The sequence below is a fragment of the Veillonella sp. T34266-5 genome, from assembly GCF_002959815.1.
Lineage (GTDB): Bacteria > Bacillota > Negativicutes > Veillonellales > Veillonellaceae > Veillonella > Veillonella atypica.
Genome location: NZ_PPCZ01000016.1, coordinates 1 through 115,343 on the forward strand (window position 1 = coordinate 1; position 115,343 = coordinate 115,343).

Genomic DNA, 115,343 nt, shown 5'->3' on the forward strand with positions numbered 1-115,343 from the left:
TAAGTCTAATAATGATGTTACAGTAAATGAACTGTTAATAGCGTATACGTATTGCATGTTGTTATCACCTCAACTATAGTATCGGTGATACAATCAAAGTTGTACATTCTTATATCATCATTTTTGTACATTCTTAGAGTATCATTTACAGTCAGATAAAAAAAGATAATGATTATAGTTTAGAAATTGGTTTGTTACACTATAGATTGGGAAATTATCCTATTTCTTTAAAACTTTTGCGTAAGTGCCAGAGTGATATTGCTACTTATTATATAGCAATGATGTATCTTAATGGGCTAGGTATATCTAAGAATATTAAGAAATCCCGTGATTTATTTTTCAAAATTAGGCATTACAGGGATTCAAATGACTGGTATTTAGAATTAAATAAAATTATTAAAAAGGAAGAAAAGCGTAAGGATTCATATAATTCAAGTAAGAGTTATAATAGGAAAATTGATGTTGAAGACTATCATGATTCTTGGTGTTTTATATCCACTGCTACTTGTATCGCACTGAAAAAAACTTCTAATTGTGATGAATTAAATTTATTAAGAAGGTTTAGAGATACATATTTAAAATGTTTTGATAAGGATGGATTAAAACTAATAAATGAATATTATAGAATTGCTCCAACTATTGTAAATCATATAGATGAGGAGGAATTATCAAATCAAATCTATATCAATTTATATCAACATTATATATCTAAATGCTGTTTTTATATAAAAAATTATCGCTTTAATGATGCAAAAGCATTATATATTGAAATGGTGGCTAGTCTTTGTGAAATTTACAATATTACAATTTCTCCTGATATAAAGAAAATTTATAATTATAATAACTAAATGTATATACTTTAGGAGATATTAAATGCCAAAATTCTACCCAACAATAATAAATAGTTTCCACGGTAGTGAAGGAGAGCGTCTCGTATATGAGGCGCTCTCTAAATTAAATAACGAATATGTAATTTTTCATTCTTATAGATGGTTAGGGGAATTAAATCAACGTAGGAGTGAAGGTGAGGCAGATTTTGTTATTTTACATCCTAAAAAAGGTATTTTATCTATAGAGGTAAAAGCTGGTGGGATTTCCTATCGTGATGGAAACTGGATTCAAACGAATCGAAATACAAAGGAAGAAAAAATTATAGACCCTTTAGGACAAGCTGCAGAGAGTCAATTTAGGATTCAGAATTATTTACGTAAACATTATAATGGTCAAATGCCTGTTATTGGTCGTGCCGTATGGTTTCCATCTGTGGCAATTCATAATAAGGTTTCATTACCACTAGAAGTAAATAGAGATATTGTGTTTGATGTAGATTGCTTACTTAATCCACAGGAATCTATGGATAAAGCTTTTAGCTATTGGAAATCTAATTTAGGATTTAGAGATTCTGAATTATCAATTAATGATTTTCAGAACATGATTAAGACGTTGATGCCTACATTTAATATTGTTGAATCAGTTGCAAGTACAGCTCTTGAATCAACGAAAAGTTATATTCAAATGACGAAACAACAAGCATCTATATTGCATTTTTTACGTGAGCAGCCAACGGCTGTTATTCATGGCCCTGCAGGTACAGGTAAAACGATGTTGGCTATTGAAAAGGCTAAAATGCTGGCTGCTGAAGGTAAGAAAGTCTTATATTTATGTTTTAATGAGTTCTTATTATCTTATGTGAAAGAGCATTATTCTTGTGAGAATATAGTATTCCATAATGTGAGATCATTAGCTGAAGAGTTGATGCCTAATACTGATTATGCTATTTCTGAAATTATCCCCCAGTTTATAGAGTACTTTCAAAATGAATATGATGATTTAGAATGGTCTTATGAAAATGTAGTTATTGATGAAGGTCAAGATATTGATGAACGTATATTGGAACATATTTCTATATTAGTAGACATGTTAGGCGGTCATTATTATGTGTTCTACGATAAAAATCAGTATATAATGATGCATAAATCGACGCATTGGTTAGATACTTATGGGGATTGTCGCCTTGTATTGTATAAAAATTGTCGCAATACTGCAGAAATAGCAAAGACTGTAGGTACAACATTAAGTGATATAAAGAAAGATGCTTATATAAATGAACTGTCAGGGATAAAACCATTTGGCTCATTTTACAAGAATGAAAATGAATTACGTAACATTGTTACAAAGTTTGTTACAAAAATGATTCAAGATAAGGTTAAACCTGAAGACATTGTTATTCTTACTACAAGTAGTGTTCCTAACAGTATGTTAAAAAATATTTCTGCTATTAATGGAGTATCTATTTCTACTGAGCCAAAGAAAAATAATATATTGTTCACATCAGTTCGTAAATTTAAAGGATTAGAAGCCAAAGCAGTTTTACTAATTGATATTTTAGTCAATCGCCTCACTAATGAATTACATAAACGTTTGGTTTATGTTGGTTCATCGCGGGCAAATACATATTTACAATTAGCATTCTATGATAATGTACCTAATGAAGATTATAAGTCTATTCTAAATCATTTAGGTGTAAATGAAATCAATGGACCTAGTAAAGAAGCTTTATTAGAAACTTTTGGTCTCAATTTATTAAAATAATATTTTGATGCGTTATTTTTTTCGCATACACTTTTGTACAATATACATGTAATCAGTTAGTTATTCTAATGTTGTTTTATAGTATAGAGGTGTATGGTATGAAAACAGATGTTATCAAAGAAGCTCTTGAAAGTGTAAAAAAAGAAGATCCTAAATTATACGAGGATGTAGTAGAGTATATTTCTTCCAATAAAAATAAAACTGGTGTTCATCCTGAAGGGGTGTATCAAGAACATAGATGGCCTAATATTATAGGACCTATGCCTGGACCATTTCCACATCCACGGAATCCATTTGAACAAAACCCATTTGGTGTATTCTGGCCATTGGCTGGTTTATATCTATTCTATAAATTAGTTAGAAAGGTATGGCGATTATTACGAGGCAAGAATCAAAATATTTCTTTAGATGATATTATTACGTATATGAATAATCACAAATAATGTGTTGTAAGGAAGAGTAGCTATGGCTTCAAGAAAGTTAAAATTAGGTGATATTGTTTTTTGTGAACGGCATAGTGGATTATTAGGCCGTAATTTATATCAGCATTATGGAGTATATGCCGGTTATCATAAGATTATCCACTATATAAAAGGGGATTCTCCACTAGATGGACGAATTGCCGAAACTAGTATTGAAGAGTTTTGTGACGGAGATACCTTATATATTGCTGAGGACGATACATTACTATCTATTTTCCAAGACTCTGATGTAACTGCTAGCTTTTATGGGCCGCGTAAAACTGTACAACGTGCAAAATCTATGATTGGAAAAGGCGATTATAATTTGTTTGATCATAACTGTGAGCACTTTGCTATTTGGTGTAAAACAGGTCAATTAGAATCTACACAACTTAGTATAGAAGGTATGGCAGCAAGAGTGTTTAAACCTTCGTGGGGACCAATGAAATGGTTGGTTGATGAAATTTGGCGTGTTGAGGCAGAGTATTAGTAGTAACTATAAGGGACTAGCAATGCAGTAAAACATGTGTTGCTAGTTCTAACTTTCAAAAAAGCAAAATATTTTAAAAATAATTGTTGACACACACGGATGCGTGTATTATAATTACATCATCAGGTGAAAGAAATCACCAACATGTAGAACAGAAAGACTTAGATTCTAACAGCAATCCTATCACATACATAACTTGATTAAGATGAGTATAGAATCTAGTATAATTTCATAGTTATCGTTCATAAACGATTCATAAGGTTAGACACTAGCAGCAATCATTTGATTAAATAACCAGAAAAAGTAGTTATGGAGACCATTTGGTCTAGAATATCGTGTCTAGTAAACCTTAGCCTCAGTGAGGTTAGTAATTGTCTTGAACTTTGTATTTTAACCGCTCATGGTTGTCTTGTTTATTTTGCTTTCAAAATTTACGTTGTGATAATCCGCAGCGGTTTTTTATATGCCAAGGAGATATGAACTATGAATACATTTATGGACGCTTTAACAAATAATGAAAAGTCTTATACTGCTAATGGTGGTACTGCGTATCGTACGAGTGGCAGTTCCCTTGTAGATCTAAATTTCTCTGTGCCTGCATTGCGTCAAGTTGCGGTTGATTTTTATGGTAAAAGTAAACATGACCGCTATTTCTATGGTGCACATCGCACTATGGATGCTGTGGAAGCATTGCGCTTATTTATTACATCCTACGATGAAGATCCTCTATATACCATGAAATGGCTTATGTATGTCCGTCATATTAAGCTAGGCCTTGGCGAGCGCGATGTATTTCGCATGATGCTCACTAAAATTGGTGATTTGCATCCAGAGATGGCATTGCAGTTTATCATCGGTACTGAGTTGTGGAACTATGGTCGTTGGGATGATGTGCTACGCATTTTCTTTGATACGACGAGTGGTATTTTACATGATGGACTAGGTGAAGTCATCGCCAATCAGTTTAGACGTGATGTAATGGGGTGTGGACTAGGCGACTCTATTAGCTTGTTAGCAAAATGGATGCCGTCCAATAATACATCCTCTAAGCAGAAGCGTTCTGAGGCGGCTATTTTACAATCCTTGTTACATCTAAATGCACGAGAGTATCGTAAAATGTTGTCTAAATTGCGTGAACATTTAGCGGTGGTAGATCGAAAGGCATCGCTGAACCAATGGAATGATATTAATTATAATCATGTGCCATCTAAGGCGAATCTAAAATATCGTAATGCCTTTTTAAAACATGATGAAGAACGCCGCCAGGCGTATCTTACATCATTAGAAAAGGGCGATGATTCTGTTAAGATTAATGCCAATTCTATGTTCTTATATGATATTGTACAAGCCTATATAGACAATAATAGTTGCTGGAGGAATATTTTAAGACCGTATGATGAAACATTAGAGCAATTATGGCATGCCCAAGAATCACCTAAGGATTATGACGATATCTTAGTTATACGCGACGGGTCTGGATCTATGGGGCAACAACTATCTGGTAATAGTTCCGTTACCGCACTTAATGTAGCAGATTCGATTGCATTGTATTGTGCTCAGCATAATAAGAATGAATCTTTTAAAAATCGATTCATCACCTTTAGCAATCGCCCTCAGATGGTAGATATTTCGATGTGTGAAACTTTGCGAGATAAGCTTAGACGATTGCATCGCTTTGACGATTACAGCAATACGGATATAGAGGCAACTTTTGACTTAATTCTAGATACAGCTGTAAAAAATCATCTGCGTCAAGAGGAATTACCTTCAGCGTGTCTCGTTATTTCTGATATGCAGTTTGACCAGGCTACAAAGCATGAGGATAACACAACTGTTATTGAATCATGTCGTAAGAAATTTGAGGCCCTTGGGTATACTATGCCACGGCTCATTTTCTGGAATGTATCGGTCTATGCGCATAATACAATTCCTGTACAAATGCATCCAAGCGGTGTCATTCTCGTATCTGGATTCTCTAAATCCATCTTAGATATGGTGGTATCTAGAGAAGTCAATCCTGAAACGGCACTCAAAGCCGAATTAGATGCTAAATGTAGTATTGTAGATACAGTATTACAAGGCTATGTAAAGGTAGCGTAACATTTATATAATCTCATTAAAATAGGTTCCTGTTAGTCGCAAAATGACTAGTAGGAACCTTCTTTTGGTGTAATTAATTTGTGCTATAATGAGTTGTAGGTTTTATAATAAAACAATCATTTATATATACGAGGAATTAAGTATGGCAATTAGCAAAGAAATACAAAAATCTAGCGAAATGAAGTTTGATGGTAAATTAATTAAGGTTACCTATGATATAGCTGATGTAAATGGAAATGATGCATGGCGTGAGGTGGTGCACCATCCAGGGGCAACTGCTATCGTTGTCGTTTCAGAAGATAACAAAATTGTAATGGAACGTCAATTCCGTTATGCTTTACAACAACCTTTGCTTGAAATTCCGGCAGGTAAACTAGACCCTAACGAAGAACCTATTAATTGTGCTAAACGTGAATTGGCAGAGGAAACTGGTTACCGCGCTAAAGAATGGATTTCATTAGGCACAATTGCGACAAGTCCTGGATTTTGTAATGAAGTACTACATCTATACTTAGCAAAAGATCTCACCATGGGTGAAACTCATTGGGATCCAGATGAATACGTAGAGCTTGAGTACTTTACATTACCTGAACTGCTAGAGGCTATTAAGAATGAACAAATTAAGGATAGTAAATCCTTAGCAGCTCTAATGTTAGCTATGCCTTATCTTAAATAGACTTCCTTTGGGAGGAGTTATTATGTATAAAAGAATCATTATATTAGTTATGGATTCTGTTGGCATTGGTCATGCCCCAGATGCGGCAAAATTTAATGATGAAGGGGCTAATACATTAGGACATATCGAAGCAACTGCAGGTTTGATTCATTGTCCCACATTGCGTTCTCTAGGGTTGGCAAATATTGCGGATATTAAGACCGATGAAACACCTGTTATGGGTGCTTATGGGAAAATGGAGGAAGTCAGTACAGGGAAGGATACAACTAGTGGTCATTGGGAAATGATGGGACATCCTGTTACGGTTCCGTTCCCTACATTTTACGATGGATTCCCTAAGGAATTGATGGATACTTTCACTAAAGAAACCGGTTATGGGTATCTTGGTAATGAGGTGGCATCTGGTACGGAAATTATAGAGCGTCTTGGCGTAGAGCACATAAAAACGGGGAAACCTATTGTGTATACCTCTGCCGATTCTGTGTTCCAAATTGCGGCTCACGAGGATGTGATTCCTTTAGAGGATTTGTATCGTATGTGCGAAATTACGCGTAACAAAGTATGCGTTGGTGATTATTATGTAGGTCGTATCATAGCTCGTCCGTTTATAGGTAAACCAGGTCATTTTGTACGTACCTCGAATCGTCATGACTATAGCCGTATGCCTGAACACCGTATGGTGCAACAGGAATTACAAGCAGCTCAAATTCCTACGGTGGCCGTCGGCAAAATTGGTGATATTTATGCTCATGTTGGATGGGATGAAAGCTATCCAACGAAATCGAATGCTCACGGCATGAATGTAGTGCCATATTTATTAGGTTCTTCTTTTGAACGAGGCCTTATGATGGTAAACCTTGTAGAGTTTGACAGTCTATATGGTCATCGCCGCAATGTAGAAGGTTACAAACGTGCCATTGAAGATTTCGATTACCAATTGAGTGGATTATTACCCTTATTGAAAGAAGATGATTTGCTTATCATCACAGCTGACCATGGTAATGATCCTACATGGCATGGCACAGACCATACGCGTGAACATGTTCCATTACTTGCCTATAGTCCAAGTATGAAAGGGGCTATCGATTTAGGTTTGCGCCATAGTTTTGCTGATATAGGACAAACCGTATTGGCGAACTTTGTACTTTCACCATATGCAGTAGGCACATCATTTTTAAAAGATATTATGAAATAGTCGTATTGTGTAATATAATCCTTGCGTCACAATATCTTGTATGATATAATCATTCAGGTATAAGAAACGATTTTTAAGGAGGTGACTCAATTGCCAAACATTAAATCCAGTATTAGAAGCGTAAAAACGGATGCTGAACGTCGTGCGAAAAACGCCGCTGTGAAATCTCAAATCCGTACAGCAGCTCGTAAAACCGTTGAAGCTGTTCAAGCAGGCGCAGTAGAAGAAGCAAAACAAGCACTTGTTCAAGCTACTAGCGTAATTGATAAAGCAGCCTCCAAAGGTGTACTTCATAAAAACACTGCAGCTCGCAAAAAATCCAACCTTGCAGCTAAAGTAAACGCTTTATAATTTTATAGAGCCAAAGCCCATCGATGATGGGCTTTTTTTATACCCAAAGGATGCCAAAAGGCGTCCTTTTTCTTTTGTACTCGGCAGTAATAAAATTGATTTTTAGTGCTAAATGCTGTAATCATAAAATATATGCATAACATTTTGAATACCTTATGGGAGTGGACTGAGGGTAGCTCCAATACCGACTTTGGCCCTGCGAAGGCCGTAGGCCGTAGTCAGACCCGGCCGGTGGAGGTTTTGGGGCTGCCCTCAGTCCTATTCTGCAAAACTTAGAAAGATGAATGCATATATTTTTGATAGAAGCAAAGGTAGCAAAAATCAATTTTATTACGCCCCAATATGCTATAATGAAACATATGATTAAGCGAGGTGTACTTATGAAAAAATTAATGATTATAGATGGCAGCAGCCTGTTATTCCGTGCCTTTTTTGCGCTTCCTCCGTTGAAGTCTGCTCTTGGCACGCCAACCAATGCAGTATATGGTTTTTTGACAATGCTCATTAAATTATATGAAGAGATTAAACCTGATTATATTGCGGTCGCATTTGATAAAGGTCGTCAAACGTTCCGTACGGAAATGTATAGTGAATACAAGGGTAATCGCCCTGATGCACCAGAGGATTTACGTCCTCAGTTTAGCTTGATTCAAGATGTGTTAAAGGCTCTTGGCATTTGTGTTATTAAAGAGGAAGGTTATGAGGGGGACGATATTCTTGGTTCCTTGTCTAAAAAATTTGGATCTTCTGATTTAGCAGTGCAAATTATTACTGGTGACCGCGATAATTTACAGCTTGTTACCGATTACAGTCATGTATTCTTAACGAAAAAAGGTATCTCGGATATGCTTGAGGTTACCTTGGATAATATGTCTGAATTATATGGCTATGGCCCAGATAAAGTTATCGAAATGAAGGCGCTTATGGGCGATTCTTCCGATAATATTCCAGGCGTTCCAGGGGTTGGTGAAAAAACAGCTCTTAAATTGATTAATGAATATGGTGATTTAGAGTCAGTATATGAGAATATTGATAATATTTCTGGCAAGAAATTAAAAGAGCGTCTTGTTGAAAATAAAGAGTTAGCCTTCTTATCTCGTCAATTGGCTACTATCAAGACTGACATGGATTTGTCTTATACGCTCGATCAATTTGTACAGAATTTCCATCTTGGCGAAGTGAAACCGATGTTTGAAACATTAGGTTTTACAAAATTGACACCTCGTTTGGCTAGTGTGATGGGCGTAGAAGGTGGCGACACAGAGGATTTTGGTGGCCTATTTAGTATGGCCGAAGAGATTAAAATCGAAGACCTGTTAGATGCATCTGCTCTTACTGAGGACTTTTACAAAAATAAAACCATTGGTGTTCATATTATTACGGATGGCAAAGCGCCGTTCCGTACGATTACATCTGCTTTCATTAACAATAGTGAAAGCATCATCAAGTTAGATGGTTCTCATAATGATGTATTACTAAACGCGTTAAATGGTGCGAAAACGGTTGTGACAACACAAAGCAAAGAATTAATGGAAGTTCTTTGTCACGATGAACCGGCTCAAATCAGTTTGTATGAAAATGGCGTGGCTCGTATTCACGATGTATCCTTGATGGCTTATCTATTGGACCCAACGCGTACCAATTATGGATATCTCTATTTAACAGAGCGTTTTAGTGTGCCATCTATTGCCACAGGTAGTGTAGATGTAGAATGCGTCTCTATGGTGAAAGCATTGCTTGCTATGGACGATGCTGCTGTTAAGGCATTGCAAGACGAATCCTTATGGGAGTTATACAACAATATTGAATTGCCATTGATTCATACATTATTAGTTATGGAGAAAAATGGTATTTATATTGACCCTGTAAAATTAGAAGAAACAACTGTTAAATTCAAGGCGGAACTCGAAGCTGTTCAGCAAGAAATTTATGAATTGGCAGGGGAAACGTTTAATATTAATTCTCCAAAACAATTGGGCATTATCTTGTTTGAAAAGATGAATTTACCTGTCATTAAAAAGACGAAAACAGGTTACTCTACAGATGCAGAAGTATTGGATATGCTTCGTCATGAAAGTCCTATTGTAGAGAAGATTTTAGCTTATCGTTCTGTAGCTAAATTAGTTTCTACCTATTGTGAAGGCTTATCGGTCCTTATTAATCCTGAAACACATCGCATTCATACCACATTTAACCAAATGGTAACAGCTACTGGACGCTTGAGCTCTTCAGATCCGAACTTACAAAATATTCCTGTTCGTACAGAAAAGGGTCGTGAAATTAGAGCGTTATTCTATCCTGGCGAAGGCTTTGATACATTGGTGAGTGCCGATTATTCACAAATCGAGCTCCGTATCTTGGCGCATTTGTCTGGTGATGAAGCATTAATTAAGGCTTTCAACGATGGTAAAGATATCCATAGATTTACTGCTGCTGAAGTGCTTGGTAAGTCTCAAGATGAAGTAACCAGCGAAGAACGTTCTCACGCAAAGGCTGTCAACTTTGGCATTATCTATGGTATTTCAGATTTTGGTTTGTCTCGTGATTTAGGCATTACACGTCAAGAAGCAAAAAACTATATTGAGCTTTATTTTAGCCGCTATCCAAAGGTTAAAGAATATATGGATAACATGGTAAAAGAAGCCCATGAAACCGGTAAGGTGCGTACGATGTTTGGTCGCATGCGCGAGTTACCAGATATTAATAGCCGTAATTTCAACCGTCGTTCCTTTGCAGAGCGTACAGCAATGAATACACCGATACAAGGTACTGCTGCTGATATTATTAAGCTCGCTATGAACAAGGTAGAATCTATTTTAGAGGAGAAGGCGTTTAAATCTCGCTTATTATTACAGGTGCATGATGAACTTGTATTAGAAGTGGTAACTGAAGAATTGGATGCTATTCAAACGTTGCTTAAGGAAACTATGGAATCCATTGTAGAATTACAAGTTCCACTTATCGTCGATGTACATAATGCGGAAAACTGGGCACTTGTAAAATAAATTTTACATATAACGTTAGAGTAGAAGGATAGATGCAGGAGGCACATATGTTAAAAATAGGTTTAACAGGTGGAATTGCATCTGGCAAGAGTACAGTACTAGATTTTTTTAAAAAGAAGAATGTACCTTATATTGATGCCGATGTAGTAGCACGTGAAGTGGTTGATCTTGGTACGCCTGGACTCGCTGCTATTCGTGAATTATTTGGTGATACAGTGATTCTCGATGGTGGTAGATTAAATCGTGAAGCACTTGGTAGTATCGTCTTTCACAATGAAGAAAAACGCCTACAGTTAAATAGCTGCTTACATGGTTTCATTCGTCAGCGTATTGATGAACTGAGTGCTATGTATGAAGAGGAAGAAGCTCCAGCCGTCATTTATGATATTCCTCTTCTCATTGAAGGTAAGTGGTATGAGCGACTCGATACGGTTTGGCTTGTCTATGTATCGCCAGAGGTGCAGGTTTGCCGGTTAATGGAGCGCAATGGATACTCAAAAAAGGACGCATTAGCGCGTATTCAAAGTCAAATGTTATTAGATGATAAACGCTCCTTTGCAGATGTCATCATTAATAATGATGGTACACCTGATGAATTATATATTCAGTTAGAAAAATTGTGGCATGAGAAACTACTACCGTTGTATAATAAATAATTATCAATATATATAAGATTGAATCGATTCAAAATATATACGGTTAGGATTAAGGGGAGGATGTATGAAACGAAATACAGCAACAGCATTGGCTGTTGTCGTGTTGGGCTGGTTTTATTTTAACCATATGCAAGATCCTGTAGCACGCTATACGGCATACCCCTTTGATTATAGAGATGTAGTTGTATCGGCTGCGGAAAAAGAAGAGGTGTCACCATCGTTGGTGGCTAGTGTTATTTTAGCTGAAAGTAAATACAAGAATACGGCGGAATCCGAGACGGGGGCGCTTGGACTGATGCAGCTCATGCCGGATACGGCCCGTTGGGTAGCACAACAAATGGGACATGGTAACTACACAGATCGTCAGCTAAAAGAGCCAGAAACAAATATTCAGCTGGGGACGTGGTATTTAGGGTATTTATTAAAAGAATTTAACGGTGATGAAGTGCAAGCGTTAGCTGCTTATAATGCAGGTCGTGGACATGTAGAATCATGGATTAAGGAAAAAAATTGGAATGGCATGGTTGATACGATTCCATTTCCAGAAACGCGTATGTATGTTAAAACCGTTTTAACCTATCAAGAAAGGTATGAGTCATTATATGGAGAACATCATTGAAACCTGTAAGTCTTTAGACTATTCTTGGTTGCCACCGGAGATTGGTAATTTTAAACTCAAGGTGACAGGGCCCGATGAAATTGTGAAAGCGCAAGAAACATTAGCTGCAGGTGAAGCTGTGTTGACTTTACCTTTATTTCACTATGAAAATGATTTAGGTTGGAAGTGGTGTGCTCTCTACGATAAAGAGGTAGAGGATTATACAGTGCACGTAGTGATGCCTTTGTTCACATTTGTAGATATATCTTTTGTGCGCCAAGAGTTCGAACCGTATTGGCAGGGCCTACAAGAACGTTGTGTTCAGGGGCTTTCAAAATTACTAATCAACAGTGCAGAAAATTTTACCTATACCTATATGCGCAAGGGGCTACAAAATTGGGATTATGAAGCTGTTATGCCTGCTGAGTTAGAAGGATTTGTACGAGATATAACACCTAAAAATGCGGTGCGCATGATTAATGGTTCCTATATCATAGGTGAATATCGAAAGATGGATGAATGTACAGGATTACTGTTGTACTATAATGAATATCGGGATGAATTCTTTGCAGAATTACGGTATCAAAATTATCCAGAAATTGATCATCATCTTGATGCTAAGTCATTAGATGATTTGGAACATGTACTATCTGAACATTTAAAAAATATACTGTGTGAATTAAATTCACGCGGTTAAATTGTACATTTTAGCGGAATTATGCTATACTATACATGACTTTTATATAAACTTTTTTAAGAGTGGGCTATTTTTTGCTCACTCTTTCGTTTATGATTGGGTGAAATTAGTCATATAATTGCATCAAATTGTATGATGAAAACAGCGTATATGATCGATATGTAGTATGTTATAAGGAGGCGATGGCTATGAAAAGAGAGGCCGTAGAGGAATTTGTATCCTCTGTAGTTGAAGGCGTTATAGCTGGCACGAATCTGGAATTAGTCGATGTCGACTATGTTCGAGAACGGGATTGGTATTTGCGCGTGTACCTTGATAAACCAGGTGGTGTCGATTTGGATGACTGTCAAATGGTCAGTGAAAAATTGAGCGCAGCTCTCGATGAGAAAGACCCTATTGCAGAAAATTATTTGCTTGAGGTGTCTTCTCCTGGTCTTGATCGAGTTCTAAAAAAGGATAAAGATTTCATTCGCTATAATGGCCGTGATGTAGATATCCAATTGTTTAAACCTATTAATGGCAGTAAACAATATACGGGTGTACTACAAGGCTTTACAGATACAACGATAGAATTTTCAATCAATGGTGAAAGCTTAACATTTGAACGTTCTGCCATTGCACAAATTCGATTACATCTTGATTTTTAATATATGGAGGCATACGAGTGAGTCAAGAATTAATTCAAGCAGTTATGGTGCTGACAAAACAAAAAGGTTTTGCACCTGAGGTTATTTTTGAATCCCTAGAAGCTGCATTATTACAAGCATATCGTAAGGAACCACATTCTAATCCAGATGCGTATGTGGAATTGAATCGTGAAACTGGTGCTTATAAGGTAATGGCGAAGAAACAAGTTGTAGAAACTGTAGAATTCCCAGAAACCGAAATCAGCCTATTAGATGCTCGTAAAATCGATAAACGCTATGAAATTGGCGATATTGTTGAAGCAGATGTAACACCTGCTAACTTTGGTCGCAGTGCAGCTCATACAGCTAAACAAATGTTAATTCAACGTTTGAAAGAGGCTGAACGCAGTGTTGTATACGAAGAATATTATAGCCGTGAAGGTGATATCATTACGGGTGTTATTACACGCGTTGAAGGTAAAAACGTATATATCAATCTTGGTAAAACAGAAGCTATTTTACCTCCAACTGAGCAAATTGCTACAGAAACATATCATGAAGGGGACCGCATTAAATGCTATATCGTAGAGGTTAAGAAAACTACGAAAGGCCCTCAAATTATGATTTCCCGTACTCATCCAGGCCTATTAAAACGCTTGTTTGAATTAGAAGTGCCAGAAATCTATGAAGGTGTGGTAGAGCTTAAATCTGTAGCTCGTGAACCTGGTATGCGTTCTAAAATCGCCGTATATAGCCGCGATGAATCCATCGATCCAGTTGGTGCTTGCGTAGGTCCGAAAGGTCAACGCGTTCAACACATTGTAGATGAATTGCACGATGAAAAAATCGACATTGTAAAATGGGATGAAGATCCTGCCATTTATATTGCGAACTCTTTAAGTCCTGCAAAGGTAATCTCTGTAGATGTTAGCGAAGAAGAAAAATCTTCTTATGTTGTAGTACCTGATTACCAATTATCCTTGGCTATCGGTAAAGCTGGTCAAAATGCTCGCTTAGCAGCTAAATTGACAAACTGGAAAATCGACATTAAGAGTGAAACACAAGCTGCAGAAAATCCTTTTACAGGTTTTACAAGTACTGAAGCAGCGGAAAGTGAAGACTAATGAAAACCAAATCTCAACCTATGCGCACCTGTGTAGGCTGTGGTGAACCAAAGAGTAAGCGCGAGTTAATGCGTGTTGCTCTAAGCCCAGAAGGGACAATCAGTATCGACAGAACTGGTAAAGCCCCTGGTCGTGGTGCTTATATCTGTGCATCCATGGACTGTTTTGAGTCTGCGTATAAGGGTAAAAAACTAGAACGCTCTTTGAAGCATGCTGTATCAAAAGAGGTATATGAAGCATTGAAGCACGATTTGGAAGGTCATGAATAATTTCAGCATATGAATGAAGATAAAGTTTTAAATCTCTTAGGCTTGGCACAACGGGCCGGAAAATTGAGTTCCGGAGATTTCATCGTAGAGAAAGCGATGAAGAAGAAAACCCCTAAGCTTGTTCTATTAGCAGGTGATTGTGCGGCCAATAATGAAAAGAAATACATACAATTAGCAGAATTACATCATATCCCATTGCGTAAAGTCGGCAGTAAAGAAACATTAGGTACGGCTATAGGCAAAGAAGTACGTGTAGTGGTAGCCGTAGAGGATGATGGATTTGCAAAAGCATTACTAAAAGAGATTGATCAGTAAGAAGGGGGTATGTAGATGTCCAAAAAGCGCGTACATGAAATCGCTAAGGAATTTGGCGTTGAAAGTAAACAGGTTATTTCTATTTTGCAACAACATAATTTTAATGTTACAAAAGCTGTTAATACAGTAGATGATGCAGGTTATACTGTGGTAAAAAACCAATTAGGTGGTAAATCTAATGGGGTCGATACAAAGGCAGCAGCTGCTCCTGCTAATCCAAGCAAACATGAAAAAGCTGCAACACCTAATAAAGCTGTAAAAACAGATAAACCAGCAAAAGAACAGAGACATAAAAAAGAGGCTAAACGTGATGATAAGAAACATGACGATAAGAAATCTAATGTTCGTCATGTACAAATTAATGAGCCTACTAAAAAACAAAATAATGGCCAAAAACAAGATGGTCGTAACCATCAAAAACAAGATCGTCCAAATGGTAATCAACAAGGCCAAAAGAATGATGGTCAACAAGGTCAAAAAAATGACAACCGTAACAATGGTAATGCAGATAACCGCAACCGCAATGGCCGTGTAGATAATCGCAACAATAATGGCGGTAACCAACAAAATGGCAATGATCGCCGCAATAAGAAAAATAAAAAAGGTAACAATCGCCCACAATCCTTATTGTCCACTTCCATGCAAAAGAAGAAAAATAAGGTAAAACATCGTAACGAGCAATACTTGCAACATAAAGCGGAAGAAGAACGTAAAGCACAAGAAGCAATCGCTACGGAAATCGAATTAAGCGGTCCTTTAACAGTAAAAGAATTGGCTGAAAAAATGGGCCGAGAAGTATCTGAAATCATCAAAAAATTGATGTTGTTAGGTGTTATGGCAAGTATTAACCAAGAGGTAGATGTTGATACAGCTACCATCGTAGCAGAAGATTTTGGTGTAACCGTAACAGAAGTAGAACCGGAAGAAGATCCTACAGATATTATTGAAATCGAAGATGCACCAGAAACATTGAAACCTCGTCCTCCTGTTGTAACAATCATGGGTCACGTTGACCATGGTAAAACATCCTTGTTGGACGTAATTCGTCAAACAAATGTAACAGCTGGCGAAGCGGGCGGTATTACGCAACATATCGGTGCGTACCAAGTTCGTTATAATGACAATAAGATTACATTCCTTGATACACCAGGCCATGAAGCTTTTACAGCGATGCGTCTACGCGGTGCAAAATCTACAGATATCGCAGTTCTTGTAGTAGCTGCCGATGACGGTGTAATGCCACAAACTATCGAAGCTATTAACCATGCTAAATCTGCAGATGTGCCTATTATTGTAGCTATCAATAAAATGGATAAACCAGGCGCTAACCCAGACCATGTAAAACAACAATTGTCCGAACATGGCCTTTTACCAGAAGAATGGGGCGGAGATGTAATCATGGTTCCTGTATCTGCTAAGAAAAAACAAGGTATTGACGACTTGCTCGAAAATATCTTGCTCGTAGCAGAGGTTATGGAATTGAAAGCTAATCCTAACCGTAAAGCGTACGGCGTAGTTATCGAGGCTCAACTTGATAAAGGTCGTGGTGCTGTATGTACAGTATTAGTACAAAAAGGTTCTCTTCGCGTAGGTGATACCGTTCTTGCTGGTACTGCATATGGTAAAGTTCGTGCCATGACAAATGAACGTGGAGAAAAGGTTAAGATTGCTCGTCCATCTATGCCAGTCGAAATCTTGGGCTTCTCCGAAGTTCCACAAGCTGGTGAAATCATTCATGGTATGGATGATAATGAAGCACGTACAATCGCTGAAAAACGTATTGCTAAACAACGTGTACAAGAATTACAAGCTACTCACAAGGTTACATTGGATGATATCTTCAACCAAATTCAACAAGGTGAGTTAAAAGATCTTAATATCATCATCAAAGCGGACGTTCAAGGTTCCGTAGAAGCATTGCGTCAATCCTTGGAAGGTATTAAAAACCCTGAAGTTCGTATCGTTATCGTTCATGCTGCCGTAGGTGCTATTAATGAATCTGATATCATGTTGGCATCTGCATCTAATGCAATCGTAATGGGCTTTAATGTACGTCCAGATGCAAATGTTCGCCGTGCTGCGGAACAAGAAAAGGTAGATTTACGTACATATCGTGTCATCTATGATGCTATTAATGACGTTGAGTCTGCTATGCGCGGTATGTTGGCACCTCAATTTAAAGAGGTTGTCGTTGGTCGTGCAGAGGTGCGTCAAGTTATCTCCACACCTAAGGCCATTGTTGCTGGTTCCTATGTAACGGAAGGTCGTATTACGAACGATTCCGAAGTACGTTTGATCCGTGATGGTATTGTCGTATTTGAAGGTAAGGTTGATTCCTTACGTCGTTTCAAAGACGAAGTGAAAGAAGTTAAAACATCCTTCGAATGCGGTATTTCCTTGGAAGGTTACCGCGACATCAAGGAAGGCGACGTAATCGAAGCGTACTTGATGGAAGAAGTTGCACCTCAAATTTAGGAGGTTACTATGAGTGATGTTCGTGTAAGAAAATTACAAGAATTCATCAAACAAGAAGTAAGTCAAATGTTGATGCGTGGGTTGAAAGACCCTCGCATCGGCTTTACTACAGTTACCGATGTCCACGTGACAGGTGATTTGCGTGAAGCTACGATTTATGTTTCCTTGTTTGGTTCTGATAAAGAGAAAGAAGATACTCTTATCGCTTTAAAACATGCATCTGGCCATGTGCGTACCGAGCTTGGCAAGGTATTAAAATTGCGCCATATTCCAACGATTACCTTTGATAAGGATACATCTTTGGATTACAGCATGCATATTGAATCCCTTTTGAATGAAATCAAAAAGGATGAAGAAACAAATTAACACAAAGGATACAGAACATGAGTAAGATCACAATTAATCAATTACACATGGCTCTGTGTGAAGCTAATTCTATAATGCTCACTGTCCACGTACGACCAGATGGCGATGCTATTGGTTCTATGGTTGCCTTTTATGAGGCTCTCGTAGCACAAGGCAAAACTGTGTATATGGTCGTGGATGATGTAATACCTGAAAAATATTCCTTTTTATCGTATATCGATCAAATTAAGGATGTTGCCTATTTTGAAATACATCCTGTACAGGTTGATATGCTAATGGTATTAGATGCTAGCACGTATGAACGGATTGGCCGCGTAGGTGCACTCTTTAGTGCACCTATTTTTAATATAGATCATCATATTTCTAATTCAGAATTTGCAGATCATCTATATTTAAAACCTGATTTTGCGGCTACAGGTGAAATTATTACGGACTTGTGCGAACAATGGAATTGGCCTATTACAGAGTCTATGGGCAATGCTCTTTATATGGCGATTGCCACCGACTGTGGATTCTTTAAATTTAGTAATACTACAGCTAATACACTTAAAATGGCTAGCCGTTGTGTCGCTGCTGGGGCTCGCCCTAATGTTATTTCCGAAACGATTGAGGCCGTAAGTGCAGCACGTCTTGAATTAACGAAACAGGTAATGCAAACTATTGCTTTTTATAAGGATAATCGCGTTGCTACTATCGAGCTATCTCCAGAGGTTATGTCTATATTAGGCGACGATACAGATGGATTCGTCGACATTATTCGTAATGTAGATACTGTTGATGTGGCCATTTTATTGAAAGGTGAAAGCCCAAATCGCACGCGTATCAGCCTTCGATCTAAGGGGACAGATGTGAATGCTATTGCTAATCATTTTGGCGGTGGTGGTCATATACGTGCTGCTGGTTGTACCATAGAAGGTTCTATCGATGAGGCTAAGTCTCGTCTATTGGAGGTTATCAAATAATGGATGGAGTGTTGCCATTTTTAAAACCTCCTGGTATTACCAGTCATGATGCTGTAGGTATATGTCGTCGCATTTTAAAAGAAAAACGAATAGGTCATAGTGGTACATTGGACCCTATGGCCTATGGTGTATTGCCTATATTTTTGGGTAAGGCTACACGTCTCATTGAATACACAGATGGATTTAATAAGACCTATGTAGCAGAATGTAAATTTGGTACCTTTACTGACACTGAAGATAGTACGGGACAGCCGGTATTACCTGACGATGATATGAATCTCACTAGTGGCGTTACATTACTGGCGGATCACTCTGCAATTAATGAACGATTGATACCGCCAACGTGGGATGAATTATCATCAGTGCTATCTAGATTTATTGGCACACAAGAGCAACGCCCATCCAAGTACTCGGCTATAAAAATTAATGGTATACGGGCTTATGAATATGCACGTAAGGGGATACCTGTAGAGTTACCAATGCGAACCATTACGATTTCTAATATTGAATTGGTAGCTTATGGTTTTCCTTATTTTACAATTCGTGTCACCTGTTCTGGTGGTACCTATATTCGTTCGTTGTTACGTGATATATGTATTCAATTAGGCATTCCTGGGACCATGACTTCCTTGGCAAGAACTTGTGTGGGGCCTTTTGATATTCAATCTGCCTATATAGCGGAGGAATTAACGATTCACGGTGAAAAATTGTTGTTGCCTACGGATATTGCGGTATCTCATCTTTCAAAAGTGGACGTAGATAGTGTACAATTAAAGATGATGGTACAAGGTAAGGAATTACCAATTGTAGAGGCCTTTTCTCACACGATTCCATCTAACAAGTATAGAGCTTATGGACCTCATGGGTTTGTAGGCATTCTAAAACGAACGAAACATTCACTTAAAGTGGATAAAAATATTTTTATTGAAGGATAAGTATGAAACATTTACACTCGTTTGATGAATTACGTCAAATTAATCGTAAAATCGTATACGCATTAGGCACATTTGATGGTGTACACCGTGGTCATCAACGGGTCATTGGTAATGCAATTGCAGAGGCTAAGGCGCATGATGCCGTTACGATTCTCGTCACATTTAGTGCGCATCCTATGACTATATTGCGACCTGGAGATGTTCCTAAACGGGTATTATCTGCCGATATTATGGATGAAATCTTAGAATCTCTAAAGGTAGATTATATCTTACGATTGCCTATGAATTTGGACATATTCAATATGTCACCTGATGAATTTTTAGACGCTCTTTGTGGTGATATAGATGTTGTAGGTATCGCAATTGGTACTAACTTTACATTTGGTGCCAAAGGGGCTGGCAATCCTCAGTTAATGCGGGAGCGTTTGTCTGCAAAAGGGATTCATATCATTGTTGAACCCTTGCTATCTACAGAAGAAGGTCCTATCTGTAGCACGAATATACGTAAGGCTATAGAAGAAGGGCATATGAAACAAGCTACAGCTTGGCTCGGACGTCCATACCAGTTTAGAGGTATCGTCATAAAAGGTGATCAACGAGGCCGTACATTAGGATTTCCAACAATTAACTTTTTATTGCCCAATGAGATGGCAATCCCACCTGATGGTGTATATGCTAATCGGGTTTGTATAGATGGCATTTGGTATGATGGTGTTGGAAATATAGGGGATAATCCAACTTTTAAAAATCAATATCATCGATGTGAAGTACATGTATTTGATTTTGACCAAGACGTATATGGTAAGGAAGTAACTGTTCAATTTATATCATATATACGCGGTGAGGTTAAATTTAATAATTTGCAAGAATTGATCGACCAAATGAAGGTCGATGAGGAAACAGCAATTCGGATTTTACGTAATAACCCATAAGGGGGAGCTATGGATATTAAAGACGCACGCAAACAAATAGATACTATTGATGCACAGTTAGTAAACTTATTTGAACAACGTTTATCTATCATTAAATCAATTGGTAAATATAAGGATGAACATCATTTACCACTGATTGATGAAGAACGGGATCATGAGATCATTTCTAGTCTTAAAACTGAATGTGACGATTTACGTATGTTGACATATATTGAATCCTATATGAAGGATGTTATTTCGATTAGCAATGAGTTCTTAAAAGAACACATGCATAAGCATATTTTCCTAATTGGTATGCCTGGTGCCGGTAAAACTACGGTTGGCAAAATGTTAGCTAAAGAATTAGGACGAGACTTCTATGATTTAGATCAAACGATTCAAGATAAAGTGGGGAAAACCGTACAAAATATCTTTATCTATGATGGAAAAGATGCATTTAGTAAGTATGAATACGAAACAATTAAAGAATTGATTCATAATAAACCATCTGTTATTGCTACGGGTGGTGGCACAGTGACATCTGAAAAAATTGTAAATCTCATGAGAAATAATGGTTTAGTTGTCTTTGTTAATCGCGACGTTAACCATATTCTCGATGATTTGGATTTAGAAATTCGTCCACTTGTGAAAGAAAGTATTGAATATATTTTCAATGTTTACGAGGAACGTTATCCTTTATATGAAAGTGTAGCTCATATTAAGATTGGCAATGAAGGTAGCATTACTGACGCTGTTCAAGAAATTATCGAAGCATTACCTAATACGGAGAAATAATGGAAGTATTACGAGGATTTGTATACCGAATTATATATCAGAACACACAGAACACGTATTGTGTATTTCTTGTGAAAGATTATAATGAGGAATACATTACTTGTACTGGTCGCTTTGAAGCCCCAAAAGAAGGGGAAGATATTGAGATTAAAGGCCGTTATGTAGAACATCAAAAATATGGCATTCAGTTTGATGCATCTAGTATAGAAAAATTAAAACCCGATAATATGGGTGCTGCTAGAATGTATTTGATGAACTTAGGCATAAAGGGATTAGGCGAAAAATCTGTAGAGAAAATCTGTGATTATTTCGGTCTCCGGTTATTAGATGTACTGCGTGAAGAACGGCCAGAAGAAATTAAAGATGTGCCCGGCTTACGCAAAGGCGTTAAAGAGGAATTATATAATACATTACTCGGTGAAGGTATATTATCCGATTTAAACCATTTCTTTGAGTCTCATCAAATTTCTTCTAAATGGTCTCGCACTGTGTACACATATTATGGTGCATCCTCTATAGATGTCATACAAGACAATCCTTATAATTTATTGCGTATCGCCCCAGATATGTTATTCAATACGGCTGATACATTAGCTATGAATTTAGGGCTTGATGCTGATGACGAGCGACGATTAGAGGCTGGTGTAAACTGGATTTTAGGGAATTTAGATAACCAAGGTCATACGTGTTTACCTGTCGATGAATTGATAGGGCGTACCTACGATTTATTGCAAGTAGATGCAGATTTAATAGCTAACTATATTGACTCATTAATTTCTCAAGCTATCATGTATAGTACCTATTATGATGATATACTCTATGTATATCCACCTGAAATGTATGTATCTGAAGTAGAAGGTGTACACTATACGCGTGATTTCTTAATTGAAGCTGATCCTATATCTCTAGATATTCCAGATTTTATTGAGCGATTTGAAGCAGATAATCATATTACCTTTGGTCCTGAACAGAAGGAAGCTATAGAATTATCATTTTTTGAAAAATTTTCACTTATTACCGGTGGACCTGGCACTGGTAAAACTACGATTATTAAAGCCTTAGTTAAAGGTTTTCAATTAGGTGGATTAGGACGTATTATTCTTTGTGCCCCAACGGGACGTGCAGCAAAGCGTTTAACAGAGGCCACTGAGTTTGAAGCCACAACTATACATCGCTTGCTCATGCCTGTAGCTGGCAGTGATTCTTATGATTTCACTAAAAATGAAGATGATCCTCTTGATATAGATGTTATTATCATCGATGAAGCATCCATGCTCAATGTGCGATTGTTTTATTCTCTAATGTCAGCGATTCCTCGTGAGGCCCATGTTATTATCGTAGGCGATGTGGATCAGCTGCCTCCTATAGGTGCTGGATTCGTATTGAAAGATTTACTTGATAGTGATATGGTTCCGTATACGCGATTACAACATATTTATCGTCAAAGTTCTGGTAATAGTATCGTCGATAGTGCGTATGCTATTAACCGTGGTGAAATGCCAAATCTTGATACGACTAGTGATGAATTCTCTTTCATTTCCGTTAACTCTCTTGGTGATATGATGAAAGCCATCGTTGATGTGTATAAACGGGAAAAAGAATTTGTCGATGATGAACTTGATATTCAAATCATTTCTCCTATGCGTAGAGGTAAGGCTGGCAGTACAAGTATATCTCAATATGTGCAGCAATCCGTAAATCCTCCAGATAGTTATAAAGGAGAAGTGCGTGTTAATGGAATTACATTCCGCGTTGGTGATAAGGTAATTCAAGTTCTTAACAATTATGAATTAGAAGTTTTTAATGGTGAAATCGGCGTTATTTATGCCATTACCAAATCTGATATCTGCATTCGCTTTATTCATAAAGAGGTTCGCCTATCTATTGATGAAGCGCATATGATTATGCCTGCTTATGCTATAACAGTTCATAAAAGTCAAGGCAGTGAATATGGTGTTGTTATTATACCATTTGTTCCTATGTATGGTGGTATGTTACAACGGAACTTACTCTATACTGCCGTGACAAGAGCCAAGCGAAAGGTTATCATGATCGGTACAAAGAGTTCTGTAGAGCGTGCTGTTAAAACGGTTAATGGTGAAGAACGATATACATTATTTAAAGATCGTTTACAAGGAAGATGTGATGGATAATGAATCTATTTGATTTTTTATTTCCTCCTGTTTGTCCTCATTGTGGTACCCATGTACAACAACAAGGGGATTGGTGTGATGCTTGTATTGAAGAAGTTCTACATGTAAGACAAGTGCCATCTAAATTACTGTCTTCGCTAGATTCTGCTTGGATTCTAGCTGACTATCGAGGTGGTATTAAATCCATGATATATGACGTTAAATTTAACGAAAAAAAGGAGCAGTCCAAAGGGGCTGCTCCTTTTTTAGCATCGTACAACTTGAGGATGCACGATTATAGACCTCATTATGTGATTCCTATACCATCAAGTGCAGAAAAAAAGAAAGTTAGAGGATATAATCAGGTAGATCTATTTTTTTATAATTGGGTGTTTTCATTTTCAAATTCTAATCGTATTGATGGTAGAAGCAGCGATGACAGTGTAAATGGAGTTATGGAATATAATACTGAAAAAGAGGTCTGTTATAAATGGTTTGATTGTTTATATAAAATGGATACCCATAAAGAAATGTGGAGCTTATCTGGTAGTGAACGTCATAGCATAATCGATAAGGCATTTATGTGGAAGGAAACTTGCGATTCCTCATTGTTATATGATAAGCGAATTTTATTAGTTGATGATATATTTACGACAGGAGCTACCTTAGAGTCAGCGGCTCGAATACTAAGAGCATATCAACCTCAATATATTGAAGCATTGACATTAGCTAGTGGTAGTTTTTAAAAATAAAAGGCTGTAATAGATTTTTGTTCTATTACAGCCTTAATTATGTTGTTTAACCTAGTACATCGATAAATGCTTTTACAACATCTGGATCAAAGAGGGAACCAGATGCGCTAAACAATTCTTCTTTTGCTTTAGCTTTTGTTTTTGCCCAAAATTCAGTGGATGGATTCACAGTGGAATCATAGTAATCCGCAACAGCAATGATACGTGCCCCTAGCGGAATGTTGGCGCCACGTAAATGTTTTGGATATCCGGAGCCGTCCCATTTTTCATGATGGTAACGAATATATGATAGGATTTGTTGACAACATGGATAGTTTTCAATCATATTAGCACCACTAGCAGCATGTTGTTTATATTTTGACATTTCTTGCTTGTTCAAGTATGGTGCTTTTTGAATCATCGCATTAGGAATCATCAAAAGACCTACATCATGTAATAGTGCAGCATGACGGATTTGTTCAATTTCATTTAATGGCAATCCCATTTTTGCAGCAATACTAACTGCATAATTGGAGACTTGTACAGAGTGTGTATACAAGTGATAGCTTTTCATTTGTATCATTTGTAATAGTTGAGCACTAATGGCCTCTAAACTATCTTTCTCCAGTTCATACAGCCCGGACGGCTGCATCAATGATAACATAAACATAATAAACCCCTCTACTATACAAATATGTAAAGTCCCAACCCCAAGGACTTTACATCGTACAACTTATAGTCCGTTCTTCTTTAACAGTATTCGTATTATACAACAATTTTTATGCTTTGTGTATCGGTATAATGTTTGGTTTTTGAATAGGTATTCATATTTAGCATAATAGAAAGTGTTGACAAAAAAGGAATGCATTAAGAATGGGATGTAAAAATCGTGTTTTAAGAATTATAATAGAAAAATGAAGAATTATTTTATATTCCTATTCCTATTTTCTATACATTGAAATTAAGACTTGCATTTTTTATTCTCATAGCAGTGATATTGATAAATACATATGTTTGTATTATCTGCAAATAATAAAGATATAGACATAGATATAATTTATAATCTATAATATTAAAATACGGGTCTGTGGTTGTAAGTCGAGGCCAGTCGCAGGCAAAACGATCCACATAAGCAGTCCAAAGGGCTGTGAGCATGGTGCGGCTTAGATGTAAGTCCTGCCGGGAAACCGAGAGGAGTAGTAGTGGGGGGCCATGGGCTTATGAGCGAACCTTCCAGCAGGCGAGTGTGGGGGCAAAGACCAGGTCAGCCGTATAACGGGCACATGAGGCTTTTCTCATGTGCTTTTTTTCATTTATACAGATGTATAAATGAAAATTGTAGATATTGCGTTTGTTAAGCTATATTTTGTATACAAGGAGTGCATATTAATACATATTGTGTATAAAAATTAATAGAGAAATCATTAAAATATGGAATTTTAAAAATGTTATATACATTATTATTGACATAATTATTCCATGTATATATACTATATAAATAAACTTAGTTATATATGAGGTTAAGAAGATGTTTAATAAAAAAGTAAAAAAATTAGTTCTCGGTAGTTTGATGGTTGTTATGGCTGCATCTTTAGTTGGTGGTTGTGGATCTTCTTCTACAACAACGTCTAATAATAAGTTAATTGTTGGCACAAATGCTACATTCGTACCTTTTGAATTTAAAGATGATAAAACCCAAGATTATGCAGGTTTCGATATCGATTTGATTCGTGCAATTGGCAAACGTATTAACAAAGATGTAGAACTAAAAAACGTTGCCTTTGATGCGTTGATTCCAGCATTAAATACACATGATATTGATGTGGCAGCTTCCGGTATGACAATCACTAAAGCGCGTAGTGAAAAGGTATTATTCTCATCTCCATACTATGAAAATGCATTAGCTATTGTATATAAAGATTCTAATAGCATTCATTCCTTAGACGATTTGAAGAATAAAAAAATTGCTGCTCAAATGGGGACAACTGGTTCCGATTTAGCTCATAAGATTGAAGGTACTTCTGTAAAAGAATTCGATCATAGTAATGAAGCGTTGTTGGAGTTGCAAAATGGTGGTGTTGATGCTACTGTTATTGATTTACCAGTCGCTCAATATTACAGCACAAAACATCCTGATGAGCATATCCAAATCTTGCCATATCCAAATACAAAAGAGTACTTAGGTTTGGCTTTGAATAAAGATAATAAAGCTTTACAAGAGGAAATTAATAAAGCTATTGCTGATATGAAAGCAGATGGTGAATTTAATACATTATATAAAAAATGGTTTAATGTAGATGCACCTGCAGATATGCCTGTTGTGTTGGATTTTAAATAATTAGGGAGTTGTAAATGGACTGGAATGTCATAACGAGTAATTTACCATTATTATTATATGGGGCTTTAATGACCATAAAAATTACAGCTGTTGCTGTAAGCTGTGGTTTCATTATCGGTTTAATTGTTTCCTTAGCTAGAATGTCGAATTTCGTAATTGTTCGATTGATTGCTAAATGCTATGTAGATGTGATTCGTGGTACACCTATGTTAGTACAAATTTTCATGATTTACTTTGCATTACCTCAAATCATTGGCACTCGAATTGATCCTTATGTAGCAGCTGTTGCTGCTTGTAGTATCAATTCTGGTGCATATGTATCTGAAATATTCCGTGCGGGTATTCAATCTGTAAATAAAGGGCAAATGGAAGCCGGTCGTTCACTAGGTTTGTCTTGGTGGCAAACTATGCGCTTTATTATTATTCCGCAAGCGTTTAAAGCATCAATCCCTCCTTTGGGTAATGAATTTATTGCTATGCTAAAAGATTCTTCTTTAGTTTCTGTTATTGGTTTTGAAGAATTGATGCGTCGTGGTCAATTAATTATCGCTAAAACCTATGCGGCTACTGAAATTTGGGGAACGGTTGCCATTATCTATCTATGTATGACAATACCGATTTCTCGATTGGTTGCTTACCTTGAAAGGAAATATAACGTAAAATGATAGAATTAAAAGATGTGCGAAAATCATTTGGTAAAAATGAAGTATTAAAGGGCATCAATCTACAAATTGATAAAGGTGAAGTTGTTGTAATCATCGGTCCTTCAGGATCTGGTAAAAGTACAGTTTTGCGGACGATGAATTATCTAGAGGAACCTACCAGTGGTCATGTAATTGTGGATGGTATGGATTTATCCGATAAGAATAAATTAAATGCTGTACGCACAGAAGTGGGCATGGTATTCCAAAACTTTAATCTATTCCCACATATGACCGTATTGGATAATTTGACATTGGCTCCCGTAAATGTAAGAAAAACGGATAAGAAAGAAGCACAAGACATTGCTATGAAACTATTGGAACGTGTTGGATTAGCTGATAAAGCTCAAATGTATCCGGACTCACTATCCGGTGGTCAAAAACAACGTGTTGCTATTGCACGTGCATTAGCTATGAAACCGAAGGTAATGTTATTTGATGAACCTACATCGGCACTTGATCCTGAAATGGTACGTGAAGTATTGGATGTAATGAAATCTTTGGCTGATGAAGGTATGACGATGGTTATCGTTACACATGAAATGGGTTTCGCTAAAGAGGTTGCGGATAGAGTTTTATTTGTCGATGGTGGTCAAATCCTAGAAGATGGCACACCAGTACAAGTATTTGATGCACCTTCTAGTGATAGAACAAAATTATTCTTGTCTAAAATTTTATAGATTTTTAGGAACAGCACTCATAATTACTTAGTTTGTAATCATGAGTGCTGTTTTGTTGCACATTATCTTATAATAAATTTTGATAAATTACATATATTTACTTTAGCAATCACTACAATTAAGTGATTTCTCTAAATTTATTAATTCGTATAAATAGATGTTAGAGATAAATATTTGTGATAAACATACAGTTTATGCATCTATATAGCGCAAAAAATATTTATAATACTCATATATTTTAGTTATAATGAAATAAATATGAGTCTTTATCCTATAGAATATATAGAGTAAAACCAATAATTAAAAGGAATTAAGAATAAAAGTTATTTATTTCTTAGAGTTGAATCTGCATAATAATTTAAATGAAATACGAGAGTTGTAATTTGATATTTTATACACGCTATGTTATTATACAGATATAGAGCAAGACAGTAAGACAATATATATTTTATAGGAGGATATTACCCATGTTAGGTAAAGTAAAATGGTTTAGTGCAGAAAAAGGTTATGGATTTATTGAAAGAGAAGATGGTAGCGATGTATTCGTTCATTTCTCTGCTATTCAAGACGAAGGTTTTAAATCCTTATCTGAAGGTCAAAATGTAACATTTGACATTGTTGATGGCAATCGTGGCCCACAAGCAGCAAATGTTGTAAAAGCGTAATCATATACCAAATATTACATAAAAACTAAATTTAAAAAATCCCAACATCTTATTTGTTGGGATTTTTTGCACATTTAATAGTGTGCAATACATATTTCTACAAAAAATATAAAAATTTTTATCAAAAAAGAGGAGTTTTATATGTAGATGTAGAAATACTAATTAAGACACCAGAAATAGAGTAATAAGAACATTCTAACAACTGGTCGTTGATTTTTAGAAAGGGTGTTGACATATGAAAGTAGCAATCAGAGGTAAAAACATTGAAGTGACAGCGGCTCTTCGTGAGTATGTAGAAAAAAGATTGGGTAAGTTGACCCGTTACTTTGATGATGAGTTAGATGCACAAGCAGTATTATCTGTAGTGCGTGATAAAGCAACAATTGAAATTACATGTTTCGTAGATAAAATTGTACTTCGTGGCGTAGAAACAAATGATGATATGTATGCAGCAATCGATTTAGTAGTAGATAAAATCGTTCGCCAAATTCATAAACATAAAACTCGTTTGGCAAAACGTTTTAAACGTCAAGAAGCTTTCCATCCAGATGTAGCACCACTTGATACACCTGTAGAAGAAGAAAAAATTGAAGTAGTAAAACGTAAACATTTTGCTGTTCGTCCTATGGATGTAGAAGAAGCTATCTTGCAAATGAACTTGATTGGACATGATTTCTTCATGTTCTTCAATGCGGAAACAGAAACAATGAATGTAGTATATCGCAGACATGATGGTTTCTATGGTTTGATTGAACCAGAATTAAAATAATATGATCGATTATTCAATTAATTATCTTTCTACATTGATTTAATCGAGTGAAATATAGAATGGATACCAGAAATGGTATCCATTTTATATTTCTAGTTGTATATCTATAGAAAAGCCTTGAATTCTTTGACTATTCAAGGCTTTTTCGTTATAATGAATTAGATATAATAATGTAAGATATCCCGAAGAGGAGTGATTTGTTTGTTCGGCTTTTTACAAAGTCTTATAGGAAATAATAGCGCAAAAGAAGTTAAAAAAATGCGCAAAATTGTAGATCATATTAATGAACTAGAACCTAATTATGTAAAATTAAGTGATGCTAATCTCGTTGCTAAAACTGATGAGTTTAAACGTCGCTTACAAAAGGGAGAAACGTTAGACGATATTTTACCAGAAGCTTTTGCCGTATGTCGTGAAGCATCTAAACGTGTACTTGGTATGCGTCATTTTGATGTGCAAATGCTAGGTGGTATTTGCTTGCATAGAGGTAATATTGCAGAAATGCGTACTGGTGAAGGTAAGACCTTAGTTGCTACCTTAGCTGTATATCTTAATGCTTTATCCGGTAAAGGTGTTCATGTTGTTACTGTCAACGATTACTTGGCTACACGTGATAGTGAGCAAATGGGTCGTTTGTATAATTTTCTAGGCCTTTCTACTGGTTTAATTGTTGCAAATCTCGATTATAATCAACGTAAAGAAGCGTATGCTGCAGATGTAACATATGGTACTAATAATGAATTTGGTTTCGATTATCTTCGTGATAACATGGTGTCCGATGTATCTCAAATGGTACAACGTCCATTGAACTATGCCATCGTCGATGAAGTTGACTCCATTTTGATCGATGAAGCGAGAACTCCGCTCATCATTTCTGGTCCTGGTAGTCGCTCTACTGACAACTATTATAAATTGGCGCAAGTTGTACCACATCTTGTAAAAGATGAAGACTATACAATCGATGAAAAACAAAAGACGATTGCACCGACAGATTCTGGTATTACAAAAGTTGAAAAAATGTTAGGCATCGAAAATTTATATGATGCTGATAATATTGAACTCAACCATTTACTAGGTGCCTCTTTACGCGCTTATGCTATGATGCATCGCGATACAGACTATGTAGTAAAAGATGGTGAAGTTGTTATTGTCGATGAGTTTACAGGTCGTTTGATGTTTGGCCGTCGTTATTCTGATGGTTTGCACCAAGCTATTGAAGCAAAAGAAGGTCTTAAGGTTGAACGTGAAAGCCAAACATTAGCATCTATTACGTTCCAAAACTATTTCCGTATGTATGAAAAATTGTCTGGTATGACTGGTACTGCTAAGACGGAAGAAAAGGAATTCAATGATATTTATGGCTTGGAAGTAATTCCTATTCCTCCAAATCGCCCTTTGATTCGTGTGGATTTACCTGACCTTATCTTTAAATCTAAAGCAGCAAAATATCGTGCTGTTGTACGCAATGCTGTAGAACGTCACCAAACGGGCCAACCTATTTTGATTGGTACTACATCCATCACTCAATCTGAAGAACTTTCAGATATGTTATTGCGCGCTGGTGTACCACATAAGGTATTGAACGCTAAACATCATGAACAAGAAGCGGAAATTGTTGCCAATGCTGGTCAAATGGGTATGGTTACAATCGCTACAAACATGGCTGGTCGTGGTACTGATATTACATTAGGTGAAGGTGTGCCTGAACTTGGTGGTTTAGCTATCTTAGGTACTGAACGTCATGAAAGCCGTCGTATTGATAACCAATTACGCGGTCGTGCCGGCCGTCAAGGTGACCCAGGTTCTTCACAATTCTTCCTATCTTTGGAAGACGACTTGATGCGTATCTTTGGTGCTGATAATATTTCTGGCATCATGGATAAACTAGGAATGGAAGAAGATGAACCAATTGAACATTCCTTAATCACAAAATCTATCGAACGTGCTCAAAAGAAAGTTGAAGATCATAACTACAATATTCGTAAATATATCTTGGAATATGACGATGTTATGAATCAACAACGTGAAGTGTTATATGAGCAACGCCGTCGTATATTACGAAATGAATCTTTAAGAGATACCATTAATGAAATGATTGACAAGCTTGTAACTGAAGCTGTTGATACATATGCTGATGAAAAATTGTATCCTGAAGAATGGGATTACGAAGGTTTACATAAACACTTGAGTCAATACTTCTTGACTTCTGAACTAATGTCTACAGAAGAAATGGAAGAATATACACGTCAAGAATTGGATGAACGCTTACACGAAATCGCACATAGCGAATATCAAGATCGTGTTGATCTTTTAGGTGAAGCGATGTTTAGCCAACTTGAAAAAGCGATTATGCTACGTGTTGTCGATAGTAAATGGATGGAACATTTGGATAATATGGATATGCTTCGTGAAGGTATTGGCCTTCGTGCATATGGCCAAAAAAATCCTTTGGTTGAATATAAATTTGAGGCCTATGATATGTTCCAGCACATGATTGAATCTATTCAAGATGAAACAATCATGGCATTGTACAAAATTCGTGCACAATTGATTCAAGAAATTGAACAACCAGTTGATCACTTAGAAGGTGCACAACCCCATCATGAAGATGTGTTGGAGCCACAAAACATAGATTAACATTTGTGAATGGCACGTTGCTCAATGGGAAAACACCTTCTGGGCAACGGCCATTTTTCATTTTAAAAATACAGTAAATCGTTACTATGTACATGTAGTAATTCTATAAAGGTGGTGAACATAAATTGTTAGAGGATTTAAAACCAATTATCTCTGGTTTAGAAGAGCGAATTTATGGAATGAGGGATTCACTTTAACATAGCTCAGAAAGAAGAACGAATCTTCACACTTGATGTACAGATGAGTGATCCTACATTTTGGGATGATCCTGATAAGGCTCGTGAGATTTCTCAAGAAGCCACACAATTAAAAAACTCTGTAGAGGGGTATAAGCAGTTAGTGTCTGATATCGAAGATGCTAGTGTCATGTTGGATATGGCAATAGAAGAAGAAGATACCTCTATGGAGGGGGAAATCAAACAATTTGTAAATGGCATTCAAGAGGCTGTTGAAAAACAAGAGGTATTGCTTTTGCTCGGCGGAGAATATGATCAGAATAATGCTATTCTTACATTTCATGCTGGTGCAGGTGGTACAGAAGCACAAGATTGGTGTTCTATGCTGATTCGAATGTATTTGCGTTGGGCAGAAAAGACAGGATTTTCCGTGGAACTTATGGATGAACAACCTGGCGATGAAGCGGGAATCAAAAGTGCAACATTTCTTATTAAAGGCGAGAATGCCTTTGGCTATTTAAAATCTGAAAAAGGTGTTCACCGTCTCGTTCGTATATCGCCATTTGATGCTGCAGCACGTCGTCATACCTCATTTGCAGCTGTTGACGTAATGCCAGAAATTGATGATACTGTGGAAATCAATATCGATATGAAAGATGTCCAAGTTGATACATATCGTGCAAGTGGTGCCGGTGGGCAGCATATTAATAAAACGGATTCTGCTGTTCGTATGACTCATAAACCAACAGGCATTGTAGTTCAATGTCAATCTCAGCGTTCTCAAATGCAGAATAGAGAACAAGCTCTTCGTTTATTACGTGCAAAATTATTTGAATTAGAACTTGAAAAGCAGGCTGAATTAAAAGAACAAATTGGTGGGACATACCAAGCTATTGAATGGGGAAGCCAAATTAGATCCTATGTATTCCATCCTTATAACATGGTAAAGGATCATCGCACATCGGTTGAAACTGGTAATGTACAGGCTGTTATGGATGGCAATATCGACCAATTCATAGAAGGCTATTTAAAGAAAGAAGCTAATTTAACAGTATAGGTGTTATAATGAAAAAAATTTTAATATTCATCGTCTTGCTTATCATTGTATGTGTGGTGGGTGCTCAATTTGTAGTTCCAAAATATATGGAATCTATTGTAGAAGATGAGTTAAATCAATCACTTAAACCTTCAAGCCAAACTGTTGTTATTGAATCTACACCAGCCTTTAAACTGGTTTACGGACAAGCAGATCACGCGGCAGGAACATTGGAAAATGTTCAATTAGGAAAGTTGAATTTTTCTAGTCTTCATTATGAGGCAAATAATATTGTTATTAATCCTATTTCTCTCATTGCATCTCATGAGGTTGAGGTCCTAAGTCTTGGTCCATCCTATGCAGAAGGTATTGTGTTAGAGGATGATTTAAAGAAATTCCTTATTCAGAATACAGAAGGTCTGCAGGATGCTAATGTAGTAATTAATAATGACCGTATAGCGTTAACTGGGACTGTTAACATTATGGGGTCTTTGAAAGGAACAGCTAGTTTGGAAGGCGCCTTGCAGTTGAAAGATAATGTTTTATCATTTGCTCCTAGTCGATTTACAGTTAGTGGATTGACTATTGCAGGTATTACATCACAACAATTGCATCCTATTGCTATCTATGATTTTAATAATTTCCCAGTTCCGGTTAAAGCTGAGTCTGTTAACGTTGAAAATGGAGAAATTCATATTAAGATTAAACCTGTACTCAATTAGAAAGGAAATATCGTGCATACTGTTAAGAAAACTAAGCACTCATTAGTTCTTATACTATGTATCATAGTAGGACTTATTTCAGCACTCTATTTAGTAATGGAGCGCAATACAATTGAAAAGGCACAAAATCATATTGAGAATATAGTAGATTATGATGCTGTACTTCGAGCTAATGCCTTTGAAAAACGTAGTCAAAAAGATGCTTTTGATGCACTGAAAGAGGCGGGAATAACGGCATTTGCCATTTATGATAGAACATTAGAAAAGGCAAATGACGCTGGTGAAATTAAATTACTTTCATCACAAGATATGTCCGATGTTCGTATCAATGGTGGTTCTATTAAACCAGGCGCTACTTATGTTGCACTTATTCCTGGTAAAGAAGGCTATTATAAAGAAATTCGCGAAGACCTATATCATCGTATTAGTAAAGAAAAGGTTAAAGAACTTAATACTAGTATAGGACCCGTTTTAGAATTACAAGGTGCTACTTCAGATAGCTATGCGAAGATGAACTTAGGCATCTCTAAGATTCAAGCCATGGAAGTGGCCAATCGCGGATTTAATGTAATTGTTCGACCTACTAATTATCGCAATGTTACATCTGATGATATTAAATATGTATTTAATCGTCTAGATGGGGTACCTCATGTAACAGGCATTATATTTGCTGGTAAAGAGGCATTAGGTGCACCAGATCATATTGATGAAACCTTAGAGGCTATGAATAATCTTCATATTCCATTGGTTGGTATTGAAGCGGTTAATCAGTTGCAATATGAGCCTCAGTTAGGATTCTTAGATATGGCGGCTAAGAAGAATTACAGTGTAGGTCGTGTTTACACAATTTCTAAAGATGAGTTAAAGAAGATTACCCCGGAAGAAGCGGCTCAACGATTCTATATTAGCGATATTGAGCGTAACATTCGTTTTAATTTATTCCCTATGTATGAAGTAGGGCAAAATAATGAAACTGTGTTACAAACAACGATTAACTATGTACATAGTGCAACAGATAAATTGAGTGCCAAGGGCTATGAATTTGGGCCAGCAGATATTTATCCTGCCTATACACCTAATCCTTTATTAGTTGTTCTAACAATGATTGGTAGTATTGCCTTATTTGTGTATGTGGGACAAATGTTTATAGCTATGTCACAACACAAACAATTAGTTCTATTTTTTGCACTATCACTACTATCCATTGTTGGATTTATTGTAACTAGCGGTACATTATTAGTTCAAATTTGGGCTTTATCTGCAGCTATTATGGCACCTGTTGGAGCCTTGGTGATTCTTATGGAAGAATGGCGCAGATCAGATGGTACACGCCCTATAGGTGCATGGAAATCTACGCTACTCGCATTACTCTATCTCGTAATAGCAACATTATTTGCCGCTATTGGTGGCATGTATATTGCGGCATTATTAGGTAATACAAAATTCTTTATGGAATTTGAAATCTTTAGAGGTGTAAAACTTACCTTCGTATTACCAATCATCCTTGTTATGATCGCATATCTACAACGCTTTCCATTATGGAAAGGTCGCATGATCAACTCTGGCACAGAAGCCAAACAATTCATCAAAGAATTTTTAACTACAGATGTAAAAATGTATGTGTTCTTTGTGTTTGCTGCTATAGGTGCTGCGGCTTGGGTATTTGTAGGCCGTAGTGGTCATACGGCAGGTGTGCCTGTTCCAACAGTTGAACTCGTATTGCGTAGATTCCTAGAGAATACACTATATGCTAGACCAAGAGAAAAGGAATTTATGATTGGTCATCCATTGTTGATGCTCGCAACATTTGCATTCTTACGTAAATGGCCTATGGTTATTCATTTTGTATTAACTATAGCTGGCGTTATCGGCGTAGCATCTATGGTTGAAACATTCTGTCATATTAGAACACCTGTTTTCATGTCTATTATGCGTGGGTATGATGGTTTGTTGCTCGGTTGTGCTATAGGTATTGTTCTTATTCTTGCAGTTCGTTTCCTCATTTACATCTCGCAATGGGCTATGCATCGGGAGGACAGTCATGAGTAATATCGTTATTTCCGGTTACTATGGCTTTGGTAATGCTGGTGATGAAGCTATGCTTTGCGCCATTATCGACGCTATTCGTGATGTAGAAGACGATGCACATATTACGGTTATCTCCGGCAATCCTCAAGAGACTAGTAGAAAACACAATATTAAGGCTGTTGGAACATTTGCTGCCTTTGGTATTTTGAATGCCATACGTAATGCTGATTTAGTGATTAGCGGTGGAGGTAGTTTATTACAGGATGCTACAAGTATTCGAAATACCTATTATTATCTAAGTATTATGGGGCTTGCAAAATTACTCGGAAAACCTGTTATGCTGTACTCTCAAGGTATTGGTCCTTTATATCGTAAATCTACAAAACGAGCTGTTAAATTTATGTTGAAATATGTAGATGGAATTACAGTTCGTGATTCCATTTCGAAAGATGAGTTGAATGCTCTAGGGATTTATGATGTTGAGGTTACGGCGGATGCTGTATTAGCTATGCATAAGGCTAATCCTAGTATCGGTGCTAATATTTTAACCAAATATAATTGTGCTCCTATTGAAAGTGGTAGGAAACGCATCGGCATTGCTGTGCGTAGTTGGAAGGATGATACGGCGTATAGACAGAGTTTAGCAGATGTATTGAGCCGGTTAAGTTTGGAGCAAGATGCTGAAATAGTATTCATACCTATGTCTCATCCTGATGATACGAAGGAAGCAAAGATTATAACTTCATTAATGAAGGTGAAACCTATCGTATTAGAAGGACCTTTTACTACAGAAGAGCAACTATCCTTATCTGGCAATGTAGATCTAATGATTGGCATACGCCTACATGCACTTGTATTTAGTTCCTTAATGGGAAAACCAGTTATTGGTATTTCCTATGACCCTAAAATTACAAGTTTTTTACATATGATTGAACAAGAACCAATTGGTACTATGACAGAATTAGATTCTAATGTTCTATATGATCGATGTGTAGAACTTTTACAATCTACAGAATCTTATCAACATTCATTCAATCGCATTCAAACATTGCGTAAGGTATCGAAACGCAATGCAGAATTTGCTATTTCACTTTTAGAAGAGTATTAAATATAAATTGGAGATTATCCAGAAAGTGAGGTCTTTATGGCTACATTGAGTCAAGATCAAAAACAATTAGTACAAGAGAAAGCAAAAGCGATTCGCGTAAGCATCGTACAGTCCGTTACAGCGGCTAAATCTGGACATCCAGGTGGCTCTTTATCCATTGCTGATGTAATGTCTCTGTTATATTTTGTAGAAATGAATGTAGACCCAAGTAATCCTAAAAAGCAAGATCGTGACCGTTTTGTTTTATCAAAAGGCCATGCAGCGCCAGCATTGTATGCAACACTAGCTGAAAAGGGATATTTTCCAAAATCCGAATTAATCAATTTGAGGAAAATTAATCATTTCTTACAAGGTCATCCAGATATGAAACATACAGCTGGTGTAGATATGTCTACAGGTTCTTTAGGCCAAGGGATTTCTGCAGCTTGTGGTATGGCATTAGCCGGTAAAATCGACAAAGCCGATTATCGTGTATATTCCATTCTCGGTGATGGTGAACTTGAAGAAGGTCAAGTATGGGAAGCTGCTATGTTTGCAGGCCACTATAAATTAAATAATTTGACTGCCTTTGTAGATTATAATGGACTACAAATTGATGGTGATATTGAAAAAGTTATGTCCCCATTGCCAATTCCAGATAAATTTAAAGCTTTCAAATGGAATGTTATTGAAGTAAATGGTCACAATGTTGACGAATTACATCAAGCCATTGAAGATGCGAAAGCTTTCACAGATGGCCCTACATGTATCGTAATGCATACTGTAAAAGGTAAAGGTGTTGCAGAAATGGAAGGTCAAGCTGGTTGGCATGGTAAAGCTCCGAGTGAAGAACAAGGTGTGGCATTCGTAAACGAAATCATGGGGGTACAATAATGGGTAAAGCAACACGTGAAGCGTACGGTAATGCGCTAGCAAAAATTGGTAAAGAAAATTCTAATATTATTGTTCTTGATGCTGATTTATCAAAATCTACTAAGACTGATACATTTAAGAAAGAGTGTCCAGAACGTTTCTTTAATGTAGGTATTGCTGAACAAAATCTAATCTCTGTAGGTGCCGGTTTAGCTGCAGCAGGTAAGATTCCATTTGTATCTTCCTTTGCTATGTTTGCAACTGGTCGTGCATTTGAACAAATCCGTAATGCTGTATGCTATCCAAAACTTAATGTGAAAGTATGTGCTACACATGCAGGTATTACTGTGGGTGAAGATGGTGCAACTCATCAAAGTTTAGAAGATATCGCATGTATGCGTGTTTTACCAAATATGACTGTTATTGTGCCAGCAGATGAAAAAGAAACAGAATCTGTCATTCAATGGGCAGCTGATTATAATGGTCCAGTTTATGTACGTCTCGGTCGTGCTGGTGTTGATGATGTAACCGCAGAAGGATATACTTTCACACCTGGTAAATCCAATCAATTAAAAGATGGTTCTGATGTGACAATTATCGCTTGTGGTGCTTTAGTAGGCCCTGCAGTTGAAGCAGCTAAGCAACTAGAAGATGAACAAATTTCTGCTCGCGTTATTAATATGGCATCCATTAAACCTATCGATGCTAATGCTATCATTAAAGCCGCTGAAGAAACAGGTGCTATTGTGACTGCTGAAGAACATAATATTTTAGGCGGTTTAGGTTCTGCAGTATCTGAAGTTGTTGTTACACATAGACCTGTTCCTATGGAATTCGTTGGTGTTCAAGACACATTTGGGGAGAGTGGTACACCAAAAGAATTGATGGCGAAATATGGTTTAACAGCTGAAGATATTGTAAAAGCAACTAAAAAAGTGGTGACACGTAAATAAAAGGGGAACCAATGATAGAATTTAAGAATGTTAGTAAAGTATATGAAAACGGATCTACCGCACTTGATAATGTGTGCCTCACCATTAATGATGGTGAGTTTGTATTGATTTGTGGTCATAGTGGGGCTGGTAAATCTACGTTATTTAAATTATTAACTCATGAAGTTACACCAGATACTGGAGTTGTCATAGTTGATGAATTTGATGTTACAAAAATGAAACGTAGTAAAATACCAAAATTGCGTCGTAAATTAGGCGTAGTATTTCAAGATTTCCGACTATTACCTAACAAAAGCGTAGCTGAAAATATCGCTTTTGCTTTAGAGGTTATCGAGGAGAAGCCTAAGGTAATTAAAGAGAAGGTGGCTCACGTTCTTGAATTAGTTGGTTTATCTGATAAGGCGAATGATTTACCAGAGGACTTATCTGGTGGTGAACAGCAACGTGTAGCAATTGCACGGGCTATCGTCAATCGTCCATCTGTATTAATTGCAGATGAACCAACAGGCAATCTTGATCCTAATACAAGTAAAGGCATTGTAGATTTGTTCAAGCATATCAATAATTTTGGCACTACTGTAATTATGGTTACCCATAATATGGATATTGTTACATATTTAAATAAGCGAGTTATCGAATTAAAAGATGGTCGTGTTCTTAGTGATAATATGAGGGGTGCAGAATTTAATGAAGCCTAGAACAATGAAATATTTCTTTAAGGAAGCCTTAAAGTCCATGAAACGCAATGGCCTTATGACATTAGCGTCTATTTCCACTGTAGCATTATCTTTATTTATGCTTGGTGTATTTCTCTGTGGCGTTATCAATCTTAATAACATGGCATCGAGCTTAGAGAATCAAGTGCAGTTAAGTGTGTATTTGAAAGATGGTCTTACTACAGAGCAAATTATGGCTGTTGGTAAGCAAGTGAAAGCAATTCCAAATCTAAAACGCTTAGAATTTGTTAATAAAGAACAAGCTATGAAAGAATTTAAGGAACGCTTAGGGGATCAACAACAATTGGTGAACGCCTTAGGTGGTGTAAATCCATTGCCAAACTCTTATGTTCTTACCTTTGAAAATCCTGAAGATGTTAAATCTACAGCTAAATTAGTAACTACATTCCAAGGCGTAGAAAGTACACATTATGGTCAAGACATCATTGAGGAATTGTTCCGAATTACACAAATTATCCGTATTGGTGGTATCGTACTCATCGGTTTCTTAGCAGCAGCTACATTGTTTATTATTTCTAACACTATTCGTTTAACTGTATTTGCTCGTCGCAAAGAGATTGCGATTATGAAATATGTAGGTGCTACTAATGGCTTTATTCGTTGGCCATTTGTTATCGAAGGCATGTTGTTAGGCTTTATTGGGTCCATTATTGCCGTATTATGCGTGGGTGAGTTCTATCATTTTATTACCATAGAAGTATCCGATTCACTTGCATTCTTCCCATTAGTTCCTATGTTCCCATTCTTCTATCAATTAGTAGCATGCTTAATTGGCGGTGGGATTATCGTAGGCATTATTGGCAGTACCATTTCATTAAAACAATATATGAAAGTATAGTAGAGGGATTATGAGACAGTATACATTTAAAACTCGTCTCGTAGCAGCCCTTCTTTCGGGAGTGGTATTATGCGGGACACCAGCCTATATTATGGCTGAAGATGAAGATTTAACAAATCAATTAGATTCGATTCAACAACAAGTTAACCAGCAAAATGCTGCAAAAGCAGATGCGGAAACTGTGATTGGAAGCGTTTCTGAACAGTTGCGACAAATTGAAGAACAACTTCGTCAAGCGACTGCTGAGTTAGGTACGATTAAAGAGCAGCGTGTAGCTGTAGAAAATGATATTACACTTAATGAACGTCAATTGGCAGAGGCTCAAAAACGATTAGAAGGTCGAGAATCCATATTTTATAAACGAGTTCGTGATATTTATATCAATGGACGACTTAGTTATCTTGATGTAGTCATTGGGTCTAAAGATTTTAGTGATTTCGCTAATCGATTAGAGGTTTTAAAACGAATTATTGATTCCGATATTACACTGATTAACGAAATTAAAAAAGAACGTGCTGAAATTGAAGCTCATAAACAAAAACTTGAAGCAGATCGTGCTAAGTTGGTTGAATTAGAAAAAGCGGCTCTTGCTAAACAGGCTGAAATTGAACAGAAAAAAGCAGAGCGTAATGTGGTTCTTCAAAAAGCACAAAATGATAGAGCCACTGCTATGCAAGCCATTGAAGAACTTAATGCTTCTTCGGCGCAAGTAAGTGCTATGTTGAAAGAGCGACAAGCTGCACGTGCTGCTGCAGCTGCTGCAGCAGCGGCCGCAGCAGCTCAATCCTCTGGTGGGCAAGGTGCATCAGATAATTGGGTACAAGGTACAGGACAACTTGGCTGGCCAGTTAGTGGTGAAATTACGTCTCCTTATGGCTATCGTGTTCATCCAATTTGGGGTACTACGATTTATCATTCCGGTATTGATATTGGCGTTGATGAAGGAACACCTGTTCATGCTGCTGATGGTGGCGTCGTAGTTTGGTCCGGATGGATGGGCGGCTATGGCTATGCTGTAGTTATCGATCATGGTAATGGTCTTTCTACACTATATGGTCATAACTCTGAACTCGCTGTAGATGAAGGTCAGTCTGTTGCGAAAGGTCAAGTTATTTCCTATGCCGGTAGTACGGGCAATAGTACAGGACCTCATGTTCACTTTGAAGTTCGCGTAAACGGGGATCCAGTTGATCCTATGGGTTATTTATAGAATGAATAATAATTTTAAAAGAATTGGTTTAGCGCTAATTAAATATATATTTGCGTCCATTATTATGTTGTGGCTCGTATTTTGGTATATTTCCGGATCAGCTATGGGGTTGCCTCGATTTGTGGTGACTTATTACATAGCGACTCAGAAATTTATGACGCCTGTAAGTAAAGCCACATTGTTTGATGGTATGTTAAAAGGTTTAGTAGCTTCCCTAGGAGAACCTCATAGTGTCTATTTAGATAAGGATGACTTTGAATCTATGAAGGAGCATACATCTGGCACATATGCAGGTGTGGGCATGGTTCTTGGACATGGTTCAAAGGGGTTAGAAGCAGTATCCGTTATTGATGATATGCCGGCTTATAAAGCTGGCATCAAAAGCGGTGATCACATCGTATCCATTGATGGTGTAGATACTAATTCTATGACGATTGAGGATGCAGCTTCAAAAATACGTGGTGAGGCTGGAAGCAATGTAACGATTGTGGTTGAACGGGATAATCAATTATTAACGTTTAACGTAACAAGAGAAGAGATTGTATTACCTACAGTAAAAAGTAAGATGCTAACCGACCATATTGGATATATTCGAATCAGTCAATTTGCTGAACATACAGCAGGAGATTTTAAAACTCAATATGAGCAGCTTCTCTCTGAAGGGATGACTTCGTTAGTTCTAGACCTACGCGATAATCCTGGTGGATTACTTAATAGTGCTCAAGATATTGCCAGCATTATTATGCCAGAAGGTACATTAGTATCTTTCACTACACGTGATGGAAAGAGAAAAAACTACGTATCCGATGGAAAGAATCCCGCATTGCCTATGGTTGTTCTTATTAATAAAGGCTCTGCTAGTGCATCTGAAATCATTGCCGGCGCTATTCAAGATAGAAAGTTAGGTACTATTGTAGGTACTAATAGTTATGGTAAAGGGACTGTTCAAAGCGTATATCCAAATCTAGAGGATGAAGGTATTAAAGTGACGATTGCTAAATACCATACTCCTAATGATCGTGTTATTGATGGAACTGGTATTCAACCAGATGTAGTTCTAGAATTACCAAAGGGAACTACACCATCTAGTGATATGTCAGATATTCAAATTCAAAAGGCAATAGAACTATTAAAATAGTTTTGCAGAAAAGGATGTAATTATGTTTATAGATCGCGCTCGTGTATTTGTAAAAGCGGGTGATGGCGGAGACGGCATGTCCAGTTTTCGTCGAGAGAAATATGTTCCTAATGGCGGGCCTAGCGGTGGCGATGGTGGTCAAGGGGCAGATGTCGTTTTAAAAGCAGATAAAAATATTAATACTCTTGTAGATTTTCGTTATAAACGTCAATTTAAAGCACCGAAGGGTGGCAATGGTGAAAGTGCTAATAAACATGGTCGTGGCGCAGAGGATTTAATTATTCCTGTTCCATTAGGCACTGTTGTTAAGGACGAAGAATCAGGCAAGGTGTTCTGTGACTTGGTTCACGATGGTGATACCTTTATCATTGCTAAAGGCGGTCGTGGTGGTCGCGGTAATGCGAGATTCCTATCTAGTTCTAATCGTGCCCCTACCTTTGCTGAAAAAGGGGAGCCAGGGGAAGAACGTTGGTTACAACTAGAGTTAAAGGTGTTGGCTGATGTGGGTTTACTTGGTTATCCAAGCGTTGGTAAATCAAGTATTCTACGCAAAGTATCTAAAGCACAACCAGAAGTGGCAGCTTATCACTTTACAACATTAACACCTGTATTGGGGGTTGTTACCATTTCTGGTGACCGTAGCTTTGTCTTAGCTGATATTCCGGGTCTTATCGAAGGTGCCAGCGAAGGTGTAGGCCTTGGACATAACTTCTTACGACACGTAGAACGTACGAATATTCTCATCCACGTTCTTGATGTATCTGGTATAGAAGGACGTGATCCTAAGGTAGATTTTGATGCTATTAATGATGAGTTACGTAAATACTCAGAAAAATTAGCTAATAAGAAACAAATTGTAGCACTCAATAAAATTGATCTTGTCTTTGATGATGAAACAATTCCAAAAACAAAAGCTTATTTTGAGGATAAAGGCTATGAAGTTTTCTTAATTAATGCACTAAGTGGCGAAGGTTTACCTGAGCTTATGGAACGTGCTTATTATTACGTAGAAAATTATGAGCCAGAAGTTGAAGCCACTGATGATACGGTTATGTATGAAGCGAAACCAGATACTGAATTTGTCATTACCCGTGGCGATGATGCAGCCTTTTATATTACAGGTAAGCGTATCGAACGACTTGTGGCGATGACCAATCTTGACGATGATCAATCATTACGTCGATTCCAACGTATTTGGCGTTTTATGGAATTGGATAATAAATTACGTGAAAAAGGGTGCCAAGAAGGCGATGAAGTTGTTATTGGTGACCAACGATTCACATTCAGAGACTAGGAGTTATAATGACAGGAAAACAAAAACGGTATTTACGCTCATTAGCTGCCACTATGCCAGCTGTTGTGCAAATTGGTAAAAATGGCCTTGAGGATAGCGTCATTGATAGTACTAGAGCAGCATTGATGGCTCGTGAGTTAATTAAGGTTAAATTGCTTAATAATAGTCCAGAAGATAAAGCGATTTTCCAAGAATTGGCTGATATGCTTGGGGCTGAATTAGTACAAGTTATTGGATTCAATGGTGTTCTTTATAAAGCTAAAAAAGAACCAAAAATTATATTACCGAAATAATAGTTATAACCTTTTTCCCTTATAGGAGATGATTGTATGAGAGATGCCATTAAGAATGCTAAACGCATTGTTGTAAAAGTGGGGAGCAGTACATTATGTTACCCAAATGGTCATTTAAATTTAGAACGGATAGAACATTTAGTCCGTCAATTATCAGATCTTGCCAACCAAGGGAAAGAGGTTATTCTTGTTTCCTCGGGTGCTACCGGTGCAGGACTTGCACCACTAGGATTTAAAGAAAAACCAAGAGATCTTGTGTTACGTCAAGCATCAGCTGCAGTAGGACAAGGTGTACTCATTCATATGTATGAACGCATGTTTAGAGAATATGGAAGAACCGTAGCTCAAATATTGTTGACTAAGGAGGATAGTACTTCTCGTCATAGTTATTTGAACCTACGTAATACACTACATGCTTTATTACAACTTCATGTCATCCCTATCATTAACGAAAATGATGTTGTAGCTATTGAAGAATATAAAATAGGCGATAATGATACCTTATCGGCCACTGTAGCTGGTATTGTAGAGGCTGATGTACTTATTATTTTATCTGATATTGATGGTTTATATACGGCCAACCCAGCTACAGATTCTACAGCTACTTTAATCCATGAAGTTTCTATGATTACAGATGAAACTTATGAAATTGCTGGCGGTGCTGGTTCAAGTATGGGAACCGGTGGAATGTATACTAAAATTAAGGCTGCCCATATGGCGACTAATTCAGGTATACATATGATTATTGCCAGTGGTGAATCAGATAACTCACTCCGTAAAGTATGTAAAGGTGAGAATATAGGTACATTATTTGTCGCTAATGATCAAGGTGTTTCACAAAAGCATCATTGGGTAGCTTATGGTAAGCGCTTAAGTGGCAGCATTACTATAGATGAAGGGTGTACAAGAGCTGTATTACATCACGGCGCTAGTATTTTACCAGCCGGTATTATAGAAGTGGATGGAGCTTTTGAACCTGGTGATACGGTATCAATTATTGCTCAGGGAAAAGAAATTGCCAGAGGATTAGTGAATTATAGTTCTACAGATTTGCTCAAAATTAAAGGTCATAATACGCAAGATATAGCTCGTGTATTAGAAATTGATACAACATATGATGAGGTTGTTCATAGAAATAACTTAGTAATTATTCATTGATGAGGTGCAGTATGAATTCATATGAAAGTATATTTAAAGAAATGGGTGAATCTGCACGAGCAGCATCTATTGTTTTACAGCAATTACCAGAGGTACGCATCAATGAGATATTATGTGATATGGCCGATGCGTTAGTTCAACATAGTGAACAAATTTTAATAGCTAATAACATGGACATGGATTCTGCTCGTGGCGTGGTACCTGATACGATGTTAGATAGATTACTACTATCTAAAGATCGCATTCATCAAATGGCAGAAGGTGTTCGTCAAGTTAGTCTATTACCATCTCCGGTAGGAAGCGTACTAGAAAATATCGATAGGCCCAATGGACTTCATATTGAGAAGCGTGCTGTACCATTTGGTGTTATAGGTATTATTTTTGAGGCGCGTCCTAATGTAACCGTTGATGCCGGAGCGTTATGTTTTAAAACTGCTAATGCCACCATTCTGCGCGGTGGTAAGGAAGCGTTCCGTACAAATCGCATCATCGTATCCATTATGCAAGACGTATTAGAGGCCCATGATTTACCAAGAGAAGCTATCCAGTTGGTAGAAGTTTTGGATCGTGAAGCTGTCAGTGTATTGCTACAACAACGTCGTTATATAGATGTAGTCATCCCACGAGGCGGTGCAGGATTAATTCAACGCGTTGTACGCGATAGTATGATACCAGTTATAGAAACAGGAAGTGGTATCTGTCACACCTATGTTGATGCTGAAGCTAACATTGATATGGCTGTTGATATAGCTGTTAATGCTAAGGTGCAGCGTCCATCTGTATGTAATTCCATGGAAACTTTATTAGTCCATAGTTCTATTGCAAAAGAGTTCTTATTGGCCTTAGAAACAAAGTTAGTACATCACCATGTAACGATTCATGGCACACCAGAGGTCTTACAAATCGTTAATGGTGTTGCTGTGGAGGATAATTCTTTTGGAACAGAATATAATGATTTTGATTTAAATGTAGCTATTGTATCATCTGTGGATGAGGCTATTTCACATATTAATCGGTATACAACTCATCATTCTGAAGCAATTGTTACCGATAATAATACGACTGCTCAGCATTTTATGAATTTAATCGATTGTTCGACCGTGTACCATAATGCTTCAACCCGATTTACAGATGGTTTTGAATTTGGATTTGGTGCTGAAATTGGCATTAGTACACAAAAACTTCATGCTCGTGGACCAATGGGCTTACAAGCATTAACATCCTATAAATATTTTGTATTTGGTACAGGACAAATTCGTTCGTGATGCGTTTATATTATTTGATACGAGCCTATTATCGTTATATTCAAACGCCTAAGGGGCACTATGAGTGGGTATCGTATGTAAAAGCATTGGCATTATTTATCTTGATTTGCATTATAGTCATAAAGGGTGTGACTTATATATGGTAGAGAAAAGACGGATTGGTATTATTGGTGGAACTTTTAACCCCATCCACTTAGGACATCTAATGATTGCAGAGGTAGCAAGAGAAAGCTTTCATTTAGAAAAGGTCATATTTGTTCCCGCTAGAATACCTCCTCATAAACATAATGATGTTATTGATGCTAAGCATCGGTATGCCATGACAGCTGCAGCGGTAGCAGATAACCCGTACTTTGAAATATCCGATGTGGAAATGCGTCGTGAAGGGCCTTCATATACAATTGATACCATTCATCATTTCAAAAAAATATACGGAGATTCTGTTTCCTTTTACTTTATAGCTGGCACAGATACAATACGAGATTTACCTAATTGGAAATTTATTGATGAATTATTAGAGCATTGTCATTTTATTGGTGCTATGAGGCCTGATGGCTCTCAAGTTGTTGATACAACATTAGAGTTATTAGGTTCCAAAGCTAAGGATAGAATCCATTTAATGAATGTACCAGAAATGAAATTATCTGCTACTTATTTACGAGACCGACTGCGTCATGGTTTGACGGTCAGATATATGTTACCTAAATGTGTAGTTCAATATATTGAAAAATATGATATTTATCGGAAGGAATAATTAAAGGTGGATATACAACAAATTGAAACCGACTTATCTAATAAATTAAGTAAAAAGCGTTTTATACACACTTTAGGTGTTGTAGAGTCCGCTGTTTATTTAGCAAAAAAATATGGGGCTAATGTAGAAGATGCTCGGTTAGCGGCATTATTACATGATTGTGCTAAAGAATTACCTCTATTAGAAATGCAAGATGTAGTTGCAGATTTGTCTTGTGATGTCGATATGTTGCATAGCGGTGCGTTATTACATGGTTTAGCAGGCATGGTATTAGCGAATACTCAATATGGTATTACTAACCGGGATGTATTGGAGGCTATACGTGTTCATACAACTGGTAAAGTGGGAATGTCAAAGTTGGATAAAGTTATATTTTTAGCCGATTATATTGAGCCTAATCGCAATTTTCCTGGCGTAAATGATATTCGTGCTGCTGCAGAACAGTCCCTTGATACTGGGGTGTTATGTGGATTTGATACGACAATTCGACATTTAATTGATAGTGGTGATACTATTTATCCTCTTACAATAATTAGCCGTAATGATCTTATACAGCACATGAAAAAAGGAGGTGCCTACAATGGATGAGCTTGAAAAGGCGCGAGCCCGTCGTCGTAGAAGACGTCGAGAACGTCAAATGAAAAAAAATAAGCTACAGTGGGGCCGTTTAATCATTGCATTCGTGTTAGCACTCACTGTTATTTGTGGTATAGGCTGGGGCATGTATAGTGGAATTAGCTATGTATATCATCGGGTAACGCAAACCGATACGGCAAGTGAAATAGAAGAATCCAGTGAACCTAAACATACTGATACACTTAATGTAGAACAGAAGGCATTGGATAAGCCTGTGTATGTATTAATTGTAGGGCGAGATAAAAATAATCCGAGTCAAGCTGATTCATTATTCCTCATGTCTATCAATATGAATACCAACACGATGGATATTATTGGTATTCCTAGCAATAGTAAGATTGAAAGCAGAGATCAAAAATCTGCTTCTATGTTAAATCAAATGTATGCAGAAGGGAATATTGAATTAACAAAAGCAGTTGTAGAGGATATATTCCATATCAGTATACCTTACTATGTTGTCGTAGATGAGACAGCTTTCAAAAAAACAAGTGATGTTTTGGGTAGTCAGCAGTTTTATGTAGAAAAGAATATGGAACATGTTGATGCTGAAACAGGTAGCAAAGATATAGATTTACGAAGAGGCTATCAAAATTTAGATAGTGACAATGCATTAGCATATTTACGCTATACAGATGAAAATAACGATAATTTTGGACGCGTACAACGACAAGAACGATTCTTGAAATTATGGGTTGATCGTGAACAAGATACATGGTTTATTACTAAAGCTTGGCATATTTGGCGTTTATGGAGCCATTATGAAAGTAATATATCCACTTGGGATGCCATTAAATTAATGCGTTCCATTGGACAAATGGAAAAGGACCATATTCATTTTTATATATTGCCTGGTGAAAAAGAAAAAATTAATGATGTTGTGTATTGGCATGTTAATCCAACCGAAGCTCAACGTTTAGTGGGAATAACGATGGGAACATTGGCCCCTGAAGATTTAAGTCAATTTGTTTCTACACCTGAAACGAAAAAGGCGCCTGTTGCTGTAGAATCAGAACAAAGTACACGTGTAAAACCATCAGAACCAGGTTCGGAACCAGAAAAGAAAGAATAATAGGAGATACAATGAAACAAAAAGAAGAAATTAAACAACATGTATTAGCACTTGCACAAGCAGCTTATGATAAAAAAGGTCATGATATTGAAATCCTTGATTTAGAAGGTGTTTCCATGTTAGGTGATTATTTTATGATTGTAAGCGCCAATAATATTAAACAATCTCAAAGTATTGCAGATGAAATTGAAGATAAAGCAGCAGAACAAGGCATGACAGTTCTTCACCGTGAAGGATATCGCGAAGGTGAATGGGTATTGTTGGACTTTGGTGATATCATTTGCCATGTATTTGGTAACGATGAAATTCGTGAATTTTATGGACTTGAAGCCTTATGGAACGATGCTGGACGTGTTCCTTTTGAAGGAGAATAATCTATGGCTAGCGAATTACTGGAAAATACCATTGCTACACTGCGCGTTCTACGCACTAGTGATCATGGCGCTTTCCTTGATGGTCAAACGGGAAATACAAATGATGACATTTTGCTCCATAAGGATCAACAAACTTCGCCGGTTGCTATCGGTGATGAGGTAGAGGTATTTTTATATCGAGACCCTAAGGGCCGTTTGACTGCCTCCATGCGATTGCCTGCTATGAAGGTCGGTCAAATTGGTTATGTTGAGGTTATTAATGTTACCAATTTTGGTTGTTTCGTTGAGGTTGGTACAGAGCGGGGGATTTTTATGCCTCATGCTGAAATGCGTGGTAGACCTCAAGTAGGGGAAAAGGTATGGGTGAAACTGTATACCGATAAATCTGGTCGTATGGCAGTTTCCATGGACGTTGATGATGAAATGCGCCGTGCTTCTAAAGCGGCTACCGATGCTGTTGTAGGTCAACAAGTAAGTGGTGCCATTTATAATTTGACTAGTGATGGAGCCTTCTTTATTACCCCTGAACGATGGATTGCTTTTTTACATCGATCAGAAATGACAAGAAAGTTAAATGTTGGGGAAATGGTAGAGGCCCGTGTTACGTTTAAACGCGAAGATGGTCGTATTAATGTGTCAATGCGTCCTATCAAAGAAAAAGCATTAATTTCTGATGGTCATATTATTATGGAATATCTTTTACAACGAGGCGGTAAAATGCCTTATAGTGATGAGTCATCAGCCATGTTGATTAAGGATAAGTTTAATATCAGTAAGGCTGCTTTTAAACGAGCTCTAGGTCATTTAATGAAATCCCGCCTTGTAGTACAAGAAGATGGATGGACATTGTTGACAGAATCCGGTAAACAATGGACTCCCAATTCACAAGAGGACTAAATCATGAAGATTATTGTAGTAGGTGCTGGTAAGGTTGGGTATTCCTTGTGTGAAAGACTGGTGCAAGATGATCATGACGTATATCTTATTGACCGTTCGCAGGAGCGTATCCATAATCTTGAAAATACATTGGATGTTAGTTTAGTGTGCGGTAATGGTAGCGACATTCAGTTGTTGAATGAAATTGACTTATCTGATGTGGGGATGTTTATCTCAGTTACCGATTCAGATGAAGTCAATATGTTATCTTGTGCGGTAGCTAAAATAGCAGGTGTTCCATCTACTGTAGCACGTGTAAGGGATACAAATATCGTTGATCATATGGACGATCATATGAAAGAACGATTAGGTGTTGATTTATTTATTAATCCAGAAATGGTTACGGCGCAAGAATTACTTCATATTATTGAAACGCCTTCTGCCCTTGATGTAGAAGAATTTGGTCAAGGCGCTGTACGTTTAATGGAATTTAAAATTAATAATACATTTCCGCTCGTAAATAAACCTTTAAAAGAGTTAACTTTTCCAGAAGGTGTGTTATTGGTTGGCATTTTACGATTAGGTGAAATGATTATACCTCATGGTGAAAGTATATTATTACCAAATGACAGTGTTTTCTTTTTAGGTTTAAAAGATGGTATTAATGAAGTAGAACAAGCATGGTTTTCGAATCATGCAACCTTCCATAAACGGGCCGTTATTGTTGGGGCTGGTTTATTAGGTCGCAACTTGGCTATCTTATTGGAAAAAGCCGGGTTTACTGTTAAGGTTATTGAGAAGGATATTGAGCGTTGTGAAGCCTTGGCAGCACAAGTGGATAAAGCCATTGTCATTAATGGAGATGGTACTGATTTTGATTTACTAGAAGCCGAAGAAGTAGCTGATAATGATGTTATTATCGTTTTAACTGATGATGATAAATTAAACCTGTTAGTTGCCTTGGTAGGTAAACATATGGGCATACCTAAAACCGTTGTTCGTGTGGGACGACCTGAATATATTATGCTCATGGAACAAGTCGGTATAGATATTGTATTTTCACCACGATTGATGACGGCAGGGCAAATACTACGATTTGTTCGCAGTGGTGAAGGTGTTGTCTCTATATCTACTTTTGAAGGTGGTAAGGCTGAATCCATAGAGATTATTATTACCGAACAATCTCCAGTAGCCGGTAAACAACTTAAAGATATCCGCCTCCCTGGTAAAGCCCTAGTTGGTGTCATACTTCGCGATGATGAAGCGATTGTTCCGCGTGGTAATACAGAGCTGTTAGTAGGTGATCATATTGTACTATTTTCATTGCCTGAATCTGTTACTAAATTATTAAATTATTTAACGTAGGGGTTATATGCGTATACAGATTGTTATGTCCTTGGTAGGGAAATTGCTCTATATTTTTGGAGCTTTTCTTGTTATACCATTTATATATAGTATTCTATTTGAAACTGCATATTGGTCCTTTGGTGTTACCGCTATATTATCCATATTGCTCGGTGCTCTACTAGTACTTGGTGGGCATAGTAGTAAAACCTTTAGCTTGAGAGATGGCTTTTTAGTAGTCAGTTCCACATGGATATTCACAGTGTTATTGGGGGCTATTCCTTTTATCATATCTGGTGTATTAGTTAATCCGATGGACGCTCTATTTGAATCTATGTCAGGTATTACGGCAACAGGTGCTACAGTTATTGCTGATGTAGATAGCATACCAAAGACATTCATCCTTTGGCGTGGATTGATGCACTGGATTGGCGGTATGGGAATCATTGTGTTGATTCTATCGTTCTTACGAAATCTCGGTGCTGATGCTGCTCATTTTTTTAATGCTGAAGCATCTGTACCAAAACCAGGTGTAGTGTTACCACGGATACAATCTATAGCATCAAAATTATGGACATTGTACGTAATATTTACCATCATCTGTTTTATCATGCTCTGCTTAGGTGGTATAGATCCTTTTGATGCGTTGAATTATGCATTTTCTATTATTGCGACTGGTGGATTGACGCCGACTACTGCAGGTACTTTTTTATATAGTCAAAATACATATATATGTGTTGTATTTATCTTGTTTATGGTCATTGCAGGCGGTAATTTTGCCGTATATTATAATGTAGTTCAAAAAGGATTCTCAGCGTTATTCTCTGATTTTGAAACGCGTATGTATTGGCTGGTATTAGCTATTGGTATTCTTATTACCTTTATATCCTTATATTTTCAATCTAATTCTATGGATATAGGACAAGCTTTTCAAGATTCAGCCTTTACCTTAGTATCAATACAAACGGGTAGTGGTTTTGCCGTATCTGATTACGATTTATGGCCTGCTGCGGCTCAAATGATGTTATTTATATCCAGCTTTTTTGGTGGCTGTAGTGGATCTACAACTGGTGGCGTTAAGATTATCCGTCTTATTATACTAATTAAAAGTAGTATCATATATTTGAGAAAAGCTATACACCCTGATATGGTTCAAGTGGTACGAATCAATGGAAAACCATTGCCAGAAAAGTGGGTGCGTATGACGCAACAATTTATATTTCTATATTTAATGATTTATGTTATATCCGTATTTCTTATGACATGTTTTGGTCTGTCTACAGGTGATGCACTACAAATAGTAACTGCATTCCAAAGTAATGTAGGTTTAGCATTTGGCAGTTATGGCCCAACTGATTCCTTTGCATTATTACCTTTAGGTGCAAAAGGTGTGGCTATTGTGGATATGCTATTAGGTCGTTTGGAGTTATTTACGATTCTAGTTATGCTTCATCCACAGTTCTGGGAAGGATATTTTATAAAAAAAGATACTACAAAACGATATAGAATTTTGTAGAAGCTTATATGTATACTGGATGTATTATGGGGGAAGGGATTGTATAATGGAAATAATAAAACGTCCATTAGGATTATATAAGGCAAACTGCTATGTATTAAAAGAAGACAATCAATCTCTCATAATTGATCCAGGATTTCATAGTAAGCATATAATTGAGATGGTAGGGGACTCTACACCGCTTGCCGTTTTATTAACTCATGGTCATTGTGATCATGTTTCGTCACTCGATGAAATTTGTGAGTACTACAATATTCCTGCGTATTTACATGAGGGGGATCATGAATTATTACAATTGATTCGCCGGCGCCCAAGTGTATATAAGAAAAAGATGTTTACTCAATGTATTCCCTTGCAAGAAGGCATACTAAATATCGGACCATTTCATATACGGGTGTATCATACACCAGGGCATAGCGCAGGTTCCGTATGTTTTGAAATAGAAGGCCATCTATTTACAGGTGATACTATTTTTAAACAAAATGTTGGAAATAGCGATAATTATAATGGCGATGCTGAAGATTTACATAAAAGCTTATGTAAAATACTGGAGCTAGATGATGCATTATTAGTAGAACCTGGACATAGGGAGAGCACTATTTTGGGAGATGAAAAAAACTTCATCAAGAATTTACACATATAGTGTTGACAAAAACTCTGATAACCGATATACTAAGCAAGTACTTTGGATACGGCCCCGTGGTGTAGCGGTTAACATGTCGCCCTGTCACGGCGAAGATCGTCAGTTCAAATCTGATCGGGGTCGCCATTCATGCCTCGGTAGCTCAGTCGGTAGAGCAACGGACTGAAAATCCGTGTGTCGACAGTTCGATTCTGTCCTGAGGCACCATGTACATGCGGGAATAGCTCAGCGGTAGAGCACCGCCTTGCCAAGGCGGGGGTCGCGAGTTCGAATCTCGTTTCCCGCTCCACTAACTTTATATGGCGGCATAGCCAAGCGGTAAGGCAGAGGTCTGCAAAACCTTTATTCCCCAGTTCGATTCTGGGTGCCGCCTCCACAAAATCGTTACCCATGCCGGGGTGGCGGAACAGGCAGACGCAACGGACTTAAAATCCGTCGGTTAGAAATAACCGTACCGGTTCGATTCCGGTCCTCGGCACCATTAAGACTAACTTCGGTTAGTCTTTTTTTGTATATAATTTTAATTGTATTTACGAGTAGGTATATAACGTGAGTAAACCGAATCTATTAATTAGTGAATGCCTTTGCGGTGTTTGTTGTCGCTATGATGGTGACCATAATCGAATAGATTGCTTAGAAGAGCTTAAGAACGTCTATAACCTTGTTCCGGTATGTCCGGAGGTACTAGGAGGGCTGTTAACGCCCAGATGTCCAGCAGAACGCGTAGGTAATCGAGTACAAACAAAGAATGGTACCGATGTGACGGAACAATTTAAACGCGGTGCAACATTAGCCTTAGCAATTGCTATAGAGAAGAATTGCCGGTGTGCTTTATTAAAAGCCAAAAGCCCTAGCTGTGGATATGGTGAACTATATGATGGTACATTTACGAGAACCCTCGTAAAAGGGGTTGGTGTCACGTCAGAGCTCTTATTACAACACGATATACAGATTTATACAGAAAAGAATGTAGTAGCCCTTATAACGCAAAATAGCGACGATTGATATAAATTCAATCGTCGCTATTGTTGTAATAGGATATCTTATTGTCCTGCATTTACAGGGTCATTAGTCAATGGTTGTTCGCCTAATAGCGTTGTGAGATTATGTAGATTAAATCGATAAGCGCTATTACTAAAGTCTCTCGTTTTATCGTAACGACTATTTGGTGCATGCATGAGACCAACTAATGTATCGTACAATAAATCATTGGTGAAATATTGATGTTCATGACTATCTAAAGCTGATACTGTTTGAGGGTATGCAGCTCGATATTGAGGTGATAAGTACATCCAGAATGGAATGTGTGTCATCACAAAATCAAATGTATCTGGGTTGTGAGATTTATCTACGCTTTCACCATGGTCAGAAAAATATACCATAGCTTGAAGATTTAGATTATCTTTACCATATGTATAAATTTGTTGTAACAACCAATCTGTGTAGAGTTGACTATTTGCATAGGCCTCAATACCTTCTGGATTAGGGCCTTTTTTCCATTTACTGAATTCATGAGGATATCTATCATTGTAATAAATGTGGCTACCCATAATATGAATTACGATAAAATTGTTTTTACTTGGATCAACCGTTTTTAATAGTGGCAATAATGCTTCATCGTATAAATCAGAAAAACCATAGGATTCATGAGCCCATTTCGTAGTATCCGCCGTTTTAGCCATCAAGGAAATAGCTGTATCATATTCGCCAAATACGCCTTGGTTACTAAACCAAGATGTTGTATAGCCTGCTTTTTTGGCTACATCTAAAATGTTAGCAGAATCTAGGAATGGACGGTCATCGTATTGGTTGCGCTCCGAAAGGGCGCGTTCTAAGGTTGGCACCGTTTGTACATAAGAAGAGTATGCATGATTAAAGAAGATAAAATCTTTATTGTGATCTCGCATATCCTCTTGCCAAGGTGTGTCATCGTATTGGAATTTTGGATTATAGACCTTCATGTAATCACGGGAACTGGATTCGCCGATAACGAGAATGATAGTTCCAGGTGTTTTAGTAGGTGTTGTATCCTTTGAGTCCAAATTGAATGAATCAAAAACAAGGTGGTGATTATCGTTGTACTGTTGCATTTCTTTAACATAATTACCTGCAGCTGTCCAATTGGCTACGATGCATGTTTGAGGAAATAAGAAGAATGGTACATAAACGATAAATGCTACCATGGACGCGATGAGTACGCCTAATCGTAAAGGACGAGTTGTGTTAAAATCGACAACTCGTTTCATTCCTAGGTTGCACCAATATAGGAAGAGTGTCCATAATATTAAGCCTATGACGATGGCGATAAGACCGGGTATACCAGCAGCATTCTTTAAGAATCCGAAGGCTTCTTCTGGATTTGTCATATATACTGCTAATAGACTTGCTGGTGTTAAGCAGTGCCAAGTGGTCATATAATAACCGATTTGTAATAATGGGATGAGACTAAGGACCGATGAGAATAATGCCAGTATAGCAGATGTTAATTTCTGCAGCCGTCCCGTTTGTGTTACCAAATATTGAATGCCGGATAGTCCCATAAATAAGAGTAAACCAAATAAAAAATCGTTGGCAAACTCATAGAAGTAAAGGGGCTTAACATAGGACCAGTGAAATAATAGCGGGAATGTGAGTCCCCAAAGTAGACCAACCAGACCATAGCCTAGAAATGCACGATGGAACACGGTACAGCTCATAAAGTACTGGAATAAGAACATTCCGACCATGGTCGGTACCGCAAGGATTGTAATATCCTCAACATCTAGACCTAATGTAACTGGTTCATAAATAAAAAATAGTGCAATGTAGAGCACTATGCCTATAATGCCAAAACGCAAAATAGGATTTCGAATCAATGATTTCATTGATGATAACATAATGTATCCTTTCTAAAGGAGCTTACAACAATATATATTTTTCTTCACATTATAAGATAACAAAGAATACTAAAAAATACAATTATATATGCTGTACGTAGAAGAAATCTTTAATTTAGGATATAATTATATAGTTATGAAGTAGTATCGTTAAGGAATGGGGATTCATGGGGGACTATAATTATAAATTGGATGTATTCGAGGGCCCGCTCGATTTACTCTTACATTTAATTGAAAAACATAAGATTGAAATTACGGATATCCCAATTGTTGAAATCACTAGCCAATATTTAGAATATCTAGATAATTGGAATCATTTTGATATCCATTATAGTAGTGAATTCCTTGTAATGGCATCTACATTATTACAAATTAAGTCCCGTATGCTATTACCTAAGGTTGAACCTGAACCCGATGAAAGCGAAGATCCACGAGATGAATTAGTGGCTAAGTTAGTAGAGTTTAAAAAGATAAAAGATTTTACTCAAATCTTAATGGAAAAAGCATCTATTGAATCAAATGTTTTTAGCCGTCCTGAAGAAACGAGTGTATTAGGATTAGATAGTTTTTATAATTTAGAATTATCTAAACTATATGATATATTTTATTCTGTTTTACATAAGCGTAATGAAACAGAATCAGAAGAGACAGTTCGTCAAGTAACGGTAGAAAAAGATGCATATAGCTTAGAGGACATGATTGTCTCCTTGGCTAGTCGTGCTCGCCGTGGAGAGCGATTAGCTTTTCGCGAATTGCTTGTTGCTATTGAAACTAAGAGTGGTATGGTAACGATCTTTATGGCCGTACTAGAATTATTAAAACAACAGGAATTGGCTATGTTTTATGAAAATGATGACATAATTTTCACAGCACCTGTCATGGGATTACACAATGATGAAGAGGTAGAGGAGGAATAGCATGGGCGTATCAGATCTAGAAGCGGTACTATTTTCTGCGGCCAAACCTATTTCTATAGATGTTATACAAGATATTTTTGGACTTTCAAAACAAGACGCCTTGGAATATGTGGATGCATTATCATCTGAATTAGAATCTCATAAACGTGGTATCCGTGTACGCGTTTCAGCAGCTGGTATTGAGTTGGTCAGTGCACCAGAAGCGGCCCCTTATATTGGGCATATACGAAGAAAAGAAGATAAATTATCTAATGCAGCTATGGAAACACTAGCGGTTATTGCATATAAACAACCGATCACAAAAGCCGAAATTGAAGAGGTACGCGGTGTTAATAGTGATAAGGTAATTAAACAATTATTGTCTCGAGCATTGATTGCTGAATTAGGACATAAGGATACGGTGGGACGCCCTATTTTGTATGGTACCACCGATGAGTTTTTGCGAAGTACTGGTGTTACATCCATTGATGATTTACATAAAGAATTAGATACTGCCGAGGCTGATGTAACGAGTGTACCGGTAGATGTTGTAGAAAATGAAGAAGTAACAACTTCTTCTAATCAAAATGGATTAGAAAATACATAGAAGAGGATATATAATGGAACGATTACAAAAATTTATTGCCAGCTGTGGTGTGGCATCTCGTCGCAAGGCGGAAGAATTGATTGCAGCTGGTAAGGTACGTGTTAATGGCCGCAAGGTGACAGAGCTAGGTGTCAAGGTAGACCCTATGAAAGATAAGGTCATGGTAGATGGTCAGTTATTAGCTGTTGAGAAACCTGTATATTATTTAATGAATAAACCGAAAGGTGTTATTACATCTGTTACAGATCCACAAGGACGGGAAACTGTAATGGATTATATTAAAAATGAAAAACGTCGCATTTATCCAATTGGACGTCTTGATTTACATACAGAAGGCTTATTACTGTTAACAAATGATGGAGAATTAGCTCAAAACCTTACACATCCATCTAAGGGCGTTGAAAAAACATATGAAGTTCGTATTAAGGGGCGTGTGAATGATTCTGATTTACAGGTTATCGCAGATGGCGTACCTCTTGAAGATGGTGTGACTTCACCTGCTACACTTGTGGATTTGGGCTTTGATGATCACAATGGAGTTCATGAAGTGGAAATTACCATTCATGAAGGTCGTAATCGACAAGTGCGTCGTATGTTTGAACACTTTGGCTATCGAATTCATAATTTAAAACGTATTGCTTATGGTGGATTAACCTTAAGTGGCGTTAAGCGCGGTGGTGTTCGTCAATTGACACAACGTGAAGTAAGTGCTCTTAAAGCGCTAGGAGCCTCTAAATGAAGCGCGTCGTAGTTATCGGAGGTGGTGCAGCGGGATTAATGGCTGCTGTCATCGCAGGACGAGAAGGAGCGAAGGTAACGCTTCTAGAGAAAATGAACTATGTAGGAAAGAAGATGGGGATTACAGGCAAGGGTCGTTGTAATATTACGAATGCTTGTGATATGTCTGAATTTATAAAGAACACTCCTGGTAATGGTAAGTTTTTATATGGTGCTTATGAGCGTTTTACAAACGAAGATTTGTTGCAGTTATTACATGATGCTGGCTTAGAGACCAAGGTAGAGCGAGGCGGCCGCGTATTTCCAGCTTCAGATTCTGCGTTGGATGTACGAAATACCTTTATGAAGCTTATGAAACATTACGGTGTAGATGTTCATCTTGAGGAACCGGTTAAGAAAATTTTGGTTGATGACGGTACTGTTATTGGCGTTGTGACAGATAAAGAAACCTATCACGCCGATGCCGTGGTTATTGCTACGGGAGGTAAATCGTATCCGGCTACAGGTTCTACTGGTGATGGATATGTTTTGGCCTCACAAGTTGGGCATACGATTACCGATATCCGTCCATCCTTGGTACCAATTGTGACCGAAGAATCATGGGTGAAAGACCTGATGGGGCTTAGCTTGCGGAATGTTGAATTGTCTGTAATCGCTAAAAATAAGGTACAAGCCACGATGTTTGGGGAAATGATGTTTACTCATTTTGGCATTACTGGTCCAATTGTCTTATCACTCAGTCATACAGTGGGTAAGTTAATGCGTAAGAAAAATATTGGTACCATAGGTTTAGATATCAATTTAAAACCTGCATTATCGCCAGAGACATTAGATAAACGATTACAAAAAGATTTTGATTTATACTCTAAAAAACAATTGATTAACGGTATGAAAGATTTGTTACCGAGTCGATTGATACCATTAATTATTGAGTTAGCCGGTATTGATCCGCAAAAACCAATCAATCAGATTTCAAAAGAAGAACGCCAACAAATTGGTTATATGTTGCAACACATGCCTCTGACAGTGAAGGGTTTGCGCCCTGTAGAAGAGGCAATAGTAACAGCTGGTGGTATTTCTTTAAAAGAATTTAATCCTAAAACAATGGAATCCAAGTTGGTGAAAGGCTTATATGGTGCTGGTGAAGTCTTGGATATTGATGCCTTTACAGGTGGATATAATTTACAAGCCGCTTTTTCCACAGGATATGTAGCAGCTATGCATATAACTCACCCTGAAGCGTTTTAATGAGGATGTTTAACGCTGCATGATTGAATAGTATATTTGATATAATTTATGAAAGTGATACAGGGAATTATGAATACACATAAAATTGCCGTCGCCGTAGATGGCCCAGCAGGGGCTGGTAAATCTTCTATTTCTAAAATAGTGGCAAAGAAATTAGGTTATCTATACATTGATACAGGTGCTATGTATCGTTCTGTTACATGGGCTGTACTGCATAATCATATTGATGTACATAATCAAAAGGCCGTAGAAGCATTATTGCCAGAATTAGATCTTACTATGGAGGCTAGTGATGATTCATGTAAGGTTTATATTGCTGGTCAAGATGTAACTGATTATATCAGAACGCCACAAGTGAATAATGCGGTTTCTATAGTGGCTTCATATAAAGGGGTACGTCAATACTTAGTTGAACGACAACGTCTTATGGCTGAAGCAGGTGGGGTTATACTCGATGGTCGCGATATTGGCTCTGTTGTATTACCCGATGCAGAACTAAAAATTTACTTAACAGCTTCAGTTGAAGCTCGTGCTATGCGTCGTTATTTAGAGGTAAAAGGTACATCTAATGAGCAAACGCTAGAAGATATTAAAGATAGCGTTATGCAACGTGATGATATGGATAAGAATCGCAAAGAATCACCATTGATTCAGGTAGAAGATGCTGTGTTGGTCGATTCAAGCAATATGACATTTGATGAAACTGTGGAACATATATTACATCTAGTACAGGAGCGAATCTAAGATGAACAAATTTTCTACATGGCTTTGGCGCACAGCCTTTTGGTTGCGTTATAAGGTTGGCTATGGATTAAAGGTATATGGTCGCGATAATTTCCCTATGGAAGGCCCGGTTATTGTGGTACCAAATCATTTGAGCAATAATGATCCACCTATTTGTGGCTATGCATTGCCAAGACATGTACACTTTATGGCGAAACAGGAATTATTTGTAAATCCTATTTCTCGATTTTTTTGTACCTGGCTTGGAGCATTCCCTTTAAATCGTGGTGCCATAGATAAAATAGCAATTAGACATGCGTTAGGACTATTAAAGAATAATAAAGTTTTAGGGATTTTTGCAGAAGGCAATCGTCAAAAGAATGGCAAACTTGGACGCTTTCATGATGGAGCAGCATCAATTGCCTTACGTACAGGCATTGGTATTACACCTGTAGCTATTATTGGTTCTCATAATATGAAGAGAAATCATGTGGCTTGTATTATCGGTAAACAGGTGCCAGTAAGCAAAGCTAAGCCTACGCCAGAAGCCATTAAGGCGGTTAACGATACGGTTAAAGCAGAAATACAACGGATGATTGATTCCTATCATGAGAATCGTATAGAGGAGACATTATGGAAATAATTTTGGCCGAAAACCATGGCTTTTGTTATGGTGTAAAACGTGCCGTTGAAATGGCCAACGAAGCTGCCAATGGTAAGGGGAAAAGCTATACATTAGGTCCTATCATTCATAATCCCCAAGTCGTGGGTCGTCTTGAAAGTAAAGGGGTTAGCCCCATCCAAGAAGTATCTGATATCGATGAGGGCACAATGATTATTCGTTCTCATGGTGTAGGACCTGCCATTTATGAAGAGGCTGAAGAAAAAGGTCTAGCCATTGTAGATGCTACATGCCCACATGTGAAAAAAGCTCAACAAGATGCTAAATCTGTTATTGAAGATGGCATGACACTAGTTATATTAGGTGAAAAAAACCATCCTGAGGTCAAAAGTATCAATTTATGGGCGAATAACAAGGGAATAATCATTGAAGATGAAGATTCCGCTAAAAATCTACAAGTTGTTGAAAAAATGGGCGTAGTTGTTCAAACTACCTTTTCACAATTCAAATTTAACAGTATAATAGAGATATTAGAGAAAAAATCTAAAAATCTTAAGATTTTCAAAACGATATGCAATGCAACTCAGGAACGTCAGAATTCTGCCGTTGAATTAGCTCGTAACGTAGATCTTATGATTGTGATAGGTGGTAAGAACAGCGGCAATACGAACCGATTGGCAGAGGTTTGTCGAGACGTTGGATGTACAACATATCACATTGAAACTTCTACTGAATTACAACTGGAATGGTTTAACCGAGTACAGACGGTAGGAGTAACAGCAGGAGCATCGACTCCCGACTGGATTATTAAGGAGGTCATTGAGACAATGAAAGATTTTGCAGAATTATTAGCAGCAGAAGGTCAAGAAGAATTTAAGAAAGGAAACGTTGTAGAAGGTCAAGTAGTACAAGTTGAAGATGAACGCGCATGGGTATCTTTTGGCTACAAAACTGAAGCAATTTTGAATAGAACTGAAATTTCTTATCCAGCACCAAACTCTGCCAAAGATGTGTTGAAAAATGGTGATGAAATTAAAGCAGTTATCATGAACCACATCAAAGAAGATAATCCTATTTATCTTTCCATGACTCGTTTGGCTAAAGATGAAGATTGGCAATATGTTATCGAAGCTCAAGAAAAAGACGAACCTATCGTATGTAAAGGTATCGATGCTATCCCAGCTGGCTTGGTGGTAACAGTAAAATCCCTTCGTGGTTTCATTCCATTGTCCCAAGGTGATGTGCATTTCGTAAAATCTTTGGACAACTTGGTTGGTACTGAATTCGAAGCAAAAGTTCTTGAAATCGACGAAAAGAAAAACCGTTTGGTTCTTTCCCGCCGTGCAGTACTTGAAGTGGAACGTCAAGCAAAATTAGCTGAAGCATTGAAAAATATCAACGTTGGTGAAAACTATAAAGGTATCGTTCGTAAAATCATGCCTTATGGTGCATTCGTAGATATCGGTGGTATTGAAGGTTTACTTCATATTTCCGACATTTCTTGGCAAAAAATTAAAAAAGTGGAAGATGTTCTTTCCGTTGGCCAAGAAATCGAAGTTAAATTGCAATCCTTCGACCCTGAAAGCAACAAATTATCCTTGTCCTTAAAAGCTTTAACTAAGAGCCCATGGGATGTTGCTGAAGAAACTTTACACGTTGGTGATGTAATCACTGGTAAAGTTGTTCGTTTGGTAGCTTACGGTGCATTTGTAGCTGTTAACGATGATATTCAAGGTTTACTTCACATTTCTCAAATTACAAAACAACGTAATGCGAAAGTTGAAGATTACTTGAACCGTGGTCAAGAAGTTGAAGTTAAAATCATTTCTCTTAACAAAGATGAAAAGAAATTGGGCTTGGCTTTGACTGAGTTGATGGAAGCAAAAGAAACAGAAGAAGACGCTGAATAATTCAGAATCTTTTAATGAGGCTAATCAAGGTTTTCCTTGATTAGCCTTTTTGCGTACATTCCCTTTAATATGATAAAATGAAGTGATGTATATAGATAATAAAAGAGGTGAAAGTATGGCAAAACCATTAGTGGCCGTAGTTGGTCGTCCAAATGTAGGTAAATCTACATTATTTAATGCCATTGTTAATAAACGAATTTCTATCGTCGAGGATATACCTGGCGTTACACGAGATAGAATATACTTTGATGCAGAATGGCTTAATCGTGAGTTTACAATGATTGATACAGGTGGTATCGAGTTCGTAACAGAGAATAGTCATGTCATTCCTAAAATGATGCGTTTACAAGCTGAACTTGCTATTGAAGAAGCTGATGTAATCCTTTTTGTGGTTGATGGCAAGCAAGGTATTGTACCGGCTGATGAAGAAGTGGCCAATATTTTACGTACTAGTGGAAAACCAGTAGTCCTTGTAGTGAATAAAATTGACAGTGTAAATCAAGAACCTAATATTTATGAGTTTTATAATTTGGGACTTGGTGATCCAATTGGTATTTCTGCAAAGAATTTAATGAATCTAGGTGATTTATTAGATGATACGGTTAAACATTTCCCACCTGTAGGAACTAATGTAGATGAAGAAGACACCATTCATGTGGCTATCATTGGTCGTCCTAATGTAGGTAAATCATCATTGACCAATGCACTATTAGGTCAAGATCGCGTTATCGTTTCCGATGTAGCTGGCACTACTCGTGATTCTATTGATACGCATTGGACACATGGTGATCAAAAATTCGTTCTCATCGATACGGCAGGGATGAGACGTAAATCCAAGATTGATGAAGCTGTTGAACGTTACAGCATTGTTCGCTCTCTTCGTTCCGTTGATCGCTCTGATATTGTTGTACTTGTATTAGATGGCGTTGATGGCGTTACAGAACAAGATAAAAAAATTGCTGGTTATGCGTATGAAGCCGGCAAGGGCGTTATCATTGTAGTTAATAAGTGGGATCTTGTAGAAAAAGATGATAAAACTACATTGAGATACACTGAAGATATTTATGATGAATTAGGATTCTTGCAATTTGCACCGATTCTATTTGCTTCTGCATTGACAAAACAACGTATTCATCGTTTAGCAGATATGCTTAAATTCGTATCAGAACAACAATATCGTCGTGTTTCTACTGGTACATTGAATCAATTATTACAAGATGCTCAAACTGTAAATCCGGTTCCATCTCGTAATGGTAGAATTCCAAAAATTTACTATATGACACAAGCCAGTGTTAAACCTCCAACATTTATCCTATTTGTAAATGAACCCGAATTAATTCATTTCTCGTATATGCGTTTCTTGGAAAATCGTTTACGTGAAAGTTTTGGTTTCGAAGGTACTCCAATTCGATTAATTCTTCGCGGGAAAAAACGTGAAGATGAAGAGTAATAATTACAAAGGGTAAGGGTGAAAGTTGTGAATGATTTTATACCTATTATAGGGTATGCGTTATTAGCCTATGTAATCGGTTCGATTCCTAGCGGACTCATCATTGGTAAATTATTTTTTAATACAGATGTCCGCCTATATGGATCAAAAAATATAGGTGCTACGAATACATATCGTGTTATTGGTTTAAAGGCAGCGCTTCCTGTATTTTTCTGTGATGCATTAAAGGGTGCTATTGGGGTATTTTTGTTTTCCCATTTAAATCCCATGTACATGATTCTAGGTGGCATTTTAGCCATGGTTGGACACAATTGGTCCGTATTTCTTGGCTTTAAAGGTGGCCGTGGTGTTGCAACTGGTTTGGGGGTACTCATTGCATTATCTCCAATTGTTGCAGTTATTTGCTTTGCTATTTGGGGCGTCATTGTATATTTCACTAAATTAGTCTCTTTAGGTTCTATTGTAGCTGCTGCGCTTGTTCCTGTATTGATGTATGTAATGGGCGAGTCCTGGTGGTTTGTAGGATTTGGTGCACTAGCTGCATTGTTTGTCATCATACGTCATCGAGAAAATATTTCTCGTTTACTAGCCGGTAAAGAATTAAAAGTAGAACGCGTTAAAAAAGGAGAGTAGTATGAAAGTTTGCATCGTCGGATCTGGTAGTTGGGGAACAGCTCTCGCTATTAAATCTGTAGTGGCCGGAAATAATACAACCTTATATTGCAGACGTTCAGAGTTTAAGGATGAACTTATTAAGTACAGGGAGAATAAGTCATATTTAGCTGGTGTTATATTGCCTGATGAACTCATCATTAGTTCTGATCTACAAACATCTATTGAGCATGCTGATATTGTATTGATTGTTACACCATCCATTCATGTGCGTACAGCTTTACAAAATTTAAAAAAATATGCTCACAAGGATCAAATATATGTGTTGTGCTCTAAAGGTGTTGAACGGGAAAGTGGCAAATTATTGACTACAGTCATGAAGGAGGAATTATCTTCCGTTGGTTGTCATTTAACTGTTTTATCTGGTCCTAATCACGCAGAAGAAATTGGTAGGAATTTACCTGCCGCTGCTGTGGTTGGTACAACTTCTATGGATATAGGAAAAAAGGTACAGCAAGCATTACACAGCAAAGAATTTCGTATATATACTAGTGATGATTATATCGGTGTCGAATTAGCAGGGGCTACAAAAAATGTAATAGCCTTGGCTGCCGGTATCGTTGATGGCTTGTCTCTTGGGGATAATTGTAAGGCTTTATTATTAACTCGTGGTCTACATGAGATGACTCGATTTGGTTTAGCCCTTGGTGCACGAAAAGAAACGTATGCTGGCTTAGCGGGAATGGGTGATTTAATCGCCACTTGTATGAGCCAACATAGTCGGAACCGTGCTGCTGGGCAACAATTAGCGGATGGCAAGACGATGGACTATATTATGAATCATACGAATATGGTTGTAGAAGGTTTTTTTGCAACATCGATTATTCGGGATATGGCCATAAAACATCACGTAGAAATGCCTATAACACAATCACTATATGAGGTTTTATATGAGGAAAAGTCACCTCAATTAGCATTGCAAGAATTGATGGGACGAGATAGCAAAATCGAAGTATCATAATTGTAAAAGATACTTTTATTTTAGGTATTTATATACTATAATTAATGAGTATAATCTAGTGAGGATTGTATGCGAATTATTGGAGGCACTGCAAAGGGCCATACTATAAAGGCTCCAAAGGGGATGGATACGCGTCCCACTTTGGATCGTGTTCGTGAAAGTATCTTCAACGTCTTAGCGCATCGTGGTATATATGGTGCCCGTGTATTAGATTTATTTTCTGGTACCGGGGCTGTTGCTATAGAAGCACTAAGTCGTGGAGCCGAGTTAGCGATTGCTGTAGACTTTAGGACAGGGAAGTTAATTCGAGAAAATGCTACACATTGTCGCGTTGATAATCGAATTCAAATTGTACCTAAGAAGCTTTCACAACTAAAACATTTTATAGGTGACCAGCAGTTCGATTATATTTTTTCAGATCCACCATATGAAAATGGCTTTATACAGGAGACTATTGATTTTGTTGTGGCTCATGATGCATTAGCTGATGATGGTGTTTTAGTTTTAGAACATCATAAAGATGAGGCTTTCACCATGCCACCAGAATGGGAATGTATAAAGGAACAAAAATTTGGTTACACCCTTGTTTCATATTTTGTGAAACATAGTGAAAGGAGTTAGACCCTTGCGGATAGGAGTTTGCCCAGGAAGTTTTGACCCCGTTACAAATGGTCATGTTGACATTTTTGAGCGCGGTAGTCGTCTAGTAGACAAGTTGATTATCGCTGTAAGTTCAAATCCTAATAAGAATTCATTGTTTACTATGGAAGAACGTGTTGAGATGATTCGCAATGCGGTTAAGCATATTCCTAATGTAGAAATCGACTGTACAGGTGGATTGCTCATCGATTATGTTAAATCCAAAAACGCAAGTATTATTATTCGTGGACTTAGGGCTCTTAGTGATTTCGAATATGAATTTCAACGTGCTCTATTTGCAAAATACTTGGATGATGATATTGAAACAGTGTTTATTATGACCAATAATAAATATTCTTTTGTAAGCTCAACAGGGATTCGTGAGTTAGCTAAATTTGGTGGTAAGTTAGATGGACTTGTTCCTGACGATGTAAAGATAAAATTAGAAAAACGTTTTAACATCGATGGTAATAAATAATAGGAGTGAATTGTATGAAAACAGAAAAATTACTTGAAGATTTAGAGGTTCTTATTGAATCTAGCAGCCGTATTCCTATGACTACAAAACGCATGGTAGAAGAAGATGAAATTATGCGTATTATCGATGCAATTCAAGAATCTTTACCACTTGAGCTCGATGAATCTCGTCGTATTGTGGCTGAAAAAGATAAAGTTTTGGCTGATGCTCAACGTCAAGCTGAAACATTAATCGATCAAGCCAAAGATTACATTGCTAAATTGACTGCTGAAAGTGAACTTGTTAAGCAAGCACAAGAACAAGCTAATCAAATTATCAATGCTGCAAACCAATCTTCTGAAGAGTTAAAATCTAGCTCTATTCAATATGCTGGTGATGTATTGAAATATGTAGAAAACAATTTAGAAAAAACATTGGAAAGCCTTCGTCAAAACCGAGAAAGCTTGCAACAAAGTGAACAAAAAACTGAAAATCAATAATATATAATATGTTGTAATCAGATAAGATCATACTAATGATTGCAGAGAAAACCCCCGATAGATTTCTATCGGGGGTTTTGCTATTCCTCATACATAGGCGGTTTTTCTGGTTCAACAATCATTGTTTGATGAGTGTTAAAAATAACAAATCCTAAAGGTGATTTAGGTGGTTTTTTGATATTTTTTATATATGTATAGTCTACAGGCACCTTTGATGAATGACGGGCCTTACTAAAATAAGCAGCATATTTTGCTACTTGTGAAATGAGCATATCATCAGGTTCATGATTCGTACGTAAAATAAGATGGGAACCTTGAATATCTTGTGTATGAAACCACAGATCATTTGGTTTTGCAAAACGATGAGTTAAGTATTCATTCTGCTGGTTATTTCGTCCAATATAAAGCTCGCCTTCTGGGATTTCAAGATGAATATAATTGGATTTTCCTAGTTTATAGGAAAGAGGTTTTTTAGATTTTTTTATAATACCCGCGTCCATACATTCATGTCTGATCTCTTCTAAAGACTCTCTAGTTGTGGCAAGGGATAAGCTATATAATATAGTTCTGTAATACTCTAATTTAATAGTACTTTGGTCTAGTTGATATTGACCACTGATGATACGGTTTTTTAATTTGGTATACAGTTTGTAATACCATTGCCCATTTTCGACAATAGTTAATTCTGGCTTTAGTGGAATTGTTATGGTTTCTGCTGATTCTGAAAGTAAATTCTGTACGTCAATAGACGATTGGTAGTGTACTTGCAAATGACCGTTAATCATTAAAAGATCACCGTATAATTTATAGGTTTCCATCTTTTTAGTATCATCTAGTTCATCTTTGATTTTTTTATGACGTAATTCTTCTTTTTTTATAGCATTTGTTATAATACGTTCTAGTTCTTTATCAGCCGTATGAATTGAACCAGTGGCCACAATAGACTGTTCGATTGCTTTTGAGATGGTTGGATACGTTTCTATCAATGTAGAATCTGTTTCCAAAGGGAATGGCATATATATTTTTTTACCATTTACATTTTTATAGACATATAATTGAAAAGCCTTTAATAATTTTTCCTTTAGATTATGTAAAGCTCCGGATAATCTATGAACCGTATCATCTGATAAGGTATTAAGATCTTCCGTGCCATCTAAATTAGATATTGTTAGAACATAATCTAATAACGATTTACCAAATCCATTAAAGACAGAACGTATAGTATTGGTGACCGTACCTGAACCAAAGGTTCTAAGGAGATTTTTTATTTCTTCTTCATTAAAATCTAGTAAAGATACTCGGTTAGAATTAGGTGGTAATTCGTATGTCATCTTAGGACCCACAGAGCGTTCTCGATTCATCAAGGGGGATACATGAATAATAGATTCTAAAATCATGTCATTCTGTACAAAGATGCAGTTAGAATATTTCCCCATAAGTTCTATATATATTGCTGTAGAGGTAATGGAACCATCCATTTCAAGCTTATCAATATGTATACAGAGAATACGATCACCATTAATTTGTTCTACGGAGGTAATACGACTGCCTTCTATATGTTTTCGTAGAAACATGCATAATGAACTAGGTTCTTTGGGTAAATCTTGGATAGGTTTACATATATAGATTGCAGGATTGGCACCTACAGTTATCATAAGATTTACATCTTGATTAGCACTGCGTACTTTAAAGAGTAGTGAGTGTTTATCTACTTGATATAGTTTTTGTATTTGTCCATTCTGTAGGCTTTCATTTAATTCTCTTGCCAATACAGACATGGTTAATCCGTCTAAATTCATGGTGATCCTTTCATTTGGTAATTCACAATGTATAGTTTAGTATATCATAGATGATTAATAGATATCTTTAAAATTCGTGATACAATATATAAAAAGGAGGTTCATCTATGAATAGTATGACCGGATTTGGACGATCAACACGTATAGCAGATGGTTTACAATGCACAATTGAGATAAAATCTGTTAATTCAAGATTTTTAGACCTTAACATACGGAGTCCAAAACAAGTTAACTCTGTAGAACACAGTATTCGAAAATGCATTCAAAAGTCCTTACATCGTGGCAAAGTTGATGTGTTTGTTACGTTGCAGGATATAGATGATAGAGAAAAGCAATTCTTAATAAATAGCTCGTTAAAAAATCAAATACAAGACTTATTAGTGTTAGAAGGATTTTATAAATCTGCTCAAGAAGTGCCTTTAGCAGCAGTTATGTCTATATCCAATGAGTGGATTCAAATTAAAGATGATGAAATACAAGAAGATTCTCTTTGTTCTTTGATTACAGAAACTACGATGGAAGCTCTTGATGCTTTGGTCCATATGCGAACATCTGAAGGCGTACAAATTCAGCAGGATTTGCTAGAACGGCTTTCACATATGACGGCCATTATTGATGATATAAATGCTCATAAAGAAGATGCTGTGTTAGCTTATAAAGAAAATTTACGAAAGAAAATGCTTGAGTATGTAGACAATTTAGATATTGCTATTAATGAAGATCGTTTACTCCAAGAAGTTGCCATTATGGCTGATAAAACCGATATTACGGAAGAGATTGTCCGATTTAGGTCTCATGTGGTACAATTAACAAATACACTAAAGAAGGATGAACCTATTGGTCGTAAGTTAGATTTTATCATCCAAGAGATGAATCGAGAGGTTAATACGATCGGCTCAAAAGCCATGGATATTAGATTAACGGACCATGTGGTACAATTAAAATGTGAATTAGAAAAAGTTAGAGAGCAAGTACAGAATATTGAGTAAGGAGGTCTGTTTATGAGTATCCAATTACTGAATATTGGTTTTGGTAATATGGTTTCTGCTAATCGCGTTATCGCTATTATTAGCCCTGAATCGGCGCCTATTAAACGGATGGTTCAAGATGCAAGAGATAAAAGTCTTCTCATAGATGCAACTTATGGACGTAAAACTCGGGCTGTACTCGTTATGGACAGTGGACAAATAGTATTGTCGGCTATTCAACCTGAAACTGTGGCACATCGTATTGTGCAACACGAAGTCGATGAGGATACTGTAGAAGCTTAGGAGTTATTATGGCAGATCGAGGTTTATTAATTGTCATTTCAGGCCCATCTGGTGCAGGCAAGGGAACGATTTGTTCGAATATACGTGGTGAAATGCCTAATCTTGTATATTCTGTATCCATGACTACACGAGAACCACGGGTCGGTGAAAAAGAAGGAATTAATTATTTCTTTCGTACAAAAGAAGAATTTGAATCATTATTGTCAGAAGATGCGTTTTTAGAGTATGCTAAGGTATATGATAATTATTATGGTACTCCAAAACGGCATGTGATAAATTTGTTGGACGAAGGTAAAAGTGTACTCCTTGAAATTGATATACAAGGGGCTATGCAGGTTAAAGAGCGATTTAGTGATGCCGTATTTATATACATCGTACCACCGTCTTTAACCGAATTATCTGAACGTCTTCATAATCGAGGAACTGATGCAAAAGAGGTTATCGATAAGCGTTTATCATTGGCATGTTCTGAGTTAGCATTAGCTCATCGTTATGATTATATTGTGGTCAATGATGATTTAGAGGATGCGTCTTTAAAGGTTGCTTCTATATTGCGTGCTGAAGCTTGTAAAATCAGTCGTAATAAAGAGCAAATTCAATATATTTATAAGCAATATCAAGAGTCTAAGGAGAAGTGATAGTATGATGGTAAAACCTCCATTGAAAGCATTGGAAAAACGTGTAGATAGTAAATATACATTGGTAACGCTAGCAGCTAAACGCGCTCGTGAGTTGACCGATGGTGAAGAATGTCTTGCTACAGATATTCATAATACAGATAAACCTGTATCTTTAGCATTCTATGAGATTGCTGAAGGTGAAGTAACATATAAACGCACTAAAGAAGGTATTAAATAATTTTACTCAAAATTCCTTGTACATTTTGTACAAGGAATTTTTAAAAGGAGAATTATGAAAGGGAAACATATTATCGTAGGTGTTTCAGCAGGTATTGCTGCATATAAAGCAATTGAAGTGGTAAGTCGTTTGCGAAAAGCTGGGGCAGAGGTCAAAGTGGTAATGACGAAAAATGCTACTCATATTGCGACACCTATGACATTTGGTGAAATTAGTGGTCATCCTGTAGCTGTTGATATGTGGGAAGAAATCCACGATTGGAATGTAGAACATATTGCTCTTGCAACCTGGGCTGATGCCTATATTGTGGTACCAGCTACAGCTAATGTAATTGGTAAAATACGAGCTGGTATTGCCGATGATATGCTCACTACAACAATTATGGCAACGCCAGCACCTAAATATTTATGTCCTGCCATGAATACAGAGATGTTCAATAATCCTATTGTACAGAGAAATTTAAAGGATTTATCATCTTTGGGATACCATATTATGCAACCCGATGCTGGTTGGCTAGCTTGTGGCGTAACAGGTGTGGGTAGACTGCCAGCACCAGAAGAGATTGTTAATTGGTTGACAGAAGAATTACATTCTCTAGATGAGACTGGTAAATTAGCTGGTAAGACTGTTCTTGTTACAGCTGGTGGAACACAAGAAAATATCGACCCTGTTAGATATATAGGTAACAGATCTAGTGGGAAGATGGGATATGCCATTGCGGCTGCTGCTGTTAAGGAAAAGGCTCGCGTAATTCTAGTGAGTGCCCCTACATCATTAGAAATTCCTAAAGGTGTTGAATATGTACCTGTAGATTCTGCGGAATCTATGCAGGAGGCTGTTAATTCCTATTACGAATCAACAGATGTGGTGATAATGGCTGCTGCTGTTTCAGATTTTAGGGTGGCTAATAAAGCGCCTCAAAAAATCAAAAAAATGGAATCTATGACTTTAGAGCTCGTAAAGAATCCGGATATACTTAAAGGGCTGGGAGAGCATAAAACCTATCAATTACTGGTTGGTTTCGCTGCAGAAACAGAACATGTAGTCGATTACGGCATGGATAAAGTACGTCGTAAAAACCTTGATATGTTAGTAGCTAATGATGTAAGCAAATCAAATGCTGGGTTTAATGTAGATACGAATGAAGGTTATTTTTTATATCCTAATAAAGAGCCTAAAATAATGCCAAATATGCAAAAATCAGAATTAGCTAGATACATTATTGGAGAAGTTATTGAATTGTTAGCTGTAAAATAGCTTATGTAATATATCGAAAATTTGAAAGCGCATTACATAAGGCTGAACATGATTTAGCGTTACATAAAGTGGATTAACTTGATTTTTCTACAAAAATGGTATACAATTTATATCATAATTTAACTCATCAAGAGTAGTGGAGGGAAAGGCCCGTTGAAGCTACAGCAACCCTTTTTAAAAGAAGGTGCTAATTCCAACAGTCATGGACTGATAGATGGGTCTCCCTCATGAGAGACCATGAGGGATTTTTTTATTATAGGAGGCAAAAATGGCAGAAAAACATATGTTTTTTACTTCTGAATCCGTTACGGAAGGCCATCCAGATAAAATAGCTGACCAAATTTCTGATGCTGTTTTGGATGCGATTATTGAAAAAGATCCAAAGGCTCGTGTAGCTTGTGAAACACTTGTGACTACAGGTTTAGTCCATGTCGTAGGGGAAATCTCTACAAGCACATATGTTGATATTCCTCGTGTAGTACGTGATACAATTCGAGAAATTGGTTATACTCGTGCAAAATATGGTTTCGATTGTGATACTTGTGGTGTGTTAGTATCTATTGATGAACAATCTGCAGATATCGCTATGGGTGTAGACGAAGCATTAGAATCTAAAGATGGTAATAGCGAAATCAATGATAAAATTGGCGCTGGTGACCAAGGCATGATGTTTGGTTACGCAACAAACGAAACACCTGAATATATGCCTATGCCAATTTCTTTAGCACATCGTTTATCCCGTCGTTTAGCAGAAGTTCGTAAGAACGGCACATTAACATATCTTCGTCCAGATGGTAAAACACAAGTTACTGTAGAATATGTTGACAATCAACCTAAACGTATTGATACAATCGTTATTTCTACGCAACATAGCCCAGAAGTAACACAAGAGCAAATTAAAAATGATTTGAAACGCTATGTTATCGATGCAGCACTTCCGGCAGAATTCATCGATGAAAACACTAAATTTTTCATTAATCCTACAGGCCGTTTCGTTATCGGCGGTCCTCATGGTGATGCTGGTTTAACAGGTCGTAAAATCATCGTTGATACGTATGGTGGTATGGCTCGTCATGGTGGCGGTGCTTTCTCTGGTAAGGATCCTTCCAAGGTTGACCGTTCCGCAGCATATGCAGCTCGTTACGTAGCTAAAAATGTTGTAGCTGCAGGTCTCGCAGATAAATGCGAAGTACAAGTAGCGTATGCGATTGGTGTTGCAAAACCTGTATCCATTTTAGTTGATACATTTGGTACTGCTAAGATTGCAGAAGAAAAAATTCAAGAATTAGTAAGCAAACATTTCGACTTGCGCCCAGCAGGTATCATTGAAATGCTTGATTTATTAAAGCCTCATTATCGTAAGACGGCTGCGTATGGTCACTTTGGTAGAACTGATGTTGATCTTCCATGGGAACGTACTGATAAAGCTGATATTTTACGTCACGAAGCTGGCTTATAATAGTAAAGACTTAGTAGACTTGTCTACTAAGTCTTTTTTTATCTCCTCTAGGATATGTTATAATAATTAGATTAGAGGAGGTGAACTAATGCGCGTAGCAAGTATTATTATTAATAGACCTGCCAAACAATTACATAAACCGTTAAGCTATTTGTTACCAGAGAAATTTGGTGATGTGAAAGCAGGGACTCGTGTATTAGTTCCCTTAGGTGGTAGTCGTGAAGAGGGCATCGTTATTGGGTATGAAGAACTATTAGAGAAACCAACATTTACTTTGCGTTCTATAATAGATATTCTTGATAGTGATCCTTGGTTTACTCGGGAAATGATGGATACGGCACAGAAAATTAGTCGTTATTTTTTGTGTTCCTTTGGAGATGCTTTACGTCTTTTTACTGTGCATAAAACATTAAAATCTTACGATGCACCAAAAGAAGAATGGCTCGTTGTAACGCCAGAGTTTAAGATTGATCAATTAAGTCCTAAGAAGCGCAAGCAGCGTGAGTTGGCTAACTATCTCATCGAGGTAGGTGGGGCTCCTAAATCTTTATTAAGAGCCAAAGGCTATTCTTATATGGTTATTAAACAGGTCAGTGAAGAGCATGGCATTCATATTGAAGAACGCTTTAAAGATACAAAAACTTCTTTTACCGAATTGCTGAGTGGTGAAGAAACAATTCCGTTAACTGAAGCACAACAAATTGTATATGAACCGATTAAGCAGATGATGGACCTTGAATCGTATAATACATTCCTTTTGCATGGTGTAACTGGTAGTGGTAAAACACAAATTTATTTAAAAGCTGCTGCTCGTTGTATAGGAAAAGGTAAAACCGCCATTATTCTGGTTCCTGAAATTATATTAACCGATCAGATTGTTCGTCGTTTTGTTTCTACCTTTGGTGATGAAGTTGTTGTTTTCCATAGTAAACTAACCATTAGTGAGCGAAATAATAACTGGGAACGTATACGAAGGAAGGATAGCCATATCATTATTGGCGCTCGTTCTGCCGTTTTCGCGCCTGCTGAAGATATTGGGCTTATTGTATTAGATGAAGAACATGATACATCTTATAAACAGGAAGATATGATTCGTTATAATGCAAAAAATGTCGCATTATGGAGAGGTATGGCTCATGATTGTCCTGTTATTTTAGGCTCTGCTACACCTGCTATCACATCGTATTACAAGGCTTTACAAGGACAATATAAACTATTAGAGTTGCCAACCCGTATTTTTGATCAACCGATGCCAAATGTTCAAATTGTAGATATGAAAGAAGAAATGATTCGTGGCAACTACTCGGTGTTCTCCGATGCTATGACACATCTTATTGAGCGTACATTAGCGGATGGAAATCAGATGATTATTCTTTTAAATCGTCGTGGCTACAGCACATTTGTCATGTGTCGTGATTGTGGTGAAACGATTATGTGTCCTCATTGTGAGGTTGCTATGGTGTACCATCAAGCTGGTGAAGAGTTGCGGTGTCACTATTGTGAGCACCATGAACCAATTCCTTCAGTATGCCCTAAATGTCATAGTAAAAGAATTAAATTCTTTGGTTCTGGCACACAAAAAGTTGAAGAAGAATTACGCCGACATTTTAAAGGCGCTCGTATTGCGCGTTTAGATCAAGATGTAACTAAGCATAAAGATATGGGCGAAGAAATTCTTCAAGATTTTGGTAACCATAAATATGATATTTTATTAGGGACCCAAATGGTTTCTAAAGGGCATGATTTTAAGGATGTAACAGCTGTAGGTATATTGACAGCTGATTCTGTCTTAAATATACCTGTTTATTTAGCATCTGAACGTGCATTTGATCTACTAACGCAAACATCAGGAAGAGCGGGTCGTGGTGATAAGGTTGGCAGTGTTGTTATACAAACATATAATCCTTTAAATTATGCTATAATAAAGAGTAAGGCTCATGATTATTTGGGCTTTTACAATGAAGAAATAGTAAATCGTAAGGACTTAGGGTATCCACCATTTCGCGAAATGATTTATATGGTTATAAGACATGGGAAGGAAGAAATGGCTGAATCGATTGCTCAAAAAATTGTAGATGATTTGGAAACAAATTTTAAATCACAATCGATTGATGTTAATGGTCCTTATGAAGCAGGCATTAAAAAGATTCGCGATATGTATCGTTTATCGATTATGATTCGCGGAGAAAAATTAGATGCCGTAAAAGATTATATATATAATTCTTGGATTTTTACACAAGAAGGTCTACTTATCGATGTAGACCCGATTTGATAAGAGGAGTATATGGCAGTACTTGAAGTAGTAAAAGCGGGACATCCCATATTAAAAGAGGTTGCAGAACCTGTAGAACATGTAAATAAAAAAATGCGTGCTTTAATAGAAGATATGGCCGACACAATGTATAAAACGGAAGGTGTTGGATTGGCAGCACCGCAGGTTAATGTATCCAAACGTATTATAGTTGTTGATGATCATGCTGGTAGTGGATTAATAGCGCTTATCAACCCTGAAATTATTCATGGTGAAGGAAGCCAAATTGGGCTAGAAGGCTGTTTAAGTGTACCAGGTTATTTCGGAGATGTGGAACGTTTTGAAAAGGTTACCGTAAAAGGTATCGATCCACATAATAAAAAAGTTATGATTAAAGCTGAAGGTTTTTTGGCTAGAATTTTTCAACATGAAATAGATCATTTAGAAGGTCATTTATTTATTGAAAAAGCTACAAACTTACGCCGTATTGCAGATCATCCGGAGGAAAAGGAAATTGTCTAACAATAATCCATTACGCATAGTATTTATGGGCACGCCAGATTTTTCTGTTCCTACGTTACGCGCATTAGTTGAGGCTGGTCACTCTATAGTAGGTGTATATTGCCAACCCGATAAACAAAAGGGACGTGGCAAGCAGATTCAAATGCCACCGGTTAAAGAAGCTGCGTTATCTTTGGATTTGCCCGTGTATCAACCTATAACATTACGTGATGATGCTGTTCAAAAGGAATTGATTGATCTTGCACCAGACGTTATCGTCGTAATTGCTTATGGTAAGATTTTACCACCATGGCTTATTCGTTTGCCTAAATATGGATGTATTAATATCCATGCATCTATATTGCCAAAATATAGGGGGGCAGCACCTATCCATTATGCTATTTTAAATGGTGATACTAAAACAGGGGTTACCATTATGCATATGGATGATGGTTTAGATACAGGAGATATTATCGATATTGCAGAAATTGATATACTTCCAAACGAAACAACAGGCGCTTTATTTGAGCGCATTGCTGAATTAGGGGCTCGCACTATTTCTCCTGTATTAGATAAATGGGTGAAAGGTGAAATTACAGCCACTCCTCAAGATGACGCTTTAGCAAGCCATACTTCTAAGATTACAAAAGAAATGGGGCTTATTGATTGGCATCAACCGGCACATAAGATTGTCAACTTGATTCGTGGTTTAAATTCAGCACCTGGATGTTATTCTTTCTTACAGGGGAAACGGTTAAAGATATGGTCTGCTCAAATGGTTGAGATTATATCTGTAAACAATAAGATGGCCACAATTTTTGTAAATAACAATGAGATTCCTGTAGAATTTGCACCTCCTGGAACTATAGTGCATACAGCAAAGGGACTTGTTGTGTCGACTGGTGATCAAGGTTTTATTCTCCTAACAGAGGTACAACCAGAAAATAAAAAGCGTATTAGTGCACAAGATTTTATTAATGGTCACCAGATTAAAGGTGGTATTGCATTTGATGAAGTGTAATATATCTTACAAAAGATACCCATTATATTTAAAATTATCGGCTCTATCTTGTTTATTCATTTCAATAATCATCGGCTTTTCAATGTATATAGTTTGGCCAGGATTAGAAAGAATATCATACAACTTAGCTTTTATTAGTGAAAGTATAGGTGGACTCTTAATATTAGGTATTTGGGGACTTTGGTTTGTTCTAGCTATTGCTTCTCTAGGTTTTAGATATATTCATCCTATAGTTTTACGAATAGCTAATCGATTTATTTATTTACTTTTCCCATTATCATTAGGGCTAGGAAAGGCTTTCATAGGCATACAAAAAGATGAATTACGTCAAGCTATGATTGATTTAATTAATCATCTAGTGGTTATGAATTTATATAAAGTACCTCCTGAACGTATCCTTCTATTAACACCTCATTGTCTTCAAGAGAACACCTGTATTCATAAGGTGACACATAATGTATACAACTGTAAGCAATGTGGTCGCTGTCAGGTAGGAGGGTTATTGAAAATCGCAAAGGAATATGGTTGTCAATTTATAGTTGTCACTGGTGGTACATTGGCACGTATGAAGGTTAAAGAAGCAAAACCTAAAGCGATTATTGCTATAGCTTGTGAACGAGATCTTGCAAGTGGTATGGCTGATGTATTTCCTATTCCTGTTATCGGAGTATTAAATGAACGCCCTAATGGACCTTGTTGTAATACGACTGTTGATATTAACAAGGTACGAGATGCTGTAGAGTTACTGATTGATAAGGATAACTATGAACGAAATTGCTAAAAACGGACAAAAACAGAATATACGATTATTGGCTGTAAAGGCATTATCTGATATCAATCGTAAGGGCGCCTATGCTAATATTGTTTTACAGGACTATATCTCAAAATATAATCTAACTGACTTAGACAGACGCTTCTTTACAGAACTTGTATACGGTGTGGTGCGTAGACGCAATTATTTAGATGCTATTATCGTACATTTTGCCAAACGTCCTATAAAAAAATTGTCCTCTATGGTGGTAGAAATTTTACGACTAGGTATTTATCAGATTATCTATATGGATAAGGTACCGGAAAGTGCAGCAGTTAATGAATCTGTTAAATTAGCGAAGAAATTAACACGCGGTTTATCTGGTTTCGTAAATGCCATATTAAGATCCGTTATACGAGAACAAGATAGTATTGGTATTGAAGATTTAGCAGCTAATGATATAGAAGCTATTTCTTTCATTTACAATGTTCCTCTTTGGCTTATCAATTTATGGATACGTGAGTTTGGTCGGGACAAAACAGAAGATTTATGTGCATGGTTTAATGAACAGCCTAAATTGACGGCACGTATTAACACGATTCTTATTGATATTCCACAATGTTTAACTATGTTAAATGAACAAGGCTGGGCTGTTACACAGGATTCTAATTACGAGGATATTATTTATATTAATAGCCATCGTGGTAGCCTTGAAAAATCTGAGGCATTTATAAAAGGTTATATTACATTTATGGATAAGGCATCTATGCTAGTAGCACGTCTCGTAAATCCGCAACCTGGTGAGCGTATATTAGATTGCTGTGCTGCACCAGGTGGTAAATCCATGTACATGGCAACTTTAATGGATAATGTAGGTTCACTAATGAGTTGTGATATACATGAACATAAGATTGAACTCATGAATTCAAATGCTGACCGATTGGGTGCTTCTATTGTGCATACAAAAGTACAGGATGCTACAAAATTACCAGATTCATGGAATTCGTATTTTGATCGTGTGCTCGTAGATGCACCTTGCTCTGGGTTAGGCATACTTCAAAAGAAACTAGATATGCGTTGGCGAAAACAGGAATCGATACTTTCAGAATTACCACCATTACAGTTAGCGATTTTAGAACGCGCTGCTATGACTGTTAAGGAAAAAGGATATTTAATATATTCCACTTGTACATTAAACTACAAGGAAAACGAAGAGGTAGTCGAGGCATTTTTACAGAAACATAAGGAGTTTTCTATTATTCCTGTGGCGGATGATTTCCCACTTAAGTCAAATAGTGGTATGATTACAACATATCCACCAACAGATGATATGGATGGTTTCTTTATGGTTAAAATGCAACGTATTTCTTAACTAAGTTGTTAGCTTTGAATGGGAGCACTCATGATTGAATTGTTGGGTAAATCGTTGGTTGAATTGCAAGCGTTATTTGAGGAACATAAAATTCAAAAATTTCGTGCAAAACAATTGATTGATTACATATATCATCGTCATATTTTTGTATTTCAAGATATGACACAATTCCCTAAGACCTTGAGAGATTGGTTGGATTCTAATTGCATAATATCGATTCCTAAAGTGATTACTCAATCTGTATCACCTGATGGAAAAACACAGAAATTATTATTGGAACTTACTGATCACAGCAGAATTGAAGCCGTTCTAATGGAGCAACATTATGGCAATTCTGTATGTGTTTCCTCCCAAGTTGGATGCGCTATGGGCTGTGTTTTTTGCGCATCTACACAAGGGGGATTATTTAGAGATTTATCGGTTTCTGAAATTGTAGGTCAAGTTGTTCTCTTTAGTGCTTTAAAACAAGAAGATATTCACTCTTTAGTTGTCATGGGCGCTGGTGAACCATTACAAAATTATGACAATGTATTGCAGGCGTTAAAACTTATTCACGACCCTATGACATTTGATATTAGTTATAGAAAAATGACTATTTCTACCTGTGGTTGGGTTCCTAATATTTATAAATTGGCAGATGAGGATCTTCCGATTACATTAGCGTTATCTTTACATGCTACAACAGATGAAACACGTCGTAAGATTATGCCTGTTGGATCTCGATACAAATTAGACGAAGTTTTAGATGCTGTAAAATATTATTATGAAAAAACACAGCGACGTATAACATTTGAATATATTTTAATAGATTCAATTAATGTATCGTTAGAGGAAGCTCATGAGTTAGGAAACATTGGCAAGGCATTTCCTAATTGTCATGTAAATCTTATTCCTGTAAATGGGAATGAACATATTAATTTGTATAAACCTTCTAGTAAACATATGAACATATTTAAGGATATTGTCGCTTCTTATGGTGTTTCTGTTACAATTCGTAAAGAAATGGGCGATGCTATTCAAGCCGCATGTGGACAATTAAAAGTAGCCCACGGTCGGAAAGAGGAGATTCATGAATAATATCGTAGGTTTAAGTAAAATTGGATTAGTCAGAAAACAGAATGAAGATCGCTTTTTTATTAGTGATAATATTTGTGCTGTTACTGACGGCATGGGAGGCTATAGAGGCGGAGAAATCGCCAGCACCTATGCTGTTGATGAAATAAAAGAATATTTACAATCTACTCCTACCATTAATGAAACGTCCTTGGTTGATGCTATATTACATGCGAATACACGCATAGTTAATCGTGTGGCACGAGAGGAACGGCTTAGTGGAATGGGAACTACTGCTGTTGTGGTTGCTAAGGTAGATGATAATCTACTTTGGGCTAGTGTCGGCGACAGTAGACTCTATATTTATAGAAATGATGAATTGACGCAAATTACCACGGATCACTCTATGGTTCAACAGTTATTAGATGCTGGTGAAATTACAAAAGAAGAGATGATTGTACACCCGCAACGTAATTTATTAACTAGAGCCGTCGGTGTTGAAGAAGATTTACATGTCGATAGTGGTACACTACCTGTAAAATCCGGTGATCGAATTCTATTATGTACAGATGGATTATCTGGGTATATTAGCGATGAAAGAATACGAGAAGTATTACATAATATTGATGATAATACAGAGGTATTAAATACATTGATTGCTGATGTATATGATGCTGGTGCCGGTGATAATGTTACCATTATAGTAGGAACTATCTAATCTAGATATGGAGAGTTATAAATATTATGAAGATTAAAGATACATTGCTGGATAATCGCTATCGTATCCTGACCAAGATTGGTGTTGGCGGAATGGCCGACGTATATAAAGGTGAAGATACTTTATTAGGCCGTCCAGTAGCCATAAAAATTTTACATTCAAACTTTGCTAGTGACGATGAATTTGTAAGTCGATTTAAACGAGAAGCGCAGGCTGCAGGCAAGTTAAATCATCCTAATATCGTGAATATGTATGATGTAGGCTATGATCAAGGCATGCATTATATCATTATGGAATATGTAGACGGAGAAACACTTAAAGAATATATTACCCGTCATCATCGATTATCCATTGACGAAGCAGTTAAGATTACTATTGCTATCGGTGAGGGCTTAGAACATGCCCATGCAATGGGAATTGTTCATTGCGATATCAAACCACATAATGTAATTATTACAAATACAGGTCGTGTAAAGGTGACTGATTTTGGTATTGCACGTGCTATGAATACCACTAACACTGTTATGTACACAAATTCTATAATGGGGTCTGCTCATTATCTTTCACCAGAACAAGCTAGTGGAAAACCTGTCGATGGAAATACAGATATTTATTCCTTAGGTGTCGTTTTATATGAAATGTTAACTGGCAAGGTTCCTTTTGAAGGGGAAACACCAATTGCAGTAGCATTAAAACATGTACGAGAAAAGGTCATTCCACCTACAAGATATAATCCTTCGATACCACCATTGTTAGAAGCGGTTGTGATGAAAGCATTAGCTAAAAATCCTGCTGATCGATTTGATTCCATATCTGAAATGATGGGGGACTTACGTTTATCTCAAGGCTTTACGATGGGAAAAACACAACGTCATGAACCATACGATTTTGCGACACAAATGATTCCGGCTGTAGATCCAGATACATTAGATGATTTCAGTGATATCGATGATCCTACGCCTAATGAGGAAAAAAAGAAATCTATGCTTAGTAAGATTGCATCTATACCACAAAAATATATAGTTCTTGGTGCTGCCGTTATTTTCTTGATTGCATTTTTAGGTGCATTCTTGAGTTATGGTAATTTTTGGAGTAATACCACTGTTGATGTACCAAATGTAGTAGGTAAACAAGTCTCTGTGGCCAAAAATATTTTGGAGGATAAACACTTACGAGTATCGACAAGTGAGGTAACTAATACAGATGTTCCAGCTGGACAAGTTATTTCTCAAAGCCCTGGTGCTGGGGAAAAAGTTAAGGAACAGCGTACTATACATTTAGTCGTATCTAAAGGTGTTGGTGATATTACCGTTCCTGATCTTTCTGGTTTGACTGTAGATCAAGCACGTCAACGTCTTAAAGATTTAGGCTTAGTTGTGGGTAAAATCTCACAAGGATCTGTTGAAGGAAAACCTGATAATGTTATAGTTGCACAAAGTCCTTCTGGTGATTCCAAGGTATCCAAAGGCACTACTGTTGATTTAGTTGTAAATAAAGCACAAGCTAAGAAGGTTAAAATGCCAGATCTCGTTGGTATGACCTTGAAAGATGCTCGCCAGGTATTGAGCTCTAACAATATTGGTGTTAATCAGATTGCTGGTTCAGTAGATGATAAATCAATTGTTACAGAACAAAGTATAAAAGCTGGTGAAGAGGTTTCTGAAGGTAGTAGCTTAAACTTAGCTACTGAATTAAAGGGAGATTCTTCCAAAAAAGACGACTCTAAGCAAAGCTCTTCTAATAGAACGAAAGGGACTGTAGATATAACTGTACCATCTGGTTCTAAAAATCAAGAAGTCAAAATTGTCGTAAAGGATGATGATGGATCTTCCGTTATATACGATGATACAAATAAACCTGGTGACCGTATCGTAAAAAATGTATCTGGTGTGGGCAATGTTCGAATACAGGTGTACCTAAATGGTGCATTAGTTCAAGATACTGCATTGTAGAGGCCGTATGAGTACAGGTATTGTAATTAAAAATATGAATGGTTACTTTTATATTCAAGATGAATTTGGAACCATTCATGAATGTAAGGTGCGGGGACGTATTAAAAAGTCGAAATATAGTTTGCTTGTAGGTGATCGTGTAGAGTTTTCAGAAGATGGATTCGTTGAGACTATCTTGCCACGTCACAATTCAATGATACGTCCTGCTGTCGCTAATATCGACCAAGTTATTCTTGTTGTTGCTTCTCATAATCCTGACATTAATGAGTTATTACTCGATAAAATGTTAGTAATGATTGAACACGCTGATATACCGGTCATTTTATGCATAAATAAGTACGATGTCGGTGATGCATCGACAGATGTATTAATCGATAAGTACAAATCGATTGGATATCATGTTATCACTACATCTGCCATAAATCATATCGGTATTGATGAATTACGCAATCATTTGCAACACAAGATTACTGCTTTTGCAGGACCTTCTGGTGTTGGTAAAAGTAGTCTCTTAAATGCAGTGGATGAAAAATTTGCATTCCAGACGGGTGAGATAAGCGATAAGATTAAACGTGGGAAGCATACAACACGTCATGCCTCATTGTTTAGTTTAAATGCTGATTCATTTATCATGGATACACCTGGCTTTAGTTCTATTGAATTTACTGATATTACATTAGAACGATTACCTACACTATTCCCTGAATTTTCTGATTATGTAGAAGCTTGTAAATTTAATCCTTGTTATCATGAGCATGAACCGATTTGTGGTATCAAGGAGGCTTTGGCAAATCATAAAATTTTTGAAAGTCGCTATGATGCGTACACGAATATTCGAAAAGATATACAAAACCAAAGAAAGAGGTTTTAAAATGATCAAAATAGCTCCATCTATGTTATCCGCAGATTTTTCAATATTGCGTGATGAAATTAAAAGTGTTGAACTTGCTGGTGCTGATTATCTTCATATCGATGTTATGGATGGACATTTCGTGCCTAATCTTACATTTGGCGGACCTATTGTAAAAGCTATCCGCCCATATACTGCATTGCCTTTTGATGTACATTTGATGGTCACTAATCCGGCTGATTATGTTGAAGAATATGCAAAAATTGGTGTTGAGTACTTTACCTTTCATCAAGAAACAGTTCCTCATATGCACCGATTGATACAGCAGATTAAATCCGCTGGTATGAAAGCAGGGGTTGCGCTCAACCCAGGGACACCAGTTTCGATGTTAGAAGATGTGGCCGGAGACTTGGATATGATTTTAATCATGTCCGTCAATCCAGGCTTTGGAGGACAATCCTTTATTCCACGGGCTGTAGAAAAAGTAAAACAAGCGAAACTTTTATTGGATTCAGCTGGTAATAATGATGCAGTTATAGAGGTTGATGGTGGTATTAACGATATTACTTGCATACCAATTAAGGATGCAGGTGCTACTATGTTAGTTGCTGGATCTGCTGTATTTGGGGCTCCTGATAGAGCGAAGATGATCGAAGCAATACGTAATAACTAATATAAAATATATCTAGATTCGAGTAAAAATCATAAGTCTTTTATTGTAGATATATACTATGCTATAAAGAGTCAGTAATTCTTTTATAATTACTGACTCTTTACTTGCTTTTAGAATATATTTTTGTTAAAATTACTAAGTATGAAAAATATGCACGTCAGTGGACTTCGGTTCTGTGCCTAATTTTGGGTGACCCGAAGGATGAAGCGGCGGAGGTTAATTAACAGGAGGTGCCACAATGGCAGTTGTATCAATGAAACAATTATTAGAGGCTGGTGTACACTTTGGTCATCAGACTAGAAGATGGAACCCTAAAATGGCGAAATTCATCTTCACTGAACGCAATGGTATTTATATCATTGACTTGTCTAAAACAGTTAAAAAAGTAGAAGAAGCTTACAATTTCTTACGTGAAGTTGCTTCCCAAGGCGAAGTAATCTTGTTCGTAGGTACTAAAAAACAAGCTCAAGAAGCTATTAAAGAAGAAGCTATCCGTGCTAACATGTTCTTCGTTAACGAACGTTGGTTGGGCGGTATGTTGACTAACTTCAAAACAATTGAAACTCGTATTAAACGTTTAAAACAATTGGAAGCTATGGCAGAAGATGGTACTTTCGAAGTATTGCCTAAAAAAGAAGTTATCGGTCTTCGTCATGAAATGGAAAAATTGGAAAAATATCTTGGCGGTATCAAAGATATGCCTAAAATGCCAGGTGCTCTTTTCGTAGTTGATCCTAAAAAAGAAAAAATCGCTATTGCAGAAGCTAAAAAATTGGGTATTCCAGTAGTTGCAACAGTTGACACTAACTGTGATCCAGACGAAGTTGAATTCCCAATCCCAGCAAATGATGATGCTATCCGTGCAGTAAAATTATTGGCTGGTAAAATGGCTGACGCTGTTCTTGAAGGCCGTCAAGGCGAATCCTTCGAAGAAGGCAATGCTGAAGCTGCAGAATAATTCTGTTAGCACTTAATCATAATTGATTAGCATTTGAAAGATAAATCTATAACATATATAATTAGGGTAAGGACTATATCCTTACCTTAATTAGTACTAGGAGGAACAAATAATGGCAATTACTGCTGCTATGGTAAAAGAATTGCGCGACATGACTGGCGCAGGTATGATGGATGCAAAAAAAGCATTAGTTGAAACTGACGGTAATATCGATAAAGCGGTTGACCTTCTTCGTGAAAAAGGTTTGGCTGCTGCAGCTAAAAAAGCTGGTCGTATCGCAGCTGAAGGTGTAGTACAATCCTACATTCATGCTGGTGGTCGTATCGGTGTTTTGGTTGAAGTTAACTGCGAAACTGACTTCGTTGCTAAAACTGATGATTTCCAAAGCTTAGCACGCGATATCGCTATGCAAATCGCAGCTGTTAACCCTGCATACTTAAATCGTGAAGAGGTTCCTGCTGAAGTAATCGAACATGAAAAACAAGTATTGTTGGAACAAGCTAAAGTAGAAGCTGAAGAAGACGTTAAAGCTGGTCGTAAACCAAAACCTGAAGCTGTTTTGGAAAAAATGGTTAATGGCCGTATTGAAAAATTCTATAAAGAAAATTGCCTATTAGAACAAGCGTTCATTAAAGATGGTGACAAAACAGTTACTGATATCATTAATGAAAATATTGCAAAAATCGGTGAAAACATCAACGTACGTCGTTTTGTTCGCTACGGTTTGGGCGAAGGCATTGAAAAACGCCAAGATGACTTCGTAGCAGAAGTAATGGCATCTGTTGGTAAATAATTAATACATAATAAGAGAACACCGTACCGTGTTCTCTTATTTTGCAATAGAGGAGTATACAAATGGCAAAGAGACACTTTAAACGTATTGTTTTGAAGTTGAGTGGTGAAGCATTAGCGGGTGATCAAGGTTTTGGTATTAACCCTGATGTAGTTGAAAAGTTTGCACAAGAAATCGCAGCTTTGGCAAAATCCACTGATTTAGAAATCGCTATTGTTGTTGGTGGCGGTAACCTATGGAGAGGGTTAGCTGGTAGCAATCAAGGTATGGATCGTGCTACAGCTGACTATATGGGCATGTTGGCAACAGTGATGAACTCCTTAGCATTGCAAGATGCATTAGAACAAGCTGGCGTGGATACTCGCGTACAAACAGCTATTGAAATGCAGGAAATTGCAGAGCCTTATATTCGTCGTCGTGCAATTCGTCATTTGGAGAAAAAACGTATCGTTATCTTTGGCGCAGGCCTTGGGAAACCTTATTTCTCCACTGATACAACAGCTGCATTGCGCGCTGCAGAAATTGAAGCTGATGCAATTTTGATGGCTAAAAAGTTTGCTGATGGTGTATATGATTCTGATCCAAAAACAAATCCTAATGCCGTTAAATTTGATGAATTAACATATAATGACATTATTACAAAAGAATTAAAAGTAATGGATTCTACATCCACTACATTATGTAAAGACAATAATATCCCTATTATCGTTTTCAGCATGGATATTCCTGGTAATATTACTAAAGCTGCAAAAGGTGAAGAAGTAGGGACTATCGTTCGCGGAGAATAAACCACTATGGAATTAAAAGAATTAATGCAACAACAAGAAGAACGTATGAATAAGTCCATCGATTCTTTAAAGCATGAATTTGCTTCTATTCGTACCGGTCGTGCTAGTACTGCATTACTTGATAAGGTGATGGTTGATTATTACGGATCTCCTACGCCAATTAATCAAGTAGCTAATATTTCTGTACCAGAACCTCGTATGATTTTAATTGCACCATGGGATAAATCCATGATTGGTGCTATTGAAAAAGCTATTTTACAATCAGATTTGGGATTAAACCCAGGTAATGATGGTACGGCTATTCGTTTGACAATTCCTCAATTAACAGAAGAACGTCGTAAAGAAATTGTTAAAGTAGTTCATAAGAAAGCTGAAGATGCAAAGGTAGCAGTTCGTAACATTCGTCGTGATGCTAATGATGCATTGAAAAAAGAAGAAAAAGCTAAAACGATTACTGAAGATGATGCTAAAGATGGTTTAGATCAAATTCAGAAATTAACGGATAAAAAGATTAAACAAATCGATGAATTGAAAGCCGTTAAAGAAAAGGACGTATTAGAAGTATAATGACTAATTCTAGTAGTCTTATTGGAATGCCTTGGCAGCTTGCAAAGTCTCAATTGCAGGCTGCCCATATTCCTTTTAAGGTAATAATAGGCGATAATTTTAATCGCTTTTTTGAGATAGCCTCTGAAGGCTATTATGTCGCAAGAATCACTGAATCTGAGGATATGCTTCATATCATTCTATATAGACCTATGGTTGCAAGTGATTTTGGACATACTCTGGAGGTAATGTATGCTGAGGAAACTATTTAAACGCCATACCTCATCTACAGTTAATATAGATGAACACAATGTGCCTCGTCACGTAGCTATTATTATGGATGGCAATGGACGTTGGGCAAAGCGTCGTGGCATGCCTCGGTCAATGGGACATCGAGCAGGTGCTGATGTATTAAAAGAAATTGTTATTGCTGCTGATGAAATCGGTATTAAAGCATTAACAGTATATGGATTCTCAACGGAGAACTGGAAACGGCCTGAGCAAGAGGTTTCTCTTTTGATGGCCTTGATTAAAGAATATTTACAAAAAAACGTACAATATATGCATGAACATAATGTTCGTATACGTTTCATTGGATATATTCAAGGACTTTCAGAAGAATTACAAACGATTATTTCTGATTCCGAAGCATTAACTAAGAATAATACAGGCCTAACCTTACAATTAGCTATTAATTATGGTGGGCGTGATGAGATAGTACGGACTGTACAAGGAATAGCACACTCTGTGTTAGAGGGACAACTTGCAGTTCAAGATATTACTGAACAATATGTTAGCAGTCATTTGTATACGCAAGAGTTTAGTGATGTCGATTTACTAATACGTCCTAGCAAAGATTATCGTATTAGTAACTTTTTATTATGGCAGTTAGCATATGCCGAATTTTGGTTTACTGATTTACATTGGCCAGATTTTACAAAAGAAACATTATTAGAAGCTATAGCAGCCTATCAAAAACGAGAACGTCGTTTTGGTGGCTTGCAAGAGGAATAATCGATGCTTAAAACACGTGTTATAACTGCAGTTATCGGGTTTATCATTGCATTAGGTGCCATTACACTAGGTGGCTTAACATATGATATACTCATTACATTATTAGCACTTATTGGATGGCGAGAATTTACACTGCTAAGTAAGGCTAAACATGTTCGTGTACCGGTATTGTGGGGATACCTTTCAATTATCGCTATCATGATATCCTTGTGGTTTGGTAGTTATACAGTAAGTATGGCTTGCTTTGTATTCGCTATTATTTCCAATTATCTAATGTGTACATTTGGTGAAAATACATATTCTATGAGTAGCGTTTCTTATAGCTTATTTGGTTTGCTATATATAGTAATGGGACTAGGCTCATTATTATTGATTCGTCATGACTGGCTCTATAGTTCATTAACAATGCCTATTGTTGGTGAAAGTTGGGGCGTAGTTATGCTATGGTTATTATTGTTTTCAACATGGGCTAGCGATACCTTTGCGTACTTTGCCGGTCGTGCATTTGGTAAACGTAAAATTGTACCGTCCATAAGTCCTAATAAAACATTAGAAGGTTTTATTGGCGGTTTTATCGGCTGTGTTGTAACTGGTATTGTGTATGCTGTAATCAGTCATATACCAGTCTATATAGGTGCCTATGTTGGTATCATTTGTGGTGTATTAGCACCTTTAGGTGATTTATTTGAATCTAAATTAAAACGATTATGTAATGTAAAAGACTCAGGTACACTATTACCTGGTCATGGTGGGGTTTTAGATCGTTTTGATAGTTTAATGTTTACCGCACCGGTTACATTATTATTAATTTTATGTTTTGCATAATAAACATAAACAGAAAAGAAGGCTTTTATGAAGTATGTAAGTATATTGGGAAGCACTGGCTCAATTGGTACACAAACATTAGATGTTATTAAGCAACATCCTGACCAATTTAAAGCCGTTGCATTAGTTGCTCACCGTAATATTGATTTATTAGAACAACAAATTAATGAATTTAATCCATTAATAGCTGGTGTAGTTGATGAACAAGCATATATGCTTCTTAAAGAACGTTATCATGGTTCCACTAAAATTATAGGTGGTAAAGAAGCTTTGATTAGTGCAGCCACAATTCAAGAAGCTACTATGGTGGTTACGGCAATTGTTGGTGCTGTTGGTATTGAGCCAACTGTAGAGGCCATTAAGGCCCGCAAGACTATCGGCCTTGCCAATAAAGAAACATTGGTAGCAGGTGGACCTTTAATTACGGCACTTGCTAAGGAATATAATGTTGCTATTTTACCTATAGACAGTGAACATAGTGCTATTTTCCAATGTTTGGAAGGACAAGCTAAATCGAATGTAGATTCATTGATATTAACTGCTTCAGGTGGGCCACTTCGAACCTGGTCTAGTGAACGTATTGCTTCTGCTACGGCAGAGGATTGTTTAAAACATCCTACATGGAATATGGGTAGCAAAATTACTATTGATTCTGCTTCTTTATTTAATAAAGGGCTAGAGGTAATTGAAGCCCATTGGTTATTCGACTTTGATTTTGATCATATCGATGTGGTGGTTCACCCTCAAAGTATTATTCATTCTATGATTCGTTTAAATGATGGTGCTATCCTTGCACAAATGGGTAATCCTGATATGCGTGAACCAATTCAATATGCTTTAACATATCCTAAACGGATGCACCTTGATATGAAACATTTGGACTTTAAAGAATTACTCACTCTTGAGTTTATGCCTCCTAGAGTGGATGATTTTCCTGCTTTAAATTTAGCATATGAAGTTGGTAAAATTGGTGGTTTTAAGCCAGCCGTATTTAATGCAGCTAATGAAACTGCCGTATATGCATTTTTAGATGGAAAAATCATATTTAGCGATATCTATAAAATCGTTACCGCTGTTTTGGAATCCATGGGAAGAGATGATGATTTTACTCTCGATAACTTACTAGCTATCGATCAATGGGCTCGCATAAAAGCTTCAGAATTTATAAATAGGAGATAGTATGATTACGGCTTTAGCCACAATATTTGTATTTGGTCTAATCGTGTTTATTCATGAATTAGGTCATTTTATAACTGCAAAATTATCGGGCATGCGTGTTGATGAATTTGCTATTGGTTTTGGTCCTGTTTTGCTAAAAAAACAGTATGGCGAGACCTTATACTCTGTTCGTTGTATTCCGTTAGGTGGTTTCAATCGCATCGCTGGAATGACACCTGATGAGCCATTAGATGATGGTTCATTCTATACAAAACCAGCTTATAAAAAACTTATTGTTATTTCTGCTGGTGCTATTTTTAATTTCTTATTGGCTATAGTCATTTATTTCGGCCTAAATGCTACAGTGGGGACAATGGTTTCTACTGATAAGCCTATAATTGGCAGTGTTATTACAGGTGGTGCTGCAGATTTAGGAAAATTACAGGGCGGAGACATTATACTTTCCATTGACAACCAACCTATTTCCAAGTGGTCTGAGATTTCTGAACGTTTGAAAGGCACAGCTAATCACGGTGTTACCGTTGTAGTAAATCGTAATGGTGAAACAGTTGAAACTACTGTAATTCCAAAGATGGAAAAGGGTACACCAAAGTTAGGTATATATCAAGCGTATGAAACAATACCTCATAGTATAGGGGATTCTTTCATACTAGCTGTTCAGAAAACAGGATATATTATTGTAGCTATGGTAGATGGACTACGTGAAATGGTTGTAGGTACAGAGCAGGCTGAAGTATCTGGACCAGTTGGCATTTCACATATGGCAGGTTCTATAGCTCAACAAGGCTTTGCACCTCTATTGAGTTTTGCTGCATTGCTAAGTATTAATTTAGGTGTTATCAATCTTTTGCCGTTACCAGTTCTTGATGGTGGGCATCTCATCATCATTTTAATAGAGGCCATTACAAGACGTAAATTACCGGCTAAAGCTTTGATGTATATTCAAATGATTGGTATTGCGTTATTAGTTACAATATTTGTATATGCTACTGCAAAAGATATACTACAATTACTATAAATAAGTCATAGTTAGGAGTTATATATGATTACTAGAAAACCAACAAATGGTATCTATGTAGGCAATGTAAAAATTGGCGACTATGCACCTGTTAGTATTCAGTCAATGATTACTACTGATCCTGTACATACGGAAAAGGCGATTGCTGAAATCAATCGATTAGCTGATGCTGGTTGTGAATTAGTTCGAGTTGCAGTTCCTACAATGGAATCTGCAAAAGCATTAAAAGCGGTACGTGCAGGAATAACCATTCCTCTTATAGCAGATATTCATTTTGATTATAAATTAGCATTAGAAGCCATTGACAATAATGTAGATGGCCTTCGAATTAATCCAGGCAATATCGGTGGAGAGGATAAGGTGTTGGCCGTTATTGAAAAGGCTAAACCTAAGCAAATTCCAATTCGGATTGGTGTCAATGCTGGTTCTTTACCACAACATATATTAGACGCTTATGGAGGTCATCCAACAGCTGATGGTATGGTTGAGACCGCATTGGAACACGTACGTATTTTAGAGAAATTGGACTATAAACAAATGAAGATTTCTATTAAAGCTACCGAAGTACCACTTATGGTAGAAGCTTATAGAAAGCTTTCCGATAAAATACCATATCCATTGCATCTAGGTGTAACTGAGGCCGGTACCATTAAACAAGGTACGATTAAATCGGCTATGGGTATTGGTGCATTGCTATTAGATGGTATCGGTGATACCTTGCGCGTATCCTTAACAGGTGACCCTATTCATGAAATTGAGGTGGGTAAAAGTATTCTAAGCAATTTAGGTCTTAGAAACTTTGGAGCTACCATGATTTCATGCCCAACATGCGGTCGTTGCCAAGTTAATTTATTTGATATGGCAAGCATTGTAGAAGAACGTCTAGCATCCATTTCTGCACCTATTAAGGTTGCCGTAATGGGATGTGTCGTTAATGGACCTGGTGAAGCTAGGGAAGCCGATTTTGGTATTGCCGGTGGCAAAGGTCAAGGTATCGTATTCAGAAAAGGGGAAGTTTTAAAAACCGTACCCGAATCTGAACTAGTAGATACTTTATTTAGAGAAATAGATCAATATTTAGAAACAATTGATAAGGAGTAATTGTATGTTAGCCAGTAAATTATATGCCCCAACATTGCGGGAAGTTCCATCTGATGCAGATGTGGTAAGTCAACAGCTTATGTTGCGCGCAGGTTTTATGCGTAAGGTTGCTAATGGTTTATATAGTTTTTTACCTTTGGGCTGGCGAAGCATCAAAAAAATTGAAGCTATCATTCGCGAAGAAATGGACCGTTCTGGTGCACAAGAGATTATGATGCCTATTTTGCAACCAGCAGAGATTTGGAAAGAATCTGGCCGTTGGAATGCGTATGGTGCTGAAATGATGCGTATCAATGACCGCCATGATGTGGAGTACTGCTTAGGACCAACTCATGAAGAAATGATTACAACATTGGTAAAAAATGAAATTAATTCATATCGTCAATTACCAGTTAATCTTTATCAAATCCAAAGTAAATTCCGCGATGAACGTCGTCCACGATATGGTTTAATGCGTAGCCGCGAATTTATCATGAAGGATGGTTACTCCTTTGACATTGATGATGCAGCTGCAGATGTTTCTTACAAAAATATGTATGATGCATATAGTCGTATTTTTACTCGTTGCGGTCTTACTTTTAGACCTGTAGAAGCAGATAGCGGTGCTATTGGTGGTAGCAATACCCATGAATTTATGGCTATTGCTGAAGCCGGTGAAGCAGATATTATTCACTGTTCCGCTTGTGACTATGCAGCGAATATTGAAATCGGTAAACCTGGCATTATGAAGCAAGTAGAAGAAGCATTAAAAGAATTAGAAGTAGTAGATACACCTCATGCATCTACTATTGAAGCTGTTGCAGAAATGCTCAATTTACCTTTGGAAAAAACTATTAAAGCAGTAGTATATGCTATTGAAGATAAAGTAATTCTAGCTATGGTTCGTGGTGATCATGATGTGAACGAAGTGGCTGTTCAACATGCTGTTAATGGTTCTGTAGAGCCTGAAATGGCAACACCTGAACAATTGGAGAAGGTTGGATTGACAGCTGGCTTTATCAGCCCAGTAGGTCTTAAACAAACTGATGATTTTGCTATTGTTGTAGATGAATCTGTTATGGAAACTTACAATGTTTGTGGTGGTGCCAATAAAGCTGATGCTCATTACATCAATATCAATCCTAAACGCGATTTTAATACAGAAGATATTATCGTAGCACCTATTCGTTTGATTACTAAAGACGATGTGTGCCCTGAATGCCATAGTCCTTTAGAATACAGTAAAGGTATCGAAGTAGGCCAAGTATTTAAGTTAGGTACTAAATATTCTGAAAGTTTACAAGCTACATACCTTGATCAAAATGGTCGTCCTAATGCAATGGTTATGGGCTGTTATGGTATTGGCGTTAGCCGTACATTAGCTGCAGCTATTGAACAATATCATGATGAAAATGGTATTATTTGGCCTCGTGCTATAGCTCCATTTGAAGTAGTTATTGTTCCTATTAACGCAAAAGATGAAGCTCTAATATCCACAAGTACATCTATTTACGATACATTGTTAAACAATAAAGTAGATGTATTATTAGATGACCGTAAAGATCGGGCTGGTGTTAAGTTTAAAGATGCTGATCTTATTGGCTACCCATTACGTATTACAGTAAGTAAAAATACGTTGGAAAGTAATGAGGTTGAAATCCGCGTTCGTAAAACAGGTGAAGCTATTAATTGTCCAATCGATGAAGTATCTAACAAGGTACAAGAATTATTGAGCCAATTATAATTAAATTGCGATTCTAGTGAAAGCTCATTGGAATCGCAATTTTTATATTTATATATATATGAATTCATTCAATTTCATATTGAAAACTTTTAGTTAATACCTTGTAAAAACTTGAATAAACAAGCGGAATAAGTCATAATAAAATGATAGGGTAATGTAATAATTTGGAGGTAATTATGCGTGTAGATTTTCATATGCATTCTACATTTTCTGATGGTGTAGAAACACCAGAACAGCTATTACAGCATGCTATTGAAGCTGATTTGGAAATGATTGCATTAACTGATCACGATGAAATTGCTGGTATAGATGTAATGTTACAAAATAATAGTTCTATTCAAATTATTACAGGTTGTGAGTTCAGTGGTCACTATAAAGGTAAGGATATTCATATCTTAGGTTATGGATTTAATCATCATGATGAAGGATTACGGAAATTCATTGAATTTTTTAAAGAAAAACGTGAATCAAGAATAAAAGAAATTATTAGTCGATGTATTGCTCATGGCTATGACATTTCTTTTTCTGAATTACAAAATTTATATCCAAATACTAAGTCCTATGGCAGACCACATGTTGCTAGATTATTAATAGATCATGGCTATGCCAAAGATGTACAAGATGTATTTGACGGTATATTAAATTCAAAAAGCCCGTGTTATATACCTAAAGTAAAATTAGAAGTTCCAGAAATATTAGATATTATTCATAATGCAAATGGACTAGCTGTATTAGCGCATCCAAAATTAGTCCGTAATGATGAGTATGTCGCGGAACTATTAAACTATAGTTTTGATGGTGTAGAAGTATATCATTCTAAACATAATTATGATGATGAAGTAAAATATTTAACCATGGCAAAAGAACGAAATTTATTTGTTACAGGTGGTTCTGATTATCATGGAATACCTAATCGATACCCTTATCATTTAGGTGAATATGTTGTAGATAGTAATCTAGTAAATCAATTTATCGAACGCATACGTTGTATATCTGCGTAATTATAGATGTGAGGTGTACTATGGAAGTTATTGCTTTTGTAGGTGGTAGTGGGACCGGTAAAAGTCATCGGGCTCTCGTACTAGCTCATGAAAATAGTGTGGAATGCATTATTGATGATGGTATTTTAATTCATGATAATAAAATTGTAGCTGGATTTTCTGCCAAAAAAGAATCTAGCCGATTAAAGGCTGTTCGTCGTGCTATATTTCAAGATCCGGTTCAAGTTAAAGAGGTTCGTAGTCAATTAGATGTTATCAAGCCGAATCGATTGATGATTATCGGTACATCCGATAATATGGTCAAAAAAATTACAAAGGCATTGGGGATTCAAGAACCAGATCGATATATTCGCATCGAAGATGTGGCAACCCCTAAAGAAATTGAAAAAGCACAGTATGCTCGTTTAAAGGAAGGTAAGCATATTATTCCTGTGCCAACCATGGAATTAAAGCCTCACTTTAAAGGATATCTTATCGATCCAATTAAGACGATTTGGAGACGACGTACATTGCGTAAACAAGATCCTGATAAAATTGGTCAAATTGGATCTGAAGGCTTTGAACGTTCCGTTGTTAGACCAGCCTTTAGTTATTATGGTCGTCTAACATTTGATGATGATGTCATCATTAAATTAATTAGAAATGGCCTAAAAAAGGTTCCTGGTGTTGATGCCTCATCAGACATCGCTTTCAAAAAGAGCTCTAAAGGGCAGAATGGTTTAATATTAGATATGTCAGTTGTTATTGAACAAGGTCATCCAGTTAAAACACTGATGCAACAGGTACAAAAATCTGTACGCAACGAATTAGAATATATTACGGGCATGTCTGTAGAGCGGATGTCTATAAAAGTAAAAAATATTGTAGAAACAAAACGTAAGATTATAAAACATATTTAGGAGATAGAATGAAGTCATATTATATATATACCTATGGTTGTCAAATGAATACCGCTGATTCTGAGCGTCTTTCACATCAACTTGAAACAGTAGGTTATATACCGACCGATGATGTAGAATCGGCAGATTTAATATTATTGAATACCTGTGCAGTACGTGAAACGGCAGAAACGAAAGTATTTGGTCGTATCGGTGAATTAAAACGTTTAAAACAAAAAAATAAAAATTTGATCATTGCTATTACAGGTTGTATGGCACAAAAAAATCAAGCTGAAATGTTTAAACGCGCACCTCATATCGATATTGTCCTAGGTACTCATAATATTCAACATATTAATGAAATGATTGCTGAGGTTCAACGTACCCATAAGCATCAAATCAATGTTGACATGGATAATACAGTACTTCCAGAATTACAGGCAAAACCTAATGGTACATTTTTTGCTTGGGTACCGATTATGAATGGTTGTAATAAATTTTGTACTTATTGCATCGTTCCTCATGTGCGCGGTCGCGAAATTAGCCGTCCCGTAGAAGCAATTGTAAAAGAAGTAACAGAGTTGGGTGCAAAAGGGTTTAAGGAAATTACGTTGTTAGGACAAAATGTAAATTCCTATGGCTTAGATTTTAAAGATGGTACCGATTTTGGCACATTAGTAGATACCCTTGATCATATCCCAGGCATCGAACGTATTCGTTATATGACGAGTCATCCTCAAGATATGACCAAATCAATGATTGATGCATTGGGGCGCTCTAGTAATATCGTTACGCATTTACATTTACCAATTCAATCCGGTTCTGATAGAATTTTAAAGAAGATGAATCGCCATTATACGGTGGAACATTATAAAGAATTATTATCTTATTGTAGAGAAAAAATTAAAAATGTAGTTGTGACAACCGATATTATCGTAGGTTTTCCTGGGGAGACTGAGGAAGATTTTGAACAGACGCTTCAATTATTAAAAGATGTTCGCTACGATATGGCTTATACATTTATTTATTCCAAACGTTCTGGTACGCCTGCTGCTACTATGGAGGAACAAGTTCCTGAGGAGGTAAAACGTGTTCGTTTGCAACAATTGATGGATATTCAAAATGAAATTTCCTTAGAACTTAACAAAGCTATGGAAGGTCATATATTTGATATTATTGTAGAAGGTCCAAGTGCTAAAGATGAAACCATGTGGTTTGGCCGTACGTCTGGGAATAAGATGGTACTATTCCCAAAAGATGATGAGTTAACTATTGGTGATACTGTACCAGCCTATATTGATAAAGCACAAACATGGGTCTGCTACGGCACCATTCAAAAGGGGTAAGAATGGCAACAAAATTAACACCAATGATGGAGCAATATTTAGAAATTAAATCGCGACATAGTGATGAACTCTTATTTTTCCGCCTTGGTGATTTTTATGAATTATTTAACGAGGATGCACTAATTGCATCTCGAGAATTGAATATTACCTTAACAGGTAGACCTACAGGCAACGAGGAACGAACACCTATGTGTGGCGTTCCTTTTCATGCTGCTGAAAGCTATATTGAAACATTAGTAAAAAAAGGGTACAAGGTCGCTATATGTGAGCAACTTGAGGATCCAAAGGCTGTAAAGGGCATCGTAAAACGTGATGTAATCCAAGTCATTACACCGGGAACCGTAATGACAGAAAATGGTAATGATGCACGAAGTAATAACTTTTTAGCATTATTCTATATGGTTAAGGAAGCGTGGATTCTTGTATTCTCTGATGTATCAACTGGGGAGGTTATTTGGGACCGCGTGTCTCAAGATAATATCAGTCAAATATATGATTCCTTAAGTATGTATAGACCAGCAGAAATTATTATTCCAGAAGGCACTAATCTGCCACAACCTATAATAGATTTCTTGCAAAATCAATTTAATAATGTTGTGCTATCTCCATTTTCTTCCTTTGAATGTGCTTCAGATGCATCTCGATTAGCAAATAATCACTTTCAAGATATGGGCCTTATGGAGGAGGATGTACTGGCCGCATTAGGCTTTATGCTCTTATATTTACAGGATATTATTAAAACTGAAATCTCCCATATCAATTACGTTCATCAAATGGATGTAGGTAATCGTTTGATTTTAGATACATCTTCATTGCGCCATTTAGAAATCACCCATAATTTACGGGATGGTGGTGTAAAAGGAACCTTATTAGATATATTAGATCGCACCTTAACACCAATGGGCGCTCGATTATTAAAACAATGGCTAGAAAGTCCGCTTACGGATATTCCACATATTCAACGTCGTCAAGCAGCCGTTGCAGAACTAATCACACGAAATGGAGAACGCTGTGAAATACAAAGTTATTTAGATTGCATTTATGATTTTGAACGTATTGTAGGCCGTATTGAGACAGGCTCAGTATCTCCGCGAGATTTCACATCTCTCCGTGAATCTCTACAAGTATTGCCACATATTAAACAACTTCTTAAAGAGTTTTCTGGATTATCTCTAACATCCATTAATGAGCGGATTAATAATCATGCTGATATTTATGATTTATTAAATCGAGCGATTGCGGAGCAACCTGCTTTAACATTAAAAGATGGCCGTGTAATACGAGATGGTTATAATGAAGAGTTAGATGAACTCCGTTCTTTAGCTACTAATAGTGAAGTGTGGCTTCAAAAATTGGAAGATAAGGCAAAAGAAGAAACCGGTTTAAAGCTTAAAACTAAGTATAACAAAGTGTTCGGATACTTCTTTGAAGTTAGTAAGGCACAAATCGATAAGGTACCGGCCTATTTTATTCGGAAACAAACCACAGTCAATGCAGAGCGTTATATTACACCTGATTTAAAAGAATTTGAAATTAAAATTCTAAGTGCCAAGGAAAAAATTGTTGCCTTAGAACAGCAATTATATCAAGATTTACGTAATCAAATTAAGGGTGTTATTAAAAGTGTACAGGAAACAGCAAGGGCTTTAGCGGAACTAGATGTACTCGCCTCATTAGCAACCGTAGCGTATGAATCAAATTATATTTGTCCTAATATCGTAATGAATGGACAAATCAATATACGCGATGGGCGTCATCCGGTAATAGAAAAATTCTTAAAGCGCGAAGTTTTCGTGCCTAATGATGTATTACTCAATCATGATGATGATGAATTTATGCTTATTACAGGCCCTAATATGGCTGGTAAATCTACCTATATGAGACAAATTGCGATACTTATGATTATGGCTCAAATTGGGTCATTCATTCCTGCTAGGGAGGCTACCATTTCTCCTGTAGATCGTGTATTTACACGTGTAGGTGCTAGTGATGATATTTCTACAGGTCAAAGTACTTTCATGGTTGAAATGAAGGAGGTAGCATATATTCTTGAAAATGCTACATCTAAAAGTTTAATTATTCTTGATGAAATCGGTCGTGGTACCAGTACCTTTGATGGTTTGAGTATTGCGCAAGCAGTTGTAGAGCATATTTGTAAACATATTCATGCTAAAACATTGTTTGCTACGCATTATCATGAATTGATTCCATTAGAAGACGTATATCCACGATTAAAGAATTATACGGTGGCTGTTAAGGAAAAAGGGAAAGATATTGCCTTTTTGCGCCGCATCATTAGGGGTGGTGCAGACAGAAGCTATGGTATTCATGTAGCAAAATTAGCAGGTTTACCAGCGCAAGTTTTAAAACGTGCGGAAGTGATTCTTGAATCCTTAGAGGAACAAAATACCGACACTGATGATTTAAATAATCGCGTTATAACATCAGATTCTGTTGTTAAGTATACAAAACCATCTATCGAACAAGATGATTTTGGTAATTTATTTACCCATTCTGTTGTGGATTCCTTGTTAGCTATAGATGTTAATACGATGACACCTATAGAGGCGCTAAATGCAATTCATCAGTTACAAGCAGAGGCGCGTAATGGAGGCGGTAAATAATGGCAACCATACATGTTTTGGATGAAACTACAATCAATAAAATAGCAGCTGGTGAGGTTGTAGAACGTCCCGCATCAGTTGTAAAAGAACTGATTGAAAACTCTATTGATGCTGGTGCTACATCGATTGAAGTGGAAATTGGCGAAGGTGGTAGTGCATATATGCGCATTACTGATAATGGCAAGGGGATGACAGAAGAAGATGCCCGCCTTGCAGTTTTGCGCCATGCTACCTCTAAGATTCAAAATGTAGAGGATTTATTCGATATTGCATCCTTAGGGTTTAGAGGAGAGGCTTTGGCGAGTATCGCCTCTGTTTCTCATTTTGTTTTGACTACTAGAACTGTAGACCAAGAACTTGGTACACGTATCCTCATCGATGGAGGAACCTTTACTGATTGTATTCCTTATGGTGCAGCACCTGGTACGACAATTGAAGTGAAGGAATTATTTTTTAATACACCAGCTCGTCGTAAATTTCTTAAAACTGAACGAACTGAATCATCTAAAATTCAAGACATTGTTGGTAAATTGGCATTAAGTAATCCGCATATTGCTTTTAAATTAACTATTGATGATCGTGTAGCCATCATTACACCAGGAACTGGCTCAATACAAGATACAGTGGCTGCATTATACGGTTATAAGACCAAGAATGATATATTTCCTATCGCTTATGAAAGTGAACATATCTATATTGAAGGTGTTGTATCAAAACCAACATTGTTAAAAAGCACGCGTATTTGGCAGACGATTATTGTCAATAATCGAGTTATATCAGATAAAACAATTTTGAAAGCCATAGATAATGCGTACCATGCATTATTACCAAAATCTGGATATCCATTGGTTTTACTACATATAACTGTACCGGCTAGTATGGTGGATATCAATGTACATCCTCGGAAGAGTGAAGTTAAATTCGAAGATGATAAAATCATATTTAAAGCTGTTTATCATGCAATTCTAAATGCCTTAAATAACCCTCTTCATGAACGGTATGAACGTGAATCATCATCGTTTACTCAACCTTTAGAAACTGAATCACAAGGTAGTGGCTATAACTCGTACCAAGCTCCACAAGTTTTGAGTGATCATAATGATACGGCTGAACATATTGCTACAGCCATTGACTATGATAAGGTTTTTGGCGGACGGCGCACTAAGGGATATGAGGTATTACGTCAGGATACACGCGATTTTGTAGATGCCTTAAAAGAAAAAGGATTTACACCACCAGCTCCAAAAGCAACGTATGAACAGGAAACATTTGAGGAATCCTCATTTACATCAGTTCCTACAGCTTATACTAGCTATACGGCAGAAGATAAAGAGAAATTCCATCAAATACAAGAACAGCATATAGAAGATGAGTCTAGAGATATACAAAAATCAGGCTTTTTACCAATGGGGCAGGTTGCATCATGTTATATATTAGCCAAAAAAGGTGATGATTTATATATTATAGATCAGCATGCAGCACACGAACGTGTCCGTTATGATCGTTTGTGTAAATCTTCGGAAGCTATACCAATGCAAAGCCTGCTTGTACCGACTTATAGCAATGCTACAGAGGATGAAATGAATCTTGTTGAGAATGAACAGGACGCTTTGTTGGATTTAGGTTTTGAAGTAGAGCTTGGCGGGCCTAATCAAATCAAATTAGTTGGTGCACCTGTAGATCTAGTAGAAAGTAAAGCTCAGGAAATTTTATCTTATGTATTTACTTTTTTGCATGACCATGAACAGCCTACTAAAGCTCAATTGCGTCATGAAATGCTAGCTTATGCATCTTGTAGGGGTGCCATTAAATCTGGACATAATCTTAATATGTACCAAATGACAACACTTATTGAAGATTTATTCCATACAGATAAACCTTATGTGTGTCCTCATGGTCGCCCAACAATTATTAAATTTACACCTGATGAATTGGGTAAGTTATTCTTAAGGTCTTAATATGATTATTACTACTTCACAAAAAGCGTCTTCAGCGATAAAAGAAGAAACAAAAGAATTAGCTAAATCATTAGATTTAGTATATCTAAATCGTCAAAAGAGACCTATTTCTGAACTATTATTAGAGGATACACCTATTGCGGTTGTTTCTAAGAATCAATTGACAATTCATTTTAATGAAGAACAGGAACATAGATTTCATTTATCCATGGCTCAATTGCGTATTTTACGCTTACAACGCGGAGATGATGACCACCTTGTAAACGCTATAGAATTGTTAACAACTGAATCATCTAATTCCATATCTATAGTTGATTGTACACTAGGCCTTGGCAGTGATAGTATTATCATGTCCTATGCATTCCCTAATGCACATATTATAGGATTAGAAGCGTCATATCCTATATGGCTATCTACATGGTTTGGATTGAAACATTATACTCATGAGGATATGACTGTAACAAATGCACTACGTCGTATTGATGCTCGTCATGATAATTTTGAAAGCTTTTTACAGGGGCTACCTAACGATAGTGTAGATATATTATATTTTGACCCTATGTTTGAAGTTCCTATTGAAGAAAGTCCTCAATTTAAACCGTTGCGTGGGCATACTTCGGAAGGTAGAATCACAGATTCTGTGATTCAGGAAGCTAGGCGCGTTTGTCGATTAGGTTTTATTATTAAAGAACGACCGTTTAGTTCTGTATTTAAAGATTTCCCACCATCCACATGGGTGGGCGGCAAGTATAGTCGTATAGGATATGGTGTTTACTGTAATAAGGGGTTACAATGGAAAAATTAATAACAATTGTAGGTCCTACAGCTGTAGGTAAGACTGACTTAACATTAGCATTGGCTAAAGGCTATAATGGCGAAGTGATTTCTGGTGATGCGTATCAGGTATATAAACATTTGAATATAGGCACCGCTAAACCTACTGCTGATGAATTATCTATAGTTCCACATCATCTTATTGATATATTAGATCCTAATGATGATTACAGTGTATCAATTTTTCAGCAACAGGCTAGGACATTAATTGATTCGTTAAATCAAAATCAGATATTGCCGATTCTATCGGGTGGAACAGGTTTATATGTTCAATCGTTATTGGAGAATTATAACTTCAATGATATTAAACCCAATATTGAACTTAGAGCAGAATTAGATGAACTATATGCTAATCAAGGAATAGATGGGTTACGTCATCGTGCTAATGAGTTAGCAAAGGTTGGCCATATAAACATAAGATTTACTGATAAACATCGATTATATCGCGCCATTGAATTAATGACGGCTGGTGATTTTGATGCATTAACAAGTCAGACAAAAGACGGTCTATCCTATGAGGGACCTGTTATTGGATTACAACGTGAACGCAGTGATTTATATGATCGAATTAATCGTCGCGTAGAAATCATGTTTGAAAAAGGTCTCGTTGATGAAGTCAAACAGTTACTAATAAAAGGAGTGAATCCAAACTGTCAGGCTTTTAAAGGTATTGGCTATAAAGAGGTTGTTCAGTATTTAGAAGGATTAATCAGTTATGACGCATGTGTAGATTTAATTCAGAAAAATACGCGTCACTTTGCAAAACGACAAATTACGTGGTATAAACGTATGCCGTATATAGAATGGATTACCATAGACTCACAAACAACAGAAGCCGAAATTTATGGTATGGCTTGTAATATAATTGACTCAAGATTTTAATAGATAAAGGATAGAGAATGACATTAGAAGAAATACGTAGTAAAGCCCTTGAAATGGCTGAACCACAATTTAAAAAGTTTGAACCTATTGCATTAGCAAATACGAAAAAGGTATTAGAAGCATTTAAAGAGTGTCAAGTATCTGACTATCATTTTACAGGCACAACCGGTTATGGTTATAACGATGTAGGCCGTGAAAAATTAGATGAAGTATTTGCCTATGTATTTAAAGGCGAAAAGGCTCTCGTGCGCCCACATTTTGTATCGGGTACTCACGCATTAGCCACTACACTGATGGCTATTATGGGAAATGGCTCTAAAGGAACTGAATTTATCTATGCCGTTGGAGCTCCTTATGATACCATGCAATCCGTTATTGGCTATACTCGTCCTGTTAAGGGTTCATTGATTGAAAAAGGTTTTACCTATACAGAAGTGCCACTAAACAATAATACCTATGATTTGGACGCTATAGGACAGGCTGTTAATTCCAATACACGTGCTGTGGTTATCCAACGTTCTCGTGGGTATAGTACTCGTGAGCCATTGTCGATTGCGGATATTAAAGCGATCGTTGATGTTGTGAAAGCTAAGAATCCAGAAACCATTTGCTTTGTAGATAATTGTTACGGTGAATTTACAGAGCTTCAAGAGCCATTAGAGGCCGGTGCTGATATCATGGCAGGATCTCTCATCAAAAATGCTGGCGGTGGTTTAGCACCAACCGGTGGCTATATCGTGGGCCGTGAGGATTTAGTTGAAGATGCATCATATCAATTGACGGCCCCAGGGCTTGGTGATCATATGGGTTCTTATGCTCCTGGCTATCGTCTATTCTTCCAAGGCCTATTTATGGCTCCTCATGTAGTATTACAAGCCCTTAAAGGTGCTGTGTATACAGCTGCGGTAGGCGAATTATTAGGATATGAAGTATTTCCTAAGGTAGATGCAGCGCGTTATGATTTGATTCAAGCCATCAATTTAAAAAATGGCGAGGAAATGGAGCATTTCTGTGTAGGCATGCAAGCTTACTCTCCTGTAGATGCGCATGTGCATCCAATTCCTGGGGATATGCCTGGTTATGAAGATAAAATTATCATGGCTGGCGGTACCTTTGTACAAGGGTCATCTATTGAACTTAGTGCTGATGGTCCTGTGCGCCCTCCATATACAATCTTCATGCAAGGTGGTCTTGTATTTGAACATTCTATGCTCGGCATTTTAGGTGCGGCAGAGGAATTATTAAAACATAGATAATAATTAGAATCTCTTTCTTTGATGGGAAGAGATTCTTTTGTTTCAAATCTTTTCAATATACCTCGTTCTAGGCTATAATATAAGTTGCTATAATTTCATAGCAATACTACTCGGACTTTTACACCGAACTAGTGTTTTACACGTCAGGCTTTCACCCTGATTAGTTTTATGATCAAGAGATCATTAAAAGGAGAAAGTATGGAAAAAGTTATCGCTGTAGCTATGAGTGGCGGCGTAGACAGTTCTTTGACTGCTGCAATGCTACTAAAACAAGGCTATAAAGTATTTGGTATTACCCTATGGCTATGGGTGAGTGGGACACCGTATGATGAGGTGCCTCTTGCCGTAACAGATGCTAAGAAAATGTGTGATTTTCTTGGTATTGAGCATCATGTTATCGATGCTCGCGATGTATTCTACGAGAATGTAGTAGATTATTTCGTAAAAGAATATGCCTATGGTCGTACACCAAATCCTTGTGTATTCTGTAATAAAAATATCAAATTTGATTTGATGCTCAATCGAGCCCTTGAACTTGGTGCAACACATATGGTAACCGGTCACTATGCACAGGTTAATTATAATGAAGACACTGGTTTATATGAATTGCATAAAGGTGTTGACCCAACTAAAGATCAAAGCTATGTTATGTATAATATGAATCAACGTATTTTGAGTCATCTTATGTTCCCATTGGGTGGCCAATGTAAAACAGAAACACGTAAATTAGCTGCTGAATATGATTTGCCAGTAGCTAAGAAACCAGACAGTGTAGATATTTGTTTCTTACCGCATGGTAATTATCAAAAACTTGTAGTAGAAGAAATGAAAACCAAACCAAAATCTGGTAATATTGTTACTGAAGATGGTGAAATATTAGGAAAGCATACGGGTTTATTCAATTACACGATTGGTCAACGTAAAGGACTAGGCATTGCTTATAAACATCCTTTATATGTTATTGGCTTTAATGGTGAACGTAATGAAGTTATTGTAGGACCTAATGAACGACTTTTTACAAATCGTATGATTTGTAAGTTTTATAATTTCTTAGATGATACAATCCATAAAGAGTTAAAGGCGGAAGGTAAAATTCGTTACGCAGCCAATCCATCGCCTTGTACGGCACGTATCTTAGACGACGATACGATGGAGGTTATCTTTGATGAACCACAACGGGCTATTACACCAGGTCAGTCCGTAGCCTTTTATAATGGCACTCAATTATTAGGAGGTGCTGTTATCGATCGCGTATGTTAGAAAGGAGAATACAAGTTCCTTGAACTTGTTCATATAGTATGTCAACGAAAAAGATTAGAAACTTCTGTATTATAGCTCATATCGACCATGGTAAATCTACCATCGCTGATAGATTAATTGAATATACTGGTACATTACAAAAACGAGAAATGGAAGCGCAAGTCCTAGACTCCATGGATTTGGAACGAGAACGTGGTATTACTATTAAAGCGCAATCTGTTCGTATTTTGTATAAGGCTCAAGATGGTGAAGAATACATTTTGAACCTTATTGATACGCCGGGCCATGTGGATTTCAGCTATGAAGTATCTCGTTCTCTTGCAGCTTGTGAAGGGGCATTACTCGTTGTAGATGCTGCACAAGGTGTAGAAGCGCAAACGTTGGCAAACGTGTATCTCGCTTTAGAACATGATCTTGAGATTATTCCTGTTATCAACAAAATAGATTTGCCTTCTGCCGATCCTGATCGGGTTAAACATGAAATTGAAGATATCATTGGTTTAGACGCATCAGAAGCAGTATTATGTTCTGCTAAATCTGGCATTGGCATTCCAGATATTTTAGAAGCCATTGTAAATAAGGTGCCTGCACCACCAGATAAATCTGATGAACCAACAAGAGCGTTGATTTTTGATAGCCGCTTTGATGCTTATAAAGGTGCTATTGCTTATGTGCGCGTAAAAGAAGGTACTATTAAAACAAAAGATACCATTCGTATGATGCATGATAATAAGGATTTTGATGTAACTGAGCTCGGTATCTTTACACCAAATCTTGTGCCTGTCCAAGAATTACCATGTGGTTCTGTAGGTTGCATTGCAGCAAGTATTAAGAATGTAGCTGACTGTCACGTAGGTGATACGGTAACATTAGCTGATAATCCTGCACCTGAACCATTACCAGGTTATCGCAAGGCTGTATCTATGGTATATTGTGGTCTCTACCCTACAGAGTCTAAAGACTACGAAAATCTTCGTGATGCATTAGAAAAATTACAGCTTAATGATGCTGCCTTAGAATATGAAGCAGAAACATCCTTGGCTCTCGGCTTTGGTTTCCGTTGTGGTTTCTTAGGCTTACTACATATGGATGTTATTCAAGAGCGCTTAGAGCGTGAATATAATCTAACACTTATCACTACGGCTCCATCTGTTAATTACAAGGTATATAAAACAAATGGGGAAATGCTAGAAGTGGATAATCCTGCTAAGTTACCACCTCCAACGGAAATCGATTATATTGAAGAACCATATGTTAAGGCTACGACCATTGTACCTAAGGATTTTGTTGGTACTATTATGGAATTGTCTCAAGATAAACGTGGCGAATATCAATCCATGGAATACTTGGATGAAACGCGTGTATCCGTTGTATATCACTTACCATTGAGCGAAATCATTTATGATTACTTTGATAAATTAAAATCTGCTACAAAGGGGTATGCATCTCTTGATTATGAATTGATTGGTTATAAACAATCTCCAATGGTTAAGATGGATATCCTGTTAAATGGAGAACCTGTAGATGCATTATCTATCATCGTTCATAAGGATCGCGCTGCTACACGTGGCCGTGCATTAGCTGAGAAATTAAAAGAATTAATTCCTCGTCAAATGTTTGAAATTCCTATTCAAGCAGCAGTAGGCACAAAAATTGTAGCTCGTGAAACTGTAAAAGCTTGGCGTAAAGACGTTTTAGCAAAATGTTATGGTGGCGATATTTCTCGTAAACGTAAACTCTTAGAAAAACAAAAGGCCGGTAAGAAACGCATGAAAGCAGTTGGTTCTGTAGAGATTCCACAAGAAGCATTTATGGCAATTTTAAAGGTAGAAGATTAATATGGAAACAAATCGTAACGATTTGTTTGTACCGCGGGATATGGGGATATACATCCATATCCCGTTTTGCAAACAAAAATGTATATATTGTGACTTTCCAGCGTATCAAAATTTAGAGGAATATTACGATACATATCTGTATGCCTTGGTTCAAGAAATGACTATGTTCGGTGATGCATATCCTAAATCTCGTACTAAACTTGTAGATACTGTTTATTTTGGAGGCGGTACACCGACGGAATTATCCTTATTACAGTTAGAACAAATTTTGAATACCATTAAAACTACCTATAATGTATCTCCTGATTGTCAGTTTACCATCGAATCAAATCCTGGAGAGGTAGATCAGGCTTATCTAAAGGGGCTGCATAAGTTAGGATTCTCTCGTATCAGTTTTGGGGTTCAAACTTTTAATGATAAATCTCTAGTAAGTTTACATAGAAGTCACAATCGTGAGGATGCTATAAATGCAGTTCAATGGGCTTTTAAGGAAGGCTTTCAAGATATTAATATCGATTTAATATATGGATTACCGAATCAAACAACTGATGAAATTAATAAAAATTTAGATATTGTTAGTACATTGCCTATTAATCATATTTCTACCTATGGTTTACAAGTAGAACAAGGAACACGATTATATTATTTGGTTGATAAAGGAGTCATTTCTTTACCTGATGAATCAACAGAGGATACGATGTATGACATGATGATGCAAGGGATTCAAGATTTGGGATTTGAGCGTTATGAAATATCCAATTTTGCGAAAGATAAAGCCTATAGTAAACATAATCTAAAATATTGGCAATATTGTGATTATTTAGGTTTTGGTGCTGGTGCTCATTCATTTTTTGATAGTGTAAGAAGAGCTAATAATCGCAATGTCATGCCTTATGCTAGAAAAATAGACTGCTTTGAATTTCCTGTTGTAGATGAGGAAGTTATCGATTCCAAAAGAGCTAGAGAAGATTATTGTTTTTTAAGCTTGCGAACCAAGTGGGGAATCAATACAGTCGATTTTGCTGACAGATTTAATATACGATTAGAAGATATATATGGCTCTATTTTAGATAATTTAATTGAAAAGAATTTAATTATACAAGATGGCAACTTATATTATCTTACGCCAGAAGGTGCTAAGCATGGGAATTATGTATTTAGTCAATTCATAAAAGAGTAAGATTTCTCATAGTTTCTCAATAAGTAACATGTTAGGATAAATAGGATGATGATGAATATGCATGCTTATTTAGGAGGAAAGATGAAGACATCTGTTATAATACATGGATTACATAATGAATTTTCTTTGGACCAAATGAAAGCATGTATATCATTAGCTGAAAAATACGGTGGTTCCTTTAGACATGTGGTGACTGGTATACAAATTACAGGTATTGATAAGGATGATAAAGAGGCATTGATTGCTGAGTTACCTGATGGGGTTACTACGGTTATTCATAGAGGTGTCAATTCGTTAATTGCCTGTGTAGGTAAAGGAAAATGTAAAAACGGTCAGATGGAGACTGAAGAACTAGCTGACTATATAGAACGTAAACATTATGGCCGTAAAACAGGTCATAAATGTAAAATTGGCATCAGTGGTTGTGGCCGTAACTGCCCGGATTCTATGGTAAAAGATATCGCTTTTATCGGCACATCGCAAGGTTTTATGCTTGCTGTAGGTGGTAATACAGGTATGCGTCCAGAAGCAGGAAAAATACTGATGCGTAAATTATCTATTGAGCAGGCAAAAAAGGCTGCCGATATATTGATTGATTGGTATGCAGAATATGGAGAACCAAAAGAACGGATGGGAAAATTATTAGAACGTCTTGGTAATCCACTAGAAAATAAAAAATTATAATAAAAATATGCTCTTAGTAAAAAAGAACTAAGAGCATATTTTTATTTTATTGACAAACGGCTCTAAACACTGATGTACATTGTCTTTTTGACTAATTTTCGTAAAATAGAAGATTGTCTTTTTGACTTATTTTTGATAAAAGTTATATTGTCTTTTTGACTAAACTGATTTTATTAGGGTTTTTAAGGATGATTTTACTTGACATTTTATTTTTGTATGGTAATATTATACATGCGATTAGCACTCGAATATTTTGAGTGCTAACAAGTGAGGTGTCATTATGGATGAAAGAAAACAACGCATCTTACGAGCGATTATAGAGGATTATGTAAAATCTGCTGAGCCTGTTGGTTCTAGGACGATTGCTAAAAATTATAACTTAGGTATTAGTCCTGCCACGGTGCGAAACGAAATGGCTGATCTTGAGGACTTAGGCTATTTAGAAAAACCTCATACATCAGCTGGTAGAATACCATCGTCAAAAGGCTATCGCTTATACGTTGATTCTATGATGCATCAAGGTTCAGTGGAGAATGAGGATGTGAAACAAATCCATTCTATATGGAATGATTCGCAGCTTTCTGGCAATGAAATGTTATTACATATGGCTCGATTAGTTTCTCAAATCAGTCATAGTATGAGCTTATTATTAGCCCCTGGACATGATCAAGCAATGTTAAAATATATACATATTTTACCTCTTGATGCTCACCAAGCTGTTATGGTTGTAATAACTGCAACCGGTGCACTTGATAATGAATTGATGTATTTTACATCACCAGTGAAAGCTGATGAATTACAACGATTAGCTATACAATTTAGCAATGCCGTTCAAAATAAGCTTTTACGTGATATTACATCGGCTCAAATAAGTGCAATTATCGCACACATAGACGGTTCAAAATCCGTATTATTACAAATCGGAGAAACCTTATTAAGGGCCATCACAAAGCGACGTTTATTTTATTCTGTTGGTACTACTGAGTTGTTACGACAACCGGAATTTAAAACGGTTGAAAAGGTACAGCCTGTACTTTCATTATTAGAAGAACAACAAGAATTAGGTCACATATTGCAAGATAATTCAAACAAACCAATTAAAATTAAGATTGGTTCAGAAAATCAAATGGAAGCATTAAGTGATATGAGTCTTATTCAAACTGATTTTTCTCAAGATAATAATCAACTTGGTACATTGGCTATATTGGGCCCTACGCGAATGGAATATAGTCGAATTATTAATATGCTTTCCTATATGAAACATTTAATGGAAACGATGGCAAGGAATCAAACATAGAAAGGATAAGGCATGTCTGAAGAAAAAATTAAACAAGATGTGGTAGACGAAGAAATCTCTGAGCCTACAGAAGCAACGAAGGAACAATCGGAAGCGCAAAATGCTGAAGAGTCTGTAGTTGATGCAAGTGAGGTGTTAGAAGAATTAAAAGCCGATTTTGATAATCGTTATAAACGCTTACAAGCGGATTTTGAAAATTTTAAACGCCGTACTAATCAAGAAAAAGAACAGTTGGCAGGTTTTGTTAAGGGCGATGTCCTAAAAGATTTGCTACCTGTATTAGATAATTTTGAGCGAGCTGTACAAGCTCCTGCAGAAGGGGATACAAAGGTATTCCTTGATGGATTTGTTATGATTCATCAAAACTTGATGGCTATGTTGTCTAAGCATGGTTTAGCTGTTATCGATGCAGTTGGTAAACCATTTGATCCAAATTTCCATCAAGCAATTATGCGCGTACCATCAGATGAATATGAATCTGATACGGTATGTGAAGTACTGCAAACTGGCTATACTGTGGATGGTCGTTGTATTCGACCAGCAATGGTTAAGGTTGTTGAATAGATTATAAGTATTAGGAGGTCATATATTATGGCAAAGGTAATTGGTATTGATTTAGGGACTACAAACTCTTGTGTTGCTGTTATGGAAGGCGGCGAACCTACGGTTATTACAAACCAAGAAGGTGCACGTACAACTCCTTCCGTAGTTGGTTTTGCGAAAAATGGCGAACGTTTAGTTGGTCAATTGGCTAAACGTCAAGCTGTATCCAATCCAGAAAACACAATTATTTCTATTAAACGTCATATGGGTTCTGACTACAAAGTAACTGTAGAAGGTAAATCTTATACACCTCAAGAAATTTCTGCAATGATTCTTCAAAAAATTAAAGCTGATGCAGAAGCTTATTTGGGCGAACCTGTAAAACAAGCTGTTATTACTGTTCCAGCATACTTTACAGATGCTCAACGTCAAGCTACTAAAGATGCTGGTTCTATTGCAGGTCTTGAAGTACTTCGTATCATCAATGAACCTACAGCTGCTGCTCTTGCATATGGTGTAGATAAAGACGAAGATGGTAAAGTTCTTGTATTTGACCTTGGCGGTGGTACATTCGATGTTTCCATTCTTGAACTTGGTGATGGCGTATTCGAAGTATTGGCAACATCTGGTAATAACCACCTTGGCGGCGATGATTTCGACCAACGTATCATGAATTACCTTATTGAAGAATTCAAAAAAGAAACTGGTATCGATTTATCCAATGATAAATTAGCTGACCAACGTTTAAAAGAAGCTGCTGAAAAAGCTAAAATTGAATTGTCTGGCGTAGCTAGCACAAACATCAATTTGCCATTCATCACAGCTGATGCTACTGGTCCTAAACATTTGGATGTAACATTGACTCGTGCTAAATTTGAAGAGTTAACTGCTGATTTGGTACAAGCTACTATTGAACCTACTCGTAAAGCTATGAACGATGCTGGCTTATCTGCATCTGATATCGATAAAGTGTTGTTAGTTGGTGGTTCTAGCCGTATCCCAGCTGTACAAGAAGCTATTAAAAAAGTATTGGGTAAAGAACCAACTAAAAACGTTAACCCAGATGAATGCGTAGCTATCGGTGCTGCTATTCAAGGTGGTGTATTAGTAGGTGAAGTTAAAGATGTATTGTTACTTGATGTAACTCCATTGTCTCTTGGTATCGAAACAATGGGCGGTGTATTTACTCGTATCATTGATCGTAACACTACAATTCCTACATCTAAATCTCAAGTATTCTCCACTGCAGCTGATAACCAACCATCTGTAGATATCCATGTGTTGCAAGGTGAACGTGAATTCGCAGCAGATAATAAAACATTGGGTCGTTTCAACTTGGATGGCATCCCAGCAGCTCCTCGTGGGGTTCCTCAAATCGAAGTAACTTTCGACATCGATGCTAATGGTATCGTACATGTAAAAGCTAAAGATTTGGGTACTCAAAAAGAACAAAAAATTAC

General features: G+C 36.9%; 111 protein-coding genes, 5 tRNA genes and 1 riboswitch (1 of these 117 running past the window's edge). Of the genes, 113 read left to right on the forward strand and 3 right to left on the reverse strand.

Features of this window, described 5'->3' with window-relative positions:
* The first annotated feature begins 236 nt into the window (after nt 1-236).
* From VIHSUH07_RS05855 to VIHSUH07_RS05970, 24 genes are all read left to right on the forward strand, one after another.
* Nucleotides 237-848, forward strand: coding sequence for an SEL1-like repeat protein (locus VIHSUH07_RS05855; RefSeq protein WP_158251387.1), 612 nt, complete (start codon nt 237-239; stop codon nt 846-848).
* 25 nt (nt 849-873) lie between these two features.
* Nucleotides 874-2,592, forward strand: coding sequence for an NERD domain-containing protein (locus VIHSUH07_RS05860; RefSeq protein ID WP_105084247.1), 1,719 nt, complete (start codon nt 874-876; stop codon nt 2,590-2,592).
* Between the two features lie 98 nt (nt 2,593-2,690).
* Nucleotides 2,691-3,035, forward strand: coding sequence for a hypothetical protein (locus VIHSUH07_RS05865; RefSeq protein WP_105084248.1), 345 nt, complete (start codon nt 2,691-2,693; stop codon nt 3,033-3,035).
* 22 nt (nt 3,036-3,057) lie between these two features.
* A complete protein-coding gene (locus VIHSUH07_RS05870) occupies nt 3,058-3,543 on the forward strand; it encodes a lecithin retinol acyltransferase family protein (RefSeq protein WP_105084249.1) in 486 nt (161 codons plus the stop codon).
* A gap of 483 nt (nt 3,544-4,026) precedes the next feature.
* The gene (locus tag VIHSUH07_RS05875; protein ID WP_105084250.1) at nt 4,027-5,643 is read left to right on the forward strand and encodes a DUF2828 family protein; all 1,617 of its coding nucleotides are present in this window, start codon (nt 4,027-4,029) and stop codon (nt 5,641-5,643) included.
* Between the two features lie 142 nt (nt 5,644-5,785).
* Complete coding sequence (locus VIHSUH07_RS05880; RefSeq protein ID WP_105084251.1) at nt 5,786-6,319, forward strand: NUDIX hydrolase; 534 nt, start codon at nt 5,786-5,788, stop codon at nt 6,317-6,319.
* A 22-nt stretch (nt 6,320-6,341) separates the two neighbouring features.
* On the forward strand, nt 6,342-7,514 hold the full coding sequence (locus VIHSUH07_RS05885; protein WP_105084252.1) for a phosphopentomutase: 1,173 nt from the start codon (nt 6,342-6,344) through the stop codon (nt 7,512-7,514).
* A 90-nt stretch (nt 7,515-7,604) separates the two neighbouring features.
* The gene (rpsT, locus tag VIHSUH07_RS05890) at nt 7,605-7,865 is read left to right on the forward strand and encodes a 30S ribosomal protein S20 (RefSeq protein WP_005378787.1); all 261 of its coding nucleotides are present in this window, start codon (nt 7,605-7,607) and stop codon (nt 7,863-7,865) included.
* A 380-nt stretch (nt 7,866-8,245) separates the two neighbouring features.
* The gene (gene polA, locus VIHSUH07_RS05895; protein WP_105084330.1) at nt 8,246-10,870 is read left to right on the forward strand and encodes a DNA polymerase I; all 2,625 of its coding nucleotides are present in this window, start codon (nt 8,246-8,248) and stop codon (nt 10,868-10,870) included.
* Nucleotides 10,871-10,917: 47 nt separating this feature from the next.
* Nucleotides 10,918-11,526 (forward strand): dephospho-CoA kinase, encoded by a 609-nt coding sequence (gene coaE, locus VIHSUH07_RS05900; protein ID WP_105084253.1) that lies wholly within the window; start codon nt 10,918-10,920, stop codon nt 11,524-11,526.
* A gap of 64 nt (nt 11,527-11,590) precedes the next feature.
* Nucleotides 11,591-12,145, forward strand: coding sequence for a lytic transglycosylase domain-containing protein (locus tag VIHSUH07_RS05905; RefSeq protein ID WP_005379024.1), 555 nt, complete (start codon nt 11,591-11,593; stop codon nt 12,143-12,145).
* Nucleotides 12,129-12,821: a hypothetical protein gene (locus VIHSUH07_RS05910; RefSeq protein WP_009661040.1), complete on the forward strand. Its 693-nt coding sequence runs from the start codon at nt 12,129-12,131 to the stop codon at nt 12,819-12,821. Before VIHSUH07_RS05905 ends, VIHSUH07_RS05910 begins: the two co-directional genes overlap by 17 nt.
* Before the next feature lie 188 nt (nt 12,822-13,009).
* Nucleotides 13,010-13,468, forward strand: coding sequence for a ribosome maturation factor RimP (gene rimP, locus VIHSUH07_RS05915; protein ID WP_105084254.1), 459 nt, complete (start codon nt 13,010-13,012; stop codon nt 13,466-13,468).
* Nucleotides 13,469-13,485: 17 nt separating this feature from the next.
* A complete protein-coding gene (gene nusA, locus VIHSUH07_RS05920; RefSeq protein ID WP_105084255.1) occupies nt 13,486-14,571 on the forward strand; it encodes a transcription termination factor NusA in 1,086 nt (361 codons plus the stop codon).
* Nucleotides 14,571-14,840 carry an RNase P modulator RnpM gene (gene rnpM / locus VIHSUH07_RS05925; protein ID WP_105084256.1) on the forward strand — a complete coding sequence of 90 codons (270 nt, stop codon included), beginning with the start codon at nt 14,571-14,573 and terminating at the stop codon, nt 14,838-14,840. The genes nusA and rnpM overlap by 1 nt, the downstream gene beginning before the upstream one ends.
* 9 nt (nt 14,841-14,849) lie before the next feature.
* Nucleotides 14,850-15,155 carry a L7Ae/L30e/S12e/Gadd45 family ribosomal protein gene (locus VIHSUH07_RS05930; protein WP_005378872.1) on the forward strand — a complete coding sequence of 102 codons (306 nt, stop codon included), beginning with the start codon at nt 14,850-14,852 and terminating at the stop codon, nt 15,153-15,155.
* A gap of 15 nt (nt 15,156-15,170) precedes the next feature.
* The gene (gene infB, locus VIHSUH07_RS05935; protein WP_105084257.1) at nt 15,171-17,630 is read left to right on the forward strand and encodes a translation initiation factor IF-2; all 2,460 of its coding nucleotides are present in this window, start codon (nt 15,171-15,173) and stop codon (nt 17,628-17,630) included.
* Nucleotides 17,631-17,639: 9 nt separating this feature from the next.
* Nucleotides 17,640-17,996, forward strand: a complete 357-nt coding sequence (gene rbfA / locus VIHSUH07_RS05940; RefSeq protein WP_005380901.1) for a 30S ribosome-binding factor RbfA — start codon at nt 17,640-17,642, stop codon at nt 17,994-17,996.
* Between the two features lie 17 nt (nt 17,997-18,013).
* On the forward strand, nt 18,014-18,958 hold the full coding sequence (locus tag VIHSUH07_RS05945) for a DHH family phosphoesterase (protein ID WP_105084258.1): 945 nt from the start codon (nt 18,014-18,016) through the stop codon (nt 18,956-18,958).
* Nucleotides 18,958-19,893 (forward strand): tRNA pseudouridine synthase B, encoded by a 936-nt coding sequence (locus VIHSUH07_RS05950; protein ID WP_105084259.1) that lies wholly within the window; start codon nt 18,958-18,960, stop codon nt 19,891-19,893. Before VIHSUH07_RS05945 ends, VIHSUH07_RS05950 begins: the two co-directional genes overlap by 1 nt.
* 2 nt (nt 19,894-19,895) lie before the next feature.
* A complete protein-coding gene (locus VIHSUH07_RS05955; RefSeq protein ID WP_105084260.1) occupies nt 19,896-20,825 on the forward strand; it encodes a bifunctional riboflavin kinase/FAD synthetase in 930 nt (309 codons plus the stop codon).
* A 9-nt stretch (nt 20,826-20,834) separates the two neighbouring features.
* A complete protein-coding gene (locus VIHSUH07_RS05960; protein WP_105084261.1) occupies nt 20,835-21,599 on the forward strand; it encodes a shikimate kinase in 765 nt (254 codons plus the stop codon).
* Nucleotides 21,599-23,752, forward strand: coding sequence for an SF1B family DNA helicase RecD2 (gene recD2, locus VIHSUH07_RS05965; protein WP_105084262.1), 2,154 nt, complete (start codon nt 21,599-21,601; stop codon nt 23,750-23,752). Before VIHSUH07_RS05960 ends, recD2 begins: the two co-directional genes overlap by 1 nt.
* Nucleotides 23,752-24,477, forward strand: a complete 726-nt coding sequence (locus VIHSUH07_RS05970; RefSeq protein ID WP_105084263.1) for a ComF family protein — start codon at nt 23,752-23,754, stop codon at nt 24,475-24,477. The genes recD2 and VIHSUH07_RS05970 overlap by 1 nt, the downstream gene beginning before the upstream one ends.
* Before the next feature lie 52 nt (nt 24,478-24,529).
* Here the strand turns inward: VIHSUH07_RS05970 and VIHSUH07_RS05975 are convergent, their stop codons facing one another.
* Nucleotides 24,530-25,132, reverse strand: coding sequence for an HD-GYP domain-containing protein (locus VIHSUH07_RS05975; RefSeq protein ID WP_005378919.1), 603 nt, complete (start codon nt 25,130-25,132; stop codon nt 24,530-24,532).
* A gap of 858 nt (nt 25,133-25,990) precedes the next feature.
* Here VIHSUH07_RS05975 and VIHSUH07_RS05980 point away from each other — a divergent pair.
* The 34 genes from VIHSUH07_RS05980 (at nt 25,991) to VIHSUH07_RS06145 (ending at nt 55,277) form a co-directional block, all read left to right on the forward strand.
* The gene (locus VIHSUH07_RS05980) at nt 25,991-26,800 is read left to right on the forward strand and encodes a basic amino acid ABC transporter substrate-binding protein (protein ID WP_009661307.1); all 810 of its coding nucleotides are present in this window, start codon (nt 25,991-25,993) and stop codon (nt 26,798-26,800) included.
* 14 nt (nt 26,801-26,814) lie between these two features.
* Nucleotides 26,815-27,465, forward strand: a complete 651-nt coding sequence (locus VIHSUH07_RS05985) for an amino acid ABC transporter permease (protein WP_009661171.1) — start codon at nt 26,815-26,817, stop codon at nt 27,463-27,465.
* A complete protein-coding gene (locus VIHSUH07_RS05990) occupies nt 27,462-28,181 on the forward strand; it encodes an amino acid ABC transporter ATP-binding protein (RefSeq protein ID WP_005383807.1) in 720 nt (239 codons plus the stop codon). Before VIHSUH07_RS05985 ends, VIHSUH07_RS05990 begins: the two co-directional genes overlap by 4 nt.
* Nucleotides 28,182-28,648: 467 nt before the next feature.
* Nucleotides 28,649-28,846: a cold shock domain-containing protein gene (locus tag VIHSUH07_RS05995; RefSeq protein ID WP_005379075.1), complete on the forward strand. Its 198-nt coding sequence runs from the start codon at nt 28,649-28,651 to the stop codon at nt 28,844-28,846.
* A gap of 235 nt (nt 28,847-29,081) precedes the next feature.
* Nucleotides 29,082-29,615 carry a ribosome hibernation-promoting factor, HPF/YfiA family gene (hpf, locus tag VIHSUH07_RS06000; RefSeq protein ID WP_005378989.1) on the forward strand — a complete coding sequence of 178 codons (534 nt, stop codon included), beginning with the start codon at nt 29,082-29,084 and terminating at the stop codon, nt 29,613-29,615.
* A 201-nt stretch (nt 29,616-29,816) separates the two neighbouring features.
* On the forward strand, nt 29,817-32,252 hold the full coding sequence (gene secA, locus VIHSUH07_RS06005) for a preprotein translocase subunit SecA (RefSeq protein ID WP_105084264.1): 2,436 nt from the start codon (nt 29,817-29,819) through the stop codon (nt 32,250-32,252).
* 125 nt (nt 32,253-32,377) lie between these two features.
* Nucleotides 32,378-33,485, forward strand: a protein-coding gene (gene prfB / locus VIHSUH07_RS06010) for a peptide chain release factor 2 (RefSeq protein WP_233187828.1) whose coding sequence is annotated in 2 segments (ribosomal slippage) — nt 32,378-32,434 and nt 32,436-33,485 — 1,107 coding nt in all. Because the reading frame shifts where the segments join, the coding sequence is not laid out codon by codon here.
* 8 nt (nt 33,486-33,493) lie between these two features.
* Nucleotides 33,494-34,186 (forward strand): LmeA family phospholipid-binding protein, encoded by a 693-nt coding sequence (locus VIHSUH07_RS06015; RefSeq protein WP_105084265.1) that lies wholly within the window; start codon nt 33,494-33,496, stop codon nt 34,184-34,186.
* Nucleotides 34,187-34,198: 12 nt separating this feature from the next.
* Nucleotides 34,199-36,235: a DUF5693 family protein gene (locus tag VIHSUH07_RS06020; protein ID WP_105084266.1), complete on the forward strand. Its 2,037-nt coding sequence runs from the start codon at nt 34,199-34,201 to the stop codon at nt 36,233-36,235.
* A complete protein-coding gene (csaB, locus tag VIHSUH07_RS06025) occupies nt 36,228-37,322 on the forward strand; it encodes a polysaccharide pyruvyl transferase CsaB (protein ID WP_105084267.1) in 1,095 nt (364 codons plus the stop codon). The genes VIHSUH07_RS06020 and csaB overlap by 8 nt, the downstream gene beginning before the upstream one ends.
* Nucleotides 37,323-37,358: 36 nt before the next feature.
* Nucleotides 37,359-38,195: a transketolase gene (locus VIHSUH07_RS06030; protein ID WP_105084268.1), complete on the forward strand. Its 837-nt coding sequence runs from the start codon at nt 37,359-37,361 to the stop codon at nt 38,193-38,195.
* Nucleotides 38,195-39,127: a transketolase family protein gene (locus VIHSUH07_RS06035; RefSeq protein ID WP_105084269.1), complete on the forward strand. Its 933-nt coding sequence runs from the start codon at nt 38,195-38,197 to the stop codon at nt 39,125-39,127. The genes VIHSUH07_RS06030 and VIHSUH07_RS06035 overlap by 1 nt, the downstream gene beginning before the upstream one ends.
* Before the next feature lie 11 nt (nt 39,128-39,138).
* A complete protein-coding gene (gene ftsE, locus VIHSUH07_RS06040) occupies nt 39,139-39,825 on the forward strand; it encodes a cell division ATP-binding protein FtsE (RefSeq protein WP_105084270.1) in 687 nt (228 codons plus the stop codon).
* Nucleotides 39,815-40,702, forward strand: a complete 888-nt coding sequence (gene ftsX, locus VIHSUH07_RS06045) for a permease-like cell division protein FtsX (RefSeq protein ID WP_105084271.1) — start codon at nt 39,815-39,817, stop codon at nt 40,700-40,702. The genes ftsE and ftsX overlap by 11 nt, the downstream gene beginning before the upstream one ends.
* 10 nt (nt 40,703-40,712) lie before the next feature.
* Nucleotides 40,713-41,912, forward strand: coding sequence for a murein hydrolase activator EnvC family protein (locus VIHSUH07_RS06050; RefSeq protein ID WP_105084272.1), 1,200 nt, complete (start codon nt 40,713-40,715; stop codon nt 41,910-41,912).
* Between the two features lies 1 nt (nt 41,913).
* Nucleotides 41,914-43,050 (forward strand): S41 family peptidase, encoded by a 1,137-nt coding sequence (locus tag VIHSUH07_RS06055; RefSeq protein ID WP_105084273.1) that lies wholly within the window; start codon nt 41,914-41,916, stop codon nt 43,048-43,050.
* A 22-nt stretch (nt 43,051-43,072) separates the two neighbouring features.
* A complete protein-coding gene (gene obgE / locus VIHSUH07_RS06060; RefSeq protein WP_105084274.1) occupies nt 43,073-44,344 on the forward strand; it encodes a GTPase ObgE in 1,272 nt (423 codons plus the stop codon).
* 8 nt (nt 44,345-44,352) lie between these two features.
* A complete protein-coding gene (gene yhbY, locus VIHSUH07_RS06065) occupies nt 44,353-44,637 on the forward strand; it encodes a ribosome assembly RNA-binding protein YhbY (protein ID WP_105084275.1) in 285 nt (94 codons plus the stop codon).
* A 36-nt stretch (nt 44,638-44,673) separates the two neighbouring features.
* Entirely contained in the window at nt 44,674-45,795 is a 1,122-nt protein-coding gene (gene proB, locus VIHSUH07_RS06070) for a glutamate 5-kinase (RefSeq protein WP_105084276.1), read from the forward strand.
* Between the two features lie 11 nt (nt 45,796-45,806).
* Nucleotides 45,807-47,060 carry a glutamate-5-semialdehyde dehydrogenase gene (locus VIHSUH07_RS06075; protein ID WP_105084277.1) on the forward strand — a complete coding sequence of 418 codons (1,254 nt, stop codon included), beginning with the start codon at nt 45,807-45,809 and terminating at the stop codon, nt 47,058-47,060.
* Between the two features lie 139 nt (nt 47,061-47,199).
* The gene (gene nadD / locus VIHSUH07_RS06080) at nt 47,200-47,814 is read left to right on the forward strand and encodes a nicotinate-nucleotide adenylyltransferase (RefSeq protein ID WP_105084278.1); all 615 of its coding nucleotides are present in this window, start codon (nt 47,200-47,202) and stop codon (nt 47,812-47,814) included.
* A gap of 6 nt (nt 47,815-47,820) precedes the next feature.
* Nucleotides 47,821-48,402, forward strand: coding sequence for a bis(5'-nucleosyl)-tetraphosphatase (symmetrical) YqeK (gene yqeK / locus VIHSUH07_RS06085; RefSeq protein ID WP_105084279.1), 582 nt, complete (start codon nt 47,821-47,823; stop codon nt 48,400-48,402).
* Complete coding sequence (locus VIHSUH07_RS06090) at nt 48,395-49,519, forward strand: LCP family protein (protein ID WP_105084280.1); 1,125 nt, start codon at nt 48,395-48,397, stop codon at nt 49,517-49,519. Before yqeK ends, VIHSUH07_RS06090 begins: the two co-directional genes overlap by 8 nt.
* Before the next feature lie 11 nt (nt 49,520-49,530).
* The gene (rsfS, locus tag VIHSUH07_RS06095) at nt 49,531-49,893 is read left to right on the forward strand and encodes a ribosome silencing factor (protein WP_105084281.1); all 363 of its coding nucleotides are present in this window, start codon (nt 49,531-49,533) and stop codon (nt 49,891-49,893) included.
* A 3-nt stretch (nt 49,894-49,896) separates the two neighbouring features.
* Nucleotides 49,897-50,790 (forward strand): CvfB family protein, encoded by an 894-nt coding sequence (locus tag VIHSUH07_RS06100; RefSeq protein WP_105084282.1) that lies wholly within the window; start codon nt 49,897-49,899, stop codon nt 50,788-50,790.
* Nucleotides 50,791-50,793: 3 nt separating this feature from the next.
* A complete protein-coding gene (trkA, locus tag VIHSUH07_RS06105; protein ID WP_105084283.1) occupies nt 50,794-52,134 on the forward strand; it encodes a Trk system potassium transporter TrkA in 1,341 nt (446 codons plus the stop codon).
* Nucleotides 52,135-52,141: 7 nt separating this feature from the next.
* Nucleotides 52,142-53,629, forward strand: coding sequence for a TrkH family potassium uptake protein (locus VIHSUH07_RS06110; RefSeq protein ID WP_105084284.1), 1,488 nt, complete (start codon nt 52,142-52,144; stop codon nt 53,627-53,629).
* A 46-nt stretch (nt 53,630-53,675) separates the two neighbouring features.
* Nucleotides 53,676-54,272: an MBL fold metallo-hydrolase gene (locus tag VIHSUH07_RS06115; RefSeq protein WP_105084285.1), complete on the forward strand. Its 597-nt coding sequence runs from the start codon at nt 53,676-53,678 to the stop codon at nt 54,270-54,272.
* A 50-nt stretch (nt 54,273-54,322) separates the two neighbouring features.
* Nucleotides 54,323-54,398: transfer RNA gene (locus VIHSUH07_RS06120), tRNA-Asp, on the forward strand.
* 5 nt (nt 54,399-54,403) lie between these two features.
* A tRNA-Phe gene (locus VIHSUH07_RS06125) sits at nt 54,404-54,479 on the forward strand.
* Nucleotides 54,480-54,486: 7 nt separating this feature from the next.
* Nucleotides 54,487-54,561: transfer RNA gene (locus VIHSUH07_RS06130), tRNA-Gly, on the forward strand.
* Between the two features lie 12 nt (nt 54,562-54,573).
* A tRNA-Cys gene (locus tag VIHSUH07_RS06135) sits at nt 54,574-54,648 on the forward strand.
* Between the two features lie 16 nt (nt 54,649-54,664).
* Nucleotides 54,665-54,753 (forward strand) — tRNA-Leu (locus VIHSUH07_RS06140).
* Between the two features lie 68 nt (nt 54,754-54,821).
* Nucleotides 54,822-55,277 carry a DUF523 domain-containing protein gene (locus tag VIHSUH07_RS06145; RefSeq protein WP_105084286.1) on the forward strand — a complete coding sequence of 152 codons (456 nt, stop codon included), beginning with the start codon at nt 54,822-54,824 and terminating at the stop codon, nt 55,275-55,277.
* A 38-nt stretch (nt 55,278-55,315) separates the two neighbouring features.
* Here VIHSUH07_RS06145 and VIHSUH07_RS06150 read toward each other — a convergent pair whose 3' ends face one another.
* Entirely contained in the window at nt 55,316-57,148 is a 1,833-nt protein-coding gene (locus VIHSUH07_RS06150) for a phosphoethanolamine transferase (RefSeq protein ID WP_105084287.1), read from the reverse strand.
* Nucleotides 57,149-57,315: 167 nt separating this feature from the next.
* Here VIHSUH07_RS06150 and VIHSUH07_RS06155 point away from each other — a divergent pair, with 167 nt between their 5' ends.
* The 13 genes from VIHSUH07_RS06155 to VIHSUH07_RS06215 all read left to right on the forward strand — a co-directional run bounded on the left by VIHSUH07_RS06155 (nt 57,316) and on the right by VIHSUH07_RS06215 (nt 68,571).
* Nucleotides 57,316-58,065: a segregation and condensation protein A gene (locus VIHSUH07_RS06155; protein ID WP_105084288.1), complete on the forward strand. Its 750-nt coding sequence runs from the start codon at nt 57,316-57,318 to the stop codon at nt 58,063-58,065.
* Nucleotide 58,066: 1 nt separating this feature from the next.
* Entirely contained in the window at nt 58,067-58,651 is a 585-nt protein-coding gene (gene scpB / locus VIHSUH07_RS06160) for an SMC-Scp complex subunit ScpB (RefSeq protein WP_105084289.1), read from the forward strand.
* A gap of 13 nt (nt 58,652-58,664) precedes the next feature.
* Nucleotides 58,665-59,390: a pseudouridine synthase gene (locus VIHSUH07_RS06165; protein ID WP_105084290.1), complete on the forward strand. Its 726-nt coding sequence runs from the start codon at nt 58,665-58,667 to the stop codon at nt 59,388-59,390.
* The gene (locus tag VIHSUH07_RS06170; RefSeq protein WP_105084291.1) at nt 59,387-60,637 is read left to right on the forward strand and encodes an NAD(P)/FAD-dependent oxidoreductase; all 1,251 of its coding nucleotides are present in this window, start codon (nt 59,387-59,389) and stop codon (nt 60,635-60,637) included. Before VIHSUH07_RS06165 ends, VIHSUH07_RS06170 begins: the two co-directional genes overlap by 4 nt.
* Nucleotides 60,638-60,706: 69 nt before the next feature.
* A complete protein-coding gene (gene cmk / locus VIHSUH07_RS06175; RefSeq protein WP_105084292.1) occupies nt 60,707-61,381 on the forward strand; it encodes a (d)CMP kinase in 675 nt (224 codons plus the stop codon).
* Nucleotide 61,382: 1 nt separating this feature from the next.
* Complete coding sequence (locus tag VIHSUH07_RS06180) at nt 61,383-62,003, forward strand: lysophospholipid acyltransferase family protein (protein ID WP_105084293.1); 621 nt, start codon at nt 61,383-61,385, stop codon at nt 62,001-62,003.
* A complete protein-coding gene (locus VIHSUH07_RS06185) occupies nt 61,994-63,892 on the forward strand; it encodes a bifunctional 4-hydroxy-3-methylbut-2-enyl diphosphate reductase/30S ribosomal protein S1 (RefSeq protein ID WP_105084294.1) in 1,899 nt (632 codons plus the stop codon). Before VIHSUH07_RS06180 ends, VIHSUH07_RS06185 begins: the two co-directional genes overlap by 10 nt.
* A gap of 115 nt (nt 63,893-64,007) precedes the next feature.
* Nucleotides 64,008-65,342 carry a ribosome biogenesis GTPase Der gene (gene der / locus VIHSUH07_RS06190; protein WP_005381310.1) on the forward strand — a complete coding sequence of 445 codons (1,335 nt, stop codon included), beginning with the start codon at nt 64,008-64,010 and terminating at the stop codon, nt 65,340-65,342.
* A gap of 27 nt (nt 65,343-65,369) precedes the next feature.
* Nucleotides 65,370-65,975 carry a glycerol-3-phosphate 1-O-acyltransferase PlsY gene (gene plsY, locus VIHSUH07_RS06195; RefSeq protein ID WP_105084331.1) on the forward strand — a complete coding sequence of 202 codons (606 nt, stop codon included), beginning with the start codon at nt 65,370-65,372 and terminating at the stop codon, nt 65,973-65,975.
* Between the two features lies 1 nt (nt 65,976).
* Nucleotides 65,977-66,975: an NAD(P)H-dependent glycerol-3-phosphate dehydrogenase gene (locus VIHSUH07_RS06200; RefSeq protein ID WP_105084295.1), complete on the forward strand. Its 999-nt coding sequence runs from the start codon at nt 65,977-65,979 to the stop codon at nt 66,973-66,975.
* Nucleotides 66,976-67,044: 69 nt separating this feature from the next.
* Complete coding sequence (gene rsmD, locus VIHSUH07_RS06205) at nt 67,045-67,596, forward strand: 16S rRNA (guanine(966)-N(2))-methyltransferase RsmD (protein WP_105084296.1); 552 nt, start codon at nt 67,045-67,047, stop codon at nt 67,594-67,596.
* 4 nt (nt 67,597-67,600) lie between these two features.
* Nucleotides 67,601-68,092: a pantetheine-phosphate adenylyltransferase gene (gene coaD / locus VIHSUH07_RS06210; RefSeq protein ID WP_005378904.1), complete on the forward strand. Its 492-nt coding sequence runs from the start codon at nt 67,601-67,603 to the stop codon at nt 68,090-68,092.
* Nucleotides 68,093-68,106: 14 nt separating this feature from the next.
* Nucleotides 68,107-68,571, forward strand: a complete 465-nt coding sequence (locus tag VIHSUH07_RS06215; protein ID WP_005378819.1) for a hypothetical protein — start codon at nt 68,107-68,109, stop codon at nt 68,569-68,571.
* Nucleotides 68,572-68,651: 80 nt separating this feature from the next.
* On the opposite strand, the gene VIHSUH07_RS06220 is transcribed toward VIHSUH07_RS06215, so the two are convergent.
* Entirely contained in the window at nt 68,652-70,370 is a 1,719-nt protein-coding gene (locus VIHSUH07_RS06220) for an Rqc2 family fibronectin-binding protein (protein ID WP_105084297.1), read from the reverse strand.
* A 107-nt stretch (nt 70,371-70,477) separates the two neighbouring features.
* Between VIHSUH07_RS06220 and VIHSUH07_RS06225 the strand changes: the two genes are divergently transcribed.
* The 42 genes from VIHSUH07_RS06225 to dnaK form a co-directional block, all read left to right on the forward strand.
* Complete coding sequence (locus tag VIHSUH07_RS06225) at nt 70,478-71,359, forward strand: YicC/YloC family endoribonuclease (RefSeq protein WP_105084298.1); 882 nt, start codon at nt 70,478-70,480, stop codon at nt 71,357-71,359.
* 12 nt (nt 71,360-71,371) lie between these two features.
* A complete protein-coding gene (remA, locus tag VIHSUH07_RS06230) occupies nt 71,372-71,641 on the forward strand; it encodes an extracellular matrix/biofilm regulator RemA (RefSeq protein WP_005379012.1) in 270 nt (89 codons plus the stop codon).
* Nucleotides 71,642-71,649: 8 nt separating this feature from the next.
* The gene (gene gmk / locus VIHSUH07_RS06235) at nt 71,650-72,279 is read left to right on the forward strand and encodes a guanylate kinase (RefSeq protein WP_105084299.1); all 630 of its coding nucleotides are present in this window, start codon (nt 71,650-71,652) and stop codon (nt 72,277-72,279) included.
* A gap of 4 nt (nt 72,280-72,283) precedes the next feature.
* The gene (rpoZ, locus tag VIHSUH07_RS06240) at nt 72,284-72,499 is read left to right on the forward strand and encodes a DNA-directed RNA polymerase subunit omega (protein ID WP_005378818.1); all 216 of its coding nucleotides are present in this window, start codon (nt 72,284-72,286) and stop codon (nt 72,497-72,499) included.
* 54 nt (nt 72,500-72,553) lie between these two features.
* Nucleotides 72,554-73,756 (forward strand): bifunctional phosphopantothenoylcysteine decarboxylase/phosphopantothenate--cysteine ligase CoaBC, encoded by a 1,203-nt coding sequence (coaBC, locus tag VIHSUH07_RS06245; protein ID WP_105084300.1) that lies wholly within the window; start codon nt 72,554-72,556, stop codon nt 73,754-73,756.
* Between the two features lie 121 nt (nt 73,757-73,877).
* Nucleotides 73,878-73,977: riboswitch (SAM riboswitch) on the forward strand.
* Between the two features lie 47 nt (nt 73,978-74,024).
* On the forward strand, nt 74,025-75,215 hold the full coding sequence (metK, locus tag VIHSUH07_RS06250; RefSeq protein ID WP_005379087.1) for a methionine adenosyltransferase: 1,191 nt from the start codon (nt 74,025-74,027) through the stop codon (nt 75,213-75,215).
* Nucleotides 75,216-75,303: 88 nt separating this feature from the next.
* Nucleotides 75,304-77,487: a replication restart helicase PriA gene (gene priA / locus VIHSUH07_RS06255; protein WP_105084301.1), complete on the forward strand. Its 2,184-nt coding sequence runs from the start codon at nt 75,304-75,306 to the stop codon at nt 77,485-77,487.
* 12 nt (nt 77,488-77,499) lie between these two features.
* Complete coding sequence (gene def / locus VIHSUH07_RS06260; RefSeq protein WP_005378942.1) at nt 77,500-77,988, forward strand: peptide deformylase; 489 nt, start codon at nt 77,500-77,502, stop codon at nt 77,986-77,988.
* Nucleotides 77,981-78,988, forward strand: a complete 1,008-nt coding sequence (gene fmt, locus VIHSUH07_RS06265) for a methionyl-tRNA formyltransferase (protein ID WP_105084302.1) — start codon at nt 77,981-77,983, stop codon at nt 78,986-78,988. Before def ends, fmt begins: the two co-directional genes overlap by 8 nt.
* Nucleotides 78,945-79,769, forward strand: coding sequence for a DUF116 domain-containing protein (locus VIHSUH07_RS09775; RefSeq protein ID WP_105084303.1), 825 nt, complete (start codon nt 78,945-78,947; stop codon nt 79,767-79,769). Before fmt ends, VIHSUH07_RS09775 begins: the two co-directional genes overlap by 44 nt.
* Nucleotides 79,753-81,111 (forward strand): 16S rRNA (cytosine(967)-C(5))-methyltransferase RsmB, encoded by a 1,359-nt coding sequence (gene rsmB, locus VIHSUH07_RS06275; protein WP_105084304.1) that lies wholly within the window; start codon nt 79,753-79,755, stop codon nt 81,109-81,111. The genes VIHSUH07_RS09775 and rsmB overlap by 17 nt, the downstream gene beginning before the upstream one ends.
* 30 nt (nt 81,112-81,141) lie before the next feature.
* Entirely contained in the window at nt 81,142-82,188 is a 1,047-nt protein-coding gene (gene rlmN, locus VIHSUH07_RS06280; RefSeq protein WP_105084305.1) for a 23S rRNA (adenine(2503)-C(2))-methyltransferase RlmN, read from the forward strand.
* Nucleotides 82,181-82,882 (forward strand): Stp1/IreP family PP2C-type Ser/Thr phosphatase, encoded by a 702-nt coding sequence (locus VIHSUH07_RS06285; RefSeq protein ID WP_016475537.1) that lies wholly within the window; start codon nt 82,181-82,183, stop codon nt 82,880-82,882. Before rlmN ends, VIHSUH07_RS06285 begins: the two co-directional genes overlap by 8 nt.
* 26 nt (nt 82,883-82,908) lie before the next feature.
* Nucleotides 82,909-84,834, forward strand: coding sequence for a Stk1 family PASTA domain-containing Ser/Thr kinase (pknB, locus tag VIHSUH07_RS06290; protein WP_038123543.1), 1,926 nt, complete (start codon nt 82,909-82,911; stop codon nt 84,832-84,834).
* A 7-nt stretch (nt 84,835-84,841) separates the two neighbouring features.
* Nucleotides 84,842-85,705: a ribosome small subunit-dependent GTPase A gene (rsgA, locus tag VIHSUH07_RS06295; protein ID WP_105084306.1), complete on the forward strand. Its 864-nt coding sequence runs from the start codon at nt 84,842-84,844 to the stop codon at nt 85,703-85,705.
* Between the two features lies 1 nt (nt 85,706).
* On the forward strand, nt 85,707-86,357 hold the full coding sequence (gene rpe / locus VIHSUH07_RS06300; protein ID WP_105084307.1) for a ribulose-phosphate 3-epimerase: 651 nt from the start codon (nt 85,707-85,709) through the stop codon (nt 86,355-86,357).
* 238 nt (nt 86,358-86,595) lie between these two features.
* Nucleotides 86,596-87,315: a 30S ribosomal protein S2 gene (rpsB, locus tag VIHSUH07_RS06305; protein WP_005379396.1), complete on the forward strand. Its 720-nt coding sequence runs from the start codon at nt 86,596-86,598 to the stop codon at nt 87,313-87,315.
* Nucleotides 87,316-87,427: 112 nt separating this feature from the next.
* Nucleotides 87,428-88,108 carry a translation elongation factor Ts gene (gene tsf, locus VIHSUH07_RS06310; RefSeq protein ID WP_005378927.1) on the forward strand — a complete coding sequence of 227 codons (681 nt, stop codon included), beginning with the start codon at nt 87,428-87,430 and terminating at the stop codon, nt 88,106-88,108.
* 62 nt (nt 88,109-88,170) lie between these two features.
* Entirely contained in the window at nt 88,171-88,896 is a 726-nt protein-coding gene (pyrH, locus tag VIHSUH07_RS06315; protein ID WP_005378934.1) for a UMP kinase, read from the forward strand.
* Between the two features lie 6 nt (nt 88,897-88,902).
* Nucleotides 88,903-89,463 (forward strand): ribosome recycling factor, encoded by a 561-nt coding sequence (gene frr, locus VIHSUH07_RS06320; protein WP_105084308.1) that lies wholly within the window; start codon nt 88,903-88,905, stop codon nt 89,461-89,463.
* On the forward strand, nt 89,463-89,714 hold the full coding sequence (locus tag VIHSUH07_RS06325; protein WP_005383252.1) for a hypothetical protein: 252 nt from the start codon (nt 89,463-89,465) through the stop codon (nt 89,712-89,714). The genes frr and VIHSUH07_RS06325 overlap by 1 nt, the downstream gene beginning before the upstream one ends.
* On the forward strand, nt 89,695-90,456 hold the full coding sequence (locus VIHSUH07_RS06330; protein ID WP_105084309.1) for an isoprenyl transferase: 762 nt from the start codon (nt 89,695-89,697) through the stop codon (nt 90,454-90,456). Before VIHSUH07_RS06325 ends, VIHSUH07_RS06330 begins: the two co-directional genes overlap by 20 nt.
* Nucleotides 90,457-90,459: 3 nt before the next feature.
* Nucleotides 90,460-91,281 carry a phosphatidate cytidylyltransferase gene (locus VIHSUH07_RS06335; protein WP_105084310.1) on the forward strand — a complete coding sequence of 274 codons (822 nt, stop codon included), beginning with the start codon at nt 90,460-90,462 and terminating at the stop codon, nt 91,279-91,281.
* A 27-nt stretch (nt 91,282-91,308) separates the two neighbouring features.
* Entirely contained in the window at nt 91,309-92,460 is a 1,152-nt protein-coding gene (locus VIHSUH07_RS06340) for a 1-deoxy-D-xylulose-5-phosphate reductoisomerase (protein ID WP_016475542.1), read from the forward strand.
* 1 nt (nt 92,461) lies between these two features.
* Entirely contained in the window at nt 92,462-93,478 is a 1,017-nt protein-coding gene (gene rseP, locus VIHSUH07_RS06345) for an RIP metalloprotease RseP (RefSeq protein ID WP_105084311.1), read from the forward strand.
* A gap of 24 nt (nt 93,479-93,502) precedes the next feature.
* Nucleotides 93,503-94,579, forward strand: a complete 1,077-nt coding sequence (gene ispG / locus VIHSUH07_RS06350; RefSeq protein WP_005379002.1) for a flavodoxin-dependent (E)-4-hydroxy-3-methylbut-2-enyl-diphosphate synthase — start codon at nt 93,503-93,505, stop codon at nt 94,577-94,579.
* Between the two features lie 4 nt (nt 94,580-94,583).
* Nucleotides 94,584-96,302, forward strand: a complete 1,719-nt coding sequence (locus tag VIHSUH07_RS06355) for a proline--tRNA ligase (RefSeq protein ID WP_105084312.1) — start codon at nt 94,584-94,586, stop codon at nt 96,300-96,302.
* Nucleotides 96,303-96,478: 176 nt separating this feature from the next.
* The gene (locus tag VIHSUH07_RS06360) at nt 96,479-97,303 is read left to right on the forward strand and encodes a PHP domain-containing protein (protein WP_105084313.1); all 825 of its coding nucleotides are present in this window, start codon (nt 96,479-96,481) and stop codon (nt 97,301-97,303) included.
* Between the two features lie 20 nt (nt 97,304-97,323).
* Nucleotides 97,324-98,202, forward strand: coding sequence for an Asp23/Gls24 family envelope stress response protein (locus VIHSUH07_RS06365; RefSeq protein WP_105084314.1), 879 nt, complete (start codon nt 97,324-97,326; stop codon nt 98,200-98,202).
* A gap of 8 nt (nt 98,203-98,210) precedes the next feature.
* On the forward strand, nt 98,211-99,527 hold the full coding sequence (miaB, locus tag VIHSUH07_RS06370) for a tRNA (N6-isopentenyl adenosine(37)-C2)-methylthiotransferase MiaB (protein WP_105084315.1): 1,317 nt from the start codon (nt 98,211-98,213) through the stop codon (nt 99,525-99,527).
* A gap of 2 nt (nt 99,528-99,529) precedes the next feature.
* On the forward strand, nt 99,530-102,151 hold the full coding sequence (gene mutS, locus VIHSUH07_RS06375) for a DNA mismatch repair protein MutS (RefSeq protein WP_105084316.1): 2,622 nt from the start codon (nt 99,530-99,532) through the stop codon (nt 102,149-102,151).
* Nucleotides 102,151-104,109: a DNA mismatch repair endonuclease MutL gene (mutL, locus tag VIHSUH07_RS06380; RefSeq protein ID WP_105084317.1), complete on the forward strand. Its 1,959-nt coding sequence runs from the start codon at nt 102,151-102,153 to the stop codon at nt 104,107-104,109. Before mutS ends, mutL begins: the two co-directional genes overlap by 1 nt.
* Before the next feature lies 1 nt (nt 104,110).
* Nucleotides 104,111-104,914, forward strand: a complete 804-nt coding sequence (locus VIHSUH07_RS06385; RefSeq protein WP_105084318.1) for a class I SAM-dependent methyltransferase — start codon at nt 104,111-104,113, stop codon at nt 104,912-104,914.
* Nucleotides 104,902-105,825 carry a tRNA (adenosine(37)-N6)-dimethylallyltransferase MiaA gene (gene miaA / locus VIHSUH07_RS06390; protein ID WP_105084319.1) on the forward strand — a complete coding sequence of 308 codons (924 nt, stop codon included), beginning with the start codon at nt 104,902-104,904 and terminating at the stop codon, nt 105,823-105,825. Before VIHSUH07_RS06385 ends, miaA begins: the two co-directional genes overlap by 13 nt.
* A gap of 17 nt (nt 105,826-105,842) precedes the next feature.
* Nucleotides 105,843-107,081, forward strand: coding sequence for a methionine gamma-lyase family protein (locus VIHSUH07_RS06395; protein ID WP_060807460.1), 1,239 nt, complete (start codon nt 105,843-105,845; stop codon nt 107,079-107,081).
* A gap of 198 nt (nt 107,082-107,279) precedes the next feature.
* A complete protein-coding gene (mnmA, locus tag VIHSUH07_RS06400; protein WP_038123508.1) occupies nt 107,280-108,341 on the forward strand; it encodes a tRNA 2-thiouridine(34) synthase MnmA in 1,062 nt (353 codons plus the stop codon).
* A gap of 38 nt (nt 108,342-108,379) precedes the next feature.
* The gene (gene lepA, locus VIHSUH07_RS06405; RefSeq protein ID WP_005380155.1) at nt 108,380-110,179 is read left to right on the forward strand and encodes a translation elongation factor 4; all 1,800 of its coding nucleotides are present in this window, start codon (nt 108,380-108,382) and stop codon (nt 110,177-110,179) included.
* Between the two features lies 1 nt (nt 110,180).
* On the forward strand, nt 110,181-111,359 hold the full coding sequence (gene hemW, locus VIHSUH07_RS06410) for a radical SAM family heme chaperone HemW (RefSeq protein ID WP_105084320.1): 1,179 nt from the start codon (nt 110,181-110,183) through the stop codon (nt 111,357-111,359).
* Between the two features lie 81 nt (nt 111,360-111,440).
* Nucleotides 111,441-112,043, forward strand: coding sequence for a nitrite/sulfite reductase (locus VIHSUH07_RS06415; RefSeq protein ID WP_105084321.1), 603 nt, complete (start codon nt 111,441-111,443; stop codon nt 112,041-112,043).
* 280 nt (nt 112,044-112,323) lie between these two features.
* Nucleotides 112,324-113,340: a heat-inducible transcriptional repressor HrcA gene (gene hrcA, locus VIHSUH07_RS06420; protein WP_105084322.1), complete on the forward strand. Its 1,017-nt coding sequence runs from the start codon at nt 112,324-112,326 to the stop codon at nt 113,338-113,340.
* Between the two features lie 12 nt (nt 113,341-113,352).
* Nucleotides 113,353-113,904 carry a nucleotide exchange factor GrpE gene (gene grpE / locus VIHSUH07_RS06425; RefSeq protein ID WP_005379060.1) on the forward strand — a complete coding sequence of 184 codons (552 nt, stop codon included), beginning with the start codon at nt 113,353-113,355 and terminating at the stop codon, nt 113,902-113,904.
* Between the two features lie 27 nt (nt 113,905-113,931).
* On the forward strand, nt 113,932-115,343 hold the 5' portion of the coding sequence (gene dnaK / locus VIHSUH07_RS06430; RefSeq protein ID WP_105084323.1) for a molecular chaperone DnaK. The gene runs 427 nt beyond the window's last position; 1,412 of the gene's 1,839 nt are visible here — the first part of the coding sequence; its start codon is at nt 113,932-113,934; the stop codon falls past the right edge of the window.

What these genes read in the sequence shown, in the direction of transcription:
- mutL (WP_105084317.1), top strand. Translation starts at nt 102,151, where the DNA reads ATGGCAACCATACATGTTTTGGATGAAACTACAATCAATAAAATAGCA.
- VIHSUH07_RS05990 (WP_005383807.1), top strand. Translation starts at nt 27,462, where the DNA reads ATGATAGAATTAAAAGATGTGCGAAAATCATTTGGTAAAAATGAAGTA.
- VIHSUH07_RS05860 (WP_105084247.1), top strand. Translation starts at nt 874, where the DNA reads ATGCCAAAATTCTACCCAACAATAATAAATAGTTTCCACGGTAGTGAA.
- lepA (WP_005380155.1), top strand. Translation starts at nt 108,380, where the DNA reads ATGTCAACGAAAAAGATTAGAAACTTCTGTATTATAGCTCATATCGAC.
- rpsB (WP_005379396.1), top strand. Translation starts at nt 86,596, where the DNA reads ATGGCAGTTGTATCAATGAAACAATTATTAGAGGCTGGTGTACACTTT.
- VIHSUH07_RS05980 (WP_009661307.1), top strand. Translation starts at nt 25,991, where the DNA reads ATGTTTAATAAAAAAGTAAAAAAATTAGTTCTCGGTAGTTTGATGGTT.
- VIHSUH07_RS06340 (WP_016475542.1), top strand. Translation starts at nt 91,309, where the DNA reads ATGAAGTATGTAAGTATATTGGGAAGCACTGGCTCAATTGGTACACAA.
- rlmN (WP_105084305.1), top strand. Translation starts at nt 81,142, where the DNA reads ATGATTGAATTGTTGGGTAAATCGTTGGTTGAATTGCAAGCGTTATTT.
- trkA (WP_105084283.1), top strand. Translation starts at nt 50,794, where the DNA reads ATGAAGATTATTGTAGTAGGTGCTGGTAAGGTTGGGTATTCCTTGTGT.
- VIHSUH07_RS06150 (WP_105084287.1), bottom strand. Translation starts at nt 57,148, where the DNA reads ATGTTATCATCAATGAAATCATTGATTCGAAATCCTATTTTGCGTTTT.
- VIHSUH07_RS06030 (WP_105084268.1), top strand. Translation starts at nt 37,359, where the DNA reads ATGGCTACATTGAGTCAAGATCAAAAACAATTAGTACAAGAGAAAGCA.
- VIHSUH07_RS05955 (WP_105084260.1), top strand. Translation starts at nt 19,896, where the DNA reads ATGAAACATTTACACTCGTTTGATGAATTACGTCAAATTAATCGTAAA.
- VIHSUH07_RS06355 (WP_105084312.1), top strand. Translation starts at nt 94,584, where the DNA reads ATGTTAGCCAGTAAATTATATGCCCCAACATTGCGGGAAGTTCCATCT.
- rsmB (WP_105084304.1), top strand. Translation starts at nt 79,753, where the DNA reads ATGAACGAAATTGCTAAAAACGGACAAAAACAGAATATACGATTATTG.
- grpE (WP_005379060.1), top strand. Translation starts at nt 113,353, where the DNA reads ATGTCTGAAGAAAAAATTAAACAAGATGTGGTAGACGAAGAAATCTCT.
- pknB (WP_038123543.1), top strand. Translation starts at nt 82,909, where the DNA reads ATGAAGATTAAAGATACATTGCTGGATAATCGCTATCGTATCCTGACC.
- def (WP_005378942.1), top strand. Translation starts at nt 77,500, where the DNA reads ATGGCAGTACTTGAAGTAGTAAAAGCGGGACATCCCATATTAAAAGAG.
- ispG (WP_005379002.1), top strand. Translation starts at nt 93,503, where the DNA reads ATGATTACTAGAAAACCAACAAATGGTATCTATGTAGGCAATGTAAAA.
- recD2 (WP_105084262.1), top strand. Translation starts at nt 21,599, where the DNA reads ATGGAAGTATTACGAGGATTTGTATACCGAATTATATATCAGAACACA.
- VIHSUH07_RS06155 (WP_105084288.1), top strand. Translation starts at nt 57,316, where the DNA reads ATGGGGGACTATAATTATAAATTGGATGTATTCGAGGGCCCGCTCGAT.
- VIHSUH07_RS05995 (WP_005379075.1), top strand. Translation starts at nt 28,649, where the DNA reads ATGTTAGGTAAAGTAAAATGGTTTAGTGCAGAAAAAGGTTATGGATTT.
- VIHSUH07_RS05865 (WP_105084248.1), top strand. Translation starts at nt 2,691, where the DNA reads ATGAAAACAGATGTTATCAAAGAAGCTCTTGAAAGTGTAAAAAAAGAA.
- VIHSUH07_RS06325 (WP_005383252.1), top strand. Translation starts at nt 89,463, where the DNA reads ATGACTAATTCTAGTAGTCTTATTGGAATGCCTTGGCAGCTTGCAAAG.
- VIHSUH07_RS05945 (WP_105084258.1), top strand. Translation starts at nt 18,014, where the DNA reads ATGAGTAAGATCACAATTAATCAATTACACATGGCTCTGTGTGAAGCT.
- VIHSUH07_RS05910 (WP_009661040.1), top strand. Translation starts at nt 12,129, where the DNA reads ATGGAGAACATCATTGAAACCTGTAAGTCTTTAGACTATTCTTGGTTG.
- VIHSUH07_RS06115 (WP_105084285.1), top strand. Translation starts at nt 53,676, where the DNA reads ATGGAAATAATAAAACGTCCATTAGGATTATATAAGGCAAACTGCTAT.
- coaBC (WP_105084300.1), top strand. Translation starts at nt 72,554, where the DNA reads ATGAAAGGGAAACATATTATCGTAGGTGTTTCAGCAGGTATTGCTGCA.
- tsf (WP_005378927.1), top strand. Translation starts at nt 87,428, where the DNA reads ATGGCAATTACTGCTGCTATGGTAAAAGAATTGCGCGACATGACTGGC.
- VIHSUH07_RS06415 (WP_105084321.1), top strand. Translation starts at nt 111,441, where the DNA reads ATGAAGACATCTGTTATAATACATGGATTACATAATGAATTTTCTTTG.
- rseP (WP_105084311.1), top strand. Translation starts at nt 92,462, where the DNA reads ATGATTACGGCTTTAGCCACAATATTTGTATTTGGTCTAATCGTGTTT.
- VIHSUH07_RS06035 (WP_105084269.1), top strand. Translation starts at nt 38,195, where the DNA reads ATGGGTAAAGCAACACGTGAAGCGTACGGTAATGCGCTAGCAAAAATT.
- VIHSUH07_RS05880 (WP_105084251.1), top strand. Translation starts at nt 5,786, where the DNA reads ATGGCAATTAGCAAAGAAATACAAAAATCTAGCGAAATGAAGTTTGAT.
- VIHSUH07_RS05905 (WP_005379024.1), top strand. Translation starts at nt 11,591, where the DNA reads ATGAAACGAAATACAGCAACAGCATTGGCTGTTGTCGTGTTGGGCTGG.
- polA (WP_105084330.1), top strand. Translation starts at nt 8,246, where the DNA reads ATGAAAAAATTAATGATTATAGATGGCAGCAGCCTGTTATTCCGTGCC.
- rsgA (WP_105084306.1), top strand. Translation starts at nt 84,842, where the DNA reads ATGAGTACAGGTATTGTAATTAAAAATATGAATGGTTACTTTTATATT.
- VIHSUH07_RS06225 (WP_105084298.1), top strand. Translation starts at nt 70,478, where the DNA reads ATGAATAGTATGACCGGATTTGGACGATCAACACGTATAGCAGATGGT.
- VIHSUH07_RS06050 (WP_105084272.1), top strand. Translation starts at nt 40,713, where the DNA reads ATGAGACAGTATACATTTAAAACTCGTCTCGTAGCAGCCCTTCTTTCG.
- VIHSUH07_RS05950 (WP_105084259.1), top strand. Translation starts at nt 18,958, where the DNA reads ATGGATGGAGTGTTGCCATTTTTAAAACCTCCTGGTATTACCAGTCAT.
- pyrH (WP_005378934.1), top strand. Translation starts at nt 88,171, where the DNA reads ATGGCAAAGAGACACTTTAAACGTATTGTTTTGAAGTTGAGTGGTGAA.
- rpe (WP_105084307.1), top strand. Translation starts at nt 85,707, where the DNA reads ATGATCAAAATAGCTCCATCTATGTTATCCGCAGATTTTTCAATATTG.
- der (WP_005381310.1), top strand. Translation starts at nt 64,008, where the DNA reads ATGGCAAAACCATTAGTGGCCGTAGTTGGTCGTCCAAATGTAGGTAAA.
- obgE (WP_105084274.1), top strand. Translation starts at nt 43,073, where the DNA reads ATGTTTATAGATCGCGCTCGTGTATTTGTAAAAGCGGGTGATGGCGGA.
- VIHSUH07_RS06220 (WP_105084297.1), bottom strand. Translation starts at nt 70,370, where the DNA reads ATGAATTTAGACGGATTAACCATGTCTGTATTGGCAAGAGAATTAAAT.
- frr (WP_105084308.1), top strand. Translation starts at nt 88,903, where the DNA reads ATGGAATTAAAAGAATTAATGCAACAACAAGAAGAACGTATGAATAAG.
- VIHSUH07_RS06075 (WP_105084277.1), top strand. Translation starts at nt 45,807, where the DNA reads ATGAATTCATATGAAAGTATATTTAAAGAAATGGGTGAATCTGCACGA.
- VIHSUH07_RS06385 (WP_105084318.1), top strand. Translation starts at nt 104,111, where the DNA reads ATGATTATTACTACTTCACAAAAAGCGTCTTCAGCGATAAAAGAAGAA.
- VIHSUH07_RS06360 (WP_105084313.1), top strand. Translation starts at nt 96,479, where the DNA reads ATGCGTGTAGATTTTCATATGCATTCTACATTTTCTGATGGTGTAGAA.
- VIHSUH07_RS06215 (WP_005378819.1), top strand. Translation starts at nt 68,107, where the DNA reads ATGAAAACAGAAAAATTACTTGAAGATTTAGAGGTTCTTATTGAATCT.
- VIHSUH07_RS06365 (WP_105084314.1), top strand. Translation starts at nt 97,324, where the DNA reads ATGGAAGTTATTGCTTTTGTAGGTGGTAGTGGGACCGGTAAAAGTCAT.
- mnmA (WP_038123508.1), top strand. Translation starts at nt 107,280, where the DNA reads ATGGAAAAAGTTATCGCTGTAGCTATGAGTGGCGGCGTAGACAGTTCT.
- csaB (WP_105084267.1), top strand. Translation starts at nt 36,228, where the DNA reads ATGAGTAATATCGTTATTTCCGGTTACTATGGCTTTGGTAATGCTGGT.
- VIHSUH07_RS05970 (WP_105084263.1), top strand. Translation starts at nt 23,752, where the DNA reads ATGAATCTATTTGATTTTTTATTTCCTCCTGTTTGTCCTCATTGTGGT.
- ftsE (WP_105084270.1), top strand. Translation starts at nt 39,139, where the DNA reads ATGATAGAATTTAAGAATGTTAGTAAAGTATATGAAAACGGATCTACC.
- VIHSUH07_RS06100 (WP_105084282.1), top strand. Translation starts at nt 49,897, where the DNA reads ATGGCTAGCGAATTACTGGAAAATACCATTGCTACACTGCGCGTTCTA.
- yhbY (WP_105084275.1), top strand. Translation starts at nt 44,353, where the DNA reads ATGACAGGAAAACAAAAACGGTATTTACGCTCATTAGCTGCCACTATG.
- VIHSUH07_RS05885 (WP_105084252.1), top strand. Translation starts at nt 6,342, where the DNA reads ATGTATAAAAGAATCATTATATTAGTTATGGATTCTGTTGGCATTGGT.
- VIHSUH07_RS06180 (WP_105084293.1), top strand. Translation starts at nt 61,383, where the DNA reads ATGAACAAATTTTCTACATGGCTTTGGCGCACAGCCTTTTGGTTGCGT.
- VIHSUH07_RS06090 (WP_105084280.1), top strand. Translation starts at nt 48,395, where the DNA reads ATGGATGAGCTTGAAAAGGCGCGAGCCCGTCGTCGTAGAAGACGTCGA.
- VIHSUH07_RS06055 (WP_105084273.1), top strand. Translation starts at nt 41,914, where the DNA reads ATGAATAATAATTTTAAAAGAATTGGTTTAGCGCTAATTAAATATATA.
- coaE (WP_105084253.1), top strand. Translation starts at nt 10,918, where the DNA reads ATGTTAAAAATAGGTTTAACAGGTGGAATTGCATCTGGCAAGAGTACA.
- VIHSUH07_RS06165 (WP_105084290.1), top strand. Translation starts at nt 58,665, where the DNA reads ATGGAACGATTACAAAAATTTATTGCCAGCTGTGGTGTGGCATCTCGT.
- VIHSUH07_RS05875 (WP_105084250.1), top strand. Translation starts at nt 4,027, where the DNA reads ATGAATACATTTATGGACGCTTTAACAAATAATGAAAAGTCTTATACT.
- gmk (WP_105084299.1), top strand. Translation starts at nt 71,650, where the DNA reads ATGGCAGATCGAGGTTTATTAATTGTCATTTCAGGCCCATCTGGTGCA.
- miaA (WP_105084319.1), top strand. Translation starts at nt 104,902, where the DNA reads ATGGAAAAATTAATAACAATTGTAGGTCCTACAGCTGTAGGTAAGACT.
- rimP (WP_105084254.1), top strand. Translation starts at nt 13,010, where the DNA reads ATGAAAAGAGAGGCCGTAGAGGAATTTGTATCCTCTGTAGTTGAAGGC.
- nadD (WP_105084278.1), top strand. Translation starts at nt 47,200, where the DNA reads ATGGTAGAGAAAAGACGGATTGGTATTATTGGTGGAACTTTTAACCCC.
- VIHSUH07_RS06330 (WP_105084309.1), top strand. Translation starts at nt 89,695, where the DNA reads ATGCTGAGGAAACTATTTAAACGCCATACCTCATCTACAGTTAATATA.
- remA (WP_005379012.1), top strand. Translation starts at nt 71,372, where the DNA reads ATGAGTATCCAATTACTGAATATTGGTTTTGGTAATATGGTTTCTGCT.
- VIHSUH07_RS06110 (WP_105084284.1), top strand. Translation starts at nt 52,142, where the DNA reads ATGCGTATACAGATTGTTATGTCCTTGGTAGGGAAATTGCTCTATATT.
- VIHSUH07_RS05930 (WP_005378872.1), top strand. Translation starts at nt 14,850, where the DNA reads ATGAATGAAGATAAAGTTTTAAATCTCTTAGGCTTGGCACAACGGGCC.
- rsfS (WP_105084281.1), top strand. Translation starts at nt 49,531, where the DNA reads ATGAAACAAAAAGAAGAAATTAAACAACATGTATTAGCACTTGCACAA.
- VIHSUH07_RS06200 (WP_105084295.1), top strand. Translation starts at nt 65,977, where the DNA reads ATGAAAGTTTGCATCGTCGGATCTGGTAGTTGGGGAACAGCTCTCGCT.
- scpB (WP_105084289.1), top strand. Translation starts at nt 58,067, where the DNA reads ATGGGCGTATCAGATCTAGAAGCGGTACTATTTTCTGCGGCCAAACCT.
- VIHSUH07_RS06395 (WP_060807460.1), top strand. Translation starts at nt 105,843, where the DNA reads ATGACATTAGAAGAAATACGTAGTAAAGCCCTTGAAATGGCTGAACCA.
- hemW (WP_105084320.1), top strand. Translation starts at nt 110,181, where the DNA reads ATGGAAACAAATCGTAACGATTTGTTTGTACCGCGGGATATGGGGATA.
- rpoZ (WP_005378818.1), top strand. Translation starts at nt 72,284, where the DNA reads ATGATGGTAAAACCTCCATTGAAAGCATTGGAAAAACGTGTAGATAGT.
- ftsX (WP_105084271.1), top strand. Translation starts at nt 39,815, where the DNA reads ATGAAGCCTAGAACAATGAAATATTTCTTTAAGGAAGCCTTAAAGTCC.
- VIHSUH07_RS05975 (WP_005378919.1), bottom strand. Translation starts at nt 25,132, where the DNA reads ATGTTTATGTTATCATTGATGCAGCCGTCCGGGCTGTATGAACTGGAG.
- metK (WP_005379087.1), top strand. Translation starts at nt 74,025, where the DNA reads ATGGCAGAAAAACATATGTTTTTTACTTCTGAATCCGTTACGGAAGGC.
- rsmD (WP_105084296.1), top strand. Translation starts at nt 67,045, where the DNA reads ATGCGAATTATTGGAGGCACTGCAAAGGGCCATACTATAAAGGCTCCA.
- VIHSUH07_RS06015 (WP_105084265.1), top strand. Translation starts at nt 33,494, where the DNA reads ATGAAAAAAATTTTAATATTCATCGTCTTGCTTATCATTGTATGTGTG.
- hpf (WP_005378989.1), top strand. Translation starts at nt 29,082, where the DNA reads ATGAAAGTAGCAATCAGAGGTAAAAACATTGAAGTGACAGCGGCTCTT.
- infB (WP_105084257.1), top strand. Translation starts at nt 15,171, where the DNA reads ATGTCCAAAAAGCGCGTACATGAAATCGCTAAGGAATTTGGCGTTGAA.
- proB (WP_105084276.1), top strand. Translation starts at nt 44,674, where the DNA reads ATGAGAGATGCCATTAAGAATGCTAAACGCATTGTTGTAAAAGTGGGG.
- priA (WP_105084301.1), top strand. Translation starts at nt 75,304, where the DNA reads ATGCGCGTAGCAAGTATTATTATTAATAGACCTGCCAAACAATTACAT.
- VIHSUH07_RS05870 (WP_105084249.1), top strand. Translation starts at nt 3,058, where the DNA reads ATGGCTTCAAGAAAGTTAAAATTAGGTGATATTGTTTTTTGTGAACGG.
- VIHSUH07_RS05960 (WP_105084261.1), top strand. Translation starts at nt 20,835, where the DNA reads ATGGATATTAAAGACGCACGCAAACAAATAGATACTATTGATGCACAG.
- VIHSUH07_RS06185 (WP_105084294.1), top strand. Translation starts at nt 61,994, where the DNA reads ATGGAAATAATTTTGGCCGAAAACCATGGCTTTTGTTATGGTGTAAAA.
- miaB (WP_105084315.1), top strand. Translation starts at nt 98,211, where the DNA reads ATGAAGTCATATTATATATATACCTATGGTTGTCAAATGAATACCGCT.
- VIHSUH07_RS06285 (WP_016475537.1), top strand. Translation starts at nt 82,181, where the DNA reads ATGAATAATATCGTAGGTTTAAGTAAAATTGGATTAGTCAGAAAACAG.
- hrcA (WP_105084322.1), top strand. Translation starts at nt 112,324, where the DNA reads ATGGATGAAAGAAAACAACGCATCTTACGAGCGATTATAGAGGATTAT.
- rbfA (WP_005380901.1), top strand. Translation starts at nt 17,640, where the DNA reads ATGAGTGATGTTCGTGTAAGAAAATTACAAGAATTCATCAAACAAGAA.
- VIHSUH07_RS06335 (WP_105084310.1), top strand. Translation starts at nt 90,460, where the DNA reads ATGCTTAAAACACGTGTTATAACTGCAGTTATCGGGTTTATCATTGCA.
- rnpM (WP_105084256.1), top strand. Translation starts at nt 14,571, where the DNA reads ATGAAAACCAAATCTCAACCTATGCGCACCTGTGTAGGCTGTGGTGAA.
- cmk (WP_105084292.1), top strand. Translation starts at nt 60,707, where the DNA reads ATGAATACACATAAAATTGCCGTCGCCGTAGATGGCCCAGCAGGGGCT.
- mutS (WP_105084316.1), top strand. Translation starts at nt 99,530, where the DNA reads ATGGCAACAAAATTAACACCAATGATGGAGCAATATTTAGAAATTAAA.
- VIHSUH07_RS09775 (WP_105084303.1), top strand. Translation starts at nt 78,945, where the DNA reads ATGGTCACCAGATTAAAGGTGGTATTGCATTTGATGAAGTGTAATATA.
- VIHSUH07_RS06170 (WP_105084291.1), top strand. Translation starts at nt 59,387, where the DNA reads ATGAAGCGCGTCGTAGTTATCGGAGGTGGTGCAGCGGGATTAATGGCT.
- VIHSUH07_RS05985 (WP_009661171.1), top strand. Translation starts at nt 26,815, where the DNA reads ATGGACTGGAATGTCATAACGAGTAATTTACCATTATTATTATATGGG.